106 protein-coding genes, 1 tRNA gene and 1 riboswitch (1 of these 108 only partly in view) are annotated in these 114,090 nt (G+C 60.2%); of the genes, 39 read left to right on the top strand and 68 right to left on the bottom strand.

The genetic code is table 11. The features are described from left to right. The 14 genes from BUE38_RS14795 to BUE38_RS14730 form a co-directional block, all read right to left on the bottom strand. On the bottom strand, positions 1–1,408 hold the 5' portion of the coding sequence (locus BUE38_RS14795) for a phosphoglucomutase (protein WP_234987018.1). 266 nt of this gene lie to the left of the window's left edge; 1,408 of the gene's 1,674 nt are visible here — the first part of the coding sequence; the start codon lies at positions 1,406–1,408; the stop codon falls past the left edge of the window. Positions 1,409–1,420: 12 nt separating this feature from the next. After that, positions 1,421–3,079, bottom strand: coding sequence for a glucose-6-phosphate isomerase (pgi, locus tag BUE38_RS14790; protein ID WP_073436012.1), 1,659 nt, complete (start codon positions 3,077–3,079; stop codon positions 1,421–1,423). Positions 3,080–3,148: 69 nt separating this feature from the next. Beyond that, the gene (gene rfbA, locus BUE38_RS14785) at positions 3,149–4,027 is read right to left on the bottom strand and encodes a glucose-1-phosphate thymidylyltransferase RfbA (protein ID WP_073436011.1); all 879 of its coding nucleotides are present in this window, start codon (positions 4,025–4,027) and stop codon (positions 3,149–3,151) included. Between the two features lie 183 nt (positions 4,028–4,210). Continuing rightward, on the bottom strand, positions 4,211–5,092 hold the full coding sequence (gene rfbD / locus BUE38_RS14780; RefSeq protein WP_073436010.1) for a dTDP-4-dehydrorhamnose reductase: 882 nt from the start codon (positions 5,090–5,092) through the stop codon (positions 4,211–4,213). A 160-nt stretch (positions 5,093–5,252) separates the two neighbouring features. Further along, the gene (gene rfbB / locus BUE38_RS14775; RefSeq protein WP_073436009.1) at positions 5,253–6,344 is read right to left on the bottom strand and encodes a dTDP-glucose 4,6-dehydratase; all 1,092 of its coding nucleotides are present in this window, start codon (positions 6,342–6,344) and stop codon (positions 5,253–5,255) included. A 97-nt stretch (positions 6,345–6,441) separates the two neighbouring features. After that, entirely contained in the window at positions 6,442–7,560 is a 1,119-nt protein-coding gene (locus BUE38_RS14770) for a KpsE/RkpR family capsule polysaccharide export protein (RefSeq protein WP_073436008.1), read from the bottom strand. Continuing rightward, positions 7,560–8,471: an ABC transporter ATP-binding protein gene (locus BUE38_RS14765; RefSeq protein ID WP_084541968.1), complete on the bottom strand. Its 912-nt coding sequence runs from the start codon at positions 8,469–8,471 to the stop codon at positions 7,560–7,562. The genes BUE38_RS14770 and BUE38_RS14765 overlap by 1 nt, the downstream gene beginning before the upstream one ends. Then, on the bottom strand, positions 8,468–9,277 hold the full coding sequence (locus BUE38_RS14760) for an ABC transporter permease (protein WP_073436007.1): 810 nt from the start codon (positions 9,275–9,277) through the stop codon (positions 8,468–8,470). Before BUE38_RS14760 ends, BUE38_RS14765 begins: the two co-directional genes overlap by 4 nt. Next, the gene (locus tag BUE38_RS14755) at positions 9,277–10,995 is read right to left on the bottom strand and encodes a polysaccharide biosynthesis/export family protein (RefSeq protein ID WP_073436006.1); all 1,719 of its coding nucleotides are present in this window, start codon (positions 10,993–10,995) and stop codon (positions 9,277–9,279) included. Before BUE38_RS14755 ends, BUE38_RS14760 begins: the two co-directional genes overlap by 1 nt. Continuing rightward, entirely contained in the window at positions 10,992–11,339 is a 348-nt protein-coding gene (locus BUE38_RS22990) for a DVU3141 family protein (protein WP_234987040.1), read from the bottom strand. The genes BUE38_RS14755 and BUE38_RS22990 overlap by 4 nt, the downstream gene beginning before the upstream one ends. Positions 11,340–12,487: 1,148 nt before the next feature. Beyond that, a complete protein-coding gene (locus BUE38_RS14745) occupies positions 12,488–15,349 on the bottom strand; it encodes a valine--tRNA ligase (protein WP_073436004.1) in 2,862 nt (953 codons plus the stop codon). 346 nt (positions 15,350–15,695) lie between these two features. Beyond that, positions 15,696–16,145 carry a DNA polymerase III subunit chi gene (locus BUE38_RS14740; protein ID WP_073436003.1) on the bottom strand — a complete coding sequence of 150 codons (450 nt, stop codon included), beginning with the start codon at positions 16,143–16,145 and terminating at the stop codon, positions 15,696–15,698. Between the two features lie 151 nt (positions 16,146–16,296). Next, positions 16,297–17,391 carry a branched-chain amino acid aminotransferase gene (locus BUE38_RS14735; RefSeq protein WP_073436002.1) on the bottom strand — a complete coding sequence of 365 codons (1,095 nt, stop codon included), beginning with the start codon at positions 17,389–17,391 and terminating at the stop codon, positions 16,297–16,299. A 283-nt stretch (positions 17,392–17,674) separates the two neighbouring features. Further along, positions 17,675–19,201 carry a leucyl aminopeptidase gene (locus tag BUE38_RS14730; RefSeq protein WP_073436001.1) on the bottom strand — a complete coding sequence of 509 codons (1,527 nt, stop codon included), beginning with the start codon at positions 19,199–19,201 and terminating at the stop codon, positions 17,675–17,677. 175 nt (positions 19,202–19,376) lie between these two features. On the opposite strand from BUE38_RS14730, the gene BUE38_RS22985 reads away from it, so the two are divergent. The 4 genes from BUE38_RS22985 (at position 19,377) to BUE38_RS14715 (ending at position 22,581) form a co-directional block, all read left to right on the top strand. Continuing rightward, on the top strand, positions 19,377–19,547 hold the full coding sequence (locus tag BUE38_RS22985) for a hypothetical protein (RefSeq protein WP_159438894.1): 171 nt from the start codon (positions 19,377–19,379) through the stop codon (positions 19,545–19,547). A gap of 239 nt (positions 19,548–19,786) precedes the next feature. Beyond that, positions 19,787–20,869, top strand: a complete 1,083-nt coding sequence (gene lptF, locus BUE38_RS14725; RefSeq protein ID WP_073436000.1) for an LPS export ABC transporter permease LptF — start codon at positions 19,787–19,789, stop codon at positions 20,867–20,869. After that, positions 20,866–21,930, top strand: coding sequence for an LPS export ABC transporter permease LptG (gene lptG / locus BUE38_RS14720; RefSeq protein WP_073435999.1), 1,065 nt, complete (start codon positions 20,866–20,868; stop codon positions 21,928–21,930). The genes lptF and lptG overlap by 4 nt, the downstream gene beginning before the upstream one ends. A gap of 180 nt (positions 21,931–22,110) precedes the next feature. Next, positions 22,111–22,581 carry an RDD family protein gene (locus tag BUE38_RS14715; RefSeq protein ID WP_073435998.1) on the top strand — a complete coding sequence of 157 codons (471 nt, stop codon included), beginning with the start codon at positions 22,111–22,113 and terminating at the stop codon, positions 22,579–22,581. 19 nt (positions 22,582–22,600) lie between these two features. Here the strand turns inward: BUE38_RS14715 and pdxR are convergent, their stop codons facing one another. Further along, a complete protein-coding gene (pdxR, locus tag BUE38_RS14710) occupies positions 22,601–24,097 on the bottom strand; it encodes a MocR-like pyridoxine biosynthesis transcription factor PdxR (RefSeq protein ID WP_159438893.1) in 1,497 nt (498 codons plus the stop codon). 73 nt (positions 24,098–24,170) lie between these two features. Here pdxR and BUE38_RS14705 point away from each other — a divergent pair, with 73 nt between their 5' ends. From BUE38_RS14705 to bfr, 4 genes are all read left to right on the top strand, one after another. Further along, a complete protein-coding gene (locus tag BUE38_RS14705; protein ID WP_073435996.1) occupies positions 24,171–24,809 on the top strand; it encodes a pyridoxamine 5'-phosphate oxidase family protein in 639 nt (212 codons plus the stop codon). A gap of 25 nt (positions 24,810–24,834) precedes the next feature. Beyond that, complete coding sequence (locus tag BUE38_RS22980; RefSeq protein WP_159438892.1) at positions 24,835–24,984, top strand: hypothetical protein; 150 nt, start codon at positions 24,835–24,837, stop codon at positions 24,982–24,984. Between the two features lie 148 nt (positions 24,985–25,132). Next, positions 25,133–25,339, top strand: a complete 207-nt coding sequence (locus BUE38_RS14700) for a (2Fe-2S)-binding protein (protein ID WP_073435995.1) — start codon at positions 25,133–25,135, stop codon at positions 25,337–25,339. Between the two features lie 194 nt (positions 25,340–25,533). Then, complete coding sequence (gene bfr, locus BUE38_RS14695) at positions 25,534–26,016, top strand: bacterioferritin (RefSeq protein ID WP_073435994.1); 483 nt, start codon at positions 25,534–25,536, stop codon at positions 26,014–26,016. Between the two features lie 106 nt (positions 26,017–26,122). Here bfr and BUE38_RS14690 read toward each other — a convergent pair whose 3' ends face one another. Genes BUE38_RS14690 through BUE38_RS14680 form a run of 3 tightly spaced genes read right to left on the bottom strand, consistent with a single transcriptional unit; the run spans position 26,123 to position 27,956 of the window. Beyond that, positions 26,123–26,356 carry a DUF1653 domain-containing protein gene (locus BUE38_RS14690; protein ID WP_073435993.1) on the bottom strand — a complete coding sequence of 78 codons (234 nt, stop codon included), beginning with the start codon at positions 26,354–26,356 and terminating at the stop codon, positions 26,123–26,125. Next, positions 26,353–27,189 carry a tRNA cyclic N6-threonylcarbamoyladenosine(37) synthase TcdA gene (gene tcdA / locus BUE38_RS14685; RefSeq protein WP_073435992.1) on the bottom strand — a complete coding sequence of 279 codons (837 nt, stop codon included), beginning with the start codon at positions 27,187–27,189 and terminating at the stop codon, positions 26,353–26,355. The genes BUE38_RS14690 and tcdA overlap by 4 nt, the downstream gene beginning before the upstream one ends. Beyond that, on the bottom strand, positions 27,186–27,956 hold the full coding sequence (locus BUE38_RS14680; protein ID WP_073435991.1) for a pseudouridine synthase: 771 nt from the start codon (positions 27,954–27,956) through the stop codon (positions 27,186–27,188). Before BUE38_RS14680 ends, tcdA begins: the two co-directional genes overlap by 4 nt. A gap of 167 nt (positions 27,957–28,123) precedes the next feature. Between BUE38_RS14680 and BUE38_RS14675 the strand changes: the two genes are divergently transcribed. The 4 genes from BUE38_RS14675 (at position 28,124) to BUE38_RS14660 (ending at position 33,187) form a co-directional block, all read left to right on the top strand. Continuing rightward, complete coding sequence (locus tag BUE38_RS14675) at positions 28,124–29,599, top strand: TrkH family potassium uptake protein (RefSeq protein WP_073435990.1); 1,476 nt, start codon at positions 28,124–28,126, stop codon at positions 29,597–29,599. 206 nt (positions 29,600–29,805) lie between these two features. Next, the gene (gene aceK / locus BUE38_RS14670; RefSeq protein ID WP_073435989.1) at positions 29,806–31,548 is read left to right on the top strand and encodes a bifunctional isocitrate dehydrogenase kinase/phosphatase; all 1,743 of its coding nucleotides are present in this window, start codon (positions 29,806–29,808) and stop codon (positions 31,546–31,548) included. Positions 31,549–31,632: 84 nt separating this feature from the next. Beyond that, a complete protein-coding gene (locus BUE38_RS14665) occupies positions 31,633–32,358 on the top strand; it encodes an SIR2 family NAD-dependent protein deacylase (protein WP_073435988.1) in 726 nt (241 codons plus the stop codon). Between the two features lie 52 nt (positions 32,359–32,410). Next, positions 32,411–33,187, top strand: a complete 777-nt coding sequence (locus tag BUE38_RS14660; RefSeq protein ID WP_234987016.1) for a tRNA-uridine aminocarboxypropyltransferase — start codon at positions 32,411–32,413, stop codon at positions 33,185–33,187. Positions 33,188–33,318: 131 nt separating this feature from the next. On the opposite strand, the gene BUE38_RS14655 is transcribed toward BUE38_RS14660, so the two are convergent. The 7 genes from BUE38_RS14655 to def all read right to left on the bottom strand — a co-directional run bounded on the left by BUE38_RS14655 (position 33,319) and on the right by def (position 41,151). After that, a complete protein-coding gene (locus BUE38_RS14655; protein WP_073436122.1) occupies positions 33,319–34,545 on the bottom strand; it encodes a TraB/GumN family protein in 1,227 nt (408 codons plus the stop codon). Positions 34,546–34,658: 113 nt separating this feature from the next. Continuing rightward, the gene (locus tag BUE38_RS14650) at positions 34,659–36,107 is read right to left on the bottom strand and encodes a TrkH family potassium uptake protein (RefSeq protein ID WP_073435987.1); all 1,449 of its coding nucleotides are present in this window, start codon (positions 36,105–36,107) and stop codon (positions 34,659–34,661) included. Positions 36,108–36,150: 43 nt separating this feature from the next. Then, on the bottom strand, positions 36,151–37,524 hold the full coding sequence (gene trkA / locus BUE38_RS14645) for a Trk system potassium transporter TrkA (RefSeq protein WP_073435986.1): 1,374 nt from the start codon (positions 37,522–37,524) through the stop codon (positions 36,151–36,153). Positions 37,525–37,759: 235 nt separating this feature from the next. Next, positions 37,760–37,966, bottom strand: a complete 207-nt coding sequence (locus BUE38_RS14640) for a dodecin (RefSeq protein ID WP_073435985.1) — start codon at positions 37,964–37,966, stop codon at positions 37,760–37,762. Between the two features lie 115 nt (positions 37,967–38,081). Continuing rightward, the gene (gene rsmB, locus BUE38_RS14635; protein ID WP_084541964.1) at positions 38,082–39,458 is read right to left on the bottom strand and encodes a 16S rRNA (cytosine(967)-C(5))-methyltransferase RsmB; all 1,377 of its coding nucleotides are present in this window, start codon (positions 39,456–39,458) and stop codon (positions 38,082–38,084) included. Further along, the gene (fmt, locus tag BUE38_RS14630) at positions 39,455–40,465 is read right to left on the bottom strand and encodes a methionyl-tRNA formyltransferase (protein ID WP_073435984.1); all 1,011 of its coding nucleotides are present in this window, start codon (positions 40,463–40,465) and stop codon (positions 39,455–39,457) included. Before fmt ends, rsmB begins: the two co-directional genes overlap by 4 nt. A 173-nt stretch (positions 40,466–40,638) precedes the next feature. Next, positions 40,639–41,151 carry a peptide deformylase gene (gene def, locus BUE38_RS14625; protein WP_073436120.1) on the bottom strand — a complete coding sequence of 171 codons (513 nt, stop codon included), beginning with the start codon at positions 41,149–41,151 and terminating at the stop codon, positions 40,639–40,641. Between the two features lie 247 nt (positions 41,152–41,398). On the opposite strand from def, the gene dprA reads away from it, so the two are divergent. From dprA to BUE38_RS14600, 5 genes are all read left to right on the top strand, one after another. Beyond that, positions 41,399–42,535, top strand: coding sequence for a DNA-processing protein DprA (gene dprA / locus BUE38_RS14620; RefSeq protein WP_073435983.1), 1,137 nt, complete (start codon positions 41,399–41,401; stop codon positions 42,533–42,535). Between the two features lie 111 nt (positions 42,536–42,646). Further along, positions 42,647–43,204, top strand: coding sequence for an L-threonylcarbamoyladenylate synthase type 1 TsaC (locus BUE38_RS14615; protein ID WP_073435982.1), 558 nt, complete (start codon positions 42,647–42,649; stop codon positions 43,202–43,204). A gap of 35 nt (positions 43,205–43,239) precedes the next feature. Continuing rightward, positions 43,240–44,175, top strand: a complete 936-nt coding sequence (gene hemF / locus BUE38_RS14610; RefSeq protein WP_073435981.1) for an oxygen-dependent coproporphyrinogen oxidase — start codon at positions 43,240–43,242, stop codon at positions 44,173–44,175. Then, positions 44,172–44,984: a shikimate dehydrogenase gene (aroE, locus tag BUE38_RS14605; protein ID WP_073435980.1), complete on the top strand. Its 813-nt coding sequence runs from the start codon at positions 44,172–44,174 to the stop codon at positions 44,982–44,984. Before hemF ends, aroE begins: the two co-directional genes overlap by 4 nt. A gap of 32 nt (positions 44,985–45,016) precedes the next feature. Continuing rightward, positions 45,017–46,057: an MDR family NADP-dependent oxidoreductase gene (locus BUE38_RS14600; RefSeq protein ID WP_159438891.1), complete on the top strand. Its 1,041-nt coding sequence runs from the start codon at positions 45,017–45,019 to the stop codon at positions 46,055–46,057. Between the two features lie 6 nt (positions 46,058–46,063). On the opposite strand, the gene BUE38_RS14595 is transcribed toward BUE38_RS14600, so the two are convergent. The 3 genes from BUE38_RS14595 to BUE38_RS14585 all read right to left on the bottom strand — a co-directional run bounded on the left by BUE38_RS14595 (position 46,064) and on the right by BUE38_RS14585 (position 48,092). Then, positions 46,064–46,327 (bottom strand): hypothetical protein, encoded by a 264-nt coding sequence (locus BUE38_RS14595; protein WP_073435978.1) that lies wholly within the window; start codon positions 46,325–46,327, stop codon positions 46,064–46,066. A 4-nt stretch (positions 46,328–46,331) separates the two neighbouring features. Continuing rightward, on the bottom strand, positions 46,332–47,132 hold the full coding sequence (locus BUE38_RS14590; RefSeq protein ID WP_073435977.1) for a M48 family metallopeptidase: 801 nt from the start codon (positions 47,130–47,132) through the stop codon (positions 46,332–46,334). A 180-nt stretch (positions 47,133–47,312) separates the two neighbouring features. Further along, positions 47,313–48,092, bottom strand: coding sequence for an AraC family transcriptional regulator (locus BUE38_RS14585; RefSeq protein WP_073435976.1), 780 nt, complete (start codon positions 48,090–48,092; stop codon positions 47,313–47,315). Positions 48,093–48,416: 324 nt separating this feature from the next. On the opposite strand from BUE38_RS14585, the gene BUE38_RS14580 reads away from it, so the two are divergent. Then, positions 48,417–50,126, top strand: a complete 1,710-nt coding sequence (locus tag BUE38_RS14580; protein ID WP_073435975.1) for a 2-isopropylmalate synthase — start codon at positions 48,417–48,419, stop codon at positions 50,124–50,126. An 89-nt stretch (positions 50,127–50,215) separates the two neighbouring features. Beyond that, complete coding sequence (locus BUE38_RS14575; protein WP_073435974.1) at positions 50,216–51,088, top strand: ATP-binding protein; 873 nt, start codon at positions 50,216–50,218, stop codon at positions 51,086–51,088. A gap of 140 nt (positions 51,089–51,228) precedes the next feature. Here the strand turns inward: BUE38_RS14575 and der are convergent, their stop codons facing one another. The 14 genes from der to trmJ form a co-directional block, all read right to left on the bottom strand. Beyond that, complete coding sequence (gene der / locus BUE38_RS14570) at positions 51,229–52,632, bottom strand: ribosome biogenesis GTPase Der (RefSeq protein WP_073435973.1); 1,404 nt, start codon at positions 52,630–52,632, stop codon at positions 51,229–51,231. Then, positions 52,629–53,780, bottom strand: a complete 1,152-nt coding sequence (bamB, locus tag BUE38_RS14565; RefSeq protein ID WP_073435972.1) for an outer membrane protein assembly factor BamB — start codon at positions 53,778–53,780, stop codon at positions 52,629–52,631. The genes der and bamB overlap by 4 nt, the downstream gene beginning before the upstream one ends. Beyond that, the gene (locus tag BUE38_RS14560; protein WP_073435971.1) at positions 53,777–54,436 is read right to left on the bottom strand and encodes a YfgM family protein; all 660 of its coding nucleotides are present in this window, start codon (positions 54,434–54,436) and stop codon (positions 53,777–53,779) included. The genes bamB and BUE38_RS14560 overlap by 4 nt, the downstream gene beginning before the upstream one ends. 185 nt (positions 54,437–54,621) lie before the next feature. Further along, a complete protein-coding gene (gene hisS, locus BUE38_RS14555) occupies positions 54,622–55,896 on the bottom strand; it encodes a histidine--tRNA ligase (protein WP_073435970.1) in 1,275 nt (424 codons plus the stop codon). A 188-nt stretch (positions 55,897–56,084) separates the two neighbouring features. Further along, positions 56,085–57,200, bottom strand: a complete 1,116-nt coding sequence (ispG, locus tag BUE38_RS14550) for a flavodoxin-dependent (E)-4-hydroxy-3-methylbut-2-enyl-diphosphate synthase (RefSeq protein WP_073435969.1) — start codon at positions 57,198–57,200, stop codon at positions 56,085–56,087. 10 nt (positions 57,201–57,210) lie between these two features. After that, a complete protein-coding gene (locus BUE38_RS14545; protein ID WP_073435968.1) occupies positions 57,211–58,230 on the bottom strand; it encodes a RodZ domain-containing protein in 1,020 nt (339 codons plus the stop codon). A gap of 31 nt (positions 58,231–58,261) precedes the next feature. Further along, positions 58,262–59,029 carry a type IV pilus biogenesis/stability protein PilW gene (gene pilW, locus BUE38_RS14540; RefSeq protein ID WP_073435967.1) on the bottom strand — a complete coding sequence of 256 codons (768 nt, stop codon included), beginning with the start codon at positions 59,027–59,029 and terminating at the stop codon, positions 58,262–58,264. Between the two features lie 125 nt (positions 59,030–59,154). After that, on the bottom strand, positions 59,155–60,282 hold the full coding sequence (rlmN, locus tag BUE38_RS14535) for a dual-specificity RNA methyltransferase RlmN (protein WP_073435966.1): 1,128 nt from the start codon (positions 60,280–60,282) through the stop codon (positions 59,155–59,157). A 73-nt stretch (positions 60,283–60,355) separates the two neighbouring features. Beyond that, the gene (ndk, locus tag BUE38_RS14530) at positions 60,356–60,781 is read right to left on the bottom strand and encodes a nucleoside-diphosphate kinase (protein WP_073435965.1); all 426 of its coding nucleotides are present in this window, start codon (positions 60,779–60,781) and stop codon (positions 60,356–60,358) included. Positions 60,782–61,023: 242 nt separating this feature from the next. Then, positions 61,024–61,350 carry a HesB/IscA family protein gene (locus tag BUE38_RS14525; RefSeq protein WP_073436119.1) on the bottom strand — a complete coding sequence of 109 codons (327 nt, stop codon included), beginning with the start codon at positions 61,348–61,350 and terminating at the stop codon, positions 61,024–61,026. Positions 61,351–61,436: 86 nt separating this feature from the next. Then, complete coding sequence (locus BUE38_RS14520; protein ID WP_073435964.1) at positions 61,437–62,597, bottom strand: aminotransferase class V-fold PLP-dependent enzyme; 1,161 nt, start codon at positions 62,595–62,597, stop codon at positions 61,437–61,439. A gap of 54 nt (positions 62,598–62,651) precedes the next feature. Continuing rightward, the gene (locus tag BUE38_RS14515; protein ID WP_073435963.1) at positions 62,652–63,122 is read right to left on the bottom strand and encodes an Rrf2 family transcriptional regulator; all 471 of its coding nucleotides are present in this window, start codon (positions 63,120–63,122) and stop codon (positions 62,652–62,654) included. A 119-nt stretch (positions 63,123–63,241) separates the two neighbouring features. Continuing rightward, a complete protein-coding gene (gene cysE / locus BUE38_RS14510) occupies positions 63,242–64,225 on the bottom strand; it encodes a serine O-acetyltransferase (protein WP_084541963.1) in 984 nt (327 codons plus the stop codon). A 76-nt stretch (positions 64,226–64,301) separates the two neighbouring features. Next, complete coding sequence (gene trmJ / locus BUE38_RS14505) at positions 64,302–65,090, bottom strand: tRNA (cytosine(32)/uridine(32)-2'-O)-methyltransferase TrmJ (protein ID WP_073435962.1); 789 nt, start codon at positions 65,088–65,090, stop codon at positions 64,302–64,304. Positions 65,091–65,362: 272 nt separating this feature from the next. On the opposite strand from trmJ, the gene BUE38_RS14495 reads away from it, so the two are divergent. Continuing rightward, positions 65,363–66,187, top strand: coding sequence for an inositol monophosphatase family protein (locus BUE38_RS14495; RefSeq protein ID WP_073435960.1), 825 nt, complete (start codon positions 65,363–65,365; stop codon positions 66,185–66,187). A 217-nt stretch (positions 66,188–66,404) separates the two neighbouring features. Here the strand turns inward: BUE38_RS14495 and BUE38_RS14490 are convergent, their stop codons facing one another. The 8 genes from BUE38_RS14490 to BUE38_RS14455 form a co-directional block, all read right to left on the bottom strand. Beyond that, positions 66,405–67,247 carry an ABC transporter substrate-binding protein gene (locus BUE38_RS14490; RefSeq protein ID WP_073435959.1) on the bottom strand — a complete coding sequence of 281 codons (843 nt, stop codon included), beginning with the start codon at positions 67,245–67,247 and terminating at the stop codon, positions 66,405–66,407. Positions 67,248–67,414: 167 nt separating this feature from the next. Beyond that, positions 67,415–68,467 (bottom strand): CNNM domain-containing protein, encoded by a 1,053-nt coding sequence (locus BUE38_RS14485; protein ID WP_073435958.1) that lies wholly within the window; start codon positions 68,465–68,467, stop codon positions 67,415–67,417. Between the two features lie 211 nt (positions 68,468–68,678). Next, positions 68,679–69,602 (bottom strand): protein translocase subunit SecF, encoded by a 924-nt coding sequence (gene secF / locus BUE38_RS14480; RefSeq protein WP_073435957.1) that lies wholly within the window; start codon positions 69,600–69,602, stop codon positions 68,679–68,681. Positions 69,603–69,638: 36 nt separating this feature from the next. Then, on the bottom strand, positions 69,639–71,489 hold the full coding sequence (gene secD / locus BUE38_RS14475) for a protein translocase subunit SecD (RefSeq protein WP_073435956.1): 1,851 nt from the start codon (positions 71,487–71,489) through the stop codon (positions 69,639–69,641). Positions 71,490–71,622: 133 nt separating this feature from the next. Then, complete coding sequence (gene yajC / locus BUE38_RS14470; protein ID WP_073435955.1) at positions 71,623–71,961, bottom strand: preprotein translocase subunit YajC; 339 nt, start codon at positions 71,959–71,961, stop codon at positions 71,623–71,625. Between the two features lie 130 nt (positions 71,962–72,091). Further along, the gene (gene tgt / locus BUE38_RS14465; protein WP_443093374.1) at positions 72,092–73,210 is read right to left on the bottom strand and encodes a tRNA guanosine(34) transglycosylase Tgt; all 1,119 of its coding nucleotides are present in this window, start codon (positions 73,208–73,210) and stop codon (positions 72,092–72,094) included. A 71-nt stretch (positions 73,211–73,281) separates the two neighbouring features. Further along, positions 73,282–74,310, bottom strand: coding sequence for a tRNA preQ1(34) S-adenosylmethionine ribosyltransferase-isomerase QueA (queA, locus tag BUE38_RS14460; RefSeq protein ID WP_073435953.1), 1,029 nt, complete (start codon positions 74,308–74,310; stop codon positions 73,282–73,284). 161 nt (positions 74,311–74,471) lie between these two features. Next, entirely contained in the window at positions 74,472–75,926 is a 1,455-nt protein-coding gene (locus BUE38_RS14455) for an SLC13 family permease (RefSeq protein WP_073435952.1), read from the bottom strand. Between the two features lie 144 nt (positions 75,927–76,070). Here BUE38_RS14455 and BUE38_RS14450 point away from each other — a divergent pair. Both BUE38_RS14450 and BUE38_RS22635 read left to right on the top strand, forming a co-directional pair. After that, positions 76,071–76,157 (top strand) — tRNA-Leu (locus BUE38_RS14450). Positions 76,158–76,492: 335 nt separating this feature from the next. After that, positions 76,493–76,672 carry a hypothetical protein gene (locus tag BUE38_RS22635; protein WP_143166342.1) on the top strand — a complete coding sequence of 60 codons (180 nt, stop codon included), beginning with the start codon at positions 76,493–76,495 and terminating at the stop codon, positions 76,670–76,672. A gap of 14 nt (positions 76,673–76,686) precedes the next feature. Here BUE38_RS22635 and BUE38_RS14445 read toward each other — a convergent pair whose 3' ends face one another. Genes BUE38_RS14445 through BUE38_RS23515 form a run of 6 tightly spaced genes read right to left on the bottom strand, consistent with a single transcriptional unit; the run spans position 76,687 to position 84,589 of the window. Then, entirely contained in the window at positions 76,687–77,418 is a 732-nt protein-coding gene (locus BUE38_RS14445; protein ID WP_073435951.1) for a response regulator transcription factor, read from the bottom strand. Further along, positions 77,408–80,113 (bottom strand): sensor histidine kinase, encoded by a 2,706-nt coding sequence (locus BUE38_RS14440; RefSeq protein WP_073435950.1) that lies wholly within the window; start codon positions 80,111–80,113, stop codon positions 77,408–77,410. The genes BUE38_RS14445 and BUE38_RS14440 overlap by 11 nt, the downstream gene beginning before the upstream one ends. Continuing rightward, positions 80,110–80,700: a potassium-transporting ATPase subunit KdpC gene (gene kdpC / locus BUE38_RS14435; protein WP_073435949.1), complete on the bottom strand. Its 591-nt coding sequence runs from the start codon at positions 80,698–80,700 to the stop codon at positions 80,110–80,112. The genes BUE38_RS14440 and kdpC overlap by 4 nt, the downstream gene beginning before the upstream one ends. Then, complete coding sequence (gene kdpB / locus BUE38_RS14430) at positions 80,697–82,751, bottom strand: potassium-transporting ATPase subunit KdpB (RefSeq protein ID WP_073435948.1); 2,055 nt, start codon at positions 82,749–82,751, stop codon at positions 80,697–80,699. Before kdpB ends, kdpC begins: the two co-directional genes overlap by 4 nt. Positions 82,752–82,765: 14 nt before the next feature. Further along, entirely contained in the window at positions 82,766–84,481 is a 1,716-nt protein-coding gene (gene kdpA / locus BUE38_RS14425; protein ID WP_073435947.1) for a potassium-transporting ATPase subunit KdpA, read from the bottom strand. Between the two features lie 27 nt (positions 84,482–84,508). Beyond that, on the bottom strand, positions 84,509–84,589 hold the full coding sequence (locus BUE38_RS23515; RefSeq protein ID WP_073435946.1) for a potassium-transporting ATPase subunit F: 81 nt from the start codon (positions 84,587–84,589) through the stop codon (positions 84,509–84,511). A 338-nt stretch (positions 84,590–84,927) separates the two neighbouring features. Here BUE38_RS23515 and BUE38_RS14415 point away from each other — a divergent pair, with 338 nt between their 5' ends. Next, positions 84,928–85,536 (top strand): LysE family translocator, encoded by a 609-nt coding sequence (locus BUE38_RS14415; protein WP_073435945.1) that lies wholly within the window; start codon positions 84,928–84,930, stop codon positions 85,534–85,536. Positions 85,537–85,548: 12 nt separating this feature from the next. On the opposite strand, the gene BUE38_RS14410 is transcribed toward BUE38_RS14415, so the two are convergent. After that, on the bottom strand, positions 85,549–86,136 hold the full coding sequence (locus BUE38_RS14410) for a copper chaperone PCu(A)C (RefSeq protein ID WP_084541961.1): 588 nt from the start codon (positions 86,134–86,136) through the stop codon (positions 85,549–85,551). 328 nt (positions 86,137–86,464) lie between these two features. Between BUE38_RS14410 and BUE38_RS14405 the strand changes: the two genes are divergently transcribed. Beyond that, positions 86,465–87,001, top strand: a complete 537-nt coding sequence (locus BUE38_RS14405) for an NUDIX hydrolase (protein WP_234987014.1) — start codon at positions 86,465–86,467, stop codon at positions 86,999–87,001. 24 nt (positions 87,002–87,025) lie between these two features. After that, the gene (locus BUE38_RS14400; RefSeq protein ID WP_073435943.1) at positions 87,026–87,517 is read left to right on the top strand and encodes a glutathione peroxidase; all 492 of its coding nucleotides are present in this window, start codon (positions 87,026–87,028) and stop codon (positions 87,515–87,517) included. 33 nt (positions 87,518–87,550) lie between these two features. Here BUE38_RS14400 and BUE38_RS14395 read toward each other — a convergent pair whose 3' ends face one another. Both BUE38_RS14395 and BUE38_RS22630 read right to left on the bottom strand, forming a co-directional pair. Continuing rightward, positions 87,551–87,934 (bottom strand): DUF7079 family protein, encoded by a 384-nt coding sequence (locus BUE38_RS14395; RefSeq protein WP_073435942.1) that lies wholly within the window; start codon positions 87,932–87,934, stop codon positions 87,551–87,553. After that, complete coding sequence (locus BUE38_RS22630; RefSeq protein WP_143166341.1) at positions 87,889–88,119, bottom strand: hypothetical protein; 231 nt, start codon at positions 88,117–88,119, stop codon at positions 87,889–87,891. The genes BUE38_RS14395 and BUE38_RS22630 overlap by 46 nt, the downstream gene beginning before the upstream one ends. A gap of 279 nt (positions 88,120–88,398) precedes the next feature. Here BUE38_RS22630 and fabV point away from each other — a divergent pair, with 279 nt between their 5' ends. Together fabV and BUE38_RS14385 are read left to right on the top strand one after the other, a co-directional pair. Continuing rightward, complete coding sequence (fabV, locus tag BUE38_RS14390) at positions 88,399–89,595, top strand: enoyl-ACP reductase FabV (RefSeq protein WP_073435941.1); 1,197 nt, start codon at positions 88,399–88,401, stop codon at positions 89,593–89,595. 375 nt (positions 89,596–89,970) lie between these two features. Beyond that, positions 89,971–90,948 (top strand): GlxA family transcriptional regulator, encoded by a 978-nt coding sequence (locus BUE38_RS14385; RefSeq protein ID WP_073435940.1) that lies wholly within the window; start codon positions 89,971–89,973, stop codon positions 90,946–90,948. Between the two features lie 31 nt (positions 90,949–90,979). Here the strand turns inward: BUE38_RS14385 and BUE38_RS14380 are convergent, their stop codons facing one another. Then, the gene (locus BUE38_RS14380) at positions 90,980–91,912 is read right to left on the bottom strand and encodes a LysR family transcriptional regulator (RefSeq protein ID WP_084541959.1); all 933 of its coding nucleotides are present in this window, start codon (positions 91,910–91,912) and stop codon (positions 90,980–90,982) included. A gap of 152 nt (positions 91,913–92,064) precedes the next feature. Between BUE38_RS14380 and BUE38_RS14375 the strand changes: the two genes are divergently transcribed. Further along, positions 92,065–92,907: a DMT family transporter gene (locus BUE38_RS14375; RefSeq protein WP_073435938.1), complete on the top strand. Its 843-nt coding sequence runs from the start codon at positions 92,065–92,067 to the stop codon at positions 92,905–92,907. A 29-nt stretch (positions 92,908–92,936) separates the two neighbouring features. Here the strand turns inward: BUE38_RS14375 and BUE38_RS14370 are convergent, their stop codons facing one another. Beyond that, positions 92,937–93,563 carry a class I SAM-dependent methyltransferase gene (locus BUE38_RS14370; RefSeq protein WP_073435937.1) on the bottom strand — a complete coding sequence of 209 codons (627 nt, stop codon included), beginning with the start codon at positions 93,561–93,563 and terminating at the stop codon, positions 92,937–92,939. 215 nt (positions 93,564–93,778) lie between these two features. Here BUE38_RS14370 and BUE38_RS14365 point away from each other — a divergent pair, with 215 nt between their 5' ends. The 6 genes from BUE38_RS14365 (at position 93,779) to BUE38_RS14340 (ending at position 101,261) form a co-directional block, all read left to right on the top strand. Further along, positions 93,779–94,993, top strand: coding sequence for an aspartate aminotransferase family protein (locus BUE38_RS14365; RefSeq protein WP_073435936.1), 1,215 nt, complete (start codon positions 93,779–93,781; stop codon positions 94,991–94,993). 47 nt (positions 94,994–95,040) lie between these two features. After that, positions 95,041–96,111, top strand: coding sequence for an arginine N-succinyltransferase (locus BUE38_RS14360; RefSeq protein ID WP_073435935.1), 1,071 nt, complete (start codon positions 95,041–95,043; stop codon positions 96,109–96,111). After that, the gene (gene astA / locus BUE38_RS14355) at positions 96,111–97,154 is read left to right on the top strand and encodes an arginine N-succinyltransferase (protein ID WP_073435934.1); all 1,044 of its coding nucleotides are present in this window, start codon (positions 96,111–96,113) and stop codon (positions 97,152–97,154) included. Before BUE38_RS14360 ends, astA begins: the two co-directional genes overlap by 1 nt. Further along, the gene (astD, locus tag BUE38_RS14350; RefSeq protein WP_073435933.1) at positions 97,154–98,623 is read left to right on the top strand and encodes a succinylglutamate-semialdehyde dehydrogenase; all 1,470 of its coding nucleotides are present in this window, start codon (positions 97,154–97,156) and stop codon (positions 98,621–98,623) included. The genes astA and astD overlap by 1 nt, the downstream gene beginning before the upstream one ends. Continuing rightward, positions 98,620–100,035: an N-succinylarginine dihydrolase gene (gene astB, locus BUE38_RS14345; RefSeq protein WP_084541958.1), complete on the top strand. Its 1,416-nt coding sequence runs from the start codon at positions 98,620–98,622 to the stop codon at positions 100,033–100,035. The genes astD and astB overlap by 4 nt, the downstream gene beginning before the upstream one ends. Before the next feature lie 293 nt (positions 100,036–100,328). Beyond that, the gene (locus BUE38_RS14340) at positions 100,329–101,261 is read left to right on the top strand and encodes a DUF808 domain-containing protein (protein WP_073435932.1); all 933 of its coding nucleotides are present in this window, start codon (positions 100,329–100,331) and stop codon (positions 101,259–101,261) included. 120 nt (positions 101,262–101,381) lie between these two features. On the opposite strand, the gene BUE38_RS14335 is transcribed toward BUE38_RS14340, so the two are convergent. Together BUE38_RS14335 and BUE38_RS14330 are read right to left on the bottom strand one after the other, a co-directional pair. Then, positions 101,382–102,746 carry a PepSY-associated TM helix domain-containing protein gene (locus tag BUE38_RS14335; protein ID WP_073435931.1) on the bottom strand — a complete coding sequence of 455 codons (1,365 nt, stop codon included), beginning with the start codon at positions 102,744–102,746 and terminating at the stop codon, positions 101,382–101,384. A gap of 59 nt (positions 102,747–102,805) precedes the next feature. Then, complete coding sequence (locus BUE38_RS14330; protein WP_073435930.1) at positions 102,806–103,264, bottom strand: DUF2946 domain-containing protein; 459 nt, start codon at positions 103,262–103,264, stop codon at positions 102,806–102,808. A gap of 113 nt (positions 103,265–103,377) precedes the next feature. Here BUE38_RS14330 and zapE point away from each other — a divergent pair, with 113 nt between their 5' ends. Together zapE and BUE38_RS14320 are read left to right on the top strand one after the other, a co-directional pair. Further along, entirely contained in the window at positions 103,378–104,535 is a 1,158-nt protein-coding gene (gene zapE / locus BUE38_RS14325) for a cell division protein ZapE (protein WP_073435929.1), read from the top strand. A gap of 8 nt (positions 104,536–104,543) precedes the next feature. Next, the gene (locus BUE38_RS14320; RefSeq protein ID WP_073435928.1) at positions 104,544–105,017 is read left to right on the top strand and encodes a GNAT family N-acetyltransferase; all 474 of its coding nucleotides are present in this window, start codon (positions 104,544–104,546) and stop codon (positions 105,015–105,017) included. An 11-nt stretch (positions 105,018–105,028) separates the two neighbouring features. On the opposite strand, the gene BUE38_RS14315 is transcribed toward BUE38_RS14320, so the two are convergent. Both BUE38_RS14315 and BUE38_RS14310 read right to left on the bottom strand, forming a co-directional pair. Next, positions 105,029–105,805 (bottom strand): triose-phosphate isomerase, encoded by a 777-nt coding sequence (locus tag BUE38_RS14315; protein ID WP_073435927.1) that lies wholly within the window; start codon positions 105,803–105,805, stop codon positions 105,029–105,031. A gap of 40 nt (positions 105,806–105,845) precedes the next feature. Continuing rightward, the gene (locus BUE38_RS14310; RefSeq protein ID WP_073435926.1) at positions 105,846–106,643 is read right to left on the bottom strand and encodes a hydroxypyruvate isomerase family protein; all 798 of its coding nucleotides are present in this window, start codon (positions 106,641–106,643) and stop codon (positions 105,846–105,848) included. Positions 106,644–106,899: 256 nt separating this feature from the next. Between BUE38_RS14310 and BUE38_RS14305 the strand changes: the two genes are divergently transcribed. The 3 genes from BUE38_RS14305 to BUE38_RS14295 all read left to right on the top strand — a co-directional run bounded on the left by BUE38_RS14305 (position 106,900) and on the right by BUE38_RS14295 (position 111,191). Beyond that, complete coding sequence (locus BUE38_RS14305) at positions 106,900–107,895, top strand: sugar-binding transcriptional regulator (RefSeq protein ID WP_073435925.1); 996 nt, start codon at positions 106,900–106,902, stop codon at positions 107,893–107,895. Between the two features lie 111 nt (positions 107,896–108,006). Continuing rightward, the gene (locus BUE38_RS14300; RefSeq protein WP_073435924.1) at positions 108,007–109,626 is read left to right on the top strand and encodes an FGGY-family carbohydrate kinase; all 1,620 of its coding nucleotides are present in this window, start codon (positions 108,007–108,009) and stop codon (positions 109,624–109,626) included. After that, positions 109,623–111,191 (top strand): glycerol-3-phosphate dehydrogenase, encoded by a 1,569-nt coding sequence (locus tag BUE38_RS14295; protein WP_073435923.1) that lies wholly within the window; start codon positions 109,623–109,625, stop codon positions 111,189–111,191. Before BUE38_RS14300 ends, BUE38_RS14295 begins: the two co-directional genes overlap by 4 nt. A 73-nt stretch (positions 111,192–111,264) precedes the next feature. Here the strand turns inward: BUE38_RS14295 and BUE38_RS14290 are convergent, their stop codons facing one another. The 3 genes from BUE38_RS14290 to BUE38_RS14280 form a co-directional block, all read right to left on the bottom strand. Next, positions 111,265–111,747, bottom strand: coding sequence for a 6,7-dimethyl-8-ribityllumazine synthase (locus tag BUE38_RS14290; RefSeq protein WP_073435922.1), 483 nt, complete (start codon positions 111,745–111,747; stop codon positions 111,265–111,267). Between the two features lie 81 nt (positions 111,748–111,828). Next, positions 111,829–112,016, bottom strand: a riboswitch (FMN riboswitch). A 146-nt stretch (positions 112,017–112,162) separates the two neighbouring features. Then, a complete protein-coding gene (locus tag BUE38_RS14285) occupies positions 112,163–112,909 on the bottom strand; it encodes a carbon-nitrogen hydrolase family protein (protein WP_073435921.1) in 747 nt (248 codons plus the stop codon). Positions 112,910–113,048: 139 nt separating this feature from the next. Further along, the coding region (locus BUE38_RS14280) for a transketolase-like TK C-terminal-containing protein (RefSeq protein WP_327077518.1) at positions 113,049–114,090 on the bottom strand (1,042 nt) is incomplete at its 5' end.

Genomic DNA, 114,090 nt, shown 5'->3' with positions numbered 1-114,090 from the left:
TCTGTTCGGCGCTGCAGGGGCTGTCGATGCGACGATATACTGGGGCGCCATGCAGGTTGGTCAGGGTGGCATATCGCTGGCTGGGTGTTTCACCGGTTACTGCAGTGATCTCGGCAGCCAGCAGGCACAAGGCGATACCGTCCTTGTCGGTGGACCATGCATGCCCCTCGAGGGTCAACAGACTGGCGCCGGCGCTCTCTTCGCCACCGAATGCCAGCCAGCCCTGGTGAAGTCCATCGACGAACCACTTGAAGCCTACGGGCACCTCGTAGAGCTCACTGCGGTGAGATGCAACGACATGGTCGATCATCGATGAGGACACCAACGTCTTGCCGATCTTGAGACCCGCGGACCACTGCGGACGATGGGCCAGCAGGTAGTCGATAGCCACTGCCAGATAGTGGTTGGGGTTCATCAGGCCTGCGGCATCGACAATGCCGTGGCGATCAGCATCAGGATCATTACCGAATGCCAGGTCGAAACGATCCTTGATGGCCAGCAGATTGGCCATGGCTGCCGGGCTGGAGCAGTCCATGCGGATCTTGCCGTCGTGGTCCGGTGGCATGAAGCTGAAGCTGTCATCAATGCTCGGGTTGACCACTTCCAGGTCGATGCCGTGCTGCTCGGCGATGGCCCGCCAGATGGGAAGGGCGGTTCCGCCCATGGGATCGACACCCAGACGCAGACCGCTGGCACGAATTGCGGGCATATCGACCACTTTCCCGAGAGCCGCGACATAGTTGCCGATCAGGTCCTGCTGCTCCACGCCAGCGAGTGCATCGTCATCCGAGAGCCGCTGGATGACTTCAGCTGGATTTTCGGCGGACGGGTTTGTGGTGGACCGATTTGTGATAGACCGGTATGTGCCAGAGCTGTTGGCGATGTACTGGTTGGCGCGTTGCTCGATCCAGTTGGTGATATCGCCTTCGGCAGGTCCGCCATGGGGAGGGTTGTACTTGATTCCGCCGTCCTGCGGGGGGTTGTGGGACGGCGTCAGTATCAGGCCGTCAGCCAATCCTTGGGTCTGTTCCCTGTTGTGGTTGCGACCCGGGGCATTGTGTCTGAGTATCGCGTGACTGATGACTGGAGTGGCAAGAACCTCATCGCCGGTAGCGATGACGACTTGAACATTATTGGCCCGCAGGACCTGCAGAGCCGTATGCCAGGCTGGGCGTGACAGGGCATGGGTATCTCGCCCGAGAAACAGTGGGCCGTCAATGCCTGCCTGACGCCGGTAATCGGCAATTGCCTGACTGATGGCGGCGATATGCAGGTCGTTGAAAGTATTGCTCAACGCAGAGCCGCGGTGGCCGGAAGTGCCGAACTGGACACCTTGAGCGGGATTGTCCGGATCGGGCGCCGTGTCATGATATGCCGCCAACAGGGCGGCAATCGAATGATCACTCATGGTTGTTGAACCTCACGAAGTGACGAGTGAAATCATAGCGTCGGTGCTGGGATCCTTGACCTGATCACTGCTGTTGGTCTGCCCATTGGACAGGGCTCGGTAGATACCCTGGGCCAGTAGCTTGCCCAGCTCCACGCCTGGTTGATCAAAGGGGTTGAGCCCCCACAGGACAGAATGGACGAAGACCTTGTGCTCGTACATGGCAAGCAGCGCCCCCAGGCTCCATGGCGTCAGCTCATCTACCAGCAGCAGGCTATTGGGCTGATTGCCCCGGTAACCGCGTGCCATGTGATCTCTCAGCGACGGTGGAATGGCATCATCGCCCAGGGCCATCAGTTGTGCCTGGGCCAGGCAGTTGGCCAGCGTCAACTGCTGCTGATCCCGCAGCGATTCCTGGAGCCCTTCCGCAGCGTGGCGGTGTCGGCGGCGCACGGCAATGAAGTCGGCGCTGACAGTGTGAGAGCCCTGATGCAGCAACTGATAGAAGGCATGCTGAGCGTTGGGGCCGACATCTCCCCACAGGATTGGACAGGTGGGGTGGTCGACACCCTGGCCATTGATGTCGACACTCTTGCCGTTGGACTCCATCTCCAGCTGTTGCAGGTAATCCGGTAGGCACTCAAGACGGCCGTCGTAGGGCAATACCGCGTGGCTGGGGATACCCAGCCACTGGCAGTTCCAGGCGCCGACTAGAGCCAGCAGTGCAGGCAGGTTCTCAGTAGTGGGCGCTTCGAGAAAGTGCCGGTCCATCGCGTGCGCACCAGCCAGCAATTCGTTGAAGGCCGGCATGCCGATTTGCATCGCCAGACTGATGCCAATCGGTGACCACAGAGAAAAGCGTCCTCCGACACCTTCGGCGAAGACCAATTGATGAGCTTCAGGAATGCCGAATTCCGTCATCTTTTCCGGTCGTGCGGAAACGCCGATCAGATGCCGCTCGCACACCGCTCGGATGCTCACATCCAGGGAGCTTGCGAGCCAGGTCAAGGCGGTATTCAGATTGAACTGAGTATCGGCTGTAGTGAATGACTTGGAGGCCAGTACCACCAGAGTTGTGGCGGGGTCGAGCTTGCGCATCAATGGTACAAGCTGAGTCGCATCCATGGTGGAGACGAAGTGTACCTCCACCTCGCCTTGGTGATGCGTCTCCTGCAGAGCGTCGCTGACCAGTCGTGGCCCAAGGTCGGAGCCACCTACACCGATATGAATGACATCACGGACTGGCTGTCCGAGAAGGCCTCGCCATTGACCACTGCGTACCTTCTGGACCAATGATGCCATGCGACCCCGCTGTTGTTGGGCGAAGGCCACGGCTTTCTCGCAGCCTTCAGGAGCGGGTTGTTCCTGTGGCCAGCGCAGAACGGTATGCAAGGCAGGACGTCGTTCAGAGGGGTTGACGATAGCGCCGGCGAACAGCTTTTGACGATGCTCATCCAGTCCACGGGCATCCGCCCAGTCGGCCAGCACTTTCAGTGTCTCCGGCTGCCAGCGTTGCTTGGACAGATCAAGGTGCCAGCCGGCAAAGCGCGCACTCAGCTGTTTCAGGCGCTGCTCGCCGGTGTCACCTGTCAGCAGGTCCGACAGGGATACCTTCTGTAGTTGAGAGGCCTGTGACTTCAGTTGCTGCTGTATTTGGGCGAGTTCACTCTCGGCGTCTACCAACGACTCCATGTCTTCCTCCTTGATCCTGGGGCTGGTGATGGCGAGGCCCGGTGATCAATATGCAGGTGGTATCCGGTTTCAGCGGTTCTGCTTGAGCAGACGTTTCAGGTACTTGCCATACCCTGTCTTCTTCAGGCTATTGGCTTGCTCCAACAGGAAGTCGTCGCTGATCCAGCCGTGCGACCAGGCGATTTCCTCGAGACAGGCGATCTTGAGCCCCTGCCGGTGTTCGATGGTTTGTACATATTGCGAGGCCTCGAGAAGACTGTCGTGAGTGCCGGTGTCCAGCCACGCAAAACCGCGCCCCAGACGCTCGACCTCCAGGTCTCCACGCTCCAGATAGGCGTTGTTGACACAGGTTATCTCCAACTCGCCACGTGCCGAGGGCTTGACGGACTTGGCGATCTCCACCACGTCGTTGTCATAGAAGTAAAGCCCGGTTACGGCATAGGAGGACTTCGGCTTGTCGGGCTTCTCCTCGATGGAAAGTGCCTTACCTTCCTCATTGAACTCGACAACACCGAAGCGTTCAGGATCCTTCACCAGGTAACCGAAGACCTTGGCGCCTTGTGGTTGCTCTGAGGCTCGACGCAACTGCTCGGAGAAATGCTGGCCATGGAAGATGTTGTCGCCCAGGACCAGGCAAACCGGATCATCACCAATGAATTCCTCACCGATGATGAAGGCCTGTGCCAGTCCGTCCGGGCTGGGCTGCTCGGCATATTGGAGACGAATACCGAATTGTTCTCCAGTGCCCAGTAGGTTGCTGTACTGGGGAAGGTCGTCGGGGGTGGAAATGATCAGAATATCGCGAATCCCCGCCAGCATGAGAACGGACAGCGGGAAGTAGATCATCGGCTTGTCATACACCGGCAATAGCTGTTTGGAAACGCCGCGCGTGATGGGGTGCAAGCGAGTGCCGGAGCCTCCGGCGAGGATGATGCCTTTGCGGTTCATGGGGGGAACTCTGGTTGGTGGACGAAAGGCCGGATTACTGGCCACAACAGTCGCAGTGGCTGAGCAAGGTAGAGGAGGACTGCTGGTGTAGAACTCAGTAGGCCGATAGCTCAACCGACCAGTGGCTCAGCTATTGCAGTGGCTCAGCTATTGAGAGGTCTGTTGGTATTGCCGGGTCGGAGATCAGCCGAGGTGTTCCGACAATGTCAGAGACAGCTGTGAGCGCCAGTCAGGCAAACGAATGTCGAGGGTCTGCTCAAGTCGGGAAAGATCCAGACGCGAGTTCAATGGACGGGTGGCAGGAGTGGGATACTCTGCGGTGGGAATGGCACTCACCCGGTCACGAACGATGGATAGCTCAAGGCCATGGGCCCGGGCCTGGTCGAAGATTTCACAGGCAAAGCCATGCCAACTGGTCTGGCCGCGTGGCGCCAGGTGGTAGAGGCCCTTGATGGCGGGGTTCTGCTGGTAGCGATGAATGGCCTGAGCAGTGACTTCGGCAATCAGCCTGGCAGGGGTCGGAACTCCGATCTGGTCACCGACGATGGCTAATTGTTGTTTCTCTTTCCCAAGGCGCAGCATGGTCTTCATGAAGTTGTGACCACGGGCGCTGTAGACCCAACTGGTGCGGAAGATCAAGTGATCGCAACCGCTGCCTTGAATGGCGGTATCGCCGGCTAGCTTGCTCTGGCCATAGACCGACAGTGGGCCAGTGACATCTTCTTCCTGCCAGGCATGATCGCCATTACCGGGATAGACATAGTCACTGGAATAATGCACCAGCAGTGCATTGTGCTGAGCGCAATAGCTAGCAAGGAGTCTGGGAAGGTCCGCATTGAGAGCCGTCGCCAGGTCGACCTCATCTTCTGCCTTGTCGACGGCGGTATAGGCAGCGGCATTGACGACCATTGCGGGCCGGTGTTCCGCCAGGTACTGGGTGACTGCATCGCCGTCGCTGAGGTCGAGTTGCTGACGAGTTGGTGCCAGACACTCGCCCATGGTGCTGATATAGCGTTGTAGTTCATGGCCGACCTGGCCATTGACACCGAGTAGGAGCCACTTCATATCATCTCTCCTTGATGTATGAAATTGAGATATTCGAGATAGAGCAGTTGAAGGTTCGATGGCTTGAAGCGGAGGGGGATGGAACTGAGCTGCATGACGTCGAGTTGTATGTTACTCAGTGGTATGTACCGAGCTGCACGAAAGGAGGACCTGCCCGTTTTTATACAACCTCGGCGGCACCCAGTCGCTCGCCCTGATAGCTACCGTCCTGTACACGCCGCCACCAGTCCTCATTTTCCAGGTACCACTGCACTGTCTTGCGCAGCCCTGACTCGAAGGTTTCCTGTGGCGTCCAGCCCAGCTCACGCTCGATCTTGCTGGCATCAATCGCATAGCGGAGATCGTGGCCGGGACGATCCTGTACATAGGTGATCAAGTCGGTGTAGTGGGTAATACCGTTGGGCTTGGCTGGTGCCAGCTCCTCGAGCAGAGAGCAGAGCGTCTGCACGACTTCGATATTCTGTTTCTCGTTGTGGCCACCGATGTTGTAGGTCTCGCCGTTGACCCCTTCCATGGCGACCTTGATCAGTGCCCGGGCATGATCTTCCACATACAGCCAGTCACGAACCTGTTTACCATCGCCATAGACCGGAAGGGGCTTGCCGGCCAGAGCATTGAGGATCATCAGCGGAATCAGCTTTTCCGGAAAATGGTAGGGGCCGTAGTTGTTGGAGCAATTGGTGATCACTACCGGCAGACCATAGGTACGTCCCCAGGCGCGAACCAGGTGGTCCGAGCTTGCCTTGCTGGCGGAATACGGCGAGCTGGGTGCGTAGGGGGTCGTTTCGGTAAACAGGTCTTCGGGGCCTTCCAGATCGCCATAGACCTCGTCAGTCGAAATATGGTGGAAGCGAAAACTCCGCTCAGGTTGTTGTTGCTTCAGATTGTTCCAATAGCTGCGTGCGGCTTCCAGTAGATGGTAGGTGCCGATGATATTGGTCTGGATGAATTCCGAGGGGCCATCAATGGAGCGGTCTACATGGCTCTCTGCTGCGAGATGCATGACGATGTCCGGTTGGAACTCCTCGAACAGCTGGTTGAGGTGCTCGCTGTCGGTGATGTCGGCCTGTACGAAGTGGTGGTGGGGGCTGCCCCCCACCTCGCGAAGAGAGTCGACATTGCCGGCATAGGTCAGCTTGTCGAGGTTGATGACGCGGATGTTATCCCGGCGAAGCAATTCGCGCACGACAGCGGAGCCGATAAAACCCGCACCACCGGTCACAAAAACAGTAGTTACAGCAGTAGAAGTCACACTCACTCCCTGTGAAATAGGTGTCTATGTATTAGAGCGCTGGGAATCGATTACGGAAAACGAATAACTGCTCTGGAGTCGTCCTGAGCGTGTTATATCAATCACGATGGTCGCGTACGATCAGCACCAGCATATTGGCGATAAAGGCAAGAAAGATCGCCACGATAGCGAATACCGAGGCGTTGTACAGCCGCCTTGGGCTAGTGGAGTATTCCGGGTACAACGGGCTCTGCAGAACACTGACCTGCTTGAGCTTGCGTGCCGCCTCGATGCGGGTACTTTCCAGAGAGGCCAGCGCACTGGAGTAGATCTCCTGGGCGAACTTGGCCTTCAGCTCCAGGGTCTGGTACTCCGAGGCAGTGCGGTTTAGTGAGTTGCCTGCCGCTTGAGCCAGGCGGTCTCTTTCCTGCTCGATCTGGTCGTGTACTGCATTGATTTCACTGTTTATTCTGACAACATCCGCGGAGCGCTCACTGGAGTAGCTCGACAGGGCGCTGCGTCTTGCCTGTAGTGTGGCCAGTTCGCCTTGTAGCGTCGCTACGACCTGGCTGAGGCTTTCCACGGTTCCGGTTGGCGATACCAGACCATGTTCGTTCTGGTAAGCGAGCAGGGCGGCACGTGCAGCATCCAGCTCATCGCTCAGGCGATTGACCTGTACCTCAAGAAATTCAACCTGTTCAGCGGCCAGGCGCTGGCCCATATCATTCATATGCTGCTCGCCGGCCTTGAGCAGTAGCTCCGCGACCTGGTTGGCAAATTCCGGGGTGTAGGCCTGCACTTCGATATCGAGTACTCCGGAGTATTCGTCCATCTCCACTGACACGCGTTTCAGGTAATAGTCGTGGAGATCCTCGATGGGAGCATCCTCATTCCACAGCGTGGAAAAGACATCTCCGTGCTCGGCGTAATGCTTGCGGAAATCCAGTTGCTCCTGAACTTGCTTGAGCATATCGACCGAGAGCAGGTATTCACGCAACAGCAGTAGATCACTGTCCTGTTGGCTGCCCGTCAGCAGGCTGGAAAAGCTGAATTCCGGGGTGGCAACCTGCGGGCTCTCGAGTACCACAGTAGCGCGGGAGACATAACGGTCATCGGCCCACACCAACCAATAGAAACTCACCAACAGAATGGCAATGGCGGCCAGTGCCCAATGAGGGTGGCGCCTGGCCAATGATATGGCGGTCTTGGCAGTCGGGTTTGCTGGTGTCGTGAGCATCAAGTGTCGGTCTCTTTATCTGCTTGTCGCTTCTGGATGGCCATAATGACGGTGTGCCACTGTTCCCGAGCTACTCGGAAGGCACTGCCATAGGCCTTACGCTCGGAGGTTGGAATATCGGGCTTCTGAGCGGCTTCCATCTCTTGCCTGGCCTTTTCGAAAGCCTGTTTTCGCTCCAGGCGTAACGTGTGGAGTTGTTGCAGACTGAGGGATGCCAGGTCTTCGAACGCCTCGGGCTGGTTATCATGGGAGGAGTCGGTATCCGCGTGATAGGCCTTGATGGCGTCGTCGATATCGTCGTACCACAGGGCCTGGCCATCCTTTAGGTAGATGCCCGACTGGCAAAGGTCGCGCAGGATACCTTCGCTATGGGACACCATGATCAGGCAGGCTTCGCCGATCTTGTCCTTGAACGCCTTGGTAGCCTTGGCCCTGAAGGCGCGGTCGCCGACAGCAGTCGCTTCGTCTGACAGATAGACATCGAAGTCAAAGGCTAGTGACAGCCCGAAGTTGAGGCGTGCGCGCATCCCGGAGGAATAGGTTCTGATGGGGTCGTCGAAGGCAGAGCCGATTTCGGCGAAAGCTTCGACGTCATCGATAATTCGTTGAACATCCAGCCCCGCGCCGTGTACTCGGGCGACGAATTTGACATTCTGACGGCCTGTCATTGAGTTCTGAAAACCGCCACTCAAACCGATCGGCCAGGACACTCGTGCGTAGCGAATGATTTCACCGCGTTCGGGGGTATCCATTCCAGCAATCAGGCGTAACAGGGTGGACTTGCCTGCGCCGTTGCGGCCAAGGAGGCCAACACTGATACCTTCCGGAATCATCAGGTTGATGTCCTTGAGCACCCAGTCGCTATCCTGATGATTGTGGTAACGCTTGAACAGGTGGCGAATCTCGATCATTTGGCTTTCAACTTGTCGCGAAAGCGAAGATGCAGGATCAAACCCAGCGCAATGGTGGACAGTGCCCACATCCAGAAGTAGGTCATGCTGGTGCCATGCACCACGTGGTAGCCATCGAAGAAAGCGTGACGCAGTGATTCCAGACCATGGACTATAGGATTGAGCATCAGATACTCAAGCGCCCAGTGCGGTAAGTGATTCAGGGGGAAGATGACGCCGGAAAGGATCAGCAGAGGCATGTTGATCATACGCACCACGATCGAAACTTCGGCCACCAGCGTGCCCAGTACCGAGACGATCAGGCCAAGGCCGAGCCCCAACGCCCAGAGCGATAGCCATCCGGCCATGGCCTGTAAGGCGTCATCGGGAAAAAGCTCCATGTCGAGCATCTGGGCGCCGACGATAAACAGCATAAAGACGAAAGTGCGCAGCATACCTTCGAGAAAGTTGCGCACCAGTACCGGGTCGATGGGCTGGACCTGGCGATAGGCAAACAGCGCCTGGTTGGCAGTAATGGCACCTAGTCCCCGCATCATGCCCTCCCTGATCAGGAAGAAGCCCATCAAGCCGACGATCATCCACGGAATGAAGTCGGCGCCGACGATCATGCGGTCCCCCCTGATGAAACTGCGGATCCCAATCATGACAGAGGTGAAGGCGACAGGTTCGGCGATCATCCAGAACCATCCCATACGGTCCGCCATGGTGCGTGAAATGGCTTCACGCATGAACATGGCGTACCAGACGCTGAAGGTGACCGCCCAGGCGGAGCGTGCTCCACCTGAGTTGAGTTGCTGCTCAGCCATCAGAGATCCAGGGCTACCTTGGTGGCCACGGCAATCTGATAGAGGATCTGGGAAATGCTGGTGGCCAATTGGATATTCTTGGTCGGCACTTCCGGCATCACCAGGATCTCGTCGCCAGGCCGCAGGGTGATGTCATCGGCGTTTCGGACAGCGCCGTTCTGGCGCATCACCAGAATGTGGTCGTCATCGCCACGCTGGGTCAGGCCGCCGGCATTCTCGATGTAGTCGCTGACACTCATGCCATCGCGGTACACCGTTGCCTGGGGCACGACCACTTCGCCGCTGACCAGAATCGAGTCGGTGATCTCGGGAATCGTGACCACATCGCCGTCCTGCAGGCGAATGTCACTGATGCCATCCTGGTGGGCGACCACCAGGCGTCCGCTGGGTTCGAGGTTGCGAGCGCGGTCGACGAATTTCTGGATCAACTCTGCTTCGCGGACTCGAATTTCGGCTTCCTCGTCGGTCTGAGAGGATGCGCTCAGATAGGTGGTTTCCAGTCGGCGCAGGCTGTCCTGCAGCGCTTGCTCCTGCTGTGCGGCGACACTCTCACGTTTGATCGAGACACTCTCTACGGCGGTCATGTCTCCGGGAACGGAGATAGCGTCGAGGAACTCGCCAAGACGAGCATCGCGGGGCAGCGCGTAGCGTGCGGGGCCGAAGTAGCTGCCTTCCAGAGTGACGACGATGCTTTCCGCTCGCTGGTCGGAGCTGAACAGTACTTCATCACCACTCTGTACATTCGTGGAGCTGAACTCACTCAGGGGCACATAGGTCGCGAGCGGGCCCGAGGCGCGGTTGCCGCGCAGCAATACATGGGACACACCACTGTCCAGGCGTGCCAGTTCGGTAATTTCTGCGCCTGACAGGTGGGAGCCAAGCAACTCGTAGCGATACTCTCTGGCCACGTCGCCTGTTACAGCAATGGCGGGGCCACGTTCCTCGACCACAATGGTGTCGCCATCACGGAACTGGTAATTCGAAAGCTGACCCGTAAGCAGAAAATCGTAGAGGTCGACGCTGGTGACGGTGCTGCCATTGCGCATCACTCGGATATTGCGATAGCTACCGAGATCGTTGTCGATGCCGCCGGCCTGGTCGAGAAAGTACAGTACCGAGTCGGAGGGGGTTCCCGAGTACCTTCCAGGGCTTTCGACATAGCCGGTCACGAACACGCCTACCGGCTGTACGCCCTGAAGGTTGGTGTAGACCTCGACATTCTCGGGATAGACGCTATGGATCGCCTCTCGAACCCGGGCGTCCAGCTCGCCGTGCGTCACCCCTTGCACCTGAAGTGGACCAATCGAGGGGATGAAAATATTGCCCTGGGCGTCTACCGGCATGACGCGATCAAGTTCCACTGCTCCCCAGAGCTGCACGGTAACTTGATCGCCGGGCTTGATCTTGTAGGTACTGTTCAGGCCGTCCGCCATATTGCCGCGGAAGCCGCCCTCGAACAGGTTGGAACCAAATGGCGGCAGACTATCGACATCTGCCCGGGGCGCTGCGGTTTGTGGATCAGGGCCATAATTGTCACTGGACCAATCGGCACGCGGTGAGCTATCCACCGACTGGCTTGTGGACTGGGCCTGCTCGGCTTCGGGAAGAATTTCGTCTGGCTGGGTAATGCTCTGGGCTGTTGCCGTGGTGGCCACTGTGACACAGGCGCAGAAGGCTGCCAGTTGTGATAGGCGGTGAAGGCCGCGAATACTGCTCATCGTGCGTTCTCCGTTCCGTTCAGCAGGGCCGTGACGCGACGGCGAGAGACCCACCCGGTTGGCGTCTCACAGGCCACCAGCGCTTGCTGCTTCCCCGTATTGAGGCTCAGGGCGCTGAGGTGACGGCAGGTGCGGCCACTGGCTGCACGGTAGGAAGGCTCGGCCTGGAGCTCGACATTGGCCCCCCACGGGCTGGAGGAAAGGTTGAGTATTTCGTGAGCCGAGGATCCGGAAAGAAAGCCGCTGAGTGTTTCATCCAGAGGTCGACCCTGTTGATCACCCAGGATCACGGAGCCGGAGCCCCCGGACTGAGGACCAGGAAAGGCACAACCCGCGAGCAGCATCAAGAGCGCGCCGGTCCATGCGAACCGGCCCATCCGATAAGACACGTTATTTGGCATGTAGGTACCTGAAGAAGCCGGTTGGCGATGGGCCAATCGAAGATAGCGCCAATGGGACTGGCATGAGCAGGCGGCGGGAGAGGGGGAGGCGGCGATGTGTATTTCAGGCACGCTACCGCCCGGGGATTGTGTCCGGAAAATTCCCTTTCCCAAACCACGCTTCATGCATGGCGATTTCGTATTGTGATTTCCGATCATATTCACCGATTGCGAGAGTGGATCTTATTTGCATGAAATTACAGTTTCTAGATATTTAATGTAACCAAAGGAATATTCGATGTTGCAAATATGCGACATCGGACGAAGTGTTTCCTATAGGAGACGCCTTGTTTTTTGATCATGGGATTATGACTTGTGCGTTACGGAAAGGAGGCTGATTTCTGATGAAATGCAGAGCCATGGACATATGGCTGGTAGTGTCAAGATAAAGTGTTGTTCTGTTTTTTCTTGCAAATTCATGTGTTTATCGGCGACCTCTTCAGTGTCTACGAGTCGGGGAGAGAATTTTGATTCTTGTTTGTAACTGTTTTTTACATATTAATTATACTTGATGCCATATTGCAAACATCTAGTCGTGAGGGCTTGAGTGGCGGTTGGGATATTGGTGGAAATACACTTCTTGTGACTCATTGTTTATGAAATAAGCCGTATTCGTTATGGTGCGTTACTGTTTGCGAGAGGCTTCTGAGTCTTACCTTATGCACTCTTTTAGGTCGCTTGATTTTTCAGAGTTGATGGTCTTCCTGGCTGATGAGTTCGGGGTGCACCAGAAATTTCATGATATCGACTTCCGGTTGTACGAGAGGGGGCTATGTTGCCTGGCCAGTGGCAGGAACCCGGTGAGGCGGCGGGAATAGTGCAATGTGCATGTCACAGGAATAAGGAGGCTGCTCCAGCCTGGAAAGACTGCTCTTGCCATATTGGTGCAAAGCACTCTTGCCTGGGCCTTGATCAGGGCCTCGGGAGGTTGACGATGCAGGGACAGTCGCAGCAGCCGTGGGAGCGAAAGAGGGTAATGGAAGAGCGGTAGTGAAACTGCCCCGCTCTGGGCCGAGCGGGGCAGTTGAAGGAGGCCAGTCGCCTGCTGATGTCTACAGCGCGGAGATCTTGTCGCGTTGTTCGACCAGCAGTTGGCGCGCGGCCCGGAACTCGGCCAGCTTGCCGCGCTCCTTCTCGACTACGGCTTCGGGAGCCTTGGCAACAAAGCTCTCGTTGGAGAGTTTCTTCTCGATGCCGCCGATCAGCTTGTCCTGCTTGTCGATTTCCTTGCCCAGACGAGCCAGCTCGGCATCCTTGTCGATCAGATCAGCCATAGGCACCAGCACTTCCATGTCACCGACCAACTGAGTGGCGCACAGAGGAGCTTCGGCAGGGTTATCGAGCCAGTTGATCGACGCCAGCTTGGCCAACTTGGCCAGGAACAGGCGGTTATCCTCGAGACGCTGACGGTCACCGTCTACGCCCTTGGTCAGCATGACGTCCAGCGGCTTGCCGGGAGCGATGTTCATTTCGGCGCGGATGTTGCGCACACCGATGATCACGCCCTTGAGCCACTCGATATCGCGGATGGCGCTCTGGTCGATTCTGCTGTCGTCCGCCACTGGCCAGGCCTGGACCATGATTGAATCACCTTCACCGGAGAAGGTGCCGGCCAGTGGTGCAACGCGCTGCCAGATCTCTTCACTGATGTAGGGCATCATCGGATGTGCCATACGCAGGATGGTCTCGAGCACGCGGACCAGAGTGCGGCGGGTGCCGCGCTTGGCCTCGGCGCTGGCACTCTCGTCCCACAGTACTGGCTTGGACAGCTCCAGATACCAGTCACAGTACTCGTTCCAGACAAAGTCATAGAGCGCCTGAGAGGCGTGGTCGAAGCGGAATTCTTCCATTGCCTTCGTGACCAGTGTTTCGGTCTGCTGCAGGCGGGAGACGATCCAGCGGTCTGCCAGTGACAGTTCGACCTGGCCATTATCAATACCGTTGCCGCTGGCACCGCAATCCTCGCCTTCCGCATTCATCAGCACATAGCGTGAGGCATTCCACAGCTTGTTACAGAAGTTGCGGTAGCCATCCAGGCGGCCCATATCGAACTTGATGTCGCGGCCGGTGGTTGCCTGAGACAGGAAGGTGTAGCGCAGGGCATCGGTGCCGTGGGCCTCGATACCTTCGGGGAATTCGCTGCGTGTGGCCTTCTCGATCGCCCTGGCCTTCTGCGGCTGCATCATGTTGCCGGTGCGCTTCTCGACCAGCGTATCCAGTTCGATGCCATCGATCAGGTCGATGGGGTCGAGCACGTTGCCCTTGGACTTGGACATCTTCTGGCCCTGACCATCACGCACCAGGCCGTGTACATAGACCTGCTTGAATGGCACCTGCCCGGTGAACTTGAGGGTCAGCATGATCATTCGCGCGACCCAGAAGAAGATGATATCGAAGCCGGTGACCAGCACGCTGGAGGGGTGGAAGGTCTCCAATTCCGGCGTCTGCTCGGGCCAGCCGAGGGTGCCAAAGGTCCACAGGCCGGAACTGAACCAGGTATCCAGCACATCCTCGTCCTGAGTCAGCGCCAGGTCGGCGGCGAGGCTGTACTTCTCGCGTGCTTCGGCTTCGGTGCGAGCGACATAGACGTTGCCTTCGGCATCGTACCAGGCCGGGATGCGGTGGCCCCACCACAGCTGGCGAGAGATACACCAGTCCTGGAGGTCGCGCATCCAGGAGAAGTACATGTTCTCGTAGTTCTTCGGCACGAACTGGATATCGCCGTTCTCTACGGCTTCGATGGCTGGTTTGGCCAGCGTTTCCACGGCAACGAACCATTGATCGGTGAGCAGCGGCTCGATGACATCACCAGAGCGGTCGCCGTAGGGCAGGGTGTTGTTGACCGACTCGGTCTTTTCCAGCAGGCCGGCGGCTTCCATATCGGCCACCACCGCCTTGCGTGCTGTGAAGCGATCCAGGCCGGCGTAGGCGGTGGGAAGGCTGGTATCGACCTCAGGCAGCGGACGGCCCTGAAGATCGAAGGCCTCGGCGGCTTCAAGAATATGGGCGGTGCGCGAGAATACGTTGATCAGCGGCAGACCCGCACGCTTGCCGACCTCATAGTCATTGAAGTCGTGGGCCGGGGTGATCTTGACGCAGCCGGAGCCCTTTTCCATGTCGGCGTGTTCATCGGCTACGATGGGGATGCGGCGGCCAACCAGTGGCAGTTCGACAAACTTGCCGACCAGCGAGGCATAGCGCTCATCTTCCGGGTTGACGGCCACGGCGCTGTCGCCGAGCAGGGTCTCCGGGCGAGTGGTGGCCACCACCAGGTAGTCGAGGCCGGCATCGGTCTTGATGCCGTCGGCGAGCGGGTAGCGGAAGTGCCAGAACTGACCCTGCTGGTCGCGATTCTCGACCTCAAGGTCGCTGATCGCGGTGTTCAGCGTCGGGTCCCAGTTGACCAGGCGTTTGCCGCGATAGATCAGGCCTTCATCGTGAAGGCGTACGAAGACTTCCTGCACGGCCTTGTAGAAGCCGTCGTCCATGGTGAAACGCTCGCGGCTCCAGTCGACACTGGCGCCCATACGGCGTAACTGACGAGTGATGTGATCTCCGGACTCGTGCTTCCACTCCCAGACCTTGTCGATAAAAGCATCGCGGCCCAGGTCATGGCGAGTCTTGCCTTCCTCCGCAGCGACCTTGCGCTCGACCAGCATCTGGGTGGCAATCCCCGCGTGGTCGGTACCGACCTGCCACAGGGTGTTGCGTCCCTGCATCCGCCGCCAGCGGGTCAGGGTATCCATGATGGTGTCCTGGAAGGCGTGCCCCATGTGCAGACTGCCGGTGACATTGGGCGGTGGAATCATGATCGCGTACGGCTCGCCCTGACCGGACGGCACGAAACGCTGGTCCTGTTCCCAACGCTGATACCAGCGGGATTCAATCTGCTCGGGTTGGTAGGTCTTGTCCATGGAGTGCTCGCATTAACCGGAATGTCGTCGCTGTAGCTCGCATGCCTGAGGGTAGCCGGGGATGCGGGACGGCGAAAAATGGCAGCGATTATACCCTGAAGCGACCATCTGGAGCGAGGGGAGAGCCGAGCTACGAGCTGCGGGCCACGAGTACGCTACGCTCGAGCAGGTAGCCCCAGTCACGAGTGACGAGCCTCGAGTACGCTTCGCTCGAGCTTGCCCCCCCTCCCGGGGAAATCCACTGAATTGCCGGTTTGGCAATGAACTGCTCGTCGCGCGCAACTCGTTTCTCGACGCTGGGGCCAGGACAGCTCGCAGCTCGCCACTCGTTGCTCGAAGCTGGCGGTTACGCTCCCTGCCCCTTGAGCTGGTGCGGTGTCACCGGGTAGCCGCGCTGCTTGTATATCTTCCAGCATTCGCGTTTGGCGGTCAGTACATCCTGGTGCTGGTTGATGATCTCGGCGACACGCTCGAAGCGCGAGAACCACTCTGGAATATCGGGTGAAAGGTTGAGCATGGCCTGGGGAGGCGGGTCGATGCTGGCCGGTGCTTCCTGCCAGCCGATGGTGACAGGCACGCGACTGGCTTCGTCGCTGCCTTCCAGAGCGTGAGGTACGTAGGCGTCGGGACGAAAATCCCATAGCCGCTCGTCCAGCTCCCGTGCCATCTGCTCATCCTCGGCGTGCAGGTAGAGCCGATAGCCCTTGCGAGCGATGGTCTCAGTCAGCCGGCAGGCGAAAGCCAGCCGTGCCTCGAGCGTCGTGTCGGGGAGGATATAGAAATCGACTTTGGTCATGGCCAGGGCCTGATGATGGGCTACGAGCTACGAGCTAGCTATGGTCGTTCCGGACGAACAAACGCACTTCCCACATCCATGTGGGTCGCGAGCTACGAATCGGTACTGTACTGCTCGCGACTCGCAGCTCGTCACTCGGTGCTGAAGTGGCTTACGCCAGCCTTGTCAGCCAGCCGTGGGTGTCCTCGGCGCGACCATACTGGATATCCAGCAGGCGCTTGCGTAGGCGTGCAGCAACATCGCCGCCCTGCGGGTGTTCGAGGGTAGCGTCTTCGCTGACCAATTTGCCGATCGGGGTAATGACGGCGGCGGTACCGCAGGCAAAGACTTCGGTGATCTCGCCGGATGCCACACCATCACGCCACTCATCGATGCTGATCGGACGTTCTTCCGGGGTCAGCCCCTCGTCCCTGGCCAGCTGTAGCAGCGAGTCGCGGGTTACACCATCGAGGATGGTCCCGGTCAGGCGCGGAGTCACCAGGCGTCCGTCCCGGGTGACGAAGAACAGGTTCATGCCGCCCAGTTCCTCGATCCAGGTGTTCTCGGTGGCATCAAGGAAGGCGACCTGGTCACAACCGTGGTCGGCAGCTTCACGCTGAGCCAGCAGTGACGCGGCGTAGTTGCCACCACACTTGGCGAAGCCGGTGCCGCCCTTCGATGCGCGCTTGTAGTTGGAGGACAGCCAGATCGAGACCGGCTTGACGCCGCCCTTGAAGTAGGCCGCTACCGGTGAGGCGATGACATAGAAGTCGACCTCATTGGACGGGCGCACGCCGAGAAAGGCCTCGGAAGCGATCATGAACGGACGCAGATAGAGGCTGGATTCCTCGACCTCACTGGCCGGCGTCGGCACCCAGTCGACGTCCTGGGCTACCAGCGCTTTGATGGCACCGATGAAGTCCTCGTCGGACAGCTGCGGTAGCGCCAGGCGCTCGGCGGAAGCGCGGAAACGCGCGGCGTTCTTTTCCGGACGGAAGGTCCAGACGCTGCCATCGGCGTGGCGGTATGCCTTGATACCTTCGAAGATTTCCTGGGCGTAGTGCAGTACCGATGCTGCCGGGTCCAGTGTCAGAGGGCCATAAGGGCAGACCCGGTGGCCATGCCAGCCGGCGTCGCTGGTCCAGCGGACATGTGCCATGTGATCGCTGAAGTAGCGACCGAATCCCGGATTCTCGAGGATGGTGGCACGAATGCTCTCGGACTTGGGGGTGGCGTTGGGCTCAAGCGGGAAGCCTTGGGTGGACACGGGACGTTCTCCAGAAATCAGATCTCGGTGCGGCATCTTCAAGCCGCGCTGTCGGAAGCAGGTTTTGTCGATAGTGTTCGAATATAGGACGATGGTGTTCGAATATAGTCGACAGTGTTCAGGTGTAGATGGTCAGAATCAGAATGACATAGCGGGCCTGCGCGGGGAAGTCCGAACTAACGACACTGCCGCAGGTGCCGAGGCATCCTGCGGCAGCCAGACCGATAGTCGCTTTCGGCCCGCGTCGACCACAAATGGATCGGAGATCCAGGCGTGGCTCAGATCAAGACTCGTTCTCGATGACCGTGTCCTTGAGCTCGGCCTCGCGATCCAGCAGGTAGCGAGTCAGCAGGCCCACAGGGCGACCGGTGGCTCCCTTGTTCTTGCCACTGTTCCACGCGGTACCGGCGATATCGAGATGCGCCCAGGGGTACTCGCCAGTGAAACGGGACAGGAAGCAGCCGGCGGTGATGGTTCCCGCTGGGCGGCCACCGATATTTGCCAGGTCGGCGAAGTTGGAGTCGAGCTGTTCCTGATACTCATCCCACAGCGGCAGGTGCCAGGCGCGATCCCAGGCATCTTCACCGGCATCGAGGAGATCCAGTGCCAGGTCATCATCGTTGGCCATCAGGCCTGTGGCATGGTGGCCAAGCGCGATGATGGCTGCGCCGGTCAGGGTGGCAATGTCGACGACACTGGCTGGCTGGAAACGCTCGGCGTAGGTCAGGGCATCGCACAGTACCAGGCGGCCTTCGGCATCGGTATTGAGCACTTCCACCGACAGCCCCTTGAGGGTCTTGATGATGTCCCCCGGCTTGGTGGCGCGTCCGTCCGGCATGTTCTCGGCCGCGGCGACAATACCGATCACATTGATCTTTGGCTTGATCACCTGAATGGCCGCCATGGTGCCGAACACGCTGGCTGCACCACACATGTCGAACTTCATCTCATCCATGCCGGCGCCTGGCTTGATCGAGATACCGCCGGTATCGAAGGTGATGCCCTTGCCGACCAGTACATGGGGCGGCTCGTCGGCATCCTCGGCACCGCGATAGTGCATCACGATCAGTCGCGAGGGCTCCTCACTGCCGTGGCCAACCGACAGCAGTGAATGGGCTCCGAGGGCTTCCAACGCTTCCTCGTCAAGGATCTCGGCTTCCATCAGGCCATTGGACTCTGCCGCCAGACGTTCGGCTTCACTGGCCAGGTATCGCGGTGTGCAGACATTGCCGGGCAGGTTGCCCAACTGGCGGGTCAGGTTGATGCCGTTGCCCACGGCCTCACCGATACGAGCACCTTCAGTGGCGGCATCCACTTCAGCACCATCAGACAGCAGGATGCTGACTCGCTCGAGGGTTGGGTCCGGACCAGGGTCACTCTTGAAATCGGTGAAACGATAGCGGGCGCGCAGGGCGCTTTCAGCGATACGATGGGCCTTCCAGCCGGCATCGCGGTCGTCCAGCGGAATATCGGTGAAGGTGATGGCAACTTCCTCGACGGTACGCTGTCCGAGGCTGGCGAAGGCTGCGTCGAGCGCCTTGCAGAAGGCCGCTTCCTGGCACTTTTCACGCTCGCCGAGCCCTACCAGCAGCAGCCGATCCGCGGCGAGGCCCGGCGCGTAGGGAACCAGTTGCACATTGCCCAGTCTGGCGTTGAAGTCACCACGCTCGATGAGCTGGTGAATCAAACGCTCGCTGGCATCGTCGATTCGCGCAGCAGCGGGCAGCAGTTCGCCGTCCTTGAATACCGGGATTACCAGGCAGGCCGTTTCGACCTTGACCGGGTTGGCGGTCTGTACAGGAAATTCCATGCTGACTCCAAAGCAAGACAAGCAGAAAGGGATTCTGGATAATGCCGGCACGATGCCGAGTCTGCCCCAGTGTAACGCGCGGCAGACGCCAATGCATGACTTCCTGCAACCGGCGGTGGGGCCCGCGTAGTTGATACTTCTGGTTATTAACCCGGCATGCTTTCATGTTGGGTTGATGGCGGCACAGGGACGTGCCGCCGTCGGCCATCAGGCCGACGCGAGACCGCACCACACCAACAGATCCTCGCATCTGCGCCAGTGTGGTGCGGACGACAATCACATCGATCAGGATGAGCTATTTGATTGCCATGTTAGTGATACCGATTGGATGATACCGGTTGGTTGATATCGATTGGTTGATGCTGATGGCCCCGGAACCCACCCCGAGGGATGGTGTCGGCAAGAAGGATCATCGAAACTGTTCAGGACTGCACTGGCTGGATCGTTTGCTGTGGCCCAGGCTCGATGGAGAGCTCATGAGAGTGTAACCGGACGCGCGGATGGGCTCAGGCGCCACTGGCGCAGCGATGGGCATACAGGGATCATGGTATAGATAGAGGTTGTCGCCTGGGCAAGGAGTAGGCATTGATCATTTTTCGTTATCTGGCGCGTGAGATTCTGCTCACCATGTCGGCAGTGGCAGGGGTACTGCTGCTGGTGATCATGGGCAGTCGTTTCATTCGCTATTTTTCCAACGCAGCCGAAGGCGATATTCCGGCCAGTATCCTCGGCTCGTTGATGATGTATCACCTGCCGGGGTTTCTGGAACTGATTCTGCCGTTGTCCTTTTTCCTCGGCATCATGCTGGCCTATGGGCAGCTGTACCTGAACAGTGAAATCACGGTGTTGGTAGCTTGCGGTACCAGCCCCAATCGGTTGTTGACCGTCAGCCTGGTGCCTGCCGCACTGGTGGCGGTGTTGGTTGGCGTCTGTAGTCTGTGGCTGACGCCAGCCAGCGCTCTGCACAACGAGCTGATGCTTGAGGAACAGCGCAGCAAGATCGATTTCTCTTCTCTGGCCCCCGGGCGTTTTCAGGAATTCGGCAGTGGGCGTATCGCCTATGCCACTGAGGTGGCGGAAGACGGCCGGCGTCTCAGTGAGGTCTTCATCAGCGAGCGCCAGAAGCGCAGCGATGGGACGCCAGAGAGTGCGGTCACTCGTGCGGAACTGGGTTACCAGGTGACGGATGGCGAGACCGGAAGTCGCTATCTGGTACTCGAGAATGGCGAGCGTTACAGCGTCGAGGCCGGTACTGCCGAGGCCGAGAGGCTTGAGTTCGGCACCTATGCCGTACGTCTGGCTCGGGCATCGGAAACGGTGGAGATGGATGCCGCTGAATTCCTGAATACCGGAGAGTTGTTCAATAGCGAGGACAACGAAGCGCGCGCCCAACTGCAGTGGCGTCTGGGGGCTCCGTTGATGGTGTTCGTGTTGACACTGTTGGCCATGCCGCTGTCAAAGGTCAACCCCCGCCAGGGACGTTTTGCCAAACTGCTGCCGGCAATCTTCCTGTATGTCGCCTATCTCAGCCTGTTGCTGGCGGCCATGGATGCCATCGGCAGCGGTAGCCTACCCGCAGCGGTCGGCATGTGGCCGATTCATGGTGTCTTTCTGTTGCTGGGCCTGCTGCTGGCCTACCACTCCCAACGCAAGGGAATGAGCGGATGATTCTGGATCGCCTCGATGGCTACATCGCGCGTACCGTTCTGGCTGCCATCCTGGTGGTGCAGGTGGTGCTGCTGGGACTCGATCTGATCATCACCTATATCGATGATCTCAATGATATCGAGGGTGGCTATGGGGCCTTCGATGTCTTCCTCTATCTATGTATGCGTCTGCCCTGGCGCTTCTATCAGTATGCTCCGGTGGGCGTGCTGATCGGAGCTCTGATCGGCCTGGGCAGTATGGCATCGGCCAACGAACTGACCATCATGCGCGCAGCAGGGCGGTCGTTGAACCGTATCCTCTGGGGAGTGATGAAGCCGATCATTCTGGTGGTTGTCATTGTGTTGTCGATTGCCCAGTTCGTCAGCCCGGCCACCGAGCAGTATGCCGATGCCTGGCGTGTCCAGCAGATGCAGGGCGAAGGGGCCATGGTCACCGAGCGGGGTGGCTGGCAGCGTGAGGATGGCGATTTCTATCGCTTTGGCGCCATTCGTTCCGACAATACTGTGCTCGACCTGACCCGTTATCACTTCGACAATCACGACCTCGAATCTGTGACCAGCGCCCGTCTGGCGCGCTGGATGGGCGACCACTGGCAGCTCGAGGATGTCGCAATCACCCGCGTGCTTGACGAGAGTACTGAGGTCGAGCGCCTGGCAGTGCAGCAGTGGGAGACCAGTCTTACTCCGCAGCAGCTCACGCGACTATTGCGCGACGTCGAGACTCAGTCGCCTTCCGAGCTCTGGGCCTACGCCAGCTTCCTCAAGTCTCAGGGGCTGGAGGCCTCCCAGCCACTGTTGTACTTCTGGCAGAAGATGCTGCTGCCATTGACCATGGCCTCGCTGGTGCTGATTGCCGCGTCCTTCGTGTTCGGCCCACTGCGCACCGTAGCCGCGGGAACCCGAGTGTTCTATGGCGTGATCACCGGTTTGATCTTCAAGTACGTTCAGGATCTACTGGCCCCGGCGTCGATCGTATTCGGCTTTTCCCCCGCCTGGGCGGTACTGGTTCCGACTCTGGTATGCGGGGCCGTGGGGTTGTATTTCCTGCGCAGGACGGGTTAAGAGCCGCTCAGCGGCTCAAGCTGTAAGTTATAAGCTGTAAGTAGCTCTGACGGGTTGTGGCCAGTGTACTATCCGTCTTGCTTTGGGTGGCTCGGAGCTCGAGACTCGAGACTCGTGGCTTACGGCTTACGGCTTACGGCTTACGGCTTACGTTTTATTCTGCTTTCCGAGACCTTTCCCATGCCGCGACGCTTTACCCAACTCGATGATGTCTGGCCTGCTGGCTTCGGTCGGCGTCTGGGCGCGATGGTCTACGACAGCTTTCTGCTGTTGGCGATCTGGATCGCCATCACCGCCCTGCATGTGCTGGTGGTGCGCCAGGTGATCGGGTTGCCGCCGGAGGAGGTGGGGGACGGTGTCTGGCAGGTGCTTTCCTTGCGCCTGCTGCTGGTGATGGCGGCTTTCGGTTTTGTAGCTTTCTTCTGGCGCCGAGGCGGGATGACGCTTGGGATGCAGGCGTGGCGGCTGAGGGTACAGACCCATGACGGTGCGCCGATCAGCCTGCGTCAGTCGCTGATCCGCTTCGTCGTGGGAGCCCTATCCCTTGTTCCGCTGGGGTTGGGGCATTGGTGGGTGCTGTTCGATGGCCAGCGGCGCAGCTGGAGTGATATTGCCTCCGGAACCCAGGTGGTGGTTCTGCCCAGGCTCTGAAGCCACTCGCCGAGGCTGATCAGCGAGAGCTCTGTTGCCAGGCGATCAACTGGTGACGCAGGGCCGTGAGAGTGCGCCTTGACTCGCTTTCTTCCCCTCCGGTAAACCCCACCACAAAGCCCTGAAGGATGGTTTGTGTGGATGGCTGTACGAGTGGATAGTAACGCGATAGCGGGTCGAGCTTGATAGCCTGCTTGCGCAGCTGGTCGGTCAGCCATTGATCGAGTGGCTTGCCACTCTGCTGTTGTGTGGCCAGGGCGGGCCGCAGGTAGACCACCACATGCATGCCTCCCGACGGTGGGCGCCACTCGCACCATTCCTGCAGATATTCCTTCAGCAGCTCGCACATACGGTCTCGTTGCTGACGCTGATGCCGGCGCATGCGGTTGAGATGGCGGCTGAAGTGACCCTGACGCATGAAATCCGCCAGCGCTGGTTGCATAGCGGCGGATGCACCATTGCCCAGCGCATTCTGTGAAGCCTGCAATCTGGCGCGCAGGGACGCTGGGGCGACGATAAAACCCAGCCTCAGTCCCTTGAACATGACCTTGGAGAAGCTTCCGATCAACAGGGTATGCCCGGAGTGGTCGGCCTGAAAGAGTGGAACGCTGGGGGAGCCTTCATAGCGGAACTCGTTGTCGTAGTCATCTTCAATCAGCCAGGTATTGCCTGCATTCAAGCGCTTCTGCCAGGCCTGCCGCCTTGCTCGGCTCATGGGCTGGCCAAGCGGAAAATGCTGGCAGGTCGTGGCCACAACGATTGCGGTGTCATTACTCGGCGGTAGTATCAGTCCCTGGTCATCCAGCTCCAGCCAGTGGCAATGCTCGACATTGTGCTGAAGGGCTTCGCGGACAGGAGGGTAGCCCGGTGACTCCACCCACCAGTGCGCTTCTGGCTGCTGTTGCTTCAGGGTATGGGTGATCAGGCCGAGTGCATCACGGTTACCGCCGGTAATGATGATGTTGCTGGCACCGCAGTCAACACTCCTGACCTGATGCAGGTAGTCGACTATCGCCGTCTTCAGCGACCAGAAGCCGCTGCTGGCATCGCCATTCAAGAGGCTGGGCGAGGGGCGGAGCCAGCTGCGCCTGAGACTGGCAGCCCAGGCGCGAGCGGGGAACTGGCGATAATCCGGCAACGATGAAAAGCCGATGATCTCTGCTGGCGCTGTCTTTTCCTGTTCGTATCGTGGTCGAGCAGCAGATGATCGCTGTGCCGGGCCCCGCGACATCGGTGGAAGATCGCTGGCCACGAACAGGCCCCGGCGCGGTTCACTGGTCAGGTAGCCTTCCGCGATCAACTGATCCAGTGCGCGAGCCGTGGTGGTGCGCGATAGACCCAGAGTTGTGGCCAGTTCGCGGGAAGAGGGCAGCCGTTGCCCCGGCATCAGCTTGCCGGTGGCAATGGACGCGATGACCTGCTCGATCAGTTGGCGATAGATGGGCCCGCCATCAGGGCGCCAGCCCAGACGTATGCCCGCCGCTCCCCATTGCATCTGGCCTTTTGATTTTTTCACCAACTGGCTCTCCTGTTGAATGCCAGAGCCTACCAGTATAACGCCGAGGACATGACCGGAGGAGCAACCTCGGATGAACCAGTTGAAGGTAACCGAACGGACCACCATCAAACGCGGGCCAAAGCGGACCAGTCTTGACCGCGAGTCAGCCTGGCAAATGATCGATCAGGCCTTGATCTGCCACGTGGCCCAGCAGATCGATGGTCAGGTCGTGGTGACGCCGACCTGCCACTGGCGTGATGGCGACTATCTCTACTGGCATGGTCACCGCCGTGCCCGTAACCTCGCCGCCGACCAGCCTGTGTCGATCAATATCTGTGCGCTGGATGGGCTGGTCATGGCGCGCTCGGCCTTTCATCACTCGATCAACTACCGTTCCTTGACGGTGTTCGGTACGGCGGAATGGATCGAGGATGAGGAACACAAGGCACAGCAGTTACAGCGCTTTGTCGACAAGGTATCTCCGGGGCGCTGGGAGCAGTTGAGGCCCATGACGCGTCAGGAACTTGCCGCCACAGGTGTTGTTCGGGTTGCTCTGGATGAGGTTTCCTTCAAGTGTCGCGAGGGTGGCCCCAATGACGATGAAGCCGATGCAGAGTGGCCTGTGTGGGCCGGAGTGATTCATCGATACTGTCATTGGGAGCCTGAACAGGACCCGCAGCAGGGCGCTGTACATGAAATGCCGAGGGTACGTCAGGATCTGGTCTATTAACCCGGCATGCTTTCATGTTGGGTTAATGGCGGCACAGGGGCGTGCCGCCGTCGGCCATCAGGCCGACGCGAGACCGCACCACACCAGCAGATACGCGCATCTGCGCCAGTGGGGTGCGGACGACAATCAAATTGATCAGGATGAGCTATTTGATTGCCATGCTAATAGCCACTGAATTCATGCAGCGGTGGGCGGAGTACTCCCTGAAAATAAACGTAAATTCAAACTGTTATAAGTAGTTAATGCGAATTGTTTTCAAAGGGGTTGCATAAGGCTATGGGAATCATTTACATTCACTATCGTACAACAGCGAGGTGAAGTCGATGTACGTATGCCTGTGCAAGGGAATCAGTGACCGACAGATTCGTCAGAGTGTGGACGAAGGTGCCCGTAGTTGGCGCCAGGTTCAGCTCGAGACGGGCTGCGGTACCCAGTGCGGCAAATGTGCATGTGTTGGCAAGCAGGTAACTCGTGAGGCCATCCAGCAAGCGGCGAGCGCCGAGGTGGAGTCTCTTGCCTACGCGGTGTAGCCCGCATTGCCAATCACTATCGTTTATGTTGTATTTATCAAACAACTGATTTAATTGAAGTTTTTCATGGGTTGCCTATACTGGTTCGTAATCGGGCTGGTCGGGCAGCTTTTGCCGTTCCAGCGATTCCGTATGCGAGGAACGAGCACTGACGTTGGCCTTCCTCGACAGCGATTCTGCCAGGAGGAAGCACCATGAAAGGCGATCCCAAGGTTATCGAACATCTCAACATCGTGCTCGGCAACGAGCTGGTGGCCATCAATCAGTACTTCCTGCATGCGAAGATGTACAAGGACTGGGGTCTGGCGCGCCTGGCCAAATGGGAGTACGACGAGTCCATCGAGGAAATGAAGCACGCTGACGTACTGATCGAGCGGATTCTGTTCCTCGAAGGGTTACCCAACCTTCAGGATCTCGGCAAGCTGCATATTGGTGAGGATACCCGCGAAATGCTCGAGGCTGACCTGGCTGCCGAGCACAAGGGCCGTAACGACCTGATCGAGGCGATCACCTACTGTGAGCAGATCAAGGATTATGTCAGCCGTGACCTGTTCCGCCAGATTCTCGACGATGAAGAAGAACACATCGATATCATCGAGACGGAACTGAGCCTGATCGACAGGGTGGGTCTGCAGAACTATCTGCAGAAGCAGATGCAGGAAGCCGGCGGCGAGTAATAGACACTTTACTCAGCCTGCAACGAGGACGGGGGAAGCCAATTGGCTTCCCCCGTCCTCGTTGTGGCCCGTTGCTGCGGCCTGTCGTTGTGGCCCGCTGTTGGTGTCAGTTGAAGGCTTTTTCGAGGGCAAAGCGTGGCACGGTCTCGCCGTCGATTTCTACGCTCTCGTTGAACATCGACAGCGGACGCACCCAGAGGCCGTATTCGCCATACAAGGCGCGATAGACCACTAGCGCCTCCTCGGTTTCGCTGTGATGTGCCAACCCCAGAACTTCATAGTTGGGCCCCTTGTAATGACGGTATATACCGGGGACTGGTCGTTCGTTGTCGCGAATCATGAGGGAGTCTCGATCTTGCGTGAGGTGAGTCGGGCCAGAGTACGGGAGGCGGCGACGAAGCCGAAGGTTCCGGTGACGAAGGTAGCGGCACCGAAGCCACTGGCGCAATCCAGTCGAGTGGCATCGCCGTTGCCGGGCTTGCTGTGACAGACCTCGCCATCGGCACCGGGGTAGACAAGTTGTTCGTCGGAGTACACGCATTCGACGCTGAAGCGGCGTTTGAGGTTGCGCGAAAAACCGTACTGACGACGCAGTAGTGAGCGTACCTTGGCCAATAACGGGTCATGTTCAGTACGCGTCAGGTCAGCAACGCGGATTCGAGTCGGGTCGGTCTGCCCACCGGCAGCGCCGGTTACAGTGATCGGTAGCTTGCGGCGTTTACACCAGGCAATCAATGCGGCCTTGGCGGCAACACTGTCAATGGCATCGATCAGATGGTCGGCATCTTCGGGAATGCGCTCGGCAAGGTTGCTCGGGGTGACAAAAGCCGTATCGGCGATGACCTCGATGCCTGGGTGGATGGCACGGCAGCGCTCGGCCAGTACTTCGACCTTGGGGCGGCCAATGGTGCCGTCCAGGGCATGCAGTTGGCGGTTGACATTGGAGACACAGACGTCATCCAGGTCAATCAGCGTCAGCTTGCCGATACCCGAGCGTGCCAGTGCCTCCACGGCCCAGCTACCGACACCGCCAACACCGACCACCACGACATGAGCATGAGCTAGACGTTCGGTGGCCTGGGCACCATATAGACGACGAATGCCACCGAAGCGTAGTTCGTGGTCTTGATGCTGTTGCTGGCGAGTAGCCGGCTGGGAAGAGATCTCGGTCATGAGCTGGCGACCTCGGAAGATGGGAAAACGGGGGCAACGACGGGACGTGGTAGATGGGCATTCCAACCGAAACGTTCGAACAGCCGGGTCATGCAGGCATCCAGCGGGCAGACAAGCGACAGCGGAGTACGCTCGACAGGGTGCTCGAAGCTCAGGTGTGTGGCGGCCAGCAGCAGGCGGCCGCAATCCAGCTGGTCACGGAAGAAGCGGTTGTGGTTGCCCTTGCCGTGTTTGGCATCACCGATGATCGGGTAGCCGATACCCGCCAGATGTCGCCGAATCTGGTGGCGGCGCCCCGTCAACGGATGTACCGACATCAGTGAGTAGCGGGCCTGGGGGTAGCGATCGACCTGTACCGGAAGCTCGACACCATCGAGCCGACGGACCTCGGAAATGGCTGCCATGGCAGGCATCTGGGCCTTGGGGCGCGAGCCGTCTTCTTCGCGAAGAGGGCGGTCGATGCGTTGCTCCACAGGGCCGATGCCCCGCACCACGGCGAGGTAGCGCTTGTCGATCTGATGTTCGCTGAAGGCCTCGCCGAGGCGGCTGGCGATCTGCGAAGACAGTGCCAGGATCATGATGCCCGAGGTCGGACGATCCAGCCGATGCACCGGATATACGCGCTGTCCCAGTTGGTCGCGCAGGCGCTGGACCAGAAACTCCTCGGCGTCACTGGCCAGTGGGCTGCGATGCACCAGCAGTCCGGTCGGCTTGTGAACGGCGACAAGGTGGTCGTCCTGATAGAGAATGGGCAATGGCTGAGACATGAAACTTCCGGCAGTGATTCGGCGGTGGGCTATTGTCGCTGTATGGCAGCACACTGTCATCCGGGGGACTCGCTTTTGTTCGCCTTTGGTCTATGATGGGCGCCGGAAGCTGCCATTAACCCGGCAGGCTTTCATGCCTGGTTAATAGCGAACAACGAGGTCAGGGAATGGTGCCAGGAAGGGTAGTGCGCTGGCTGGAAGACTGGATGCCGGTGCTCAAGGTGTTGGCGGTGCTGTGGCTGGTTCTGGCGCTGCTGATGGTGGTACCTCTGGTCGTGCTGCTCTTCGAGCAGGACCCTGATGCTCGGGCGTTTGCGCTGTCGATATTGATCGTGCTGTCCGCTTCCCTGTTTTCGCTGTGGGCCTGCTGGCGAATGCCGGTAGAGCTCAAGACCCAGCAGATGTTCGTGCTGACGTCCCTCAGTTGGGTCACCATCAGCGGCTTCGCCAGTCTGCCGCTGGTGCTCGGTGCACCGCAGCTCAGCCTGACCAACGCAGTCTTCGAGTCGGTGTCGGCGATCACCACGACCGGCTCAACCATCCTTGTCGGTATCGAGAACCTCTCCGATGGCCTGAAACTCTGGCGTGGCCTGATGCAGTGGTTGGGTGGCATCGGCATCATCGTCATGGGCATCGCTATTCTGCCGTTTCTCAAGGTGGGTGGTATGCGCCTGTTCCAGACCGAGTCCTCGGACTGGTCGGACAAGGTCATGCCTCGTACCGGCGGAATCGCCAAGGCGACCCTGAGTGTCTACACCGTGGGGACCCTGGGCGCTACCCTGGCCTACTGGCTAGGCGGAATGCTGCCGCTGGATGCCATCGTGCATGCGATGAGTTCAGTATCCACTGGTGGCTTTGCCAACTCCGATGCCTCCTTTGGTGCCTACTCGGACCAGCCTCAGTTGCTGTGGATGGCGACCTTCTTCATGTTGTGTGGCGCATTGCCTTTTGTGCTCTTCATTCGCAGCCTACGTGGCTCTCCGCTGGCGTTGTGGCGTGATGAGCAGGTGCGCGGCCTGATCGTGATGCTGGTATTGGTGGTCGGTGCGATCACGCTATACCGGATCTGGCGTGGTGAGGTGCCTTTCACTTCGTTGACGCACACTGCTTTCAATGTCGTCTCGGTGGTCACCACGACCGGCTATGCCAGTGATGACTACACGCTGTGGGGCCCCTTCGCCACCATGGCGTTCTTCTATCTGACCTTTGTCGGTGGATGTAGCGGTTCGACCAGCGGTGGCATGAAGATCTTCCGCTTTCAGGTTGCCATCAAGATGCTGATCAGTCAGTTGCGCTTCCTGATCCATACCCAGGGCGTCTTTGTGTCGCGCTACAACGGTATGCCGCTGACCGATGAAGTCACTCGTGGTGTCGTGGCCTTCTCGCTCTTCTTCTTCCTGACCATTGCCGGGCTGGCGCTGGCGCTGGCGTTGCTCGGGCTGGACCTGGTCACCGCCTTGACCGGTGCCATGACCGCGGTGACCAATGTCGGCCCGGGGATGGGGGACATCATTGGTCCTTCAGGAAATTTTGCACCGCTACCGGATTCTGCCAAATGGCTGCTGTGTGTGGGCATGCTGATGGGCCGCCTGGAGATCCTGACGGTACTGGTCCTGCTGACGCCCATGTTCTGGAGAAAATAGTTCTGGAGAAAGTAGCTCTGGCGTAAGCAGTTCTGGCGCAAGTGGCGAGGGAGGCCAGCGCGAGCGAGTCTCACTCCCTGTGCCGATTGGGACGCGTGACTTGGCGTAGGCCATGTTGCAGGGCAACATGAAAGACGACCTTGGTCGTCTCGCCGAAACTGGCGGAGGCCTTCACTCTGATGTGACTGCCGTCGGGAGTCTCGCTGATGAATCTGTCCCCTGCCTACCGCCTTGCTGCCACCATCCTGCATGGCTTTGATGAGTACCGGTCACGCTTCAAGCAGATTACTCTGGACGCACGACGGCGTTTTCGCGATGCCGCCTGGCGGGAGGCCCAGCAGGCTTCTGCAGAGCGGATCAACCTCTATCAGGAGAAGGTTGATGAGACCCTGTCCCGTCTGCGGCGGACCTTCGACCACGATACCCTGACTCACTGCGAGTGTTGGCGTGAAGCCAAGCATCACTACACCGACCTGATCAGCCAGCGTCTCGACTACGAGCTGGCCGAAACCTACTTCAATTCGATGTTCTGCTCGATCTTCCATCATCGCCATATCCGTGATGACTGGATGTTCGTCTATTCCTCAAGAGTCGGTGCACCGCATCATTCGGGGATCGAGCTTTGCCGTCGACATGCGGTCAACGGCGACTGGGCCAGAGCCATCGGTGATGCGCTGGAAGGCGCCGAGTTCGAGGTCCCCTTCGTCAATATCCAGCGCTGCATGACGCTGGCGCAGCAGTTCCTCGAAGGTCATCTGGCGGACGAATTGCGGGACGGGGAGGGCACCGAGATCGAGTTGCTCAAGAGCGTCTTCTACCGCAACAAGGGGGCCTACCTGGTGGGGCGGATCGTCAACGGCGAGCAGCAGGTGCCGCTGGTACTGCCGATCCTGCATGAGGAGGACAAGGGGCTGCGGCTGGATACGGTGGTTATCGAGCCTGATGAGGTGTCGATCATCTTCTCCTTCACCCGGGTCTATTTCCAGGTCGACGCCACAGTGCCGGGGGAGTTCGTCGACTATCTGCAGGAGTTGATGCCGGACAAGCCAATCAGTGAGTTGTACGCTGCCATTGGCTTCTTCAAGCATGGCAAGAGTGAGTTCTTTCGCGCGCTCAACCACCAGATTGCCAGACGTGAGGACAAGTTCATCATCGCGCCCGGCGTGCGTGGCATGGTCATGGCAGTGTTCATGCTTCCGTCGCACCGAACGGTGTTCAAGATCATCAAGGATCGCTTCGACCCGACCAAGGACATGAGTCGCGACAACGTCCGCGACAAGTACAGCCTGGTCAAGCGCCATGACCGTGTCGGGCGGATGGCCGATACCCAGGAGTTCTCCTATCTGGTCTCGCGGCGTGACCACTTTGACCCGGACTGTCTTGAGGAGCTGCTGCGCGTGGCGCCCTCTACGGTCTATCTCAAGGATGACAAGGTCATCATCAAGCACTGCTACACCGAGCGTATGATGACGCCGCTGAACCTCTACATCGAGCAATGTGGCGAGGATGAGATGCGGGCGGTGCTCAAGGACTACGGCAATGCCATCAAGCAGATGGCGGCGGCCAATATCTTTCCCGGCGACATGCTGCTGAAGAATTTCGGCGTCACACGTCATGGCCGGGTGATCTTCTATGACTATGACGAGGTCTGCTACCTGACCGAGTGCAACTTCCGTCATATCCCCGAGCCGCTGTATCCGGAGCAGGAACTCGCTGATGAGCCCTGGTACTCGGTGGGGCCCAATGATATTTTCCCCGAGGAGTTCGGCCCCTTCCTGTTCGCCGATATCCGTCTGCGCAAGCTGTTCTACGAACTGCACCCGGAACTGCTCGATGCCGATTACTGGAAGGGGCTGCAGGACGCCATTACCCATGGCCAGGTCATCGACGTCTACCCGTATCGCAACAAGCAGCGCTTTGCTTCAGATCCCGGTGGCCTGACCTGGTGAGTGACTGGTTATCAAATACGTAGTTATCAAATACATAGTTATCAACCACATTGCGATCAAACGCCTGGCTACCAAGAGGAATGCATGACCCGTAAGTCTCCCCATCTGGTGGTGCTGACTGGTGCCGGTATCAGTGCCGAGAGCGGTATCCAGACCTTCCGCGCCCATGATGGGTTGTGGGCGGATCATCGCATCGAGGATGTCGCCACTCCCGAGGCCTGGGCTCGTGATCCGGCCATGGTGCTGCGCTTCTATGATGCGCGTCGTGAACAGGTACGGGCCGCTCGACCCAACGCCGCTCACCGCGCGCTGGCTGGCCTCGAGGCGAGAGGCTTCGAGGTCAGCATCATTACCCAGAACATCGACGACCTGCATGAGCGGGCCGGTTCACGCCATGTTCTGCATCTCCATGGTGAGATCATGATGGCGCGTTCCTCGGTGAACCCGCGCATGCGTTATCCACTGGGGCGGGACAATATCGCCATGGGCGATGTCTGTGACCAGGGTAGCCAGCTGCGTCCGGACGTTGTGTGGTTTGGTGAGGCGGTCCCGGCCTATCCGCAAGCCTGTGAAATCGTGGCCGAGGCAGACCTGTTGCTGGTGGTGGGAACATCGCTGGTGGTCATGCCAGCGGCGGCGCTGGTCGACGAGTTACCACTGGACGCCGAGTGCATGCTGGTGGATCCAGACGAGCAGCTATCGATTCCGCCCGGGGTGACTCGCTGGGTAGCGTCGGCCGGCGAGGGTGTTCCGGCACTGGTACGGCAGTGGCAACGTGAGGGTCGCCTGTTCGTCCCCGCCATGCCATGACGCTTCGTCGGGCGTGCTAGACTACGCGCCTGTTTTCGAGCGAGCCGTATTGATGATGTCGCCATCTGATGAGCTGGGCGCTGGTTCCAGTCCCGTTGAGTCCCTGTCTGCACCCGGACGTGATCCCGCCACCGGTCACCCGCGTCCTGCGCGGAGGGAATTCAAGGCTCGCGGTGCCTTCGTGACACGTTGTGAGGGCTGCAATCTGCCCGAACTGAACTGCCTGTGCCCCTATCAGGTCAAGGCCGAGAGCCAGGTTCAGGTGTGGCTGATCACCCATCCGCTGGAGCACCATAAACCCACCAATACGGGGCGTCTGATCGGTGATGTGCTGGCGCCGACCCGGGTATTCACCTGGTACCGCACTACGCCGGATCCCGAGTTGCTGGATCTGCTCGCGGATGAGCGCCATGCGCCCTTTGTGGTATTCCCGGATGATCAGCCGGACTATGCCCATCGAGTGGTGAACATCGAGGCGGTGCGTAGCGCTGCGGTTACGCGAATTCCAGTGCTGATTCTGCTGGACGGCACCTGGCGACAGGCCCGGCGCATCTTCCGCAAGAGTCCTTATCTCGAGAATCTGCCGGTGCTGCCGCTGCATACCGAGCGACTGACTCGCTATCGTCTGCGCAAGCCGGCTTCGCCTGCTCATCTGTGTACAGCAGAAGTGGCGGCGGAGTTGCTGCGTCAGGCGGGAGAGGGGAGTGCAGCCGATATTCTCGATGACTACTTCGATGTCTTCAACGAGAGCTATGCGGCCAGCCGAGGCTACGAGAAGATCGGGGAGCCGACACCTGCCATGCATCGGCTACTCGAACGCCGCGCCTGATTCCATGCCACCTTGATCCTGAGCGCCCCACCCTCACATACAACTGGTGTGAAAGGTGAGGCGACAATCAGTGTGGGTCAGGCTGGGCTATTGGGCGACCATGTTTGCCGAACAGGGGTAGCCGAATAAGGTTAGCCGAGCAGGCTGCCGGCAATCTTCAGGCCGGCGATCCAGGTGCCTGCCGCCGAGCCAATGGTGGCACCGATGAATACCAGCAGGGTGCGCGATACGCGGTTGCGCCACCAGCCCTTGACGGTTGTGACGTCATGGCGCAGCAGTGAGAAGTCACGCACCTTGGGCTTGCGCATGGCCAGTTCGACGCCGGCCGCGACAAAGCCCGCGCCAATGGTCGGATTCAGTGAGGTCAGTGGTGCAGCGAAGATGGTTGCGATGATGGTGACCGGGTGTGCCAGCGCGATCAGCGAACCGACACCGGCCAGTACGCCATTGATCACGAACCATTCGCCGACCAGTTGCCAGCCCAGGCCGGTATTGCGAGAGAAGCCGATGGCGAAGCCGGTCAACACCAGAGCGGTAATCAGCCACGGGATCATCTTCCAGATGCGCGAGCGGGGCCGCGTCGACTCCAGCTCAGCGATCTCCTTCTCGGGCGCGGCACTGGCCGGGCCCTCAAGGTGCTCGGCCATACCCTTGAGGTGGCCGGCGCCGATCACCACCAGCACACGCTTGAACTTGCCCGGAGGGCACTGCTGAGCGAGGCGCATGACCATGTAACGGTCGCGTTCGCTGATCAGTGGTGTGAACAGGGTTTCCGATTCGGCAGCGAACTCGCTGAAGGTCGACTCCAGCACATCGCCCTGCTTGAGCTTCTCGACTTCCTCGGCGGAGACTTCCTGCCGCGACAGCACGCTGCCGAGAAGTCCAGAAATCAGGGTCGTGCGCTGCCACCAGGGTACATTCTGGTAGATGCGTTTGAGCGTGATGCCGACATCACGGTCGATCAGCAGCAGCGGCAATTCATGGCGCTGGCTGGCTTCGAGGGCGGCTCGCATCTCGGCACCGGGCTCGATGCCGGACTGCTCGGCAATGCGCTGTTGAAAGGCACCCAGCGCCAGATTGGCGGCGACCATACCGGCCTTGCCCTGTCGAAAGATCTCGAACAGGTCCTGGTCGGCCAGTGCATCGGGGTTGGCCAGGTTGTTGTGACGGGCGTCACACAGCTCGATGGCGACAGCGTCGAACTCACCCGAGTCAATCAGCTCGCGCACTTCATTGGCACTCTCGGCGCTGACATGAGCGGTGCCGAGGAGCGTGAATACAGTATCGCCGACGCTGACATCACGGCGTGGACCGGTATGGGTCTGAGCCGACGGTTCGGTTAGCGCTGTTTCGGTCATGAACCTGTAGGCTCGCACAAGAATGAAGGGTCGATTATCCACGAACCCGGCAGGTACGCCAAACCGGTGAGGGTCGACGACCATCGGGAACGCAACGATTGTGCAGTGTTTCCCTATTTACGCCAGAAGGCTGGAGTAAACAGCACCAGCACAGTAAAGATCTCCAGTCGTCCCATCAGCATGGCCATCACCAGAATCCATTTGGCGGCAGACGGCAGGTCTCCATAGTGCAGGCTGGCCTCGCCGAGGGCGGGACCGAGGTTGTTGAGCGCCGAGCCCACGGTGGACCATGCAGTGATCTGATCGACACCGGTGGCCATGACCCCTGCCATCATCAGGAAAAACAACAGGACATAGGCCGAGAAGAAGCCCCACACTGCCTGGGCGATGCTGTCCGGCACGCTGACCTTGCCGACCTTGACCGCAATGACGGCATTGGGGTGGATCAGGCGCATGACTTCACGCATACCCTGCTTGATGATCAGGATGATGCGGATCACTTTGATGCCACCGCCGGTGGACCCTGAGCTGGCGCCGACAAAGGCGGCCATGAACAGCAGCAACGGTAGGGCACCGGGCCAACTGGAGAAGTCGGCGACCCCGAAACCAGCCGTGGTGGCGACGGAAACCACTTCGAACAGCCCGTGCCGCAGGCCCTCGAGGGTCCCGGTTGTGTTGGTCAGCCACAGGCCGACGACGGTGATCATCACCAGACCTGCCAGGTAGAGGACCAGGAAACGCGCCTCGGGATCCTCCAGGTAATGGCGTAGGCTGCGTTCTCGCCAGGCCATGAAGTGGAGGCTGAAACTCATCGCCGAGACCAGCATGAAAGCCACGCAGACCAGCTCGATGGTGGCGCTGTCGAAGTGGCCGATGCTGCCGTCATAGGTGGAGAAACCGCCAATGGCGACCGTCGAGAAACTATGTGACAGGGCATCGAACCAGTTCATGCCGGCCGCCATATAGGCCAGCATGCAGGTAATGGTCAGCGCCGCGTAGATGTACCACAGCGCCTTGGCGGTCTCGGTGATCCGTGGCGTCAGCTTTGAATCCTTGAGCGGGCCGGGGATCTCGGTGCGATATAGTGCCATGCCGCCCACGCCCAGCGTCGGCAGGATCGCCACCGCCAGTACCACAATCCCCATACCACCGAGCCACTGTAGTTGCTGGCGATAGTAGAGAATCGATTCGGGCAGGAATTCGATGCCGGTGATGACAGTAGCGCCGGTGGTCGTCAGTCCCGAGAAGGACTCGAACACCGCATCGGTCACCGACAGCGCCAGGTTGCCGGTCAGCATCAACGGCAGCGAACCGAACAGTCCCAGCACGGTCCAGAACAGCGCCGCAATCAGGAAACCATCGCGGGTCCGCAGCTCACGCCGCGCCTTGCGGTTGGGCAGGAACATCAGCGCGCCGGTCAGCACAGTGATGCCAATGGCCACCACAAAGGCGTACCACATCTCATCGCCGAACAGCAGAGAGATGAGGATCGGAGGAACCATGGTCAGGCTGAACATCATCAGCAGCAGACCGAGAATGCGCAGGATCATGCGCAGGCTCATGCGGTCCTCCTCGTTGAACTACGCCTTGTCCATGAGTTACCCATCAGAAGAACGTCAGCCCCACCTGGAAGAGTCGCTCCACGTCACGAATGCGGCGCTTGTCGATCACGAACAGGATGACGTGGTCGCCACTCTCGACGACCACATCATCATGGGCGATCAGCACTTCCTTGCCGCGGACGATGGCCCCGATGGTGGTGCCGGCGGGCAGCTCGATCTCGCCGATGGCGCGCCCGACTACGCGTGACGATTGCCTGTCGCCATGGGCGATGGCCTCGATGGCCTCGGCAGCCCCGCGACGCAGGGAGTGGACATTGACGATATCGCCACGACGAACATGGGTCAGCAGGCTACCGATGGTGGCCTGCTGTGGAGAGATGGCAATATCGATCTCGCCACCCTGAACGAGGTCCACATAGGCCGCATTGTTGATTAGTGTCAGCACCTTCTTGGCGCCCATACGCTTGGCCAGCATCGACGACATGATGTTGACCTCATCGTCGTTGGTCAGCGCGCAGAAGATGTCGCAATCCTCGATGTTTTCCTCTTCCAGCAGGCGCTTGCTGGTGGCACTTCCGTGCAGTACCACGGTGCGGTCGAGACGCTCGGAGAGCTGGGTGCAACGCTCCAGATTATGCTCGATCATCTTGACCTGGTGGCTGTGCTCGAGGTGCTCTGCCAGACGCTCGCCGATATTGCCGCCACCGGCAATGATCACACGACGGAAGTCACGATCGAGACGCCGCAGCTCGCTCATGACAGCGCGAATGTCACGACGGGCGGCAATGAAGAACACCTCGTCATCGGCTTCGATGACGGTGTCGCCGCGGGGAATGATCGGGCGATTGCGACGATAGATGGCTGCCACACGAGTATCGACGCTGGGCATGTGGCGACGCAGAAAGCCCAGCTCCTGTCCGACCAGCGGACCACCGTAGAAGGCTTTGACCGCGACCAACTGGACAAGGCCGCCGGTGAACTCGAGGACCTGAAGAGCGCCAGGGTGTTCGATCAGGCGGCGGATGTGGTCGGTGACCACCTGCTCGGGGCTGATCAGCACATCAATAGGCACTGCCTCGTGAGCGAACAGGCCCTTGCGCGCCAGGTAAGCGGTGGCACGTACACGGGCGATCTTGGTCGGGGTACGGAACAGCGTGTGGGCGACCTGACAGGCGATCATGTTGACCTCGTCGGAGTTGGTCACCGCGATCAGCATGTCAGCATCCTCACAACCTGCCTGGCGCAACACCATGGGGTAGGAGGCGGGGCCCGAGACGGTACGGATATCGAGGCGAGTGTGCAGCTCCCGGAGCTTCTCGCCATCGGTATCCACCACCGTGATGTCGTTCTCTTCACGTGCCAGGTGTTCTGCCAGAGTGCCGCCGACCTGGCCGGCGCCGAGAATGATGATCTTCATCGTCGTTTTATCCGCAGCGATTGATTCCGCGCCTGAAGTGCCGACGGCACTCAGGTCGCATATCGTGACCAGAGTACCGGCTCGGATTTTCCGTGCGCCGAAATATGGCGGCCAGCATACCCTGGCTGGTAGTCGTGGAACAGGCGCCTGCGCGCATCAGGCACAGCCGAATGCTGAGCTGGCCTGATGCAGGGAAGTTATTGATGGGCGACACCCAGGTGTGGTGCCCCGCAAGTTAATCGAGGGTAAAGCCGACCTTGAGCGTGACCTGCCAGTGGGCGACACGCCCATCCTCGATATGGCCTCGAGTATCGATCACCTCGAACCAGCGCAGGTTGTGGACGTTCTCCGAGGCGCGCGAAATGGCACGTTGGATGGCATCCTCGATACTGGTTTCCGATGACCCCGTCAGCTCGATGTGCTTATAGACGTGATGGCTCATATTGCTCTCCCCTGAGTGCTGACTGTCCCTGAACGCAGATTGATTTCTGGCCGCCGCTCCATGATTGGCGGCTGTTTATCAGCCTGGCCTGGATTTTCACCCTCCGATGGGATTTTTACTGATCCGACCCGCTTTTCACCAACCGTGCGTAGAAGAAGCCGTCATGACTGTCCGGGACCGGCAACAGCTGGCGCCCCGGTGCGGCATCGCGCCCCCAGCCGATACCTTCAGGCATGTTGAGCTGAGCGTCGCTGGTGCGCTCGAGGAAGGCGGCAACCTGGTCGCGGTTCTCCTGGGGGAGGACCGAGCAGGTGGCGTAGAGCAGGGTGCCGCCGGGCTTGAGCAGCCCCCAGAGGTTGTCCAGCAGACGTGACTGCAATTCGGCGAGCTGGGCGATATCCGATTGTCGACGCAGACGCTTGATATCCGGGTGGCGACGGATGACCCCGCTACCGGAACAGGGAGCATCAAGCAGAATGGCGTCGAACTGGGTGCCGTCCCACCAGTCACGCTCGGTGGCATCGCCCTGAGCCAGTCGCGCTGACAGCCCCAGGCGGGACAGGGTGTCCTCGACCCTGGCCAGGCGCTGGGCGTCCGAGTCGATGGCCTGCAGTTCGATGTCGAACAACTCGAGTAGGTGGGCACTCTTGCCGCCCGGCGCACAACAGGCATCGAGCACACGAGCACCGGGGCGCGGTGCTATCACCGGGCCGAGCATGACGGTCGCCAGCTGTGCCGCTTCGTCCTGCACACTGACATGGCCCTGGGCGAACCCCGGCAGTGCCTCGACATCCATGGACTTGTCGAGGGTCAGTCCATCCGGTGCATGGGCACACAGGCGTGCCGAGACTCCGGCGCCATCGAGCACATCAATATAGCTCTCACGGTCATTGTGGCGGCGATTGACGCGTAACGTCATGGGGCCGGGCTGGTTGTTGGCCTCGAGTATGGCCTGCCAATCGTCCGGCCAGGCGTCGCGGATAGCCTTGACCCACCAGCGTGGGTGCAGCAGTGCCACGGCCTGATCCTTGTCGACTTCGGCCTCGAGGCTGAAGGCTTCCCGCTGCAGACGACGCAGGCAGCCATTCAGTACGCGGGTCGCCCAGGCCTTGCCGAGAAGGCGGGCGGCACCGGCGGTCTCGCCCACGGCCGCATGTGCCGGTATGCGCAGGTACAGCAACTGGAAGATGCCCAGCAGCAACAGGGCCTGGACGTCGGCATCGCGGGTCTTGAAGGGCTTCTCGAGCAGTTTCGCGGCAAGCGCCTCAAGGCGCGGCAGGGTACGGCAGGTTCCGTAGCACATGGCCTTGAACAGGGCACGGTCACGTGCCACTACCTGATGATCCTCGAGACCGCTCAGCGATCCTTTACCGGTGATGACCGGTACCAGAGCTCTGGCTGCGGCGGCACGCACACAGTCGCCCTTGGCGTTGGTGTTGGGGCCGTTGCGTCTGGAGCGAGGACGCTCGGAGGCGGAAGTGTCGTGGGTCATGGAGTCGTCTCCGTCGCTGCTGCATTGCCGGATGGTGGGCTTGCCAGTCGAGAGCCGATGGCGAAGCGCTCGGCACGTGAGCGTAGCAGATCAGTGATTGCCAGGGCCTTGCCACCAGGAAGTTGCGCACGAGTGATCGCCAGACGTTGTCGGCCATCATTACCACAGCTGATGACCAACTGCTGCTGGTTGTCGACCAGGGTGCCCGGAGGCACAGGTTCTCCATCATCCAGCACGTGGGCCATCAATACCCTCAAGCGCTCTTCTCCCTGGTGCTCATTGCTCAAGCTACACCAGGTCACCGGCCAAGGGTTGAAGGCACGCACTCGGGCTGCCAGCGCAGCGGCATCATGATGGAAATCGAGTTCGGCCTCGGCCTTGGATAGTTTGGCAGCATAGGTCACTCCCTCGCTGGGCTGAGGGGTGGCCTTCAGCCCCTGGGCCGCGAGCGCGTCCAGCGTCTCGACGATGGCTTCGCCACCGATCCGTGCCAGGCGGTCGTGCAGGTCACCACCTGTGGTATCGGTGCTGATGGGCGTAGCACGAACCAACAGCATATCGCCGGTATCCAGGCCGGCATCCATCTGCATGATGGTGACGCCACTTTCAGAATCACCGGCTTCGATGGCTCGCTGTATCGGAGCTGCACCACGCCAGCGAGGCAGCAGGGAGGCATGCACATTGAGGCAGCCCAGGCGTGGTAGATCGAGTACTGCCTGGGGCAGGATCAGGCCATAGGCCACGACCACCATGACATCAGCCTGCAGGTCGGCAACGATCTGCTGGGCCTCCGGTGCCTTGAGGCTCAGTGGTTGGTGGACCGGGAGGTCATGGGTCTGAGCCAGCGCCTTGACTGGGCTGGGTGTCAACTTGCGCCCACGGCCTGCGGGGCGATCTGGTTGGGTCAGCACGGCTGCCACTTCGTGGCGACTGGCGAGGATGGCCGCCAGACTGTCGGCAGCAAAATCGGGGGTGCCAGCGAAGATTACGCGTAGCGGTTGGGTCATGTGTCGAAGCCTTGCCGAAGAATGCGTTTTCATTCTAATGGCGCCAGTGGATAGCGCCAACGAAGAAGGCCAGCAACGCAAATACGCTGCTGGCCTTTCCAGAGTCTGGTGACGCCTTCGCAGCCGCGATGAAACGTTACCAGTCCCTGTTGCTCACGTTCGAGCGATCGGGATCAAGCGCTCTGTGTCATGCGGTGCCGCTTGTTCATCTTCTTGAGTACCCGGTCACGCTTGAGAGGCGAGAGGTAATCGACGAACAGTATACCTTCCAGATGATCCAGCTCATGCTGGATGCAGTGGGACAGCAGACCGTCGGCTTCGATCTCGTACGGTTTGCCGTCGCGATCCAGTGCCTTGAGCTGTACACGCAACGCCCGCGGCACTTCAGCGAAGTACTCGGGAATCGACAGGCAGCCTTCCTGCATGGGCTCGCGTTCCTCGCCGAGCAGCGTCACCTCGGGGTTGATCAACACCCAGGGTTGGGACTGGTCCTCGCTGACATCGATCACGATAACGCGACGATGTACATCGACCTGGGTGGCAGCCAGGCCGATACCCGGTGCGGCATACATCGTCTCCAGCATGTCATCGACCAGCTGGCGGACTTCCTCGTCGACGTTCTCTACCGGAGCGGCTTTGGTCCGCAGTCGTTCGTCGGGAAACTCGAGAATGGTGAGTTTGGCCATGGTGTTGGTACCACCGTTGCAGTCATCAGTGAGTCTGAGGGTCATTATACGACCACAGATCGCATTCCCCGAGGGGGCACAACCTATCCAGACAATTACCGATAACTATAACACGCGGCCATTGCTGTGCGTGAACAGGTAACGGTTCCTGATGGTGCAGGATGGCACTCGTAGCGGCGCAGGATAGTCCCCGGCAGTGAGGCACTGAAACCTACACTGCTGAAAGATGAACAAGGAGAGCTCATGGATGACGCTCACTCTCTCTGCACAGGAAATCGAACAGCAGCGCAGTATCCAATGGCTGGTGCTCAGCGCACTACCTCAGGTCGGCCCCGTACGCCTGGCCGCCCTGCGTAGCCTGACACCTGAGTGGCCGCAGGGCTGGTTGGCGGTACTGCCGGCCCCCGCGGCTCAGGCCCTGCAGTTGTGGCTGGACCATCCGCAGCGCAGTCCGCTCTACGCCCATGTCCAGCAAACGCTGGAATGGCAGCAGAAGGCGACATGCCGCTACCTGCTCCACCCGGATCATGAGCACTGGCCGTCACTGCTCGGCGAGATTGCCGATCCGCCGCCGCTGCTGTGGGCAGAAGGAGACATCCAGGCACTGCACTCACCCTGTGTGGCCATGGTCGGATCGCGCCGCCCCACCCGGGCCGGTCTGCAGCATGCTGGCCAGTTTTCCGCTGGGCTGAGCCGGGTGGGGTGGACGCTGGTCAGTGGTATGGCGTTGGGGGTCGACGCGGCAGCCCAGATTGCTGCCATGGATGCCGGGGGGCGCAGTATTGCGGTGTTGCCCGGTGGCATCGATGTGATCTATCCATCGCGCCATGCCGAATTGTACCGGCGCCTGCGTGATGAGGGAGGATTGCTGTTGGCGCAGCGTCCACTGGCCGTACAGCCCCGAGCAGGGGATTTCCCCTCACGCAACCGAATCGTCACCGGCTTGAGCTGCGGTGTGGTGGTGATCGAGGCCGCCGAGCAGAGTGGCACGCTTATCAGCGCTCGACTGGCACTGGAGCAGGGGCGCGAGGTGATGGCCCTACCCGGTGCACTGAGTGTGCCTCAGGCCAGTGGTTGTCTTCGCTTGATACGTGATGGAGCCGCGCTGGTACGCCATGTCGATGATGTGCAGGCAGAACTGGAGCACTGGTTGCCGCTGGCCACGGATCTCTCTCCGACCGTAGGCGAGGGGGGCGAGAGTGTCGATGACCTCGAGGAAGTCTCTCCTCTGCTGCGCTGGCTGGGCGCAACGCCAACACCTCTGGATGCCCTGGTCGACTTGAGTGGCTGGCCGGTGGCGCAGTGCCAGCGTGAACTCACTCTGCTCGAGATCGAAGGGCGGGTGGCGCTGGAGGCGGGTGGCTGGGTGCGCTTGCCGAGCTGAGGGAACAGCGTCCGTGGCATGGCCGTGGTAGCATTGTCCTTTACACATTTCGTGTAAATTTAATACGAAACGTGGAAATTGCTTCGCTCCTCTTCATGAATACAGCACGCCATGAATGCCAACCTTCAACTCGCTGAAACCGTCGAGGCCCTGCGCCGTGGCGGTGTAATTGCCTATCCCACGGAAGCTGTGTGGGGATTGGGTTGTGATCCTTTCCATCGGACGGCACTGACACGCCTGCTGGCCCTGAAGCAACGTGATCCGGCCAAGGGTGTGATTCTGGTGGCCGCCGATATGGATCAGTTTGCGCCCTGGCTCGAGGGTCTGAGCGATCAACAGCTCGACACCCTCGCGGCTTCCTGGCCCGGCCCCAATACCTGGCTGGTACCGGACAACGGCCATACACCTGCTTTGGTACGTGGCGACCATGACCGCGTAGCGCTCAGAGTCAGTGACCATCCCGGCGTGCAGGCCCTGTGCCGAGCCTTTGGTGGCCCGCTGGTCTCGACATCCGCCAATCACGCCGGTGAGCCTCCCGCGATGAGCGAGGCACAGATTCGACAGTTCTTTGCCGATGAACTGGATGCCATCGTGCCGGGCGCGTTGGGGGGCAACCCGCGCCCCAGTACCATTCGTGACCTGCTCAGTGGCACCACCCTGCGCAGTTGAGCCAGCTTGCCGCCACCAGACTTTGGAGACCCTCTGTGACTCAACCCGATCTCGATACCGTGAAGGAATATCTGCTCGACCTGCAGGACCGGTTGTGTGATGGCCTGGCCAGAGCCGATGGGCTGGCAGCTTTTCGTGAGGATGCCTGGCAACGGGAAGAAGGTGGCGGAGGGCGTTCGCGGGTCATCGAGAATGGCGCGCTGTTCGAGAAGGGGGGCGTGAATTTCTCGCATGTCCATGGCAGTCGTCTGCCGCCTTCGGCAACCGCAGCACGCCCCGAAATGGCCGGTCGAAGTTTTCACGCTGTCGGGGTGTCCTGGGTACTGCACCCGGAAAACCCTCATGTGCCGACCAGTCATGGCAATGTGCGCTTCTTCATCGCCGAGGCGGAAAACGAGGCACCTGTCTGGTGGTTCGGTGGTGGTTTCGATCTGACGCCTTACTATCCTCGCTGGGAAGACGCGTGCCATTGGCACCAGATGGCCCATGATCTCTGTGCGCCCTTCGGTGACGATGTCTATGCGCGTTACAAGGCCTGGTGTGATGATTACTTCACACTCAAGCATCGCGGCGAGACTCGGGGGGTCGGTGGGCTGTTCTTCGATGACCTCAACGAGGGGGGCTTCGAGCGTTGCCATGCCTTTCAGCGTGCCGTGGGCGATGGTTTTCTCGACGCCTATCTGCCGATCGTCGAGCGCCGCCGCCACGAGACCTGGGGAGAACGCGAGCGGCAGTTCCAACTGTACCGCCGCGGCCGCTATGTGGAGTTCAACCTGGTCTGGGATCGTGGCACCTTGTTTGGCCTGCAGAGCGGCGGACGCACCGAGTCGATCTTGATGTCGATGCCGCCGCTGGCACGCTGGGAGTATGACTACCATCCCGAGCCCGGCTCAGCCGAGGCCGCCCTTGATGACTTTCTGCGCCCTCGCGATTGGCTGGGCGAGACGCCGCCTTCACAGGAGACACCATGACCGACCGCTATTGCGTCCTTGGCCACCCGATCGGCCATTCGAAGTCGCCCGCTATCCATGCCGCTTTCGCCGAAGAGACTGGCCAGACGATGGAGTACGTTGCCATCGAGGCTCCGCTGGATGACTTCACGGGCACCTGGCGTTCGCTGGTTGTCGACGGTGTGCGGGGGGCCAATGTCACCGTCCCTTTCAAGCAGCAGGCCTGGCAGCTCTGTGATCGCTTGAGCGAACGGGCAAGGCGCGCTGGCGCGGTGAATACCCTGGTCGTCGATTCCGATGGTGGCACTTGGGGGGATACCACCGATGGGGCCGGTCTGGTGGCGGACCTGCAGCGTCACGGTGTAGTGCTTGAAGGGGCGAGAATCCTGGTGCTGGGAGCCGGGGGCGCGGTCCGTGGGGTGCTGGAGCCGTTGCTGGCGGAGCAGCCGCAGCAGCTCACGGTGGTCAACCGGACCGCATCCAGAGCCATTGAGCTGGCCACGGACTTCGCCGACCTCGGAGCGATCGAGGGAGCCGGACTGGATGCCATCAACGGTCAGTACGATCTGGTAATCAATGGTACCAGCGCCAGCCTTTCCGGAGACCTCCCGCCACTCCCGGATGACCTTCTTGATGAGAAGGGCATCGCCTACGACATGATGTATGCAGCTCAACCCACGGTATTTGTAGCCTGGGCCCAGGCCAGGGGCGCCCGTGGTATCGATGGTCTCGGCATGCTGGTCGAGCAGGCTGCTGTTTCCTTCGAGCTGTGGCGCGGAGTGAAACCTGAAACCGAGGCCGTGCTGAGTGAGTTGCGTGCGCAGCTCTGATGGCTGATGAATTCGCCGGACTCCCTGCCAACATGATATCCCATGCATGGTGTTTACGACGTACTCCTGTGGGGGTGCTGAGTGTCGATGATCTCGAGCTGGTGCCCCTGCCGCTGGAGGCGCTTGTCGCTGGCGAAGTGCTGATCGAGTCACAGTGGCTTTCGGTCGACCCATATATGCGTACTCGCATGCAAGCCGTCGGCTACGACTATCTGAACCGTGATGGTATGGGAAAGTGGCTGCCCGGCAGTCCGTTGTCGGCCTGGGGCCTGGGACGGGTGCTCGAGTCGAAATATGGAGGTGTGGTCCCGGGCGATTGGGTTGTTGGCCATCTTCCGGCGGCCTCGCACGGGGTCCTGGCGCTGGACTCACCTGCTGGTAGCCTGGCGCCATTGGTATTCCACGGGCAGGATGCACCGCCTCTGGCGTGGCTGCACCAGCGTGGCATGACCGGGTTCACCGCCTGGCTGGCGATGTGCCACTACGGCCGTCTTCGACCCGATGACACGGTGCTGGTGACCGCTGGGGCCGGCGCGGTGGGGTCTCTGGCGGTGCAATGGGCGTTGGCCGGTGGCGCTCGGGTGCTGGCCTCGGCGGGTAGTGTGGCGGGTCGCGAGTGGCTGTTGTCGCTGGGGGTGGCCGGAGTGCTGGACCATAGCCGCCCAGCGGACTTTACCGAGCAACTGGCACGGCTGGCCGAGGAGGGTATCGACCTGCATCTGGAGCAGTTGGGAGGTGCCACTTTTTCGGCTGCCATTGATGCTGTACGGCCCAGGGGGCGCGTGGTGCTTTGTGGCCTTGTCAGCCAATACAATGGCTCGGATCCCCGACGGGCACCCCACAATCTCCGCCGCCTGGCGGCGATAGGTGCTCACCTGCAACCCTTTGTCGTGCCGGGCCACGAAGCCGTATTCTGGCAGCCATTTCAGCAGCAGGTCGCCCAGCCACCCGCCAGTGAATTCAGAGCACCTCTGGAAGTGTTCGATGGCCTGGAAAGCTGGGCCGAAGCCCTCTGCGGCCTGCTGGTCAGTGGCCGTCGCCGAGGACCCGGCAAGCGCGTGGTCAGGCTGTAACGCTCCTCAGCGGCGCCGATAGAGTCCCAGCATGCACAATCCCAGACCGACGACCGAGATCAGCAGGCCACCATTGACCACCCAGGGATGGCGGATGATCCAGGGCACGAAAGGTTGGGGATTATCCCGGCATTGCGCGGCGAGATAATCCCAGTGGCCCTGGTCGACGAGTTGGCATTCACGGATCTGACTCAGCTCGACGAAGTACAGGCCCAACAACAGCAGCACCGGTACCACCAGTAATATCAGACCGATACGGGTGCGGGTCATATCATCAGGCCTTGCAGTTGGGAGTGCGACCTGCTGACTGGGCCTGCTGATAGCGGCTCATGGCATCACCCATTTCGGACTCCAGACTCGCGATACGGCTGCCATGGCTGGGGTGGGTCGAGGCCCATTCAGGAGGTTGTCCACCGCTGGCGCTTTCCATATTACGCCACACGTCGATACTCGCCTGGGGATTGAAACCGGCATCTGCCATCAACTGCAGGCCAATGACATCGGCTTCGCTCTCGTGGTTGCGCGAGAAGGGCAGCAGGACACCGTACTGGGCGCCCAGGCCCATCGCCGCCATGATCTGATCGGATCCCGCCACACCATTGGCGCCGAGCAGCGTGCCGCCCACTGACATGCCCAGTTGGGTCAGATTCTGGGTGGAGGCTCGCTCATTGGCGTGGTGAGCCAGCACATGGCCGATCTCGTGGCCGATCACCGAGGCCAACTGATCCTGGTTGGTGGCGACCTTGAACATCCCGGTATTGACGCCGACATAGCCGCCGGGCAGGGCGAAGGCGTTGGCATCATCGGACTCGAAGACCTTTACCTGCCAGTTCTGGTTGCGCTGCTCTGGCGGAAGTACTGCGACGATGTCATTGGTGATGCACTGCACGTAGTTCAACTGAGCACCACCAACGGTGGGCAATTGTTGCTGATACTGTGAGAAGGCCTGAGCGCCCATCTGGTTGAGTTGGCTCTCGTCCATCAACAGCATCTGCGAACGACCTGTGGGGGAGGTGGAACAGGCGGCCAGCGTTGCCATCGCCAGTGCCGACGCAATACATGTTTTCCAGCGCATCAGTATCTCCTTTTCGAAGTTCAGTGGGCGTGCTTACCACTGGACGCAGAATCCGTATGCTCACAAGATACCCTGACTGCTTCCCCGGTCAACTGTGTAGAAGAGGCAACAGAACTGTCGGGAAACGGGTACGGCATGTTAGCAGGGGGCGTCCAACTGCGAGCATGAAAGAATGCGCTGCTATTCCGCGGGCTCGAGTGACTGGTAGAAGACCGTGGGTGGTACACCAAACTGGCGCTTGAAAGCCGCGGCAAAGGCGCTCTGGCTGTTGTAGCCGTGCTGCAAGGCAACCTCCAGAACCGATTCGCCCCGTGCCAGGTACTCCAGCGATCGCAGTAGTCGTGCCTGTTGTCTCCACCGCCCGAACGTCACGCCTGTGCCGATCAGGAAGCGACGGTGAAAGGTCTTCGGGCTCATGGCCAGTTGCTGGGCCCATTCATTGGCACCGATATTGATGGCAGGTTGTTCTGACAGCACTCTACAGACGCGGGCAATGCGCTCGTCACTGGGCCAGGGGAGGTGGAACGGTAGTATCGGAAGTGTGCACAGCTCATCCAGCAGAAGCCGCATCAGGCGGCCGTCACGGCTGTCGCTTGCGTAACATTCTACTATCTGTGTGGCAGCCAGGATCAACTCTCGCAGTAGCGGCGAGATGGCGATCACACAATCGCTCCCGGGCAATCCCGGAATGGCATAAGGGTCGACGAATAGACTGCGCACTCTTGCAGCCCCTTGCATGCGCAACGAGTGTTCGGTTCCCGCCTGCAGCCAGACTCCACGGCTTGGTGGTGTCACCCAGCGGCCAGCTGGGGTCTCGATCACCAATACTCCTTCTATGGCATAGAGCAGCTGGGAGCGGGAGTGGCTATGGGGTTCCACGATATGTCCGCTTGGATAGTCGATGGCGACTCCGGTGACGGGCAGGTCTGTCACATCGTGGATTTCGGCGCTATCGACCATCTGAGTCACCATCAGGATGCGGATTGAAGGGGGCCGTTGGTCAGCGCGGAGTTGACCATTTTGCGACAATGATAGACCAGATCGCGCAAGATGTTCTTCAGGTTGCCACTTATGCTGATGGACATCACGTCACCCGAGGATCCCTCATGACCCTGCAACCGTTCGACACGCTATCGCTGACCCTGAGCCTTCGCCGGGGTCTGCCATCGCTGCAGGGTACTGCATGCGTTCCTCGACCTTCCCCAGACCCCGGCCTTGAACAGCCTGCCTCGGCAGGTAGGGGAGGTTGTCGCTACTCTTCACTTCCTGTTCGAGGTTGTCGTCATGCTTCAACATCCGGAACACAAGTACCGCCGCTTCCCGACCATCGACTTGCCTGACCGTCGTTGGCCTTCTCGTACCATCATTGAGGCGCCGGTCTGGCTCTCCACCGATCTGCGTGATGGTAACCAGGCGTTGTTCGAGCCGATGAACTCTGAGCGTAAGCTGCATCTGTTCGACGAACTTGTTCGTCTGGGATTCAAGGAGATTGAAGTTGGTTTCCCGGCAGCATCACGAACGGACTTTGATATGGTCCGTCGGCTCATTGACGAGCAACGGGTTCCGAGCGATGTCACGCCAATGGTGATGACGCAGCTGCGTGAGGACTTGATCGAGGAAACGGTACGCAGTGTCGCGGGGGCAAGGCGTGTCATTGTTCACCTGTACAATGCCATCGCGCCGGTGTGGCGGCGTGTGGTATTCGGTCTCTCTGTGGACGAGGTAGAGCAGTTGGTGGCACATCATGTACGGTTTCTGCGCGAGAAGGTGAGCGAATATCCGCAGACCGAATGGGTCCTGCAGTACTCGCCGGAGACATTCTGCATGGCGGAGCTGGATGTATCGCTGCGCATCTGCAATGCCGCCATTCGGTGCTGGGACGCTGGTCCGAGTCGGTCGATCATCATCAATCTGCCGACGACGGTGGAAGTGGCGACTCCCAATGTGTTTGCCGATCAGGTCGAGTGGATGAGCCAACGTCTTGAGCGGCGTGAGCATGTGGTGCTTTCTGTACACCCGCATAATGACCGCGGAACCGGGGTTGCCTGCGCAGAGCAGGCGCTGCTGGCGGGCGCCCAGCGCGTCGAGGGGTGCCTGTTTGGAAATGGCGAGCGTAGTGGCAATCTCGATCTGGTGACATTGGCGCTCAACCTCTATACACAGGGAATTCATCCAGGACTGGATTTTTCCGATATTGCTGCGGTCGCGCGAGTGGCAGAGCAGAGCACGGCATTGCCCATACATCCTCGTCACCCCTATGTTGGCGACCTGGTATTCACGGCCTTCTCTGGATCGCACCAGGATGCCATAGCCAAGGGATTTGCGGCTCAATCGGCGGACGATTTCTGGGCAGTGCCTTATCTGCCGATTGATCCTCGGGACCTGGGGCGCACCTATGACAGCATCGTTCGTGTCAATAGCCAGTCAGGCAAGGGCGGAATCGCCTTTCTGTTGTGTCGCGACCATGGAGTGAAGTTGCCTCGGCGCATGCAGATAGAGTTCAGCACCATCGTCCAGAAACTGACCGACGCCAGTGAGACGGAGCTGAGTAGTGAGGAGGTCGGTGAGCTGTTTGTCTCTACCTATCTGGCACCAGCTCGTGCCGGTGGCGAGCTGGCTTACATCAATCACCGCCTGCAGGATGCTCCGGGACGGCAGAGCGTCGAGATCGAAGTCAAGTTGCTTGATGGAACCCGCCGCTGGCTGAAAGGGACTGGCGATGACTTTATCGATGCGGCCGTCAGCGCACTGGGCATACCATTACGTATCGACAGCTTTGAGGAGTGCAGCCGGAACAGTGATGATGACTCTGTGCTGGCGGTTGTGGAAGGGAACTGGCACGGCGTGGTTGGCTCTCGCTTTGGCGCTGGTCGCCACCCGAACGCGGTTGTCGCTTTGATACAGGCCGTCCTCAGCGTTGCGGCCCGCTTTTCCCGAATCACCGGGCACCTGCCCGGCGACGATGAGAGTATATCTGTGCTCCATACGGAGTAATCCTGCCAACCTGTCGGGAAGGCCGAGGACATTGAGTTGATTCCTCGGCCATCTGACCGATACACCCATGTACCCAGGGAGTGAACTTGATGGATACTGAACTCGCCACACGTCTGTTGCAGCTGCTCGACCGGGTCGAGCCCTGGCTACCCAACTCACCGCAACCGGTGGATTGGTCCAGAGATGTGGCGGCGTTGTGGCAGCGTCATGCGTTGGGCGGGCATCTGGTGCCGGTACCGCCGCGAGATGCGATGAGTCTCGACGATCTGGTCGGTGTAGAGCGCCAGAAGCATGCCCTGCTGGACAATACCCGCGCTTTCCTGCGCGGCCTGCCGGCCAACCACGTGCTGCTGTGGGGCTCGCGTGGCAGTGGCAAGTCGTCGATGGTAAGGGCGTTGCTCAACAGCCTGGCTGATGAAGGGCTGAGGTTGATTCAGGTTGATCGCCATGATCTCGCTGGACTACCGGTGCTCGTCGAACAGTTGCGCCATGAACCGGCACGTTTTGTGGTCTACTGCGACGACCTTTCCTTCGAAGGTTCTGACGATGCCTACAAGGCGCTCAAGAGTGTCCTCGACGGCACTCTGACCGGCCCCCCTGACAATGTGCTGTTGTATGCCACCTCCAACCGCCGCCATCTATTACCTGAGCATATGAGCGACAACGCAGAGACGCGATTGAGCCCGGATGGTGAGGAGCTGCATCACGGTGATGCAGTGGAGGAGAAGATATCTCTGTCGGATCGTTTCGGCCTGTGGCTGGCCTTCCACCCCTTCAACCAGCAGAGCTATCTCGAGACCTGCCGCCACTGGGTCGAGCGTCTGGGCGAAGCGGCGGACTGGGATGATGAGGCGCGGACAGCGGCGATTCGTTTTGCCACGCTGCGTGGTGGCCGCAGCGGGCGCTGTGCGTTCCAGTTTGCTACTGATTGGGTTGGCAAGCGCAGGCTTGCGTCTGTCTGAAGATTCTATCTGCCACACTGGTGATGAGGGGAATTGGAGGTAACCGAGAGGAAGCGATGGCACCGGAGGGGAAGTGGTAGCATCTCGAGATGGTTGCACAAGCCCCACTTCCCTGTGGGGCACATGCAGATGGGACCTGTCTATCGCCGGCTGCGGCGCGCCTCTTTGGTGCGATCCAGCTCGCGCTTCTTGGCCTTGTCGCGATCGGAGGCATCGGCCATCTTGTCGAAGGGGTTGTGGCCCGAGCGGAATTCGAAACGCATCGGGGTACCCTTGACCTTGAGCACCTTGCGGAAGGTATTGGTCAGATAGCGGCGATAGGCCTCGGGAAGTTTCTCGGTCTGATTGCCGTGAACGACAATGATCGGCGGATTGCTTCCCCCCTGATGCGCCATGCGCAGCTTGATGCGACGTCCATTGACCATCGGCGGTTGGTGTTGCTCTACCGCATCCTGCAGCAGCGTGGTCAGACGGTTAGTAGACCAGTGGCTGTTGGCCGAGGCAAATGCGCGTTCGAGTGATGGGTAGAGATCCCCCACCGCCGTGCCGTGCAGAGCAGAGATGAAATGCAGGTCGGCGTAGTCGGCAAAGCCGAGACGACGCTTGATGTCGGACCGCATGCGCTCACGTGCTTCGCTTTCCAGACCATCCCATTTGTTGACCGCCAGTACCAGGGCACGACCGGAGGTCAACACATAGTCGAGCAGGTGCAGGTCCTGTTCCACCAGACCACTGCGTGCATCCAGCACCATGATGGCGACATGGCATTCCTTGATCGCTTCCAGCGTCTTGATGATCGAGAACTTCTCGGCAATCTCGCTGACGTTCTTGCGACGGCGGACACCTGCGGTATCCACCAGCACATAGGGCTTGCCCCGGCGCTCGAAGGGTATCTCGATGGCATCGCGAGTGGTGCCGGCCTCGTCAAACACCACCACGCGATCTTCCCCGAGCAGGCGATTGACCAGGGTTGACTTGCCGACATTGGGGCGTCCGATCACGCCGATGCGAATGCCCCTGGTGCCGGTGTCCGCCGGAATATCGGCGTCGCGCTCGGGAAAGGGCGTGAGCACCTCATCGATCAAGGTGGTGACATTTCGGCCGTGGGCTGCCGCAATCGGGTGCGGATCGCCGAGACCAAGCTGCCAGAAATCGGCCATGGCCGAGTGTTCCTCGAGACCATCGGTCTTGTTGACCACCAGCCAGGTTTTCTTCTGGTTGACGCGCAGATGGTTGGCGATGGCCTCGTCGGCAACGTTGAGTCCGGCGCGGGCATCCACCATGAACAGCACGATGTCAGCTTCGTCGATGGCCTGCAGTGACTGCTCGGCCATGGCGGCGTCGATGCCTTCCTCGTCGCCGCTGATCCCGCCGGTATCGATGACGGTGTAGGCCTTGCCGCCAAGCAGGCCGTTGCCGTACTTGCGGTCTCGGGTCAGGCCCGGGAAGTCGGCCACCAGCGCATCGCGCGAGCGGGTCAGACGATTGAACAGGGTCGACTTGCCCACATTGGGGCGGCCGACCAGAGCGATTACGGGCGTCATGGGTTGAGGTCCAGAGCCTCCAGGCTTCCGTCATTGGCCAGCGCGTAGACGCGCTTGCCGTCGGTCAGCGGGCGTACGCTGATACCGGATTTATCGATACGTGTACGTCCGACCAGGCGACCATTGTTGGCATCGATGAAGTGAACATAGCCTTCGGCATCGCCGACCACAATGCGACCGTCAGCAAAGTTGGGGGCAGTCAGCGAGCGACCATAGAGGTCCTCCATGCGCCACAGTTCATTACCGTTGGTGGCATCGAAGGCAATCAGACGGCTGGCCTCATCCACGACATAGAGGGTGTCGCCCACCAGCACTGGCGTCAGATAGCTGGACAGTTCGGTAGACCACAGGGTTTGACCACTCTGGGCGTTCAGCGCCACAAGACGGCCATTGTAGCTGGTGACGTACAGACGGCCGTCCGGAGTCAGCACCGGCTGGCCGGCGATATCCACCAGACGGTCGATCTCGTTCATGCCGGTGGCCACCGCGATGGTACGCTCGGAAATCTGCTGACCACTGCGATTGTCGATGATCGACAGACGGCCGTTGGAAAAGCCGGCGAAGGTGACCTGGTCAATCACCGTTGGCGTGCCTGCACTGCGCAGCGTCAGGGCCGGCAGGTTGGCGCTGAATACCCACTGCTGCTGACCGGAGGCGCGATCCAGAGCGGTGATGGTGCCGTCAACGGCCTGCACGATCAGCTGCTGAGTATTGGCCTGAGGGGCTGCCAGCACTTCACTCGGGACTCTAGTGCGCCACTGGACGTCGCCGGTGGCCTGGTCGATGGCGATGACGCGGCCGTTGCGGGTGGCCAGATACAGGTCGTCATCGACGGCGGTCAAACCACTGGAGACCGGGGTGTCGAGCTCGATCTCCCACAGTGTGTCGCCGTTGGAAGTCTTGAAAGCCTCGACCAGGCCGTCCTTGTCGGCGGCGAACAGCCGAGTGCCGGCAAGCGCGGGCTCGATGGGGTAGGTGGCTTCACCGAGGCCATCGCCAACACCTTCGCTCCAGCGGGTCTCGACCCGGGTAGAGGCCGAGATGTCGGTCAGTTCCTTCGGCGGATACTGAGGCTCCACGTCACCGGCACAGCCGGCCAGCAGGGCGCTCAGGGTGACACTTGCGGCAATGACGTTCAGAGTCTTCATAGCGTGGCCTCCTCGGCTCCCAGATCATCCAGCTTGAGGGCTACGCCGTACAGCGGCTGGCCTTGCTCTTCTGCCAACGCTTGAGCATTGCGCCAGGCTTCGGCCGCCTGATCGTCATCGCCGTTGGCGTGATGGATATCACCCAGAATGTTGTTGCGCTGAGCCTCCAGAGAAGCCGCAATCTCGCCATCCAGCGTGGCAAGAGCTGCATCGTACTCCCCCTGCTCGTTCTGGATACGCGCCAGACGTAGACGGGCGAGGCTGGTCAGATAGTCGTCATCGGCGTTGTCGATCACATTCTGCAGGGCACTGCTGGCGCCTTCCAGGTCATCGGCGGTGACCTTGAGACGAGCGTCGAGCAGCAGTGCGAGATCAGCGTACAGCGTGTCGTCATATTCACTGGCCAGTCTGTCGACCACGGCCTGGGCCTCATTGCGTGCGTCATCGTCGAGTTCCGGCTGACTGGCCAGTCCCAGCAACTGCTGGTACTCGATCGAAGCAGCGACCGACGTGTTGCGCTGGTGATCCTGCCAGGCGTTCCAGCCGAACACACCAGCGGCTGCGAGCACGGCACCAACAATCAGCGAGGTCCCATTTTCCTTCCACCAGCGCTTGATTGCATCAAGCTGCTCTTCTTCGGTTCTCAGCTCTGCCACGGGCGAGCCTCCCTGTTTATGATGTCCATTGAAGACGCGATAACCATTGATGGTGCAATATCCATTGCAGGAAATGGAGTGAAGGAGGGCATGCGCTCGTTCTCTCGAATTCCTGCACAGTCTGTCTGGTCAGTGTGACACCGACGACAATCAAACAGCTCAAGGTGAGCTGTCTGATTGTGGGATCAAAGTGATCTCAGGGTCGCGGCCAGATCCTGTTGTGCGACAACCTCCTGATTGCGATCGTCGCGCAGGAACTTGATGGCAACCGTGCCGGAAGCCTGCTCGTTTTCGCCGATGATCAGCGCGACCCTGGCACCACTGCGGTCGGCCTTTTTCATGCGGTTCTTGAAGTTTCCGCCACCGCAGTGGAGCTGGACACCCAGCTCGGGGGCCGTGTCACGCAATTGCTCGGCCAGTGCCATGGCCGCCATATCGGTACCGGCATCCATACCCAATACATAGGCATCCAGCGGCGCACGGGCCTCGTCTGGAACGGTGTCCAGCGTCTCGAGCAACAGGATCAGACGCTCGATGCCCATGGCAAAGCCCACGGCTGGTGTCGGCTTGCCACCAAGCTGTTCCACCAGACCATCGTAGCGGCCACCAGCGCAGACCGTGCCCTGGCTGCCCAGTGCAGTGGTAGTCCATTCGAAGACGGTACGACAGTAGTAGTCGAGGCCGCGCACCAAGCGCGGGTTGATCACATAGTCGATGCCGGCCGCCTCCAGGCGAGCGGTAAGCGCTTCGAAATGCTCGCGGGACTCATCATCGAGGTGATCCATCAGCCGCGGCGCGTCGGCGAGCATATCGGCCATGGCCGGATTCTTTGAGTCGAGGATGCGCAATGGGTTCGATCCCAGGCGGCGGCGTGAATCCTCGTCGAGTACCTCATGGTGGGCCTCGAAGTATGCCACCAGCTTGTCGCGGTAGGCGGCGCGCGCTTCATTGGAGCCCAGCGAGTTGAGCTCCAGGCTCACATGCTCGTAGAGCCCGAGCTGCTTCCACAGGCGAGCGGAGAGCAGAATCACCTCGGCATCGATATCCGGGCCATCCAGGCCATAGGCCTCGACACCGACCTGGTGGAACTGGCGGTAGCGCCCTTTCTGGGGCCGCTCGTGACGGAACATCGGGCCGGTGTACCACAGGCGCTGAGTCTGGTTGTAGAGCAGGCCATGTTCCATGGCAGCACGTACGGTGGCGGCGGTGCCTTCTGGACGCAGCGTCAGGCTGTCACCATTGCGATCCTCGAAGGTGTACATTTCCTTCTCGACGATATCGGTGACTTCACCAATGGAGCGACAGAACAGGGCGGTCTGCTCAACAATCGGGGTGCGAATCTCGTCATAGCCATAGCGCTTCATCAGCGCGGCAACCTGGGACTCGAAGTACTGCCATACCGGCGACTGGTCGGGCAGAAGGTCGTTCATGCCGCGAATGGCCTGGATCCTGTTACTCAAAGATGACTCCTTGACTTCATTCTATGCCTGTACGCCGTCGTGGGGAGCGTTGGGGCTGACAGCGGCGCAGGCCGCCTGAATCAGTGTCTCTCAAACGCTGATGCCCGGGTGCCACTGGAGGCCCCGGGCATGTGCCGCTGATATCCGGCGAATGTATTGCCACTGTGTCGCGGCGGGTGGCGACGCTGTCAGCTCTGACGCACGATGACGTCTTCCTGCGCCGCCTGTTTTTCTTCTACCTTCTGTCGAATCAGTGCTTCCAGGTCATCAACCAGATGGTCATTGCGCAGCTTGCTCGCTGGCTTGCCATCGATATAGACCAGGTTGTTGGGGCTGCCGCCAGTCAGACCGAGGTCTGCCTCACGAGCTTCACCGGGGCCGTTGACCACACAGCCGATAACCGCCACGTCGAGAGGCGTCATTACGTCCTCGAGGCGCTCCTCGAGCGCATTCATGGTGCTGATGACATCGAAGTTCTGACGTGAGCAGCTGGGGCAGGCGATGAAGTTGATGCCCTTGGCGCGCAGTCGCAGGCTCTTGAGCATATCAAAGCCGACCTTGATCTCCTCGACCGGGTCCGCTGCCAGTGACACGCGGATGGTGTCGCCGATGCCGTCCATCAACAACATGCCCAGGCCGATGGATGACTTCACGGTCCCCGAGCGCAGGCCGCCGGCTTCGGTGATGCCGAGGTGCAGAGGCTGCTCGATGCGCGCGGCCAGGTCGCGGTAGGCGGCGACGGCCATGAATACATCGGATGCCTTGACGCTGACCTTGAAGTCCGGGAAGTCGAGGCGATCGAGATGATCGATATGGCGCATGGCTGATTCCACCAGGGCCGCAGGGGTCGGCTCGCCATACTTCTTCTGCAGGTCCTTCTCCAGCGAACCGGCGTTGACGCCGATGCGAATCGGAATGCCATTGTCGCGTGCGGCGGAGACCACGGCCTGAACACGATCCTCACGACCGATGTTGCCGGGGTTGATGCGCAGACAGTCGACACCCAGCTCGGCAACCCGCAGTGCAATGCGGTAGTCGAAATGGATATCGGCAACCAGCGGAACACTGGTGCCACGCTTGATCCTGCCGAAGGCCTCGGCGGCATCCATGGTCGGTACCGAGACACGAACGATATCGGCACCGGCCTTCTCCAGTGCGCGAATCTGGCCCAGGGTTGCCTCAACGTCCAGCGTATCGGTGTTGGTCATGCTCTGTACCGAGATCGGAGCATCTCCTCCGACCGGTACGGAGCCGACATGAATCTGGCGAGACTTGCGTCTTTGGATCGGCGAATGCGAATGCATGACTACGGAATCACTCCCCCAGCGTAAAGCGGGCTACGTTGCTGCGGCCGGCGATGCTGCGCAGATCGACAGCTTCGCCTTGCCAATTCAGGGCTACCTCGGAGGCGTTGCCGATGACCAGGCGGATGGGCGGTTCGCCCTCCAGGGTCACTTCGGTGCCGGCGGCCTGGGTGCCATTGAGCAGTTGTGTATTGGTGCTGTCGTTGATGTTCACCCAGGAGGCGCCATTGAAGGTGATGTTCAGCTCATTGGCGCTGGCAACGGCCTGCTCGCTCACTGCTGGTTGGTCGGTTTCGGCCTGTGCGTCTTCTGCCGCAGAGGCATCTGTTGCGTTCTCTGTGGTAGCAGCTGCCTGTTCGGCGGCTGCCACCGTGACCGGCGTGCCATCGTCCGTGGTGGTGACGTCCTGCGTGGCAGCGGCATCAGCGCTGGCTGCGGAGCCTTCTGCAGCGGCATCTCCATCGGCAACCAGCCCCATTTCGCTGTCGTCTTCAGGTACCGGAGGCAGGGCTTCGCTGTTGTTGTCGGGCGATTCATCGCTGGTCGCTTCGCTACCGTCGATGCTGTCCACTGAAACGGGGCCATTGTCGCTGACCTGCGGCGGCTGGCTGCCACCACGGCTTTGCCACCACATCAACGTCAGGCCCACCAGCCCAGCAATGACGATCAATGTCACCAGCCGGAACAGCCATGTACCAATGCGTGAGGGCGGCTTGTTGATATAGACCGGGGTAACCTTGCGCTCGACTTCCTCGTTGCCCATGCGAGCCTGGTACAGCTCCATGACCTGGCGAGTGTCGACTCCCAGCAATTGCGCATAGCTGCGCAGGTAGCCCCGTCGATAGGTGACAACCGGCACCTGATCATAGGTGTCGTCCTCCAGTCCCTCGATCACGGCGGGACGGAGGTTGAGGGCGGCACCGACTTCTTCTCTGGTCAATCCCTGGTGCTCTCGTTCCTGGCGAAGGAATTCGCCGGGAGAGCCCTGAGACGAGAGGATGTTGGGTTCGCTTTGTGGAGTTTCGCTCATGGCTGAGCATCCTTCATCTTGAAAACTGTAATCAAAGCGCGCCGGGCGTCGCAAGACGCGGCTGGGGGTCGCTTGTGCCCATTGTCGCAGAGGAGTCTCCGGCAATGGTCATCTTCCTTTCCAGGTGTCTTGCAGCAGGCGTGGGCCCGGCAAGATGCACATAGCGATCCAGCTGTGATCGGGCGCGCAGGAGGTTGCCCTGTGCGTATTCCAATTCTGCCAGAGTGAGGTAACTCAGTGGCTGACGCGAATCCATCTCCTGGGCTCGCTGCAGATCCTGCCGAGCGGACGCGACGTCCCCCAGTTCCCACTCACACCGTCCCAGATTGGCAAACAAACGGGACCGGTTGACGTAATGCGTATCTCTGGCCGCGATTTCCAGCTGTTCACAGGCGGCACTGGTTCGCCCTTGATCATACAGGAAGGCGGCGTAATTGTTGCGTGCTCGGGTAAAGTTCGGGTCAAGCGCCAGAGCCTTGCTGAAATAGTGCTCGGCGAGATCCTCCTCCCCCTGACGTTGATAGACCATCGCCATGGCCTGAAGTGCCCCGGGATCCGCCGCATCGATTGCAAGAGCACGATCCAGTGCGCTCATGGCCCGAGGTAGATTGTCTTGCTGTAGATAGGCTTCGCCAAGCTGGCGGTAGGCTGATACGGGATCGCTGGCCTGAGAAGCGGGGCCGCTGTGTTGCGAGGCGCAACCTGTCAGGCCGGGTAGTATCAGCAGGCCAGACAATACCAACAGGGTAGCCTTCAGGCTGATGATTCCTGCCCTGGTAGAACTCTGTTGGCCTGTCATTCGATCCTCGCGTCAGCGGCTTGTCAGCCGCATCATGATACCGCAGATGCCTTGTCGCCCAATTCCCGAAAAAAGCTTGATCATCAAAGCGTCACGGGGCGCTGAAGTCAAGCCGTAGAGTAGGCTCAATCGGCATCGATCTGGATCGACTGAATATAGCGCTCGTGACGTTTGGTACGGTCCTTGACGCGACCCACCAGCTGTCCGCAGGCGGCATCGATATCGTCACCCCGTGTAGAGCGGATCGGCGCAGTATGGCCAAGCTCGTGCAGCCATTTCTGGAAACGTACCACCTGATTGCGCGACGGCTTTTCATAGCCCGAGTGCGGGAAGGGGTTGAAGGGTATCAGGTTGATCTTGCATGGCAGATCGCGCACAACTTCGGCCAGTTGGCGAGCATGCTCCTGCTGATCGTTGACGCCAGCGATTACCGTGTACTCGATGGTGATCACTCGCGCGTCACCGCATTTCTGCAGATAGCGCTGACAGGCATCCAGCAGCGTGCGAATGTTGTACTTGCGATTCAGCGGCACCAGTTCATTGCGCAGTTCGTCGTTGCCAGCATGCAGTGAGATGGCAAGGCTGACATCGAGGTCGTCGCCAAGCCGATCAATCATCGGTACAACACCGGACGTCGACAACGTGACTCGGCGTTTGGACAAGCCGTAGGCGTTGTCGTCGAGCATCAATTTCATGGCGGGCAGAACATTGTCGTAGTTGAGCAGGGGCTCGCCCATACCCATCATCACGACATTGGTTACCGGGCGATGTGCAGTATCCCGGCTTGACCCCACGCTGCGCGATGCGACCCAGACCTGACCAATGATTTCGGCGCTGGTGAGGTTGCGCTGAAAGCCCTGCTTGCCGGTGGAGCAGAAACTGCAATCCAGCGAGCAGCCCACCTGGGAAGACACGCAAAGTGTGCGGCGCTTGCCGTCATCCGCGGGAATCAGCACGGTCTCGACATAGCTGCCGTCTTCCACTTCCACTACCCACTTGCGGGTACCGTCACTGGACGAGCCTTCGTAGACCACCTTCGGGCCGCGAATCTCGGCGGTTTCTTCCAGACGTGCACGCAGCGCCTTGGACAGGTTGGTCATTGTCGAGAAGTCGTCGCAGCCTTCGTGATGAATCCACTTCATCACCTGGGCGGCACGAAATTTCTTCTCGCCAATCGAGACGAAAAAGGCTTCCAACTGCTCACGGGTCATGCCCAGCAGGTTGGTGCGTTCGGGAGCGGTGGTCGCGGTCATGGTAGGTTCAGTGGGTCATAGGACCGGTTGGGTGCGCGGGAGCAGGCTCCCGCGCAGGTATTGCAGAAGGGGCTCAGCGCGGGCAGATTTCGTCAGCGCTGAAGAAGTAGGCAACTTCGCGCTCGGCAGAAGCCGGAGAATCGGAACCGTGAACAGCGTTGGCATCGATGGAAGAGGCGAAGTCAGCACGGATGGTGCCGGCAGCGGCTTCCTTCGGGTTGGTGGCGCCCATGAGCTCGCGGTTGAGCGCGATGGCGTTGTCGCCTTCCAGTACCTGAACAACCACCGGACCAGAGGTCATGAACTCGACCAGCGCGCCGAAGAAGGGGCGTTCCTTGTGTTCGGCGTAGAAGCCTTCAGCCTGCTCGCGGGACAGGTGGATCATCTTCGCGGCAACAACCTTGAGGTCGGCCTTTTCGAAGCGAGTCACGATTTCGCCGATGACGTTCTTGGCAACAGCGTCGGGCTTGATGATGGAGAGAGTGCGCTCGGTAGCCATGGTTACTCCGCTAGTAAGGATGGATGAATGGCAGGTAGATAACGTCGCGCCGCCTCGGAGACCGGGGCGGCGCAACGCGATAAGGTGTTCTTTTCGGCGTCACGCGCCGTTGGGCCGCAGATTATAGCGCCGATAGGCGGCCAGGGGAATGATTGTGATGAGCTACGAGCTACGAGCTACGAGCGTTCCTCGTGCCGGGTTCGGCTCGGTGCTGGTTGCTCGTCGCTCGCGGCTGGCCATTCCTATACCGTAAAACTCTCGCCGCAGCCGCATTCATCCTTGACGTTGGGGTTGTTGAAGCGGAAGAAGCGATTGAGTCCTTCGTTGACGTAGTCCACTTCGCTGCCGTCGAGCATCTCGAGAGCGTCCGGGGCGACGAACACGCTTACTCCGTGTTCCTCGAAGGTGGCGTCGTCCTCGGCAACATCGTCAGCAAAGTCGAGCACATAGCTATAGCCGGAGCAGCCGCTGGGCTTCACCGACACGCGCAGTCCCAGACCGCTGCCGCGTTCATCGAGAACACGGCGAATCTGGTCTGCGGCAGCGGGAGTGATGGTCAGCTGTGCCATGGGGGTCTCCTGGTCGTCGGCTCGATTCGTATCGGGCCCGGTGTGCAGTTCATGGACCATATAAAAGTTCATGGAACCTGTGTGGTTCACGGGGCTGCGCGTTCACGCAGTCCTGTCAGTGCGTGGCGAAGCGCCTGGCCGGCGCGCTCGATGTCATCCTGGGTGGTGAAGCGTCCAAGACTCAGGCGTAGCGAGGACAATGCCAGACGTCGTGGCACACCGATGCCCTTCAATACATAGGACGGCTCGACGCTGGCAGAGTTGCAGGCAGAGCCTGTGGACAGGGCAATATCGCGCAGGGCCATCAATAGCGACTCACCATCAACACCATCGAAACCAAGATTGAGGATGTTGGGGACAGACACCTGGATGTCGGTGTTGCAGCATACACCATCGATATCGGCGATGGTGGACAGCAACTGATCACGTAGTGCGGTGATTCTTGCCTGGTCTTCCTCGCCGTGTTGTGCCGCAAGGGCGAATGCCTCGCCCATGCCGGCAATCTGGTGAGTGGGCAGGGTGCCGGAGCGCATGCCGCGCTCATGGCCGCCACCATGAATGAGTGCCTCTATACGTAAATCCGGGCTGCGTTTGACGTAAAGCGCGCCGATGCCCTTGGGGCCGTAGACCTTGTGGCCAGAGAGTGACATCAGGTCGATACCCAGTGCCTCGACATCCAGCGATATGCGGCCGCTGCCCTGGGCGGCATCAACATGCAGTACGGCACCATGCTCATGAGCCACCTGGGAGAGGGCGGCCAGATCGTGGATGCTGCCCAGCTCGTTGTTCACTGCCATCAGTGATACCAGTACGGTATCCGGGCGCATGGCATCGGCCAGCTGTTGCGGAGTGATGCGGCCGTCGGCACCCGGTGTCAGCCAGCTGACCTCGAAGCCTTCCTTCTCGGCGGCCTCGGCGGTATCGATGACAGCCTTGTGCTCGATGATCGACGTGACCATATGGCGGCCACGCTCACGATTGCCGCGGAGATAGCCGAGAATGGCCAGGTTATCGGCCTCGGTGGCTCCACTGGTCCAGACAATCTCGCGTGGGTCGGCATTGATCAGGTCGGCAACCTGGCGACGCGCGCTCTCCACTGCCTGCTCGGCCAGCCATCCCGGCATATGGCTACGCGACGCCGGGTTGGCAAAGGTGCCATCCAGGGTCAGGTGACGCGACATGACGTCGGCAACCCTCGGGTCGACCGGTGTCGTGGCTGCATAATCAAGGTATACGGGTGATGTCATGGGGTCACTTTCATCATGATCCGGCGCCTGGCGCAGGTAACGGGGGCAGGGGCATCACGTTGCCGAGACCAGGATGCCATCCTCATTCAGACGTTGTCTCTGTCGTCCTGCAATCTCGGCAATTTCCTGACGCCGTGCCAGCTCACCAAGAGTGACTCCGGCCAGAAATTGCTGGATACGTTCCGACAACTCGTCCCAGAGGTGGTGGGTCAGGCAGATGTCGCCCTGTTGACAGTCCGCAACACCGCCACAACGGGTGGTATCGACCGACTCATTGACGGCTTCGATGACCCGGGCGACAGAAATGTGTTCGGCACTGTCGATCAGCAGGTAACCGCCGCCGGGGCCGCGCACGCTGTCCACCAGGCCTGCACGGCGTAGCCGAGCAAACAACTGCTCAAGGTAGGACAGCGAAATCTGCTGTCGGCGGGCAATATCGGCAAGGCACACCGGGCCGTCATCGGCATTGATGGCCATGTCGAGCATGGCGGTCACGGCGTAGCGGCCCTTGGTGGTCAGGCGCATGAGGAAATACCTCGGCGCCGACGAGAGGTCGGCAGCTCTGTCTGGTGGTCGAGTAGGCGATCATGCGGTCTCACCGACTCATTCATGGCTGCCATTATGAGAAAGACCGAGTATTGCGGTCAACCATTCTCCCGATGATGTTCGCGCACCTTGTTGATGTTCTGCGCCTGGTCGCTGTCTTGCGCCTCGTCATCACTGGTGGTAGCGGCCTGGTCGTCGTTGTGTTCACCGTCCGGGGAGGGGGCTGAAGCCTGATGTTCCTCGTCCTGCGGTGTATCCGACGTTTTAGGCTGGTGCGCGGAGATCGGTGGGCAGTCGCGATCCACCTCGTCGAGAATGTCAGCGAAATCCTCATCGCGCAGTTCCGGCATCCGGCCATCGCGATAGTTGGCGTCAAGCTTGCGCAGGGTCTGACACATTCCGCCGATTCGTTCATCGACAGCATGCATGTGGTCGAGCATGGCCTGGATGGAGCGAGCTACCGGATCGGGCATGTCCTGGCTGATGCCATAAGCATCGAAACCAAACTTCTGACACATGGCCTCGCGGCGAGCCGGATCAACCTCGAGCATGGGCTCGCTGTCCGGATCCGTGCGCTTGACGATCTTGCCGGGAATGCCGACGACGGTGGCACCGGCGGGAACTTCCTTGGTGACGACCGCATTGGAGCCGACCTTGGCTCCGGCACCGACGGTGAAGGGGCCAAGGATCTTGGCGCCGGCACCCACGATGACGCCATCCTCGAGTGTTGGATGCCGCTTGCCCTTGTTCCAGCTTGTCCCGCCCAGCGTGACTCCCTGATAGAGGGTGACATCGTTGCCGACTACCGTGGTTTCGCCGATGACCACGCCCATGCCATGGTCGATGAAGAAACGACGACCAATGCTGGCGCCGGGGTGGATCTCGATGCCGGTCAGCCAACGGCCGAGTGTCGACAGGGTGCGCGCCACCCATTTGAAGTTGCGTTTCCACAGTGAGTGGGAAAGTCGATGCAGCAGCAGGGCATGCAGCCCGGGGTAGTTGGTCAATACCTCGAGAAAATTGCGTGCCGCCGGATCACGGGCGAATACGCTGTCGATGTCTTCGCGCAGACGTTGAAACATGCGGCGGTCCTTGAGTCAGCCTGAGCCTTCATAGTGCGGGCTGTTGTCGCCCGCTTCAAGTGGATGATGCGCAACTTCAATGATGGTTGTCGGAGGAGCTCTCATCACTGGAACGTTGGCCCATGGCAACCTTTCCGGCAGCCTTCTCGGTGGCGCTGAGGATGCCGCGTAGAATATTGAGCTCCATACGCTCGGGCCGCGAGCGCAGGGTAACCCGACGCAGGCGAGCCATCAGTTGGCGTGGTGTTGCCGGGTCATGAAAGCCAATGGCGATCAGCGTTCGCTCGAGGTGAGCGAAGTAGTGCTCCAACTCCTCATGGGTGGCCAGCGGCTGCACTTCGTCATCGTCTGAGGCTGGCTGGTCCTGATGAGACAGCCAACTGAGCCGGCACTCGTAGGCCAGTACCTGTACCGCCGCGGCCAGATTCAGTGAGCTGAAATCCGGGTTGGTAGGGATATGCACGTGGGCATGGCAACGTTGCAGTTCGGCATTGGACAGGCCACTGTCCTCACGGCCGAAGACGAGTGCGATGCGGGACTCGGAGTGCTGCAGCTCCTCGGGAAGGCGCTCGCCCAGCGCTCGCGGTGTCATCATCGGCCATGGCAGGGTACGGCTGCGTGCACTGGCGCCGACGACTAGACTGCAGTCGCTGACGGCTTCTTCCAGGCTGTCGACAACCTGTGCGCTATGTACCAGTGTGTCGGCCCCGGAGGCACGGGAGATGCTGTCGGCGCTGATCGCTTCACAGCGTGGGGCAACCAGCGCCAGGTCCGTCAGGCCCATGTTGTGCATGGCACGTGCGACACCTCCGATGTTGCCGGGGTGGCTGGTGCCGATCAGGACGATTCGAATTCGCTCAAGCATGTCAGGCTCTATGGTGATGTTCAGGGGCGTGGCGTGGACATGGGCGCCAGGAGTTCGGTTCAGATGATGGCTTTGCGGCTCGGGGAATGGCGCGGGCACGCAAGGGGGCGGATTCTATCATGTTCGTGGATGGCTGCGGATATCGAGGCGAATCTGCGTGGCGTTGATGCTCCTGATCTGCTAGGATTCGCGCCGAGTCCGTTTTCCCAGCACTTTTTCTTCACCGAATACCGACTCCGTTCTTTAACACCACTGACTCCCAAGGCCTGATCATGCATCCGATGGTCCAGTATGCCCTGCGCGCTGCCCGTAGCGCCGGCGAACAGTTTCTACGTATTCGTGAGCGTATCGAGAATGCTCACGAGGAACACAATCTCGACCGTCTGCTCGAGGATACCGCGCGAAACGCCGAATCCCTGATCACTCGCCAGCTCGCTCGCGGCTATCCGCAGCATGGTGTAGTGGGGCGTTATACGCCGCATCGTGCCGGCGAAGGTGAAGGCAAGGATGTGCTGTGGCGCATCGAACCCTTCCATGGCTACTCCAACCTCAGCGTGGCATCTCCCGAGTTCGCGCTATCGGTTGTCTGTCTGATCAAGGGCCGTCCGGAGCATGCCGTGGTGATCTGCCCGTTCAGCGATGACGAATATCTTGCCAGCCGCGGCCGTGGTGCCCAGCTCAATGGCAAGCGACTGCGTGTGCCCAAAGGGCATGTGATCAGCGGCGCGCGTCTGTCGATGAGCCTGCCCGACAGCTATCTGCGTTCACGCTTCCTGCCCACCTGGCTGACGCTGGTTCAGCAACTGGCGCCGCAGACCGAGCAGCTGCAGTCTTCCGCTTGTGGGCTGCTGGATATCGCTCGTGTGGCAGCCGGTCGTGCGGATGCCGTGTTTGTATTGGGCATCGATGAGCAGGATCTGGATATTGGTAGTCTGATCCTCAAGGAGTCCGGTGCGCTGGTAGGTACCCCGAGTGGCCAGCCTTCGGTGGCTGTCGAGGGTCCCCTGATGGCGGCCAACCCGCGCCTGTTCAAGGCGCTGATCAAGCAGCTGGCACCTCACGTCCAGCATATGCCGGGCCGCCACGAGTCCGATTGAACTCGGCATTATTAACCCGGCATGCTTTCATGTTGGGTTAATGGCGGCACAGGGACGTGCCGCCGACAATCAAATCGATCAGGATGAGCTATTTGATTGCCATGTTAATAGCTGAAATATAGAGGCTCTTGTGACTGAGCCTCTTGACACAGAGCCCCTTTCGCCAACGGCGGAAGGGGCTCTGTCGTATGTAGCGCTCGATAGGTCGGCGCTTTTGTTACTGCAGGGCGCTGACCACCTCGTTGACCTGCAGCAGTGTGGACTCCAGGCCACCACTGGCCAGATACCACAGCTTTGGTGAACCCTTGACCACCGAAAGGTCACCCAGCTCGGTCTGCAGTGCCTCGAGATCCAGTTCCGGCTGGCCAATGGCGGCACTGCGATCGATGACCCACACCAGGTCTGGTGCCATGGCACTGATCTGGGCAGGTGTCAGCAAGGTGAAGCTACGCTCTCCTCGCGCCTGAGTGTCGGCGTCTTCCGGTAGGTTGGGAGAGGCGAGTCCCATCAGGTCATTGACGATGGCATCCTCGCGGTAGACCAGCTTGCCGTCATTGTGCAGCACGACGAGCACCTCAGGAGTGCCCTCCACCCTTGCCACCGCATCGTCAATGTCCGCGTGCAGCGAGTCCAGAGCGGGGCCGGCTTGCTCATCCGCGCCATATTCTGTTGCCAGGGCGTGGGTGTTGGCTTCCAGTCGGCTCCAGTAATCGTCAGCCTCCACACCGCCGTTCAACCAGGTGGGGGCAATCTCCTCCAGCTTCTGCTTCTCGCCACTCAGGCGCCCGCTGATGATGATGCTGTCTGGAGCGAGTTGGTCCAGTACTTCATATTCGGGGGATTTCAGGGAACCGACATCGGCATATTTCTGTGTGGCATAGGCAGACAGGTATTCCGGCAGGCTGGATTGGGGGACGCCGGCAATGCGCTCGCCTTGCCCCAGGGCGGTGAGAGTATCGAGAGCGGAGTAGTCCAGAGCGGCGATACGCTGTGCGTCAGTATCCGCCCAGGCTTGAGCGGTAACAGTGAGCAGGGAGGCAATGGCCAGGGGTTTGAGCATCAGTGGCGTCCTTGTTGGTCAAGAAAGAAAGCTGGTCAGAAACGTTGAGACTCTTTCGTGAGAATGAGTCTCAACTGCTTTCATCAAGGGACGCTAAACGAGAAATGCGCAGGAAATGGTCATGTCCCGCTCCGAGAGCGGGACAGGGTGTTGCATGGACTGCAACCTCAGTGCGGGTCCGGCGTTTCCTGCTGCGGCTGATTGCTCTGAGCAGCTCGGACACGCTGGGTCCAGCGCTGCCGAGCGTACTTGCGCATATTGGTGACGTCGTCGGTTTCATCGACGATGTCTTCTCCCAGAATCGTCTCGATGACATCTTCCATGGTAATCAGGCCCACCCAGGTACCGTGGTCATCATAGACCACGGCGAGGTGCTGGTGGTCGCGCTGCATCATCAGGAAGACGCTCTCGACACTTTCAGTGGCACTGACGGTAGCTGCCGAGTGCATGACCTCCTTCATGGTGGCCTGCTCCTCGGCATGATAGGTGTCAGCCTTGTGCACATAGCCCAGAGCATGCTCTCCGCCGTCCATGACAGGGAAGCGTGTGAAGGGTGAGCGCGACAGCTCGGTGTCGAATTCGGCCACTGTCATTGACGGTCGCACAGAAACACACACTGTGCGTGGCGTCATTACGCTGTTCACCGTGATCTCATGAAGATTGAGAATGTTGGTGATGGTGCGTGCCTCGTCGCGGTCCAGCGCTTGCTCGTCCAGACCGATACGGGCGAGTGCCTTGATCTCGCCGCGCATATCGGTATCCGGTGCATCGTGGCTGATGCGCCGCGTGATCAGTTCCGACAGCCAGATGAAGGGGCGCAGGATCCAGATCATGCTGCCCAGCATCGGAGGCAGCCAGCGTGACAGCTGTCGCCAGTAGGTGGCACCGATGGTCTTGGGGATGATTTCCGAGAGTATCAGGATCAACAGTGTCATCACGGCAGAGGCCAGGCCCAGCCAGGCTTCACCGAAGACCACGGCAACCTGGGCGCCAACACCAGTGGCACCGCCGGTATGGGCGATGGTATTGAGTGTCAGAATCGCCGAAAGCGGTTTGTCGATGTCCTGCTTCAGCGCAGCAAGGCGACGGTGCAGCCGAGGTTGGCCGTCCTTGAGCTGGGCGATATAGCTGGGAGTCAGAGAAAGAAGCGCGGCTTCCAATACGGAACACAGGAAGGAAGCGGAGATGGAAAGGATGGCAAATGCAGCCAGAAGTAACATGGGGCCTCAGTAGGTGACCAGAGGGGTAGCGCGCAGGGACTCGGTCCCGATGGCAGCGCCGGAAGTATCATGCAATAGCGTCAATGATTGGGCAAGTGAAATACTTGTGGCAGCGCTGAAGTAGACACACTGGTTCTCCAGCACAATAAAAGGCCCCCGCTGCTCAGAGAGAGGCGGGGGCCGGAGGTGTTGCAGAAGCTGAAGGTTACCGTCAGGGCAACTCTTCCGCTTCGGGGTCTTCCTTCTTCTCGGGAATCAGATCCTTGCGCTGCAACTTGAGCTGGATCAACAATGCGGAAGCGACATAGATCGACGAGAAGGTACCGATACCGATACCAACCAGCAGGGCGATCGCAAAGTTGTGGATCATGTCGCCGCCGAGCACAGCCAACGCCACCAACACCAGAATGGTGGTGCCGGAAGTGGCCAAGGTGCGCGACAGAGTCTGATTGATGGCTTCGTTGAAGATCTGTGCCATGTCATCGATGCGCGACTTGCGAATGTTCTCGCGGATGCGATCGTAAACCACGATGGTGTCGTTGAGCGAGTAACCGATCACCGCCAGAACCGCCGCCAGCACCGTCAGGTCGAACTCCAGCTGGAATGCAGCAAAGACGCCAAGCACGATGATCACATCGTGTACCAGTGACACCAGCGCGCCGAGGGCGAACTTGTACTGGAAGCGGAAGGCGACGTAGAGCATGACGCCGCCCAGCGCCAACAACATGCCCAGACCGCTCTGGTCGCGCAGCTGATCACCGACCTGGGCGCCGACGAACTCGGCCCGTACCAGGTTGACATCAACGCCACCCTGAGCCAGCAGGTCCACGACCTGTTGGCCCACATCCGCATCGAAGGCCTGCTGCAGGCGGATCAGCACCTCGTTGGCGGCACCGAAGGTCTGCACCGAGACATCATTGAAGCCGCCCTGGGCCAGGGCCTCGCGCACACTGTCGAGGGTAGGGGCGGTGGCGTACTGGACTTCGATAAGGGTGCCGCCGGTGAAGTCGAGGCCCAGCGCGAGCCCCTGAATCACCAGTGCGACAATCGAGGCAACAATCATCAGCGCCGAGAAGGCGAAGGCCAGTTTGCGCCGCCCCATGAAGTCGATGTTCAGGTTCGTGACGCGTTTCATACCGTCTTCCTGTGATGAATTCGTGAGTTCATGGCATCAGATCCAGATCTTCTTCAGCGGACGGCCACCGTAGATCAGGTTGACCATGCTGCGTGTCACCATCAGCGCGGTGAACATTGAAGTCAGGATGCCGATTGACAGCGTCACGGCGAAGCCCTTGACCGGTCCGGTGCCGATGGAGAACAGAATCACTGCCACTAGCAGAGTGGTCAGGTTGGCATCGACAATCGACGAGAAGGCGCGCTCATAACCGGCATGAATGGCCTGTTGCACTGACATGCCGTTACGCCACTCTTCACGTATGCGCTCGAATATGAGCACGTTGGCGTCGACCGCCATCCCCAGCGTCAACACGATACCGGCGATCCCCGGAAGGGTCAGGGTGGCGCCGAGCAGCGACATCACTGCGACCAGCAGAGTCAGGTTGAAGGCCAGCGCAATGTTGGCAATGACCCCGAAGGCCTTGTAGCGGATCAGCATGAAGAGCACGACCAGCAGCAGACCGACCTGCACCGACAGCATGCCACGGGCAATATTGTCGGCACCGAGGCTCGGGCCGATGGTGCGTTCCTGAGCAAAGTAGATCGGTGCTGCCAGAGAGCCGGAGCGCAGCAGCAGGGACAGTTCGGCGGCTTCAGTGGGCGAATCAAGCCCAGTGATGCGGAAGCTGTTGCCCAGTGCGCTCTGGATGGTTGCCAGACTGATGATGCCGCGCTCGGTGTAGGGATCGCGGACGGTAACCTGCTTGCCGTCCTCCATCACCGTGCGGTCACGGGTCTTGTGCTCGATGAACACTACCGCCATGTTGCGGCCGATATTGCTGCGCGTGGCGCGGTTCATCAGCGTGCCGCCGGTGCCGTCCAGGTTGATGTTGACCTGGGGGCGACCGCTCTCGTCGAAGCTGCGGGTCGCACTGGAAACACTGTCACCGGTGATGATTACGTCACGCATCAGGTCGGCGGAGCGTGCCGGTTCATTGCGGAACGCCAGGCTCTCCGTCTCATTGGCCGGCGTATCGGAACGTGCCTCGAGACGGAACTCGAGGTTGGCTGTCGCACCGACGATACGCTTGGCAGCGGCGGTATCCTGTACACCCGGCAACTCGACCACAATGCGATCAGGGCCCTGACGCTGAACCAGCGGCTCAGCGACACCCAGCTCATTGACGCGGTTGCGCAGGGTGGTCAGGTTCTGGTTGATCGCGTAATCCCGGATTTCATCCACCGCCGCATCGGTCAGTGTCATGCTCAGTGCGGCACCACGCTGTGTCTCCGGTGTCTCGTACTGGAAGTCCGGGAAGCTTCGGCTGATCAGACGCTGCGCCTCGTCGCGATCCTCATCGTTGATGAAGTCCAGGCTGATGGTATGCCCTTCAATCTGGGTGTTGCGGTAACGGATCCGCTCGTCGCGCAGCTGTTCACGGACGGCACTGGCGTTGACCTCGAGGCGTTGCTGAACCGCAGCGTCCATGTCCACTTCCAGCAGAAAGTGAACGCCACCGCGCAGGTCGAGGCCCAGGGTCATCGGAGAAGCCGAGAGTGAGGCCAGCCAGTCGGGGGTCGATTCGGCAAGGTTCAGGGCGACCACATAGTCATCGCCGAGCGTCTCACTGATCAGGTCGCGTGCGGGAATCTGGTCGTCGGCGTTGCGCAGCCTGATGAGCAGGCTATTGGGTGCTTCCTCAAGGGTCTTGACCTCGATGTCCGCGCTGGCAAGAGCTTCTTCAAGACTCTTCTGCTGCGCCGGAGACAGGGACAGGTCACCGCGGTCGCTGCTGATCTGCACCGCCGGGTCTTCAGGAAAGAGGTTGGGAAGCGAATAGATCAGGCCGAAGAGAAGCACCAGTGCGATGAGCAGATACTTCCATAGGGGGTAACGATTGAGCATCGGGGCTCTGCCCTCAGTTTGCTGACGAATATGCTGACAGTCGAACTGTCATGCCAACGCGCGATGACCGAAAGAACGGCCATCACGCGCTGACATAGAGTAGCCTCGCCCGAGGGCGAGACCTTGACGCCGATCAGATGGACTTGAGAGTGCCCTTCGGCAGCACCGCTGCGACAGCGTTCTTCTGCACACTGACTTCAGTGCCTTCGGCGATTTCCATGACCAGGAAGTCGCTGTCATCGCTGACATTGGTGACACGGCCCATCAGACCACCGCCGATAACGATTTCGTCGCCCTTGGACAGACCGGCGATCAACTGCTTGTGTTGCTTGGCCCGTTTGGCCTGCGGACGCCACAGCAGGAAGTAGAAGATCAGCACGAAGCCGACCAGCATCACGATCTGGGCAATACCGCCACCAGCGGCACCGCCGCCGCCTTCAGCCATGGCCGGGGAAATGAAGAAGTCCAACATGTACGACACTCTCCTGGAGTTGTGGAAGAACCTGGGTTGTTGAGAAAACGGTTGTTGATAAATCAGCTGCTATCGAGACAACAGGTGTAGCTTCAGGTATTCAAACGGCTGGCTCGAGGCCAGCCGTCGGTCAATTCGGCGCGGGAGGGACTGGCATACCACGTTGTGCGTAGAACCCTTCCACGAAGTCAGCCAATGTACCCGCTTCGATAGCACCGCGCAAACCAGCCATCACACGCTGATAGTGGCGTAGGTTATGAATGGTGTTGAGCATCGAACCGAGCATTTCGCCGCAGCGATCAAGGTGATGCAGGTAGCTGCGTGAGAAGTGCTGACAGGTGTAGCAGTCGCAGTCATCTTCCAGCGGTCGAGTGTCGTGACGGTGCTTCGCGTTACGGATCTTGACCGTGCCCTCGAAGGTGAACAGGTGACCGTTGCGTGCATTGCGGGTCGGCATCACGCAGTCAAACATGTCGACACCACGGCGCACTCCCTCGACCAGATCCTCCGGCTTGCCGACGCCCATCAGGTAGCGCGGCTTGTCGGCAGGCATCCACTCGGGCAGGTAGTCGAGCACCTTGATCATTTCTTCCTTGGGCTCACCCACTGAGAGGCCGCCGATGGCATAGCCGTCGAAGCCGATCTCGTCGAGTCCCTTGAGGGACTGTTCGCGCAGCTCCGGGTACATGCCCCCCTGGATGATGCCGAACAGGGCAGAAGGAGAGTCGCCATGGGCGGTGCGCGAGCGCTTTGCCCAGCGCAGCGACATTTCCATCGAGCGTTTGGCTTCCTCGAAAGTCGCCGGCCAGGGCGTGCATTCGTCGAAAATCATCACGATGTCGGAGCCCAGCGAGCGCTGAACGGCCATCGACTCCTCGGGGCCCATGAAGACCTTCGAGCCATCGACAGGTGAGCGAAAGTGCACACCTTCCTCGGTAATCTTGCGCATCTCGCCCAGCGAGAACACCTGGAAACCACCGGAGTCGGTGAGAATCGGTTTTTGCCACTGGGCGAAGTCGTGCAGGTCGCCATGGGCCTCGATAACCTCGGTACCCGGACGCAGCCATAGGTGGAAGGTATTGCCGAGGATGATCTCGGCACCGATCTCTTCGACCGAGACCGGGGTCATGCCCTTGACGGTGCCATAGGTTCCTACCGGCATGAAGGTCGGTGTCTCGATGGTGCCGCGGGGGAAGGTGATTCGACCGCGACGTGCTCGCCCATCACTGGCGAGCTGCTCGAAGCGCATGAAACATTCGTTACGCATGATGTGATCTATCTCCGTGTCCAGCGACGGCCGGACAAGATGTTGGGCCTGAATCAGCGTTGGCGAGTCAGGAACATGGCGTCGCCGTAGCTGAAGAAGGCATAGCGCTGTTCCACGGCTTCTCGATAGGCCTGCATCACAGGCTCGAAGCCGGCAAAGGAGCTGACCAGCATCAACAGGGTCGACTCCGGAAGATGGAAGTTGGTGACCAGGGCATCGACACAGCGCCACTCATAGCCGGGATAGATGAAGATGTCGGTATCACCGGAGAAGGGAGCGATCTCGCCCGAGGCACTGGCGGTCTCGAGGCAGCGCACACTGGTGGTGCCTACCGCAATGACCCTCTTGCCGGCCTGCTGTGCCGCTCTGACTCTGGCGCAGGTCTCCTCGCCAACCTCGATCCACTCGCTGTGCATATGATGCTCGCGAATATCGTCGGCACGCACCGGCTGGAAGGTGCCGGCGCCAACATGCAGCGTCACGAAAGTCGATTCGACCCCTTTTGCTGCCAGACGTTCCAACAGCGGCTGATCAAAATGCAGACCCGCGGTGGGAGCAGCGACAGCGCCATCGCGACGGGCATAGACCGTCTGGTAGCGCTCGCGGTCCGAAAGCTCGTCCTCGCGAGTGATGTAGGGTGGCAACGGCATGTGCCCGTGCTGCTCGAGTAGCGCAATCATCGGTGTCTCGCCGAGAAAACGTAGTTCGAACAGGGCATCCTGACGCCCCTCCACCACGGCCTGGATACCACCCTCGAAAACCAACTCGGTGCCGGGTTTCGGGGATTTGCTGGAGCGTAGGTGGACCAGACCGCGATGGGCATCCAGCGGGCGTTCCAGCAGCATCTCCACCTTGCCGCCGCTGGCCTTGTGGCCGTGCAGGCGTGCGGGGATGACGCGGGTATCGTTGAACACCAGCAGGTCACCGGGCTCCAGCATGTCGACCAGGTCAGGGAAGCGTTGGTGGCGGAATTGGCCGCTGTTGCCATCGACGCACAGTAGACGGCAGTCGCTGCGGACTTCCGAGGGGTAGCGAGCGATCAACTCCTGTGGAAGATCAAAATGAAAATCGGCTCTTTGCATGTGGGCTCTTGAATCGCGGGCACAACAGCTATCGTGGGATGAGTGGCCCGCCAAAGGTACGGTAAGTCGAAGGGTCGACGGGTGACGGCGGTGCACAAGGATAGCGTTTCCTGACCGTCACGTCAGGAAACGCTTTAACATCAGCTGTCAATTATACATATTCACCACATCAACAGGATCAGCCCATAGGCCATCAGAGTGACCAGTACGGTGCTCGCCAGGTTCAGCGCAAAGCCGGCGCGGATCATCGACTGGATACTCATGTGCCCAGTGCCGAAGACGATGGCGTTGGGTGGGGTGGCCACCGGCATCATGAAGGCACAGCTGGCAGCGATGGCAGCGGGCACAGTAATCAACAGGATCGGAATGTTCAGAGACATGGCCATGGCTCCCAGCAAAGGCAGGAAGGCGGCCGCCGTGGCGGTATTCGACGTCACCTCGGTGAGGAAGATGATCACCAGCACCACGCCGCCGATAAGGGCCAGAACCGGCAGCACCCCGAGCGCGCTGAGTTGACTGGCGATCCACTCGGCCAGACCCGACGAGCTGATGGCGCCAGCCAGAGCAAGACCTCCGCCGAACAACAGCAGGATTCCCCAGGGAAGCTTGACCGCCTCTTCCCAGACCATCAGTGATTCACCACGCTGTCGACCGCTGGGTATCACGAACAGCGACATACCGGCGAGAATGGCGATGGTCGTGTCCGACAACCAGTCGAGGCCGAGATTGTTGAGCATGGGGCGCATGATCCAGGCCGCGGCGGCGAGCAGGAAGACTATTCCGACACGCTTCTCTGCGGTGGTCATCGGGCCCATCTCGGTCAGCTCACGCTGGATCATGCTGTCGCTGTCGCTTTCCCCAGTGGTCAACTGGAAGTCGCCGCGGCACAGCCACCACCAGGCGACTACCATCATGGCAACACTGATTGGCAGGCCGACGAGCATCCACTGGGCAAAGCCCAGATCGATGTTCTGTGAATCGGCAAGGTAACCGGCCAGCAGCGCATTGGGCGGTGTACCGATCAATGTGGCCACGCCACCGATGCTGGCCGAGTAGGCGATACCCAGTAACAACGCGGTGGCAAAGCGCTTCAGCTCTTTCGGGTCCGACTTGTCGAGCAGACTCAGCACCGAGATGCCGATCGGCAGCATCATGATCGCCGTGGCGGTGTTGGATACCCACATGCTGATGAAGCCGGTCGCGATCATGAAGCCGGCAATCTGGCGTTTCGGTTCACTTCCCACGAAGCGCAGTACCTGCAGGGCGACACGACGATGGAGGTGCCACGCCTGCATGGCAATGCCGAGCAGGAAACCACCCAGGAACAGATAGATGATCGGGTTGGCATAGCTGGCAGCCGTTGCCTTGATATCACCAATGTCCAATGCCGGAGCGAGCACCAACGGCAGCAGTGATGTCACCGGAATCGGTATCGCCTCGGTGGACCACCAACTCGCCATCAGCAGCGCCATGCCGACACAGTGCCAGGCAATCGGGGACATGCCGGTCGGTGGCGGGACCACCAGTGTCAGCAGCAGGAATGCCAGACCGAGCACCAGCCCGATGCGTGCAGCGACTGAGGGAGACGGTGGGGCTTCGTTGCGGGACTGCGCCATGGCGGGCTCCTGATGCGAAAACTACAGGTGGCTTGGGATGCCGGGAAAAGGTTGGCGCAATCATAACAATCGGATGACGATATTCGCGAGAATGAAATGTAGCCATTGACCTGGCCGTCTGCCCACGTATAATTCTCGCCCGTTGCCGGTGTGGCGGAATTGGTAGACGCAGCGGATTCAAAATCCGCCGCCTTCACGGGTGTGTCGGTTCGAGTCCGACCACCGGCACCATCTTTATCAAATCAGGCGCTTATGCGCCTTTTTTTGTGTCTGAAATCTGTCCTGGTTCTGTGAGTGGATGCCACCTGGTCGCTGAGGGTCGCATCCAGCCCATGGCTTCACGATGAACCTGTTGCGGCCATGTATGACCCTTTTGTGGTCATGTACGACCGCTCCTGCACACCAGACAGCCCGCAAGTGCCTTCCACAAACACGGCTTCGGAGTGAGAAAGGAGATGTTCTGTTGATGCAGGACAAGGCTTTCCGCTGCCGAGTGGTTATTGTCGTCACGCCTTGAATGAGCTCTCACCGGGCTCTCTATACCACCGTGATGCAAGGGATAACCCATGGCGATGCGACCCTGTCCGCAGTGCAGCTTGATGGTCAGTACGGTTGCCCGGCGCTGCCGTGGTTGTGGTTCTGATCTTTGCCAACGCCGTTCACGTTGGGCGGCAGGATTGCTCAAGTGGAGCTGCGTTCTGGTCGGCCTCGGCGCGGTCGGCGGGTGGTTCCTGCTGGGGCATTGAGTGAAATCACTGCATCAAGCGTCCTGGCCACTTGCCTGTGGGCCATTACTGTCCGCCATCAATCGGTAGCCGACGCCAGCTTCGGTCTGTATCAACTGTGGCTGCTCCGAGTCGTCACCCAGCTTCGAGCGTAGTCGGCTGATGACAATTCGCAGGTAGTGAGTGTCCTTCTGGTGCGTGGGCCCCCAGATTTCCTTGAGCAGGTGCGTTTGGGTCAGGACGCGGCCAGGGAACTCTGCCAGCTTCTCGAGCACGGAATATTCTCTCGGTGTAAGCCTGACCAGGTTTCCTGCCAGAGTGATGCGACGCTCCTTCAGGTCGATAACGAGATCACCAATGGTCAGTTGGATGGGCTCGCCAGCACCTTCAGGCAGTGTGCGAGTTCTCAATGCTGCACGGATGCGAGCCAGCAGTTCCTGGATACTGAAGGGTTTGGTGACATAGTCGTTGGCGCCTGCATCGAGACAGGACACCTTCTCGCTTTCGGATGCACGGACGGAAACGACCATGATGGGAGTGTGGAGCTGGTCGCGAATGGCGCGCAGTACTTCCTGACCATCGATATCCGGTAGACCGAGGTCGAGTAGAATCAGGTCCGGCGATTCGCTGATGGCCTTGAGCAGTCCTTCTCCACCGTTCTCTGCCTCGATGACTTCATAGCCCTGGGAACCGAGGCTGATGCGCAGGAAGCGGCGAATCTGCATTTCATCATCAATGACGAGAATGCGTAATGGGCTATGACTCATCCTGGGCCTCGGTGTCATCTTCCATATGGGGGGAGTCCATCAGCGGCAGGCGGATCATGATCCGGGTTCCAGAGCCGAGAGGGCTCTGTTCGGCGGTAATGGAGCCGGCATGCGCACCAATCATGCCACGACAGATCGCCAGCCCAAGTCCACTACCGTGTTTTCCCCGATCGCCTTCGCCTCCCGTAAAGAACATGTCAAAGACCTGCTCGCGTTCAGACTCCGGAATCCCGGGGCCCTGGTCAGTGATGCTGATGAACAGCTCATCTGAGCTGGCTTTACCATGGATGAAAATGCTTCCACTGATGGGGGAAAAGCGAATGGCGTTCTCGATGACATTGACCAGCGCCTGTTCTACCAGCGCAGGATGGACATAGAGTAGGGGCAGGTCGGGTGCAATGTCTCGGACCACTCTGACCTGACCAAGGGCCGATGTCAGCCGTTTCAGGGCGGCATTGATCAGGTCGCTCAGTGCCACCCAGTCGCGCTCTATCTTCAGCGTGCCGTGGCCCAATCGGGTCATGTCCAACAGATTCTGGATGTAGCGGTTCAGACGCTCACTCTCGCCCAACACACTGTCGAGAAGCTCTCGCTTGTCCTCGGCAGTGAGTTGCTGGTCCAGGTCACGCAGGGAGCTTGCGGCGCCAATGATCGATGACAGAGGTGTTCTCAGGTCATGAGATACCGACGACAGCAGGGCCGAGCGCAGACGTTCGTTTTCTTCGGCCAACCGGGCCGCGCCAAGGTCATTGACCAGTCTGGTACGAGTGAGTGCCATGCTGAACTGGTTGATGAGCGTGTCGACCAGGGTTTCCTGATCGTGGATCAGCGAGGTGTCACGGTCTCCCAGAGCCAGTCCGACGATGCCTGATGTCGTCTCCTTGTCGACCAGGGGAATGAATCGCCAGCGTTGGCTGGCCAGCGTCTGTGAACCATGCCCGCTCACCTTGCGGTGATGATACGACCAGGCGGCAGCCTGCCGGGCAGTTGTATCCAGCGCCACGCTCCCGGGATGGGATTCAGTGATGTGAAGTTCCGGTTTGTCGGTAGTGCTTTCCAGGTATACCGTCGGAACTTCCAGCCAGTCTGCCAGTGCACTGATGCCTGTTGTCCTGACGGTGCTGTGGTCGGCGGCGGCGGAGAGGGCTCTAGACAGCTGCAACAGCTGCTGGGTCTGGTCGCGACTGGCTCGCAGGGCGACCAGTTGACGGCGTGCCCGGCCGGCAAGCTGGCCACCGATCATCGCCACGATGAAGAAGAAGAATACCGTCAACAGTTGGTCGCGATGGACCATGGCGAGTGAATAGCGTGGCTCCGTGAAGAAGAAGTTGTAGAGCAGAAAGCTGAGCACTGCGGTGACCATGGCCGCTCGGGTGCCCGTGTAGGCGGCGGTCACCAGAACGCCGGTGAGAAACACCAGCGAGATGTTGGCAAGGTCCATAGTGCGGTCGATTACCAGTGACAGAACCATGGATATCGACAGCACGGCTGTTGGTAGTAGCCACTCCCGATGGGTCAGGCGACGAATGGGATTCTTCATTAGGCGGATGGGCTTGCGACGTTCGCTCTCCGCCACCACCACAAGATCAAACTCTCCGGCTTCCCTGAGTAGCAACTTGCCCAGCGAGCGGTGCCAGAAACGCCAGGGGGCATGGACCGGACGACCAATCACCAGGGTAGTGATATTGTTGCGCCGCGCGTAGTCGAGCAACTCCTGCAACCGACTCTGGCCGGCAAGGACGGTGACCTCTCCTCCCAGCCGCTCCACCAGTTGACTGCTTCTTTCCAGCTCCAGCCGCATCTCTGGAGAGCTGGAGCCGGTATCTATATGCACCGCCCGCCAGGTGGCACTGCGTCGCTCGGCCATGCGATGGGTTGCTCGGATCAGGCTGGTATCCTCGGGACGCCCGCTGAGAGCCACCAATAGTTTGGGGCGAACTGGCCATGGTCCTGCGAGGCCCTGCACACCCATGGAGTCGCGGACATCGCTATCGACTCGCTCGGCCATGGTCTGCATGGCCAGCTCGCGCAGGGCCGTCAGGTTGGAAATACTGAAGTAGCCGTCCAGAGCCGCTCTGGCCTGTTCTGGAACGTAGACCTTGCCTTGCTTGAGACGCTGGATCAGTTCATCCGGAGTGAGGTCGATGAGAGTGATGTCGCGCGCTCGGGTGATCAGCGAGTCCGGCACGGTTTCGCGCATGCGAATGCCGGTGATTCGAGCCACGACGTCGTTGAGGCTCTCGATATGCTGAACGTTCAGGGTAGTCCAGACGTCGATGCCCGCATCGAGTAGTTCCTCGATGTCCTGGTAGCGGCGGGGGTGACGGCCGCCGGGAATGTTGCGGTGGGCCAATTCATCGACCAGCACGACATCGGGGGCACGGTTCAGGGTGGCATCGAGATCGTACTCGTGAAACGCCCGGCCCTGGTGCTCTCGTTCGATCAGCGGGATGCGCTCGAGGCTCTCGCACAGGTCTTCGGTTTCCTGCCGGCCATGGGACTCGATGATACCGATCGTGACCTGCTCGCCTTGACCGGCGAGGTCGCGGGCGGTTCTCAGCATCGCATAGGTCTTGCCCACGCCAGGGGCCGCGCCGAGGAATATACGCAGAGAACCGCGCACCTCTCGGCGCGCGGTCTTCAGCAGGGCTTCCGGATCGGGCCGTGAGGCCTCATCGTTACCCCATCGATTCATGGCATTCCTCTGGCCTGTTCGTCCAGCGCCAGATTCAATTTCAGAACATTGACAGCGGGTTGTCCCACGATGCCTCCATTTTCCGTTGCTGACGAGATGGCGTTCTTGACCTCGGTGATCGGCATGTTGCGCTCCCGGCTTACACGAGGGACCTGTATCAGAGCCGCCTGCGGTGAAATGTGGGGATCGATTCCCGAGCCCGAGGCCGCCAGCAGATCCACAGGTATCTCACCAATCGTTACGCCATCACGTTCCTCGATAGCTCTGGCTTCTTGCAGGGCTCGCTCACGCAGGGTGGCATTACCTGGCGAAAGATTGGAGCCCGACACCTGGTCGGGAGCATAGTTGGCCGCAGAAGGGCGGCCATGGAAATACTCGGCTCCGACAAAGGGCTGACCCACCAGCGCGGATCCGACGATTGTGCCGTTCTCATCGTACACCAGGCTACCCCGGGATTGGCTCGGGAAGACAACCTCGCTGAGACTGGTAACGACAAACGGGTAGAGGAGGCCGAGCAGGGCTGCCAGCAGCACCATCATGCGCAGCGAGGTGAGCAGAGACGCGCGGGTTGTCATGGAAACTGTCATGGCAGGACTCCTGGAAACAGGCCAGCAATCATTACATCGAGGAGCTTGATCAGCGGGAAGGGCAGCAACAGGCCGCCCACGCCGTAGATCAGCAGGTTGCGGCGCAACAGAGCGGTGGCCGAGGTGGCCTTGAAGCTGACGCCCTTCAGTGCAAACGGGATCAAGGCCGGGATGATCAGGGCGTTGAATATCACGGCGGCCAGCACGGCGGACTGCGGTGACGCCAGACCCAGAATATCCAGCTGACTCAGCGCAGGGATGCTGGCGGCAAAGATCGCCGGCAGAATCACGAAATACTTGGCGACGTCGTTGGCCAGCGAAAATGTGGTCAGCGCCCCACGGGTGATCAGTAGCTGCTTGCCGATTTCGACGGCTTTCAGCAGCTTGCCCGGGTCGGAGTCGAGGTCGACCATATTGCCGGCCTCACGGGCCGCCTGGGTTCCCGAGTTCATGGCCAGCCCCAGGTCTGCCTGAGCGAGTGCCGGAGCGTCATTGGTGCCGTCACCCATCATCGCGACCAGGCATCCGGCCTGTTGTTCCTCGCGAATGACTTCCAGCTTGCGCTCGGGGGTGGCTTCGGCAATGTAGTCATCGACACCGGCCTCTGCAGCAATGGCGGCTGCCGTAATCGGGTTGTCTCCGGTGATCATGACAGTCTTGACGCCCATCTCACGCAGCGCCGAGAAGCGTTCGGCCATGCCTGTCTTGATGACATCCGAGAGGGCAATGACCCCTAGCAGTTGCGCTCCATCGGCGACAGCCAGAGGTGTCGCCCCCTTGCGTGAGATACGTTCCACCAGTGACGCATAGTTGGCTGGTATCCGGCCTCCTCGGGCCTCGACAAAGGCTGCAATCGCATTGGGTGCACCCTTGCGCAGCTGCTGTCCGCCAGGGACGTTGACACCAGACAAGCGAGTGGAGGCGGAGAAGGCAATGAGCTCGGCCTGCTCGTCCAACCTGGCGGTGGCTCCCTGATCTCTTGCCAGCGAAACGATCGAGCGGCCCTCGGGAGTGGGGTCTTCCAGTGAACAGCCATAGGCCACGTCACGCAGGTGCTCTGCCATACTGCTGTCACAAGGAGCGAACTCGGTGGCGCGTCGGTCACCGAGGGTGATGGTTCCTGTCTTGTCGAGCAGCAGAACATCGATACTACCGGCAATCTCGACCGCCTTGCCGGACTTGGCGACCAGATTGGCTCGCATCGCTCGTTCCATGCCCGCGATGCCGATGGCTGGCAGCAGGCCACCGATGGTGGTGGGAATCAGGCAGACCAGCAAGGCCACCAGCATGACCGGGGAGGGAGTGATACCCACGAATCTAGCCATCGGCACCAGGCTGACGACGACGATCAGAAATACCAGCGTCAGGGTGGCCAACAAGACCGAAAGGGCCAACTCGCTGGGCGTCTTCTGTCGGCTGGCGGATTCCACCAGCGCGATCATACGGTCCAGCAGGGATTCACCGGGGTCGGCACTGACTTCGATCAACAGCTCGTCCGACAGTAGGTTGGTACCGGCGCTGACGCCGCTGTTGTCCGTACCGGCCTCACGCAGCACTGGCGCCGATTCACCGGTTACCGCCGATTCGTTGATTGAGCCTGCGCCTTCAATGATCTCGCCGTCAGCGGGAATCAACTCCCCGGCAATGACCCGTACACGATCACCGCGTCGCAGAGAGTCCGCTGACACCAACTGCTCGCTGCCGTCCTTGTGAAGGCGCCGCGCCTTCAACTGACTACGTGTGGCTCGCAGGCTTCCGGCGTGCGCCTTGCCACGGGACTCCGCCAGTGCTTCGGCGCCGTTGGCGAACAGTATGGTGGCCAGCAGTACCAGAGTGACGGACAGCACAAAGGTGATGTCATCGCCACGTACGATGGCCAGTCCGGTGTAGAGCATGCAGATGAGAGTACCGATGGCGACTACGGCGATGACCGGGTTGCGTGCCAGAGTACGGGGGTTCAGGCGCAGCAGGGATTCACGGAGCAGGTTGCCCCAGACGAAATTCCCGCGGGCCTGAGTGACTTCGCCTTGTTGCGGTGTTGAGGTCGACATGGTGCCAGTTCTCCTCAGAATCCGGATGTCAGCTGTTCCGCAACGGGGCCCAGAAACAGCACCGGCAGGAAGCTCAGTAGATTGATGATGACGATGACGCCAGCGGTGAGGCCAACGAAGGCGCCGCTATCCATGTTCAGGCTTCCGCGACCGCTGGGCGCGGTACGTTTCTCCGCCAGCCAGGCGGCAATGGCGAGAGGCGCCAGCATGGGCAGAAAACGGCCGACCAACAGGGCAACGACGGCGGTCAGGTTCCACCACAAGGTGTCATCGCCCAGGCCCTCAAAGCCCGAGCCGTTGTTGGCGAAGGCCGAGGTGTATTCGTAGAGCACCTGAGACAGGCCATGAAAAGCGGGGTTGGAGGTTCCTGCGAGACCCGGGAAGGCAACCGTGATGGCGGTCAGACCAAGGATGGTCAGTGGTTGGGCAAGAATCGCTACCGAGATCCAGCGAATCTCACGTGACTCCAGTGGTTTGCCCAACAGTTCCGGTGCTCTACCGATCATCAGCGAACCGATGAAGGCTGCCAGCATCAGGTACAGCAGATAACCGATCAGGCCAACCCCGATGCCGCCGAAGGTGACATTGACGAACATGTCCATCAGGGTCACCAGTCCACCGACAGGATTGAAGCTGTCGTGCATGGCATTGACCGAGCCATTCGATGTCTGTGTGGTCCAACTGGCCCACAGTGCGGACATCTCGGGGCCGAAGCGGACTTCCTTGCCTTCCATGTTCGGACTGGCGCTGGCCGACAGCCCGATGAAGGCGGCATTCGGCATCTTCTCGGATACGATGGCGGTGGTGGACGAGACAAGTGAGAAGGCCACCATCACCGCACCAATACCGTTCATCAGCTTGCGCCGACCGGTGATGATTGCAGTGGCCACCAGTAGCGAAACAGGAAACAGCAGCAGGCTTACGGTCTCGATGATGTTGGAGATGGCTGTCGGGTTCTCCAGCGGGACGCTGGAGTTGGGGCCATACCAGCCTCCGCCATTGGTACCGAGTTGCTTGATGGCGACCATGGAAGCCACTGGCCCGCGAGGAATTTCCTGGCTGATGGAAACTCCCTTGTCGAGCGGGGCGATGCTCTGCGCACCTTCATAGGTACTGGGCACGCCCTGCCAGGCCAGCAGCAGGGCCACGACCGTTGCGACCGGTAGCATGACCCGCACGATAGTGCGCACCAGATCACGGTAGTAGTTGCCCACTCCAGCTGTGGTCGATGAGGCCGAGTCCTGCTTGTTCGCTTTCCTTTTCAGCAATACTCGAACGATGGCCAGCAACACTGCCAACCCTGTCGCCGGGGTGATGAACTGCAGAGTGACAATGGCCAGTGTCTGGCTCAGGTACGAGAGCTGTGCCTGACCTGAATAGTGTTGCTGATTGGTGTTGGTGGCAAAGGACACGGCAGTATGCAGTGCCGTATCCCAGCGCATGCCAGCAATATCATCTGGATTGAGGGGAAGTACACCTTGCGCCATGAAGGTGAACCAGGCGAACAGAATCAACAGGGCGTGAAGTTTCACCACTGCCCAGGCATAGTCACGCCAGGTCATTGAATGATCCGGTTTCACTCCCGCAAACCGATAGATCAGCCCCTCGATGGGACGGAAAAGGGCATCCAGAGGTGCCTTTCGGTCGTCGTCCAGAGAGTGGGCCATGTACAGGCCGAGCGGTAATGCCAGCCCAATGACCAGGGCATAGCAGATGATCACTGCGTTCATGTCTGTCTCCACGGGTTGACCGAGATGTCAGTAGCGCTCAGGCCAGAGAAGAGCGCTGAACAGATAGGCTCCCGTTGCCAGCGAGACGATCAGCAGAAGGAGTTGCATGGTGTCGATTCCAGGTTGAGTAAACGAAAGTTGATGGTGTAGGCGAAGGCTACTGCCGCTCCGCGTAAAAATTCGATGTGGCTTTGCGTGCGGAGACGTAAAAAGTTCGTAAAATTCAACTGCGGGGACCGGGCACCGGCTTCCGGCTTGATGGCCAGAACGTTTGATGGCTGGGAAAGGTCGACCGGTATGCCCCATGCTGCAGTACCTGGATTCATGGCGATGGCACAGACAGGGGGGCGTCGTGTTGGAAGGAAAAGGTGGCTCGAGTCGGGCCTCACCAACTGAAGCAACCATGGTAGGCTTGCCCATCGCAATGCCGTCATGGAGTTGAAAGGATGCCGTTATCCCTGTGGTTGTCACTCGCTGCCATCTGCGCCATGGGAGCCATGTCGCCGGGGCCGAGTCTCGCTCTGGTGCTGCGCCACACCCTGGGCGGTGGTCGCGCCTCCGGGCTGGTGGCGGCAATCACCCATGCCATGGGAGTCGGCTTCTATGCATTGCTGACGGTATGGGGGCTGGGCGCTGTCATCGAGCATCACCCCACGGCCTTTCGACTGATTACCTGGGCGGGCGCCGCCTACCTGGCATGGCTGGGGATCAAGGCCCTGCGGGCAGGGGCGGGAGGCGCGCTACAGGCTCAGGGGCAGTCAGTCAGTCTGGTGATTGCCGCCCGAGATGGCCTGATAGTGGCGCTGGGCAATCCCAAGCTGATCCTGTTCTTTGTTGCGTTGCTCAGCCAGTTCGTTACCCCGGAAATGACCACGCTCGAACGCTCGATCATCGTCCTGACGGCAGTGGTGATCGACGGTGGCTGGTACAGTCTCGTAGCGCTGGGACTTTCACACTCGAGGGTACTGCCCTGGCTTCAGGCCAGGGCGCAGTGGATCAATCGGATCACCGGTGTCCTGCTGCTGGCGTTGGCGGTACGGGTATTGATGGGGTAGCCAGTCTGCAGGTCATTGGTGCTGGTGCTCTCCGTGCTGGTGTTCCGCGTCCGTCGCCATGGCATCGCGGTGTTGTACCGGGACTTCGAGGTCGACACTTGCGCCATCACTGAAGTTCAAGGTCAGCGGAAGCTCACTACCGGCGGTCAGAGGGGCTTCAAGACCGATCAGCATGATGTGGTATGGCTGGCCCGGCTGGAGGCGTAGCGGTTCATCGGCAGAGATATCCAGACCCTCCACCTTGCGCATGGTCATCATGCCGTCCTCTTCTCCCATCTGATGCAACTCCACCGACTGGCTGAGTGGTGACTCGCCGCCGACAAGCTGGCGCTCGCTGTTCGCCTGGATATCCAGATACACCACCGCAGTAGGAGCTCCCGGCGGTGTGGCGGGCGCCGCGGCGTGCTCGACGACGATATCGGAGGTCGCCGTCCGGGAGGATGACGGATGCTCGTGGTCGGTGTCGTGGCCCTCATGGTCAGCCACGGCGTTTCCTGCGCTCAGCGCCATGCACAGAAGCAGGGTGCTCAGGATACTGCGTCCTGTGACTCGGCAAGCGCGGGTGTCTGCACGTGGAGTTCTGAGGTGGGGCGTCATCATGTTGCCATCTCCCTGATGTTGATATTGGAGTTATCGAGATTGGAGCTGAAGATATCCGTAGGGCGGTGTCGCGCGACAGGGAAGTGCCGCGTTGATAGCTGTGGTGCCAATGCACTTGTCGAGCAGTCTGTTGGGTAGTGATGAGCGACACAAGTGGTTGACCAGGTTCTGGTCAGTGGATGCTTGCCAGGGCACGGTGCGGAGGACAACAGGCGCGCACAGCGCGTGGACGATTGCCTTTCGGCGGGCTAGGCTGGAGCATTTGCGCTGGAGGCCAGTATAGATGTCGACGGACAGCACGATCCCTGCCGTGCCGCAGGAGAGCCCCGTGGCTCCAGTGATTGCCAGAGAGCGCATCCAGGTGGTCGATGCTCGTAACCGTCCCTGTGGCAGTGCCTGGCGTAGCCAGATGCGGCGCATGGGTTTCTGGCATCGCGCCACCTATATTGTGGTACGTAACTCACGCCATGAGCTTTGTGTTCAGCGTCGAACCTTGACCAAGGAAGTCTTTGCTGGAGGCATCGATCTGGCCGCAGGTGGCGTTGTGGCAGCGGGTGAGGCGGTGCACCAGTCGGCGCGCCGTGAGTTGGCCGAGGAGTTGGGCATAAGCCGCGAACCCCTGTCGCATGTGTTGGACTTTACCTATTGCGAGGAAGGCCACCACATCTTCGGCAGCCTGTTCACGGTGAGCTTCGATGGCCACTTGAGCCTGCAGCCCGAGGAGGTGGCGGATGCCTGGTGGATGAGTATTGATGAAGCTCTGGCGCTGGATGAGGTGACGCCGGACACTCGGCTGGCGGTCAGCCTGCTGCGCGATCGCGAACATGCCGGAGCTGGCGAATCTGTGGTTTGCGTGTCATCGTGAAGGTATTCCCGGCGAGTGCATGAAATGTCAGTTCACGACCATGAATGCCGTACCCATAGCGGCGAACCCTTCAACCTTGGTGCGTTGCGCGGCCAGGTGCTATTGATTGTCAATGTGGCCAGCAAGTGTGGCTTCACACCGCAGCTGGCTGAACTCGAGGCCCTGTATCGCGAACATCGTGAGCGCGGTTTTACCGTGCTGGGCTTCCCCTGCAATCAATTTGCCCATCAATCCCCCGAGTCTGCTGAGGAGTTCTGTGTCTTCGGCGAGCATCGCTATGCGGTAACCTTTCCCTTGATGGAAAAGGTTGAGGTCAACGGCCGCAAGGCGCATCCGCTGTTCACGGCACTCAAGCAGGAGGCGCCTGGTGTGCTGGGAACACGTGCCATCAAGTGGAACTTCACCAAGTTTCTGGTCGGTCGCGATGGTCGTACTATATGCCGCTTCGGGCCGCGCGCCACGGCCGTCGATATGTTGCTGGAGTTGGAGCAGGCACTGGATGAGCCAGTGACCTGAGCTTTCAAGACAGCCCCTGGGCTCCGTCCGGTGTCATTGCGTTGCCTGGGCCACCGCGACACGTTCGACCAACTCGTTGATGCGCGGGCGTACCATCATGGTGGTCAGGCCCGAGAACAGGGTCCAGAACGAGCGCCGCCAGCCTTTCAGACGCATGTTGTGACCCACAAGGCGCTTCATCAGCTGATAGTCATCGAACTTGCGCCATTCTCCGGCAACCGACATCTGCTGGCGTGACAGCACCGGGGCCAGCTCCAGACGCATGACCCATTCCAGCTCCTTCAGCGTCAGGCCGTAGCGCAGGATCACCTCGGTCATGCGCGCATAGTCGGTTTCACGGGGCTCTCGCTCGAGCCATAGCGGTGCCAGTGTCAGCCACAGCTCGCCGCGTTCATCGACCAGAGTCTGTGCGTCCATCCTTCTTCTCCTCGATATACAGGCCAGGAAAGTTCCACATCACTATTAACATGGCAATCAAATAGCTCCTCCTGATAGATTTGATTGTCGTCCGCACCCCACTGGCGCAGATGCGCGGATCTGCTGGTGGGGTGCGGTCTCGCGTCGGCCCGATGGCCGACGGCGGCACGTCCCTGTGCCGCCATTAACCCAACATGAAAGCATGCCGGGTTAATAACGGCGCCTGACCATCGACCCAGTATGACAGCGGAAGTCATGCCAACTTCTGGAGCGCCACACCGGAGCAGTGGCAGCATGCTGCCGCAGCCATGACGACGGAGCAAGGTGCAAATGGCCGCGCTCGGAACCGGTTTGGCTGGACTGGGAGGTGGATCGGTGCGGACAGCAGCTCTCCAGGCCGCTAGAATAGCGTTTTGCCCAAGTCAATTCAGGGCGGTTTCCCGCCTGGAACGAAGAGGTCTGTCGTGATCATCAAGCCCAAGGTTCGCGGATTCATCTGCACCACAACTCATCCCGTCGGCTGCGAGAAGAACGTGCTCGAGCAGATCGAGGCAACCCGCGCGCGTGGTCTGAATGCTGGCCAGGGCCCGAAGAAGGTTCTGGTGATCGGTGCATCCAGTGGCTACGGCCTGGCTGCGCGCATCACCGCGGCATTCGGTTATGGCGCTGACACTCTGGGCGTGTTCTTCGAAAAGCCCGGTAGTGAGAAAAAGCCGGGTACTGCCGGCTGGTACAACTCGGCGGCCTTCGATCGTTTTGCCAAGTCCGAAGGGCTGTACAGCAAGTCGATCAATGGCGATGCCTTCTCCCACGAGGCACGCGACAAGGCCATCGAGCTGATCCAACAGGACATGGGGCAGGTGGATCTGGTCGTCTACTCGCTGGCGTCTCCGGTACGCAAGCTGCCTGACAGCGGTGAGCTCAAGCGTTCCAGCCTCAAGCCGATCGGCGAGACCTACCGTGCCACCGCCATCGACACCAACAAGGACACCATCATCGAGGCAGAAGTGGAGCCGGCGACCGAGCAGGAAATCGCCGATACCACCGATGTCATGGGTGGCCAGGATTGGGAACTGTGGATGTCGGCACTGGCCGATGCTGGTGTGTTGGCACCGGGTGCCCGTAGTGTGGCATTCAGCTACATCGGCACCGAGATCACCTGGCCGATCTATTGGCACGGCGCCCTCGGCAAGGCCAAGGAAGACCTCGATCGCGCCGCCAGCGCCATCGATGCTCAGCTCAAGACCAGCGGTGGCGGTGCCAACGTTGCGGTACTCAAGTCTGTAGTCACCCAGGCCAGTGCGGCGATTCCGGTCATGCCGCTGTATATCGCCATGGTCTATAAGGTGATGAAGGCCCAGGGACTGCATGAGGGCACCATCGATCAGCTCAACCGCCTGTTTGGTGAGCGCCTCTACGGTGGTGAGTTCAGCACCGATGATGCGGGCCGTCTGCGCCTGGATGATTGGGAACTGCGTGACGACGTGCAGCAGGCCTGCAAGGACCTGTGGCCTCAGGTGACCACCGAGAACCTGTTCGATATCACCGACTACGCCGGCTACAAGCACGAGTTCCTCAAGCTGTTCGGCTTCGAGCGTGACGACGTCGACTACGACGCTGACGTCGATCCGGACATCAGCTTCGACGTCGTTCAACTATAAGGTTCAGCTGCAACACTCAGGCCAGGTCGCCAGGCTCTGACTCCGGCAGCACCTCGGTGGCAGTATTAACCCGGCATGCTTTCATGTTGGGTTAATGGCTGCACAGGGACGTGCTGCCGTCGGCCATCAGGCCGACGCGAGACCGCACCACACCAGCAGATCCATGCATCTGCGCTAGTGTGGTGTGGACGACAATCAAATCGATCAGGATGAGCTATTTGATTGCCATGTTAATAGCGGTTTCCGCTGCTGCCATCGCTGGTTGCGGGGCCATCCATCTCCTGTGTCGCTTTAACGGGTAAATCATCCCTGATTTCAGGAACTTTCCTGGCGTAGAATGGGGGTGGGTCCCCATGATTGGTCAGAGAGTTTCCCATGTCCGATGCCTCCATCACTTCACGTTCCCCAGCGCTGACGCGAGAGGTAGGGATTGTTGTGATGCCGGGGTTTTCCCTGCTGGCGCATGCTTGCGCCACTGAACCACTGCATGTAGCGAATCTGCTCCATGGGCGAACGCTCTATCGCTTGACCAGTTACAGCTGTGGCGGCGAAGCGGTGACCAGTACCTCGCGGCAGACCCTGGCACCAGCGGCACTGGACGACATTACCCATTATCCCGATATGGTGCTGGTCTGCGGACCTGCGATGTTGCCCAGCGGTATTCCCGATGAACTGGGAGGCTGGCTCAAGCGGCTGGCCTCGTCAGGGGTCATGATCGGCGGTATCGGCGGCGGTACCGAGGCCTTGGCACGCCTTGGTCTGCTCGACGGTTACAGCGCCACGCTGCCGTGGCAGCGTTTCGAGGCCTTTGCCGCCGCGCATCCGCGGGTACGCTTGTCCCAGCAATTGTTCGAGATCGACCGCGACCGCATTACCTGTGGTGGAGGCACCGCAGCGATGGACATGATGATCACGCTGGTCTCCAACCATCATGGCCCGGCGCTGGCCACGCGGATTTCCGAGTACTTCGTCATGGAGCGCATCCGCATGGGCGATGAACCGCAGCAGATCCCGCTGCGTTCACGCCTGTCCCATGCCCCGCAGAGCCTGGTCGAAGCGGTGCAGTTGATGGAAGCCAATATCGAGGAACCGCTCACCACCCACGAGCTGTCTGAACATCTGGGGGTGTCGCGGCGGCAACTGGAGCGGTTGTTCAAGAAGTATCTCAAGTCAGTACCGAGCCGCTATTACCTCGACCTGCGCCTGCAACGTGCCAGACGCATGCTGCGCGAGTCCGATCGCCCTGCCGGCGAGATCGCCCTGCAGACCGGGTTCTCCTCGGCGGCACACTTTTCCACTGCCTACCGCAATCACTTCGGTATCACCCCACGGGAAGAACGCCTGGGCGGCTGATGGCTCCAGGTGGTGCTGGCTGAAGAACGGGTCAGTCCCGTATTTCTGTTGTGTGTGCAGCCTTCAGGCGCTCAGTGAATATTCCTCCTATCCTGCTGATGCCTTGTCGTCGGGGCCAGAACGCTATGATGGTTCGATGAACTGGTGGATTCATCCTTCTGAGAACGACATTGGTCTGAGGTTTTTTCTGTAACGCGAGCTCTGGTATCAAGCTGATACCAACATTCTGCTCCACCATGTTGAGGAGTGTTGCGGTATTCCTGACCCAGAAATCCACTTGAAAGGCTGTCTCGTCTTCAATCACGGGCGACAGGATGTGGTGAACCAGAGCCTCGCAGCCACCTGATGACATGATCAAGGGGTGTTCAGGAACCTTCTCGATATCCACTGCCTGAGTCTCTTCAAGAGGATGACCCTTTGGCATGGCGACATGAATTTCATCATCCTTTATTTCAATCCATGAAAAGTTGTCGTGCCAGTATGAGTGGTTGATTATCGTGGTATCTGTCGTTATTCCTATATCAACGATTCCGCCTTCTACCCAATCTTTTACCTCTTCCTCGACGCCTTCGAGAATCAGGCCAATGGATTGTGGAAATTGACGGTTAAACTCATTGATGAATGGCTCCAGGAGGCCTTGCGATACGCTGGGGATGCAGGCGATGCAAAGTGATTCATCTATGGTGTTATGCAGAGCTTCGACACTGGAATGCAGTTGCTCTATTTCGAATGTGATCCTTCTTGCACTGGCGAGTACAACCTCTCCAGGTCCGGTGGGTTGAAGAGGGTGGCTTTGCTTGTGTATCAGATCGTGACCGACAAGACGTTCGAGGGAAGCAATGGAGTGACTGACACCTGATTGACTCACTCCAAGGCGCCGCGCAGCACCCGTGAAAGACCCTTCCTCGATGACATGAAGAAAGGTTCCAAGTTGTGACACTGTGATATCCGGTCTTCTTGCCATCAGTCTTCCTCATGCGTCAATGAGACAAGTTGATTTTTCCTTTCCTGCTTTCTGACGTTAACTTCATGGGTATTGAGGAACGGTAATGTTCCGCGATCAGATGCTCAATGCTGAAGTTCGTGGGTATTGAATGTGAGGAAACGAGGATGTAAATGTCGACTCTCTTGATATCCTTGTCTGCGATGTTGTCTCTTGGGTTTACTCATTTTGTCAATGGGATGGTTGTAGAGAAGGATTTTCCCGTTCGTTTGGCCTTTTTTACCCATCTAGGCGGATCTCTTGTTGCATTGATACTCGCACTGCAGTTCTCGAACTGGAGTAGTGCCGCTGGATGGTGGGGGATTGTCGCCGGCGCGGGCTCGGCCTGCGGAGCTCTGTTTCTCTATAAGGGGCTGGCTGTGTCATCGTTTGGTGTGGTTGTTCCTGTCAGCTCGGTTTCCATGATGGTCATTGCCCTTGCCTTTTCCATGGTGCTGTTGGGTGAGCTGCCAACCACTGTCATGATGATGGGGGTTGTGATTGCCATTCCGGGTCTCTGGCTCGTTTCGGCTGGTGGACCAGCACAGAAACTCCATGCAGCGCTGCCTGCTTCCCGAGGAGTGCTCATGGGGCTCGGAGCAGGTCTCGGGTTTGCCGTGCAGCTCCTTGTGTTGGGGCAGGTGAAGGACGCTTCTGCTCTCTATGCCATCGCGGCATGCATGTTCTTCGGGGCGTTATGGCTTGCGCCATATTCCAGATTGAAGACTGTGGCACTCCGGAATGCATCCATTTCCGCTGTGGCTGGCGGAATCAGTGCGACAGGACTGGCTCTCTACATCTTCTCGCTTCAAGGATCCCTGGCGTTGACCAGCATTGTGATCATTTCGCTCTATCCTCTGGTTCCCGTCCTGCTCGGTTCGTTCTTCCGCAAGGAGAGTGTTGGACTACGACGTCTTGCTGGTATCGGCTTGTCGATTATTGCTACCACTCTGATCGCTCTGGGTAATGGGTATTAAAGCTTCGTGCTCCTGACTTGTTCGAGAAATCAACTTGTGACTGCCTTGCTGGCCTGCAGGCGTCGAAACAACCGGCCCATCATCACTGGCGCATCCTCGTCGATCCGAAACCCGGCCTGCTCGAGCAGTGGGCGGGCCTGGCGGGTAATGTCGGTGGCCAGAGTGGTGGTGACGAGGTTGAGGCCGCGGCGCACAATTCCCGACGGACGCTCGTCCGACTGGAACTTGTCCATGACACACAACAGGCCCTGGTCATTGAGCACGCGGCAGGCCTCTCGCAGGCCCCGAGCAGGGTCAGGCATTACCGCGACGATCAGGTGCATGACCACGATGTCGAACTCGCCATCGGCATAGTCGAGCTGCGCCGCATCCATCACTCGAGCCTCGACATCGATGCTCAACTTGCGGGCGCGGGTTTCGAGGCGCTTGACCATCGCCGGCGACAGGTCGGTGGCATGGATCTCCACATCACGGGGCAGCCAGAGCAGATCGAGCCCGGTGCCGGCTCCCACCAGCAATACCTTCATCCCGGATTGCCAGGGAACCGCACGCAATGATTCGCGGCGAGCACGTCGAAACAGTGGACCTGCCACGCGGTCGTAGATCGGCGCATAGCAGGAGTAGCGCAGTCGGTTCCAGCGGGTGGTATTGATCATGGCAACTCCCGGCTGTGGTGGAGAGTAGTGGTGGAGGGCAGTGGTGGAGTCTGGTACCGCTCTACCAGGGCGTCACCATGGTTGGCCCCGGGCTTTATGAAAATCCGGGTCCCATCGCTGAAAGCCCTGAAGGCAGCGTCTCCCTATACTCGAATGAGCCACTGGCCCGAGACGTCTCCGGCCGGCGTTTACTTTCATGACAGCGGAGAATCCTGATGACCTCTAGACCGACTCGTGCCGATTTCGATCAGTACATGGTGCCCAACTACTCCCCGCAGAAGGTGATTCCGGTACGCGGTGAGGGTAGCCGTCTGTGGGACCAGGATGGTCGAGAGTACATCGATTTCGCTGGCGGCATCGCGGTCAATGCCCTTGGCCACTGCCATCCGGTGCTGGTCAATGCGCTGAAGGATCAGGCCGACAAGCTCTGGCACCTGTCCAACGTCTACACCAACGAGCCGGCACTGGAACTGGCCCGTGAGCTGACCGAGCGGACGTTCGCCGACAAGGTCTACCTGTGTTCCTCCGGTGGTGAAGCCAACGAAGCAGCTCTCAAGCTGGCACGTCGCTGGGCCTACAACAACCACGGCGAGCACAAGCACCGTATCATATCTTTCGGTCAGTCCTTCCATGGTCGCACCTTCTTCACCGTCAGCGTAGGCGGTCAGCCGAAATACTCCCAGGGTTTCGGTCCGGTGCCGGGCGGTATCGTGCACGCCGAGTTCAACAACCTGGATAGCGTGCGCGAACTGATCGACGACAACACCTGTGCAGTGATGGTCGAGCCGATTCAGGGCGAAGGCGGCATCCTGCCGGCGACACAGGAGTTCCTCAGCGGTCTGCGTGAGTTGTGTGATCAGCATGACGCGCTGCTGGTGTTCGACGAAGTGCAGACCGGCGCCGGCCGTACCGGCTCGCTGTATGCCTACATGGATTACGGGGTCAGCCCGGACATCCTGACCAGCGCCAAGGGGATCGGTGGCGGTTTCCCGGTGGGCGCCATGCTGACCACGGATCGTGTTGCCCCGGCGATGGCGATCGGCACTCACGGCTCCACCTATGGTGGTAACGCTCTGGCCTCAGCTGTGGCCCTGGCGGCGGTGCGTCACATTGATACCCCTGAGGTTCTGGAAGGCGCCAACAGGCGCTTCGACCTGATCCGCGAGCATCTGGAAATCATCAACCGCAAGCATGGCGTGTTCAAGGAGATCCGCGGCAAGGGGCTGCTGGTGGGTGCCGAGATGGCGCCGGAATATGAAGGCCGTGCCAAGGATATTCTGCCGCTGGCGATCGAAGAGGGCGTCATGGCTCTGGTGGCCGGCCCCAATGTGCTGCGCATGGCACCGTCGCTGGTGATCCCCGAGGAAGATATCGTCGAGGGGCTTGAGCGTCTCGAGCGCGCGATCGCTCGCATGGTATCCGGCCAGTAATGGCTGGACAGGCGTCAAATGCAGCATCCAAGCCAGGAGGCAATCCCATGCTGGTCGTTCGCCCCACGCGGTTGACTGATCTGCCGGCCCTGGAACGGCTGGCGGGTAGTGCAGCGCCGCGCTTGACCAATCTGCCGGCGCACCGTGATCGGCTGGAAGAGCGCATCACGCGCTCGCTGCGCGCCTTTGGTGCGGAAGTCGATGTGCCCGGTGATGAGCATTACACCTTTGTGCTCGAGGACACGGAACGCAAGGAGGTGGTCGGAACGGCCACCATCCGTGCGCTGGCAGGCTACAACGAGGCCTACTACACCTATCGCCAGGAAACCCTGATCCACGCCTCACAGCAACTCAATGTGCGGCGCGAGGTACAGACGCTGGCGCTGTCCCATGAGGTGTCTGATGCCAGCCTGCTGTGTGCCCTGTCACTGGATCCTCGTTACAAGGGGACCAACGCCGAAAGCCTGCTGCGTCGGGCACGCTTGATGTTCATCGCCCAGTACCCGGAGCGTTTCGCCGACATTCTCGCCATGGCTTTCCCCGGCTACCTCGACGATGCCGGGGAGTCCCCGTTCTGGAACAGCGTTGGTCGTCATTTCTTCGCCCGCGACTACGACGAGATCAATTACTTCGCCGGTGTTCGTTCGAAGAGTTTCATCGCTGAAGTCATGCCGCAGTTCCCACTGTATCTGGCCATGCTGACACCTCAGGCGCGTGCCTCCATCGGTCGCGAGCACCCGGTTCACGAACCGGCGCTGGAAGAGATGCTGGCCGAAGGTTTCCTGCGCTCCCGGCATGTCGACCTGTTCGACGCTGGTCCGGTGATCAAGGGTGACCGTTCGCGTCTCGAAACCTTCCGCCACGCTGCCTGGCATCCGGTGCGGATTCGACCGGAGCATGCACTGCCGGATGCTGAGCTGGCGATGATTGCCAACCAGCAACAGCAGGATTTCCGCTGCACGGTGGCGCGCTATGCACTGTCGCCTACCGGGCAGTTGATGCTGAGTCAGGAGCATGCCGAAGCGCTGGGAGTCGAGGAAGGCCGAGCCGTACTGGCAGCACCGCTGAACCTGGCGGGAAGCGAGATTGATCCGGGTTACGACGAGGGAGAGCTGTGATGCGTATGCGACCGATTGTCGAGAGCGATCTCGATGAACTGCAGGCGCTGGCGCGCGAAACCGGGGTTGGTTTCACCTCCCTGCCGGATAACCGTGAATTCCTGGCGCAGAAGATTGCCTCGGCGCAGCGTGCCTTCAATGGTGAAGTTCCCGCCGATCAACGCCTCTACTTTTTCGTGCTCGAGGACGAGGAGGCTGGTCGTCTGGCGGGCTGCTGCGCCATTGAGGCGCAGGTGGGTCGTGAGATACCGTTCTACCACTATCGTGTTGGCACTCTGGCCCATTCATCGAAACAGTTGGACCTGCATCGCACCATCGATACGTTGTTCCTGAGCTCCGATCACACCGGGGATGCCGAGGTGGCTTCGCTGTTCCTGCGCAGTGAATATCGAGGCACTGATCGTCGCGAGCAGCGCAATGGCGCACTGTTGTCGATGATGCGTTGGCTGTTCATGGCCGAGTTCCGCGACAGCTTCCCGGACAAGGTATTGGCCGAGATGCGCGGTCATTTCGACGAGAACGGCCGCAGCCCGTTCTGGGAGTGCCTCGGCAGCAACTTCTTTCCCATGGATTTCAGTGAGGCGGATCGCCTTACCGGCATGGGACAGAAGAGTTTCATCGGCGAACTGATGCCGAAGTTTCCCATCTACACGCCGTTTCTTTCCGACGAGGCTCGGGACTGTATCGGCCGCGTGCACGAACACACCCGCCCGGCGCTGGCCATGCTCAAGAAGCAGGGGCTGCGTTGGGAAGGCTACATCGACATCTTCGATGGCGGGCCCACGGTCGAGGCCTATATCGACGACGTCAAGGGTGTGCGCCTGTCGCGCCATGTCCGCGTCGAGATCGATCCCGATGCCACCAGTGAAGGACGTCCGCAATGGTTGGCGGCAACCGCCGACATGGGTGGTTTCCGCGCTGCCTGGGTCGGGCGTGGCCCCGACGAGAATGGTGTCCTGACCATCAACAACGACGAAGCCCGCAGGCTTGAAGTCGCTTCAGGCGACACCCTGCGCATCCTGAATACTGACGAGGAGGCGTGATGCAACCCACCCAACAAGTGCTGATCAATGGCCAGTGGCAGAACGGCGAAGGCGAAGTCTTCACCAAGCTGGATCCTGTGTCGGCGCAGGAGCTGTGGCACGGCGCGGGCGCATCGGATGCCCAGGTCGCCAGGGCTGTTGAGGCCGCGCGCGGAGCCTTTGCCGGTTGGGCGCGTACCTCGCTGGAGGAGCGTCAGCAACTGGTCGAGCGTTTCCGCGCGGTGCTGGAGACTCACCGCGAGGATCTTGCCGCCAGTATTGCCCATGAGACCGGCAAGCCACTGTGGGAAGCGCGGACCGAAGTCGGTGCCATGATCGGTAAGGTGGCACTGTCGGTGCGTGCCCGTGAAGAGCGTACCGGGCATCGTGAACGTGACCTCGGTGATTCACGCGCCGTGCTGCGCCATCGCCCTCATGGTGTCATGGCGGTCTTCGGGCCCTACAACTTCCCCGGACATTTGCCCAACGGACATATCGTCCCGGCACTGCTGGCCGGTAATACCGTGGTCTTCAAACCCAGCGAGCAGACGCCGCTGACGGCTGACTTGACTCTGCAGTGCTGGCTCGAGGCCGGTCTGCCGGCCGGGGTCATCAATCTGGTACAGGGTGCCGCCGCAGTGGGTCAGGCGCTGTCCTCCCACGGCGATATCGATGGCCTGTTGTTCACCGGCAGCGCCCGTGTCGGTGGCATGCTGCATCGCCAGTTTGCCGGCCAGATGGGCAAGGTGCTGGCACTGGAGTTGGGCGGCAACAATCCGTTGGTGGTCAAGGACGTTCCCGATGAGGACGCCGCTGTGCTGACCATTCTGCAGTCGGCCTTCCTGTCCGGTGGACAGCGTTGTACCTGTGCCCGCCGTCTGATGGTACCGGCAGGGGAGGCTGGCGATAGCCTGATTGCGGCTCTGACCACGGCCATTGAACGCTTGCGCGTAGCCGAGCCCTTCTCCGAGGAGGCTCCTTTCTATGCCGGTCTGGTCAGCGTTGCTGCCGCCGACGGTCTGCTGGCAGCTCAGCAGGATCTGGAGGAGCGCGGCGGCAAGGTGCTGGCGCGTATGCGTCGTCTGCAGGAGGGTACCAGTCTGCTCAGCCCGGGACTGGTCGATGTCACTGGAGTCGAGGTACCCGATGAGGAGCATTTCGGTCCGCTGCTCAAGGTATACCGTTATCAGAGTTGGGATGAAGCCATCGACATGGCCAACGACACCCGCTACGGCCTCTCTGCCGGCCTGATCGGCGGTGAGCGCAACGACTGGGACGACTTCCTGCTGCGCATTCGTGCCGGCATCGTCAACTGGAACCGTCAGACCACCGGTGCCTCAGGTGATGCGCCCTTCGGTGGCGTAGGGGACAGCGGCAACCATCGCCCCAGTGCATATTATGCGGCGGATTACTGCGCCTATCCGGTGGCTTCCGTGGAGAGCGAAGCGCTGACCCTGCCGGAGAAGCTGCCGCCCGGGGTGACGCTATGAGCAACACCAGCACCAGGAGTAACACCAACACCGCGAGCAGCACCAGCACCATAAGCCAGACATCCCACGCCAGCGATTATCGGGAAGTGAACTTCGATGGTCTGGTCGGGCCGACCCATAACTATTCCGGGTTGGCGCACGGCAATGTGGCGTCGATGAACCACGGTGGTCTGGTCTCCAATCCGCGCGAGGCGGCGCTTCAGGGGCTGGCCAAGATGAAGGCCCTCAAGGATGCCGGCTATCTGCAGGGCGTGCTGCCGCCGCAGCAGCGTCCGGATCTCGGTGCGCTGCGTGCGCTCGGCTTTACCGGCGACAATGCCGCTGTGCTGGCAAGGGCCGCCGAGGAGGCCCCTCAGGTGCTGCGTGCCGTGTGCTCGGCGTCGAGCATGTGGACGGCCAATGCCGGTACCATCACACCGAGCCGGGATAGTGCTGATGGTCGGGCGCACTTCACTCCCGCCAACCTGCAGTCGAGTTTCCATCGCTATCTCGAACCGGACACCACCGGGCGAGTGCTGTCGGCGATCTTCTCCGACCCACAGCACTTTGCTCATCATCCGTCACTGCCGGCAACGCCTGCCTTCTCCGATGAGGGCGCGGCCAATCACACTCGACTGTGTGCCGGGCATGGTGAGGTCGGGGTGCATCTCTACGTCTACGGGCGTCAGGCCTTCGGTGGTGATGGTGTCGAGCCGAGACTCTTCCCGGCGCGGCAGACGCTGGAAGCCAGCCAGGCGGTGGCTCGTCAGCATGGCTTGAGTGACAGCCAACTGGTGTTTGCCCAACAGCATCCCGATGCCATCGACGCCGGCGTGTTCCACAACGATGTGATCGCTGTCGGCAACGGCCCGGTGTTGCTGTATCACGAGTTGGCCTTCCGCGACGAGCAGGCGACGCTGGACGAACTGCGCGAGAAAATGCCGGAGCCGCTGATTCCGGTGCGAGTACCGCTGGAAGCGGTCAGCATCGAGGATGCCGTGGCCTCGTATCTGTTCAACTCGCAACTGCTGTCGAATGCCGACGGCAGCATGACCCTGGTGGTACCGGGAGAGTGTCAGGAACGTGAAGCGGTATGGCGTTGCATCCAGGATTACCTACTGGCCGGCAACAATCCGATCTCGGAAGTAGTGGTCAAGGACGTCAAGCAGAGCATGCGCAACGGCGGTGGTCCGGCCTGTTTGCGCCTGCGTATTGTGCTGAGTCGCGCCGAGCGCGAAGCCCTGTCGGGACGTGTGCTGCTTGACGATGCGCTGTACGAAGAGCTGGTGAGTTGGGTGGAGCGACATTATCGCGACCGCCTGGCCTCGGAAGACCTCGCCGACCCAGTGCTGGCCGAGCAGGTCCTGGCGGCACTCGATGAGCTCACTGATATTCTGCAACTGAGCGCGGTCTACCCCTTCCAGCAAGCGTGATCCCGCCAACCCCGCCTCAATGGCGGGGTTGGCGAGCCACGAGTTTCGAGCCGCGAGCAGCTCGAGCTATAAGCTGTAAGTTTTAAGCTGTAAGTAACCCCGAACCCCAGAGAAGGCTCGGAGCTACTAGTTTCGCACTGGACTGCTCGTAGCTCGGTGCTCGAGACTTACCGCTTACCGCTTACCGCTTACCGCTTACCGCTTACCGCTTACCGCATACCGCCTCCCCCGTCCTCCCATATTTTGTCGTATGCTGTGTTCGAACCACTCCCTTGTCCATGGAGGACAATCCCTTGGCTGGAAGCAGTCTGTTAACCCTGATTGATGACATCGCCACGCTGCTCGACGACGTGTCCGTGATGACCAAGGTCGCGGCGAAGAAGACCGCAGGTGTTCTGGGTGATGATCTGGCGCTCAATGCTCAGCAGGTTACCGGTGTCGCAGCGGATCGCGAGTTGCCGGTGGTGTGGGCGGTGGCCAAGGGGTCATTGCTCAATAAGTGCATACTGATCCCGGCTGCGCTGTTGATCAGTGCCTTTGTTCCCTGGTTGGTCACCATTCTATTGATGCTGGGCGGGGCTTTCCTGTGCTTCGAGGGAGCGGAAAAGCTGGCCCACAAGTTTCTGCACAAGGCGGATGTCGAAAAGGAGCGTGAAGCGCGTCAGCAGGCGCTGGCCGATGAGAAGGTCGATATGCGTGCCTTCGAGCGCGACAGGATCAAGGGCGCAATCCGAACAGACTTCATTCTGTCCGCCGAGATCATTGTCATTTCTCTAGGCACGGTGACTGCAGCGACGCTGTCCGAACAGATTGCCGTGCTGGTGGCGATTGGTCTGTTGATCACGGTGGGCGTCTATGGGCTGGTGGCCGGGCTGGTCAAGATTGATGATCTTGGGCTGCATCTGGCGCAGAAAGAGGGTGGACTGTCTCAGGCATTCGGCCGTGGTCTGTTGAAAGGGGCGCCATTGCTGATGAAGGGCTTGTCGATCTTCGGCACTCTGGCCATGTTCCTCGTTGGCGGCGGTATCCTGGTACACGGGATTCCTGTGCTGCACCACATGGTGGAAGGCGTCGCAGACGCCGATATCGACATTCCCGGCGTGGATGCTATCGTGCATGGACTGGTGCCGATGCTGATCAATGGCCTGATTGGTCTTGTTGTTGGTGCGGTTATTGTTGTCATCGTCACCGGCATTCAGCGTATACGTGGGAAATCCGCACACTGATGACACCTCAATAGGTGCTGAAAATCGGTGCTGGGTTCTGCAATCAAAAAGGGGGAGTCCATGGACTCCCCCTTTTTGCTGTCCTGCCCTCGGGGGCGAGTCGGCTCTGGAACGCTGGCGTCAGGCAAGCGAGGTGCGCTTTCTTGCCGACAGGGTGCGTAGGCCATCGATCACCAGCACCACCAGCAGGCTGACGCCCATGACCGGCATCATGTAGCCCAGCGCTAGACTCACCAGTGCCACGACTGCCAATGCTGGTGCGGGAACGGCGATGATTGCCTGCCACAGGGTCTGCGAGCTGCCACTGGCCCGGCGGCGCCACCACATGCTGTAGCCCCAGGTCGTCATGGTCATGATGCCGATGCCGAGAGCGACCAGCAGTAACTGGTTGGGCAGGCCGAACAATAGGCCCATATGGCCGTCAATCCCCCAGCGAGTCAGCTTGGCCGGAAGTGAATATTGCTCGAAGCGAACCTGGTCAGTTACCGCGAAGGATTGCGGATGAATGGCGACTTCATCGACCTGAGACGGCCAGCTGCGATCGACCTCCCGAACTTTCCAGGCCTTGCCGGAAGCTGGTACCTGGAGCTCAATGGGGCCGGCATCCAGGCCTGCTGTGCGGGCCTGACTCAGAACACGGTCAAAGGCGCTCAGCGCGATGCCGGAGTCCGCTGCCGCGCTGCCTGCCATGTGATGGGCATGGGGATCGGCAGCCGCGTCGCTTCCACCCAACTCCACGGACACCCGGGGAGTTCCCCAGCCGCCGGCCTTGAGAATGGCGAAGAAGTTGCTGCCGGCCCACTTCGACCAGGTCATACCGGTAGCCGACAGGGCAAGAAGGCCGATCAACAGTATCAGCCCCAGCAGACTGTGGCGGCGCCGGGTGCGCAGCCGCCGGGCACTGGGTGTGTGCTTGTCATGGGGGACCTTTCCGCCGGGGCTGAACCACCAGATGGCCAGCCCGCCAAGGGCGGCGATCCACAGCCAGGAAGCAGCCAGCTCGCTGTAGAGACGACCGATATCCCCCTGCATCAGGCTGCGATGCAGTTGGTCGATGATACGGCGCAGAGGCAGTACGCCACTGGTGCCGTACACCGTCAGATCATCGCGGATTTCCAGAGTGGCTGGGTCGATGAAGACGGCGCGGTGCTCACCACTGGTGAGGCCGGGGGCATTGAACATGACTCGAGTCGTGGTGCCGGGTTCCGGCGCCGGACGTACGGCACTGGGCATGGCATCTGTTGCAAGAAAGGATTGCGCCGCGGAGACCTGCGAAGCCAGGGAACGGTATTCGCTGGCGGAATGAACTTCACTGGTGGTCAAGGCATCGTGAAAGATGGCCCGCTCGAGGGCAGGAGTCAACGCATAGAGGGTACCGGTCAGGGCGGCAATGAAGATGAAGGGACCCACCAGCAGGCCTATATACAGATGCAGGCGCATGATCAGCACCTTGAGTGCCGGCCAGGGGCGGATTGTCGTTGTCATCGGGTGTTCTCACAGTCGGAGTGGTACCGCAGGCGGAGAAGCCAGCGGTGAACAGGGTGTCAACCGGAAACCACAAACGACGACGGTGGGGCCCTGGGGCCGGGGCGCAGATGGAAGGGGGTGGTCCATGCCTGTTGCGGCTGAAGCTTCCACGGCACATGCGTCATGGGGGGAAGCGCATCGGGAATGGAGACCGCTACACTCAGCCCCGGCAGGTGCACGCCGAGTGTACAGTAGCCACAGGCTGACAGGTCGTGGTGGCCGCTTACGCTGGCCAGGCCTGCCGCCAACCGTTCGCTCTGGGTACCTTGATGCTGATGTGCCACGGGGGGCTGAGATGCGGCATGATGCTCATGGCCGGCATGACCCTGGTGGGTACCCGCCGACGCAGTCTCTGCCATGAGTTGCTGTGTTTGACTGATCAATGGGCCGACAAACAGCATCAGCATGGCGAACAGGGCCATGCGACAGAGAAGCTGGTGGTGTCGAGAATTGATCAGCATGGGATTGTGGAACACGGGGACTCAAGGCATCGAGAAGTCACTATAGGGGACTGAATGGCCATTTCCCATGCTTCATATACCATGGGCGACGTGGCCAAATGACGCACGCAGGGCAAACAGGGAGAGGCATGACAAACAGCGTAGACGCAGGACTCCTGTCACCGATGAAGGCCTGGCAGAGCGCACTCGATGGCGGCTTGATCGTGGATGATCCTGGCCAGCGGTCCGCTGTCGCCGAACTGGAGGCGTGTCATCAAGGGCTGGATAGCGATGGGGCGGCCAGGGGCGTCTATCTGTGGGGGCGTGTCGGGCGCGGCAAGACCTGGTTGATGAACCTGTTCGCGGCGAGTTGTCCGGTCGCGGTAAGGCGTCTGCATTTTCACCATTTCATGCGGTGGGTACATCGTCGTCAGTTGCACTGGCGAGGGCATGCGAACCCGCTGACCTGTCTGGCTCGGGAATTGGCCACAGAGGTGGCCGTGCTGTGTCTGGACGAGCTGTATGTTGAAGATATCGCGGACGCCATATTGCTGGGCGGATTGATGTCTCGGCTGTTCGATCAGGGCGTGGTCGTTGTGGCCACGTCCAATCAGCCACCTCAGGAGCTGTATCGGGAAGGTTACAACCGTGAGCGCTTTCTTCCTGCCATCGACGCCATTCTCGCAAACATGACCGTCGTAGCGGTGGATGGCGACATGGATCATCGCCATCACCCGGGCGAGACCTGCCAGCGCTATCATGTTCGCCGGGCTGGGCAGCCCAGTAGGCTTCCGATGTTGTTCGCCAAGACGGAAGCGGCGGTACAGTACGACCTCGATGTCGACCTGGGGGCGCGTACCATTCACGCTCGTGGTGTTGGTCGGCATACCCTGTGGTGCGACTATGCGGCGCTCTGTGAAACGCCCCTGGCCGCAGTGGATTTCATTGCGCTCTGTGATCGCTTTCAACTGCTGCTGCTCGGCAATCTGCCATCGCTGGTGGGCGAGGGACAGCAGGCTCGCATTGCCAGAGGCACTGAAGATGCCAGCCATCGGGTGGTGGCCGGTGACCGTGAACTTCCGCCGTTGTCGAGCAAGGATGACGGCGTGCGGCGCTTCATTGCCCTGGTCGATGAATGCTACGACCGAGGCGTGCCACTGATCATCGAGGCCGAGGTGGCAATGGATGAGCTCTATTCCACTGGGCACCTGGCCTTCGCCTTTCGCCGTACCCGAAGCCGACTTCAGGAGATGCAGCTGCAGCGCTTCGGTCGTCTGAATCCGGCTGTCGCCGACCTTTCATCATGAGGATCCCCATGCAGGATATCGTCATCAGGCGGCTGGATGCCGCCGACCCACATCTGGACGAAGTGGCCGGTTGGACTTTCGAGGCCTGGGGCCATTTGAGCCCTGCACGGACCCGCCAGAGCTGGCGCGAGGATTTCGCCGCCGATTGCGGTATAGCAGGCGTGCCTTCGGTGTTTGTGGCAGAGCGAGCGGGTATTCAGGCCGGTACCGCCAGTCTGGTGGTGGATGATATGTCGATCCGCCCGGACCTGACGCCCTGGCTGGCGTCGGTCTATGTCATTGAGGAACAGCGCAGTCAGGGCATCGCCTCGGCGTTGGTACGGCGTGTCGAGGAGGAGGCACAGAACTGTGGCATTGCCACTTTCTACCTCTACACACCCGACCAACAGGCACTGTATCGCCGCCTCGGCTGGCTGGACGTGGAAGAGGTCGATTATCGCGGAGAGCGAGTGACCATCATGAGACGGCAACTATCACCTTGATGATGTTGAGGTCACACTTGAGCCTCCCGCGCACTCAGAACCCGCTCGGCGATATCGATCAGCCCGCGGGCCTGCCATGCGCTGCGACCGATGAAGAGTCCACCGATGTTGGGCATGCTGGCCAGGTCCCCACAGTTGTCCGGGTTGACGCTACCGCCATACAGCACGGTCGGTGGATTCCCTCGAGAGTCGGCCGGTAGCGCCCGACGGATTTCGCCATGCACCCAGTCGGCGTACTCCGCACTGGCAGGAATCCCCTTGTCGCCGATGGCCCAGACCGGCTCATAGGCGATCAGGACGCGGGCCAGGTCATCGCTGGATACCCCGGACAGCGCCATGCGGCACTGACGAAGCACGGTTTCCGATGCAGCACCCAACGCCTTCTCCTCGGCGGTTTCACCGACACACAGCAGGGGAGTCAGCCCCTGATCCAGTGCCGCATGGACCTTGCGGTTGAGGTCGATGTCATTCTCGGCGAAGTATTCGCGGCGTTCACTGTGGCCGAGCTCGACAATGCTGGCGCCGCAATCGGCAACCATCCGTGGTGATACCTCACCGGTAAAGGCGCCGGCTTCTGCCCAGTGCATGTTCTGGGCACCGACCTTGAAGGGAGTCGCGTGCAGATCCTGGCAGACCTGTGCCAGAGCAGTGAAGGGCGGGATGATGAAACCCTGCAGGCGAGGACCGGCGAAGATGTCGGCGCTGTGGAGCTGGTGACAGTAGTCGCGGGCCTCGGCGAGGGTCTTGTTCATCTTCCAACTGGTTCCAACCCAGAATGCAGTGCTCATGTATCGCTCCATGGGATTATGTCGGTGCAGGGCAGCCATGTCAGGCGTCGAGGTTGAGTCCGTAGTCAGAGATCCAGCCCAGCGAATCCAGGGTAGTGGTGACTGGGCTGTATTCCAGTGAGATCACCTTGTCGAAGCGCATGCTCTGGAGTTCACGAAACAGAAACGGGTAATGGATCTCTCCTGTCCCCGGCTCATGGCGGCCGGGGTTGTCGGCCAGTTGAATGAAGCCGATGTGATCGCGATGTTGGCGTACGGTCTCGATCAGTTCTCCCTCGGAGCGCTGCATCTGATAGAAGTCGTACTGGATCTTGAGGTTGGGGTGGTCGACCTCGGCCAGCAGTTCCAACGCCTGAGCGGTATTGATCAGCGGGTAGCCCGGGTGGGTGATCGGATTCAGTGGTTCGACCAGTAGCATGATGCCTGCCTGGGCGGTGGTCTTCGCGGCATAGCGTAGATTGTTCGTCAGGGTGGAATACCACTGGTCGTGGCTCAGTGAGCTGCCGGGGTAACCCAGCGGGCAGTTGAGCTGGCGAATACCGAGTTGTTGAGCGATGGCGATGGTGCTGACGACCGCCTGGCGGAACTCGTCCGTGCGATCCGGGAATACCGCAATGCCGCGTTCGCCTGCTTGCCAGTCACCGCCCGGCAGGTTGCAGTGGATGATCCTGACACCCGCCTGTTCGGCGGCTCGAGCAATGGCTGCCGTATCTTCGCAGAATGGCCAGGGATTATGGAACTCGACGCGTCGGAATCCCGCTTCGCGAGCCATGGCAAAGCGCTCGAGAAAGGGCACCTCGGTGAACATGAAAGTCAGGTTGGTGGCGAACTTGAGCACGGAAACCTCGGCAGTCTTGTGGCTTGTTGTGGGAGGCTGTCAGCCGGGAGACAGGTACTTGCCGCTGGTACGGATTCGACCTTGGTTCAGGTTCAGGGAACCTTGCGTTGACGCCTGCCGTTTCATTCACTAACGTTACTCTAATTGTTATTTTTAACAACACATGAAAAAAATTTCAAAGTCGGCAGGGCCCGACAAGCGGTCCCTCGAAAAACCGCCCTTTGATAAACCGCCCTTGGAAAAGAGAGCCCGAATCGTGAAGGCCAAACCCAGTACCCATAGTGAAGCCGATCTGGCACTGCGCGCTGCCTGGCTGTCCTACGTCGGCGGCTACACCCAGGCGCAGATCGCCGAGCGCCTGAAGGTGTCGAGGATGAAGGTTCACCGGCTGGTAGCGATGGCGCATGACATGGGCGCCGTCCAGGTGTTCATCGATGGTTCACCTGAAGCGCTGTTGCAGTTGGAAGACCAGCTGCGCGAGAAGATGGGGCTGGAAGACTGCGTGCTGGTGCCATCGGTTGCCGAAGATGCTGCCAACCCGGAGATCAATCTGGGGCGTGCGGCAGCGCACTATCTCAAGTCGCGACTGGAGTCTTCGGAAGTCAATGTGCTGGGGCTCGGTTGGGGGCGCAGTCTATCGGAAATGGTCAACTGTCTGCCGGACATGGACTGCTCCGACGTACGCATGGTGCCTGTGCTCGGCAGCGTGGTGCGCAAGATGGCCCTGAACCCCTATGACGTTATCCATCGACTGGTGGACCGCACCGGTGGCGAAGGCTATCTGCTGCCGGTGCCGTTGTTTGCCGATACCGAAGAGCATCGCGATGTGCTGATGGCCCAGCGCAGTGTGCAGGATGTGATGCGCATTGCGGTGGATGCGGATCTCACCATGGTGGGCCTGGGCGCGGTACCTGATCAGGGGCATTCGCTGCTGATGGAACTGGGAGAGCTGGATGAGCGGGATGCTGCCAGCTTGCGCGAAGTGGGGGCCGCCGCCGAGATCCTCGGCCAGTTCCTCGATGCCAATGGTCAGCGGGTCGAATGCGAGATCAATCAACGTACCCTGGGGCTGTCGCTGGACCAGTTGCGTCACCACCACATCGTCGCGGTGGCCGGAGGCATGGAGAAGGTCAATGCCATCCTCGCGGTATTGCGTAGTGGCCTGCTCAAGGGGTTGATCACCGACGAGAATGTCGCCCGCCGGATTCTGGAGTTGTGGGACGACAGCGGTGACAAGGTCCAGCAGGGCTGACCGGATACTCTGGAGCGGCTCGTTTCGGAGGCAGCAGCAAGGGTACAGGAAACGTACCCGAAAACAGCATGACAGCGGCAGCACACAACAACAATCGTGCGGAGTCACGCCATGAGGCAGTACCAGCGGGACCAGGATCCCGACATCATTGTCGGACTCGACGCCGGCACTTCGGTCATCAAGGCGCTGGCCTTCGATGGTGAAGGCCGGGAGTTGGCCAGAGCGCAATGCGAGAACCATGTTCATCATCTGCCAGGAGGTGGTGTCGAGCAGAGCCTTGATGCCACCTGGCAGGCAGCACTGGCCACGCTGTCGGCGCTGTTTGCCGAGCAACCGGAGTTGGCGCCGAGGCTGGCGGCCATTGCGGTGACGGGTCAAGGCGATGGTACCTGGCTTATCGATGCAGATGGTCAGCCGGTGGGAGACGCCATGCTGTGGCTGGACAACCGCTCCAGCGATATCGTCTCCCACTGGCGTGCCACCAGTGCCGGGCCGACTGCCTTTCGACGCACGGCCACAGGGCTCAACCAGTCGATCCAGAGTGGTCAGCTGCGCTGGCTGAAGGAGCATGACCCGCAGCGCCTGGCGCGCGCCGCGACGGCTCTGCACTGCAAGGATTGGCTGTACTTCCGGATGACCGGTGAACGTGCCACGGATCCTGCCGAGGCCATGTGGACCTTCGGTGACTTTCGCAGTGGCGCCTACAGTGACGAGGTACTCGAGTGTCTCGGGCTGGAGGAATATCGTGGCTACCTGCCACCGATCGTGGATGGTAGTCGCGAGCATGCTGCCCTCACGGCTGACGTCGCGAACTCCATCGGTGTTGCTTCGGGCATCCCTGTGGTGCTGGCACCGGTCGACATGCTGGCCACGGCGCTCGGAGCAGGGGTATATGAACCCGGAAAGCGCGTCGCCTGCAGCATCATCGGGACCACTGGCGCTCATCTCTGCGTGCGGGAGTCGGCGCGGGACATCATCCTCGGCAACCATTCCTGCTACACCATGCCTTGCGTTGCGCCGGATACCTGGGTGCAGCTCTGTTCCAACATGGCCGCGACGCTCAACCTGGAATGGTTCCTCAAGGGCATGAGCGAGATGCTCAGCGCCATCGGCGAGACCCCGTTGACGCCCGAGGGCCTGTTGCCGCGTCTCGATCGCGCGTTGGCGGCCACCGAACCGGGCAGAGTGATCTACCACCCTTTTATCTGTGCCAGCGGCGAGCGGGGCCCCTTCTTCAATCCGCGGGCGCGGGCGCAGTTCCTCGGTCTGACCACCGAGACCACTCATCTGCATATGGCGCGAGCCATCTACGAGGGGGTGGCTTTTGCGGCGCGCGACTGTTACCAGGCGCTCGAGGCACACCCCGAGGAATTGCGACTGACCGGAGGTGCCGCTCAGAGCGACACCCTGTGCACCATTCTTGCCTCGGTGATGGGGGTGCCGGTGCGCACGCTGAGTCGAGGAGAAACCGGTGCTGCCGGTGCAGCCATGGTGGCCAGTCTGTGCCTGGGCCGACATCGTGACCTGGCCGAGGCATGTCAAACCTGGGTAACTCCCTGGCTGAGCGAGGAGGCTGTGATGCCGGACCCGGATCTGCAGAATCTCTATGAGCGGCTGTTCGGCGTCTACCAGCGTTCGCATACCAACACCGATGGTTTCTGGCGGCATCTCGAGCGGGTCAATGCCGAGCCGTTACGAGCACCGATACGTCAGCAGGAGAACACCCCATGACAACAATCGAGACGACCGCTGCCGCAGAGCCGCTCTACGATCTTCTGGTGATCGGCGGTGGTATCAATGGCGCTGGTTTTGCTCGCGATGCGGCAGGGCGTGGCCTGTCGGTGGCATTGTGCGAGAAGGACGACCTGGCCCAGGGCACCTCCTCACGCAGCGGCAAGCTGGTACACGGCGGTCTTCGCTACCTCGAGTACTACGAGTTTCGCCTTGTGCGTGAAGCGTTGCGCGAGCGTAGCGTGCTGCTGAAGAAGGCACCGCATATTATCTGGCCGATGCGCTTCGTACTGCCGCACAGTCCGGAGCAGCGTCCGGCCTGGCTGGTGCGCTGTGGGTTGTTCCTCTATGACCACCTGGGAGGCAGAGACGACCTGCTGCCGGGCAGCCGCGGGCTGAACCTGCTGCGTTGCCCCGAGGGCGAGCCGGTCAAGGACGACTTCCCCCGAGGCTTCGAGTACGCGGACTGTTGGGTTGATGATGCCCGCCTGGTGGTGCTCAATGCACTGGATGCCCAGCGTCTGGGCGCGGTCATCCATACTCGTCAGGCCTGCACCAGCGCGATCCGACACCAGGACCACTGGCAGGTCGAGATGACCAACACCGACAGCGGTGAGATCACCACGATCAAGGCGCGCGCACTGATCAATGCCGCTGGCCCCTGGGTCGACAAGGTTCTCAAGGGCGCCTTCGGCGAACAGGGCAAGGATCGCGTCAGGCTGGTCAAGGGCAGCCATATCGTCCTGCCCAAACGCTACGCCACCGCCAATTCATATCTACTGCAGAACGACGACAAGCGGGTGATCTTCGTCAATCCCTACGAAGGCGACAAGCTGTTGGTCGGTACCACCGACATCGTTTATGAAGGTGAACCGGACGACGTAGCCATCGATGACAATGAGATCAACTACCTGCTCGGCGTGGTCAACCGCTACTTCAAGCAGCCCTATGATCGCGACGATATCCTGACCAGTTTCTCCGGTATTCGGCCGTTGTTCGATGACTCTCGGGAGAACCCTTCGGCGGTGACCCGGGACTATGTCTTCGATATCCAGGATGACGATGGCAAGGCGCCTCTGCTGTCGGTATTCGGCGGCAAGATCACCACCTATCGCAAGCTCGCCGAGCATGGCCTGGAGAAGCTTCAGCCCTGGTTCCCGCAGATGACCGCCAGTTGGAACGAGACGGCTCCGTTGCCGGGGGGCGATATGCCGAATGCGGACTTCGAGGTCTTTCTTGACCAGTTGTGGGAGGAATATCCGTGGCTGGAGGATGCCACTGCGACCCGGTATGCGCGGCTCTATGGCACCATCGCCCGAGAAATACTGGGCAATGCCGGGAGTTACACTGATCTGGGAGAGCACCTGGGAGCCGACCTCTATGCTGCGGAGGCCCGCTATCTGGTGGAGCAGGAGTGGGCCAGACGTGCCGAGGACATCCTCGAACGTCGCACCAAACTGTACCTGGTGATGAGTGAGGCGGAAGTCGCCGCTGTGGAAGCGTGGTTGATGCGAGAGTATGTCGACCAGTCGCTCGCTCGCGGGGTTGAGAACGTTGTGGGGTGAGCGGTTCCCGTAGAACAGGAAGGCCGCCGCAGGATTGCACCCTGTGGCGGCCTTCTCGTATCAGTCTGCGCTGCTATTCAAACAACTGACGGAGCTTGCGCATGTTGTCCAGCGTTGTGGCGCAGGCATGGGCGGCTTCCTGCCCCTTGGTCACGAAGTGCTCGTGGAAGAAACTGGTGTGCGTGGCATGCTCGTGGAATTGGTGTGGTGTCAGAACGACCGACAGCACAGGGACTTCGGTATCGAGCTGGACCTTCATCATGCCATCGATGACAGCATGGGCAACGAAGTCGTGACGGTAGATGCCGCCGTCGACCACGAAACCGGCGCCGACAATAGCGCTGTAGCGGCCACTATTGGCCAGCAGCTTGGCCTGCAGTGGAATCTCGTAGGCGCCGGCAACGCTGAACACCTCGACCTGATCGGCTGCGATGTCGTAGTCGTTGGCAAGAGTGCTGATGAAGGCTTCGCGCGCCTGGCCAACGATATCGCTGTGCCAGCTGGCCTGGATAAAGGCAATACGCGGCTGGGGGGACTGCGGGGTAGTCTGATTCATGGTTTTCCTCAACTGTCACCAGAATCAGGGCATGCGGGCACCAGCGACAGCATCGCCGAAAATGGCGATATTGATCGTTGTTGCCGTTCTCTTCCATCCGGACTATGACCGTCGGCTTCGGAATCTCACCGAATCTGCTGACCCTCTCCGCTATTGCCACATCAAATGTCGCGGAAAGGCGCTCGCGGGCTGACTCTCCCTGCATTGGATGATGCATGAGTGGAGAGATTACCGCCGGTGGGGACTTCCACCCCGCCCTGAGAACCTTTATCTCTCTATCAAGGGAAACTTGATGTATGAGAGGTTGAATGCGCCGCAGATCTTTCTGCGACGCCGGATATTCTACCAGCGATCTGAATCAATTCGCCAGGCAGATCTGGCCGGTGATGGAGGTTGTTTCATTCATCACTGGCCATCAAACACGAGGAAGGGCTCTGGACCAGCCGCGGCTACCGCTTGCTGATAACTCGGCGATGGCCAATGCATCACGGTCCTCGGGGGCGCGGGCCAGTAGTTTGCCACGTCGGTCCCACACCGAGCTGCCGCCGACGGCGCGCCGTCCACCGGACTCGCCATGGAAGTTGGCCATGGCGACTGGCATCTCGTAGCGGCGTGCCCAGCGTTCCAGTTGCCCGGTATCGTGCTCATAGCCCCCGGCAGTCATCATCGAAGATACCAGGTAGAGGTCGGCTCCGGCCGTTTTCTGCTGGGCGGCATGATGCTCATGCTGGGTGTCGGCACAGATGGCAACACCGGCACGCACGCTGCCCAGCGGGAAGATACAGTGCTTGTGGCCGGCGATGAAGTGCTCGCCCTCGCTGTGGTGCAGGTGCACCTTGCTGTAGATCAGCGCCTTCTGGCCTGGCTGCAGCACCAGAGAACTGATCAGCGGGCGTGGTGAGCTGTTGCGCAGGGGGGCGCCACAAATGATGGTCAGGCGATTCTCATCGGCGACCTTCTGCAGCCTGGCGATTCTCGGGTCATCGGCACTGATGGCAAGCTCGGCCGCCAGAGCTGGTTCGTAGCCTGTCAGTGACAGCTCCGGAAAGATGACCAGGTCTGTGCCCTCCTGGACCGCGACCTTGAGCAGACTCAGGTGGCGAGCAAGGTTGTCGTCGATACTTCCCTTTGCAGGGTGGAATTGAGCGGCAGCAATTCTCATGGGCACCTTCTCGCTGAGTGGTGCTGCCAGTCTATCAGGATAAGGAGGTGAAGCCTTGTCGGTAGGCAAACTTCTCTGCGTTGCCCATGGCTGATGAAGGTCATGGATAACGCAGAGACTTGCCGGTGCCGCGGGCCGATCAATCGAGTAACGCCGCGGCTTTTGCTACCACATTGTCGACAGTGAAGCCGAAGTGCTGGAACAGGTCGCCGGCCGGGGCAGACTCACCGAAGGTGCTCATGCCGACCACATCACCGTCGAGGCCGACGTACTTGGTCCAGAAGTCGCGATGACCGGCTTCGATGGCCAGGCGAGCGCGCACCGCACGCGGCAGCACCGATTCACGGTAGTCGGCATCCTGCTGGTCGAACACATCGGTGGACGGCATCGACACGACGCGCACCTGCTTGCCCTGTTCCTCCAGCTTTGCAGCGGCATCCATCGCCAGGCCGACCTCGGAACCGGTGGCGATCAGAATCAGGTCCGGCGTGCCTTCACTGTTTTCAAGGACACGGTCCTTGAGAACACCGCCCTTGAGAACACTGTCCTTGAGTACGTAGCCACCACGCTGGATATCGGCCACCTGGGCCTTGCTGCGGCTCTGGTGGGGCAGTCCCTGACGCGACAGGACCAGCGCGGTCGGGCCGCCGGCGCGCTTGATCGCATATCCCCAGGCGGCAGCGGTCTCGACCGCATCCGCCGGACGCCAGGTGCTGAGGTTGGGAGTGGTGCGCAGGCTGGTCAGCTGCTCGATGGGCTGGTGGGTGGGGCCGTCCTCGCCCAGACCGATGGAGTCGTGGGTGAACACGTACACCGCCTGCTGGCCCATCAGCGACGCCATGCGTACCGCGTTGCGCATGTATTCCATGAAGATCAGGAAGGTCGCGCCATAGGGCACGAAGCCGCCATGCAGGGCGATGCCGTTCATGATCGCCGCCATGCCGAACTCGCGCACCCCGTAGTGCAGATAGTTGCCGTCACTGGTCTCGGGAGTGATGGCTTTGGCGCCGCTCCAGAAGGTCAGATTGGACGGGGCCAGGTCGGCGCTGCCGCCGAGCAGTTCCGGCAGTTGCGGGCCCAACTCGTTGAGGCAGTTGAGCGAGGCCTTGCGGGAGGCGATGGATTCGCCCTTTTCCTGAGCGGCCTCGACCAGCGATTCGGTGTTGAGCTCGCAGGGGAGA

It is taken from the genome of Halomonas cupida, assembly GCF_900142755.1.
GTDB lineage: Bacteria > Pseudomonadota > Gammaproteobacteria > Pseudomonadales > Halomonadaceae > Halomonas > Halomonas cupida.
Note: the sequence above shows the minus strand (reverse complement) of the source record. Positions and strands in the feature narration are given on the sequence as shown.

Coding starts and splice junctions, on each gene's coding strand:
- rfbD (WP_073436010.1), bottom strand. CDS start 5,092: ATGAAGTGGCTCCTACTCGGTGTCAATGGCCAGGTCGGCCATGAACTA.
- kdpC (WP_073435949.1), bottom strand. CDS start 80,700: ATGACAGTTTCCATGACAACCCGCGCGTCTCTGCTCACCTCGCTGCGC.
- BUE38_RS14760 (WP_073436007.1), bottom strand. CDS start 9,277: ATGGCTGAGCAGCAACTCAACTCAGGTGGAGCACGCTCCGCCTGGGCG.
- pilW (WP_073435967.1), bottom strand. CDS start 59,029: ATGACAGGCCAACAGAGTTCTACCAGGGCAGGAATCATCAGCCTGAAG.
- BUE38_RS14755 (WP_073436006.1), bottom strand. CDS start 10,995: ATGAGCAGTATTCGCGGCCTTCACCGCCTATCACAACTGGCAGCCTTC.
- BUE38_RS14315 (WP_073435927.1), bottom strand. CDS start 105,805: ATGAGCACTGCATTCTGGGTTGGAACCAGTTGGAAGATGAACAAGACC.
- BUE38_RS14395 (WP_073435942.1), bottom strand. CDS start 87,934: ATGGACGCACAGACTCTGGTCGATGAACGCGGCGAGCTGTGGCTGACA.
- BUE38_RS14740 (WP_073436003.1), bottom strand. CDS start 16,145: ATGACCAAAGTCGATTTCTATATCCTCCCCGACACGACGCTCGAGGCA.
- BUE38_RS14580 (WP_073435975.1), top strand. CDS start 48,417: ATGCTTCAACATCCGGAACACAAGTACCGCCGCTTCCCGACCATCGAC.
- BUE38_RS14705 (WP_073435996.1), top strand. CDS start 24,171: ATGAACCAGTTGAAGGTAACCGAACGGACCACCATCAAACGCGGGCCA.
- kdpA (WP_073435947.1), bottom strand. CDS start 84,481: ATGAACGCAGTGATCATCTGCTATGCCCTGGTCATTGGGCTGGCATTA.
- secD (WP_073435956.1), bottom strand. CDS start 71,489: ATGCTCAATCGTTACCCCCTATGGAAGTATCTGCTCATCGCACTGGTG.
- BUE38_RS14700 (WP_073435995.1), top strand. CDS start 25,133: ATGTACGTATGCCTGTGCAAGGGAATCAGTGACCGACAGATTCGTCAG.
- BUE38_RS14660 (WP_234987016.1), top strand. CDS start 32,411: ATGATGTCGCCATCTGATGAGCTGGGCGCTGGTTCCAGTCCCGTTGAG.
- rsmB (WP_084541964.1), bottom strand. CDS start 39,458: ATGACCCACGACACTTCCGCCTCCGAGCGTCCTCGCTCCAGACGCAAC.
- lptG (WP_073435999.1), top strand. CDS start 20,866: ATGATTCTGGATCGCCTCGATGGCTACATCGCGCGTACCGTTCTGGCT.
- BUE38_RS14650 (WP_073435987.1), bottom strand. CDS start 36,107: ATGAGCCTGCGCATGATCCTGCGCATTCTCGGTCTGCTGCTGATGATG.
- BUE38_RS14770 (WP_073436008.1), bottom strand. CDS start 7,560: ATGCTCACGACACCAGCAAACCCGACTGCCAAGACCGCCATATCATTG.
- BUE38_RS14380 (WP_084541959.1), bottom strand. CDS start 91,912: ATGGCAAGAAGACCGGATATCACAGTGTCACAACTTGGAACCTTTCTT.
- rfbA (WP_073436011.1), bottom strand. CDS start 4,027: ATGAACCGCAAAGGCATCATCCTCGCCGGAGGCTCCGGCACTCGCTTG.
- BUE38_RS14290 (WP_073435922.1), bottom strand. CDS start 111,747: ATGAATCAGACTACCCCGCAGTCCCCCCAGCCGCGTATTGCCTTTATC.
- kdpB (WP_073435948.1), bottom strand. CDS start 82,751: ATGTCGACCTCAACACCGCAACAAGGCGAAGTCACTCAGGCCCGCGGG.
- BUE38_RS14495 (WP_073435960.1), top strand. CDS start 65,363: ATGCATCCGATGGTCCAGTATGCCCTGCGCGCTGCCCGTAGCGCCGGC.
- rlmN (WP_073435966.1), bottom strand. CDS start 60,282: ATGACCGCGACCACCGCTCCCGAACGCACCAACCTGCTGGGCATGACC.
- def (WP_073436120.1), bottom strand. CDS start 41,151: ATGGCCAAACTCACCATTCTCGAGTTTCCCGACGAACGACTGCGGACC.
- BUE38_RS14375 (WP_073435938.1), top strand. CDS start 92,065: ATGTCGACTCTCTTGATATCCTTGTCTGCGATGTTGTCTCTTGGGTTT.
- BUE38_RS14360 (WP_073435935.1), top strand. CDS start 95,041: ATGCTGGTCGTTCGCCCCACGCGGTTGACTGATCTGCCGGCCCTGGAA.
- BUE38_RS14675 (WP_073435990.1), top strand. CDS start 28,124: ATGGTGCCAGGAAGGGTAGTGCGCTGGCTGGAAGACTGGATGCCGGTG.
- BUE38_RS14515 (WP_073435963.1), bottom strand. CDS start 63,122: ATGCGCCTGACCACCAAGGGCCGCTACGCCGTGACCGCCATGCTCGAC.
- astA (WP_073435934.1), top strand. CDS start 96,111: ATGCGTATGCGACCGATTGTCGAGAGCGATCTCGATGAACTGCAGGCG.
- queA (WP_073435953.1), bottom strand. CDS start 74,310: ATGCAAAGAGCCGATTTTCATTTTGATCTTCCACAGGAGTTGATCGCT.
- BUE38_RS14730 (WP_073436001.1), bottom strand. CDS start 19,201: ATGGAATTTCCTGTACAGACCGCCAACCCGGTCAAGGTCGAAACGGCC.
- BUE38_RS14745 (WP_073436004.1), bottom strand. CDS start 15,349: ATGGACAAGACCTACCAACCCGAGCAGATTGAATCCCGCTGGTATCAG.
- BUE38_RS22990 (WP_234987040.1), bottom strand. CDS start 11,339: ATGCTGCTCGCGGGTTGTGCCTTTCCTGGTCCTCAGTCCGGGGGCTCC.
- ispG (WP_073435969.1), bottom strand. CDS start 57,200: ATGCATTCGCATTCGCCGATCCAAAGACGCAAGTCTCGCCAGATTCAT.
- BUE38_RS22985 (WP_159438894.1), top strand. CDS start 19,377: ATGGCGGCACAGGGACGTGCCGCCGTCGGCCATCAGGCCGACGCGAGA.
- BUE38_RS14415 (WP_073435945.1), top strand. CDS start 84,928: ATGCCGTTATCCCTGTGGTTGTCACTCGCTGCCATCTGCGCCATGGGA.
- BUE38_RS14525 (WP_073436119.1), bottom strand. CDS start 61,350: ATGGCACAGCTGACCATCACTCCCGCTGCCGCAGACCAGATTCGCCGT.
- cysE (WP_084541963.1), bottom strand. CDS start 64,225: ATGTTTCAACGTCTGCGCGAAGACATCGACAGCGTATTCGCCCGTGAT.
- trkA (WP_073435986.1), bottom strand. CDS start 37,524: ATGAAGATCATCATTCTCGGCGCCGGCCAGGTCGGCGGCACTCTGGCA.
- BUE38_RS14615 (WP_073435982.1), top strand. CDS start 42,647: ATGAATGCCAACCTTCAACTCGCTGAAACCGTCGAGGCCCTGCGCCGT.
- BUE38_RS14455 (WP_073435952.1), bottom strand. CDS start 75,926: ATGGCGCAGTCCCGCAACGAAGCCCCACCGTCTCCCTCAGTCGCTGCA.
- BUE38_RS14320 (WP_073435928.1), top strand. CDS start 104,544: ATGCAGGATATCGTCATCAGGCGGCTGGATGCCGCCGACCCACATCTG.
- tgt (WP_443093374.1), bottom strand. CDS start 73,210: ATGCGCTTCGAGCAGCTCGCCAGTGATGGGCGAGCACGTCGCGGTCGA.
- aceK (WP_073435989.1), top strand. CDS start 29,806: ATGAATCTGTCCCCTGCCTACCGCCTTGCTGCCACCATCCTGCATGGC.
- BUE38_RS14445 (WP_073435951.1), bottom strand. CDS start 77,418: ATGAGTCATAGCCCATTACGCATTCTCGTCATTGATGATGAAATGCAG.
- BUE38_RS14655 (WP_073436122.1), bottom strand. CDS start 34,545: ATGACCGAAACAGCGCTAACCGAACCGTCGGCTCAGACCCATACCGGT.
- BUE38_RS14545 (WP_073435968.1), bottom strand. CDS start 58,230: ATGAGCGAAACTCCACAAAGCGAACCCAACATCCTCTCGTCTCAGGGC.
- BUE38_RS14690 (WP_073435993.1), bottom strand. CDS start 26,356: ATGATTCGCGACAACGAACGACCAGTCCCCGGTATATACCGTCATTAC.
- BUE38_RS22635 (WP_143166342.1), top strand. CDS start 76,493: ATGGCGATGCGACCCTGTCCGCAGTGCAGCTTGATGGTCAGTACGGTT.
- astB (WP_084541958.1), top strand. CDS start 98,620: ATGAGCAACACCAGCACCAGGAGTAACACCAACACCGCGAGCAGCACC.
- BUE38_RS14715 (WP_073435998.1), top strand. CDS start 22,111: ATGCCGCGACGCTTTACCCAACTCGATGATGTCTGGCCTGCTGGCTTC.
- bfr (WP_073435994.1), top strand. CDS start 25,534: ATGAAAGGCGATCCCAAGGTTATCGAACATCTCAACATCGTGCTCGGC.
- BUE38_RS14575 (WP_073435974.1), top strand. CDS start 50,216: ATGGATACTGAACTCGCCACACGTCTGTTGCAGCTGCTCGACCGGGTC.
- BUE38_RS14370 (WP_073435937.1), bottom strand. CDS start 93,563: ATGATCAATACCACCCGCTGGAACCGACTGCGCTACTCCTGCTATGCG.
- astD (WP_073435933.1), top strand. CDS start 97,154: ATGCAACCCACCCAACAAGTGCTGATCAATGGCCAGTGGCAGAACGGC.
- zapE (WP_073435929.1), top strand. CDS start 103,378: ATGACAAACAGCGTAGACGCAGGACTCCTGTCACCGATGAAGGCCTGG.
- bamB (WP_073435972.1), bottom strand. CDS start 53,780: ATGAAGACTCTGAACGTCATTGCCGCAAGTGTCACCCTGAGCGCCCTG.
- dprA (WP_073435983.1), top strand. CDS start 41,399: ATGACGCTCACTCTCTCTGCACAGGAAATCGAACAGCAGCGCAGTATC.
- BUE38_RS14520 (WP_073435964.1), bottom strand. CDS start 62,597: ATGACATCACCCGTATACCTTGATTATGCAGCCACGACACCGGTCGAC.
- BUE38_RS14485 (WP_073435958.1), bottom strand. CDS start 68,467: ATGTTACTTCTGGCTGCATTTGCCATCCTTTCCATCTCCGCTTCCTTC.
- BUE38_RS14295 (WP_073435923.1), top strand. CDS start 109,623: ATGACAACAATCGAGACGACCGCTGCCGCAGAGCCGCTCTACGATCTT.
- BUE38_RS14335 (WP_073435931.1), bottom strand. CDS start 102,746: ATGACAACGACAATCCGCCCCTGGCCGGCACTCAAGGTGCTGATCATG.
- BUE38_RS22630 (WP_143166341.1), bottom strand. CDS start 88,119: ATGGCGGCACAGGGACGTGCCGCCGTCGGCCATCGGGCCGACGCGAGA.
- BUE38_RS14765 (WP_084541968.1), bottom strand. CDS start 8,471: ATGATCGAGATTCGCCACCTGTTCAAGCGTTACCACAATCATCAGGAT.
- secF (WP_073435957.1), bottom strand. CDS start 69,602: ATGAAACGCGTCACGAACCTGAACATCGACTTCATGGGGCGGCGCAAA.
- ndk (WP_073435965.1), bottom strand. CDS start 60,781: ATGGCTACCGAGCGCACTCTCTCCATCATCAAGCCCGACGCTGTTGCC.
- BUE38_RS14385 (WP_073435940.1), top strand. CDS start 89,971: ATGTCCGATGCCTCCATCACTTCACGTTCCCCAGCGCTGACGCGAGAG.
- BUE38_RS14440 (WP_073435950.1), bottom strand. CDS start 80,113: ATGAATCGATGGGGTAACGATGAGGCCTCACGGCCCGATCCGGAAGCC.
- BUE38_RS14365 (WP_073435936.1), top strand. CDS start 93,779: ATGACCTCTAGACCGACTCGTGCCGATTTCGATCAGTACATGGTGCCC.
- BUE38_RS14400 (WP_073435943.1), top strand. CDS start 87,026: ATGTCAGTTCACGACCATGAATGCCGTACCCATAGCGGCGAACCCTTC.
- BUE38_RS14680 (WP_073435991.1), bottom strand. CDS start 27,956: ATGTCTCAGCCATTGCCCATTCTCTATCAGGACGACCACCTTGTCGCC.
- BUE38_RS14595 (WP_073435978.1), bottom strand. CDS start 46,327: ATGACCCGCACCCGTATCGGTCTGATATTACTGGTGGTACCGGTGCTG.
- BUE38_RS14285 (WP_073435921.1), bottom strand. CDS start 112,909: ATGAGAATTGCTGCCGCTCAATTCCACCCTGCAAAGGGAAGTATCGAC.
- yajC (WP_073435955.1), bottom strand. CDS start 71,961: ATGTTGGACTTCTTCATTTCCCCGGCCATGGCTGAAGGCGGCGGCGGT.
- pgi (WP_073436012.1), bottom strand. CDS start 3,079: ATGGAGTCGTTGGTAGACGCCGAGAGTGAACTCGCCCAAATACAGCAG.
- BUE38_RS14665 (WP_073435988.1), top strand. CDS start 31,633: ATGACCCGTAAGTCTCCCCATCTGGTGGTGCTGACTGGTGCCGGTATC.
- BUE38_RS14590 (WP_073435977.1), bottom strand. CDS start 47,132: ATGCGCTGGAAAACATGTATTGCGTCGGCACTGGCGATGGCAACGCTG.
- fmt (WP_073435984.1), bottom strand. CDS start 40,465: ATGACCCAACCGCTACGCGTAATCTTCGCTGGCACCCCCGATTTTGCT.
- BUE38_RS14640 (WP_073435985.1), bottom strand. CDS start 37,966: ATGAGCCATCACGTCTATAAGCACATCGAGCTGACGGGGTCATCGGAA.
- BUE38_RS14490 (WP_073435959.1), bottom strand. CDS start 67,247: ATGCTCAAACCCCTGGCCATTGCCTCCCTGCTCACTGTTACCGCTCAA.
- BUE38_RS23515 (WP_073435946.1), bottom strand. CDS start 84,589: ATGCAACTCCTTCTGCTGATCGTCTCGCTGGCAACGGGAGCCTATCTG.
- BUE38_RS14600 (WP_159438891.1), top strand. CDS start 45,017: ATGATATCCCATGCATGGTGTTTACGACGTACTCCTGTGGGGGTGCTG.
- BUE38_RS14585 (WP_073435976.1), bottom strand. CDS start 48,092: ATGGTCGATAGCGCCGAAATCCACGATGTGACAGACCTGCCCGTCACC.
- BUE38_RS22980 (WP_159438892.1), top strand. CDS start 24,835: ATGGCGGCACAGGGGCGTGCCGCCGTCGGCCATCAGGCCGACGCGAGA.
- der (WP_073435973.1), bottom strand. CDS start 52,632: ATGACGCCCGTAATCGCTCTGGTCGGCCGCCCCAATGTGGGCAAGTCG.
- trmJ (WP_073435962.1), bottom strand. CDS start 65,090: ATGCTTGAGCGAATTCGAATCGTCCTGATCGGCACCAGCCACCCCGGC.
- BUE38_RS14410 (WP_084541961.1), bottom strand. CDS start 86,136: ATGATGACGCCCCACCTCAGAACTCCACGTGCAGACACCCGCGCTTGC.
- aroE (WP_073435980.1), top strand. CDS start 44,172: ATGACCGACCGCTATTGCGTCCTTGGCCACCCGATCGGCCATTCGAAG.
- tcdA (WP_073435992.1), bottom strand. CDS start 27,189: ATGACCGAGATCTCTTCCCAGCCGGCTACTCGCCAGCAACAGCATCAA.
- BUE38_RS14300 (WP_073435924.1), top strand. CDS start 108,007: ATGAGGCAGTACCAGCGGGACCAGGATCCCGACATCATTGTCGGACTC.